Annotated in this window: 111 protein-coding genes and 1 tRNA gene (2 of these 112 only partly in view); 48 read left to right on the plus strand and 64 right to left on the minus strand. The window is 66.5% G+C overall.

Annotation, left to right across the window (positions count from 1 at the left end; all coding sequences use genetic code 11):
* On the plus strand, positions 1–288 hold the end of the coding sequence (locus AC1DOM_RS09805) for a sigma-54-dependent transcriptional regulator (RefSeq protein WP_498962710.1). 1,056 nt of this gene lie to the left of the window's left edge; the window shows 288 of its 1,344 coding nt (coding positions 1,057–1,344); its start codon lies off the left edge, out of view; the stop codon is at positions 286–288.
* Between the two features lie 10 nt (positions 289–298).
* The gene (locus tag AC1DOM_RS09810; protein ID WP_498962712.1) at positions 299–1,609 is read left to right on the plus strand and encodes a sensor histidine kinase; all 1,311 of its coding nucleotides are present in this window, start codon (positions 299–301) and stop codon (positions 1,607–1,609) included.
* A 161-nt stretch (positions 1,610–1,770) separates the two neighbouring features.
* Here the strand turns inward: AC1DOM_RS09810 and AC1DOM_RS09815 are convergent, their stop codons facing one another.
* From AC1DOM_RS09815 to glmU, 3 genes are all read right to left on the minus strand, one after another.
* On the minus strand, positions 1,771–2,304 hold the full coding sequence (locus AC1DOM_RS09815; protein ID WP_498962714.1) for a hypothetical protein: 534 nt from the start codon (positions 2,302–2,304) through the stop codon (positions 1,771–1,773).
* Positions 2,305–2,313: 9 nt separating this feature from the next.
* Positions 2,314–2,955: a hypothetical protein gene (locus AC1DOM_RS09820; protein ID WP_498962716.1), complete on the minus strand. Its 642-nt coding sequence runs from the start codon at positions 2,953–2,955 to the stop codon at positions 2,314–2,316.
* Positions 2,956–3,054: 99 nt separating this feature from the next.
* On the minus strand, positions 3,055–4,425 hold the full coding sequence (gene glmU, locus AC1DOM_RS09825) for a bifunctional UDP-N-acetylglucosamine diphosphorylase/glucosamine-1-phosphate N-acetyltransferase GlmU (protein WP_498962718.1): 1,371 nt from the start codon (positions 4,423–4,425) through the stop codon (positions 3,055–3,057).
* 85 nt (positions 4,426–4,510) lie between these two features.
* Between glmU and AC1DOM_RS09830 the strand changes: the two genes are divergently transcribed.
* The gene (locus AC1DOM_RS09830; RefSeq protein ID WP_498962720.1) at positions 4,511–4,894 is read left to right on the plus strand and encodes a GtrA family protein; all 384 of its coding nucleotides are present in this window, start codon (positions 4,511–4,513) and stop codon (positions 4,892–4,894) included.
* A 60-nt stretch (positions 4,895–4,954) separates the two neighbouring features.
* Here the strand turns inward: AC1DOM_RS09830 and AC1DOM_RS09835 are convergent, their stop codons facing one another.
* The 12 genes from AC1DOM_RS09835 to AC1DOM_RS09890 all read right to left on the minus strand — a co-directional run bounded on the left by AC1DOM_RS09835 (position 4,955) and on the right by AC1DOM_RS09890 (position 16,462).
* Entirely contained in the window at positions 4,955–5,380 is a 426-nt protein-coding gene (locus AC1DOM_RS09835; RefSeq protein WP_498962722.1) for a F0F1 ATP synthase subunit epsilon, read from the minus strand.
* A 12-nt stretch (positions 5,381–5,392) separates the two neighbouring features.
* Positions 5,393–6,796, minus strand: coding sequence for a F0F1 ATP synthase subunit beta (atpD, locus tag AC1DOM_RS09840; protein ID WP_498962724.1), 1,404 nt, complete (start codon positions 6,794–6,796; stop codon positions 5,393–5,395).
* A 48-nt stretch (positions 6,797–6,844) separates the two neighbouring features.
* Entirely contained in the window at positions 6,845–7,708 is an 864-nt protein-coding gene (gene atpG / locus AC1DOM_RS09845) for a F0F1 ATP synthase subunit gamma (RefSeq protein WP_498962726.1), read from the minus strand.
* A gap of 13 nt (positions 7,709–7,721) precedes the next feature.
* Positions 7,722–9,272, minus strand: coding sequence for a F0F1 ATP synthase subunit alpha (gene atpA / locus AC1DOM_RS09850; RefSeq protein ID WP_498962728.1), 1,551 nt, complete (start codon positions 9,270–9,272; stop codon positions 7,722–7,724).
* Between the two features lie 49 nt (positions 9,273–9,321).
* Positions 9,322–9,858 (minus strand): F0F1 ATP synthase subunit delta, encoded by a 537-nt coding sequence (locus tag AC1DOM_RS09855; protein WP_498962730.1) that lies wholly within the window; start codon positions 9,856–9,858, stop codon positions 9,322–9,324.
* Positions 9,859–9,868: 10 nt separating this feature from the next.
* Positions 9,869–10,339, minus strand: a complete 471-nt coding sequence (locus tag AC1DOM_RS09860) for a F0F1 ATP synthase subunit B (RefSeq protein WP_498962732.1) — start codon at positions 10,337–10,339, stop codon at positions 9,869–9,871.
* A gap of 93 nt (positions 10,340–10,432) precedes the next feature.
* A complete protein-coding gene (gene atpE / locus AC1DOM_RS09865) occupies positions 10,433–10,711 on the minus strand; it encodes a F0F1 ATP synthase subunit C (protein WP_498962734.1) in 279 nt (92 codons plus the stop codon).
* Positions 10,712–10,788: 77 nt separating this feature from the next.
* Positions 10,789–11,616: a F0F1 ATP synthase subunit A gene (atpB, locus tag AC1DOM_RS09870; RefSeq protein WP_498962736.1), complete on the minus strand. Its 828-nt coding sequence runs from the start codon at positions 11,614–11,616 to the stop codon at positions 10,789–10,791.
* A 25-nt stretch (positions 11,617–11,641) separates the two neighbouring features.
* A complete protein-coding gene (locus tag AC1DOM_RS09875) occupies positions 11,642–12,010 on the minus strand; it encodes a hypothetical protein (protein WP_498962738.1) in 369 nt (122 codons plus the stop codon).
* A gap of 302 nt (positions 12,011–12,312) precedes the next feature.
* Positions 12,313–14,136, minus strand: coding sequence for a dihydrolipoyl dehydrogenase (gene lpdA / locus AC1DOM_RS09880; RefSeq protein ID WP_498962740.1), 1,824 nt, complete (start codon positions 14,134–14,136; stop codon positions 12,313–12,315).
* A 16-nt stretch (positions 14,137–14,152) separates the two neighbouring features.
* The gene (locus AC1DOM_RS09885) at positions 14,153–15,547 is read right to left on the minus strand and encodes a dihydrolipoyllysine-residue acetyltransferase (protein ID WP_498962742.1); all 1,395 of its coding nucleotides are present in this window, start codon (positions 15,545–15,547) and stop codon (positions 14,153–14,155) included.
* A 150-nt stretch (positions 15,548–15,697) separates the two neighbouring features.
* Positions 15,698–16,462 (minus strand): DUF2884 family protein, encoded by a 765-nt coding sequence (locus AC1DOM_RS09890; protein WP_498962744.1) that lies wholly within the window; start codon positions 16,460–16,462, stop codon positions 15,698–15,700.
* Positions 16,463–16,637: 175 nt separating this feature from the next.
* Between AC1DOM_RS09890 and AC1DOM_RS09895 the strand changes: the two genes are divergently transcribed.
* A complete protein-coding gene (locus AC1DOM_RS09895; RefSeq protein ID WP_498962746.1) occupies positions 16,638–16,895 on the plus strand; it encodes a hypothetical protein in 258 nt (85 codons plus the stop codon).
* Between the two features lie 180 nt (positions 16,896–17,075).
* Positions 17,076–17,723 carry an OmpW/AlkL family protein gene (locus AC1DOM_RS09900; RefSeq protein WP_498962748.1) on the plus strand — a complete coding sequence of 216 codons (648 nt, stop codon included), beginning with the start codon at positions 17,076–17,078 and terminating at the stop codon, positions 17,721–17,723.
* Between the two features lie 37 nt (positions 17,724–17,760).
* Here AC1DOM_RS09900 and AC1DOM_RS09905 read toward each other — a convergent pair whose 3' ends face one another.
* Positions 17,761–18,657: a DMT family transporter gene (locus AC1DOM_RS09905; protein WP_498962749.1), complete on the minus strand. Its 897-nt coding sequence runs from the start codon at positions 18,655–18,657 to the stop codon at positions 17,761–17,763.
* Positions 18,658–18,734: 77 nt separating this feature from the next.
* Here AC1DOM_RS09905 and AC1DOM_RS09910 point away from each other — a divergent pair, with 77 nt between their 5' ends.
* On the plus strand, positions 18,735–19,478 hold the full coding sequence (locus AC1DOM_RS09910; RefSeq protein WP_498962751.1) for a DNA-formamidopyrimidine glycosylase family protein: 744 nt from the start codon (positions 18,735–18,737) through the stop codon (positions 19,476–19,478).
* 9 nt (positions 19,479–19,487) lie between these two features.
* Positions 19,488–20,021 carry a DUF1415 domain-containing protein gene (locus AC1DOM_RS09915; RefSeq protein ID WP_498962753.1) on the plus strand — a complete coding sequence of 178 codons (534 nt, stop codon included), beginning with the start codon at positions 19,488–19,490 and terminating at the stop codon, positions 20,019–20,021.
* Here the strand turns inward: AC1DOM_RS09915 and AC1DOM_RS09920 are convergent.
* From AC1DOM_RS09920 to AC1DOM_RS09935, 4 genes are read right to left on the minus strand one after another with little or no spacing between them, the layout of a single operon-like run.
* Positions 20,018–20,716 (minus strand): pseudouridine synthase, encoded by a 699-nt coding sequence (locus tag AC1DOM_RS09920; protein WP_498962755.1) that lies wholly within the window; start codon positions 20,714–20,716, stop codon positions 20,018–20,020. The genes AC1DOM_RS09915 and AC1DOM_RS09920 overlap by 4 nt on opposite strands.
* A complete protein-coding gene (locus AC1DOM_RS09925) occupies positions 20,713–21,753 on the minus strand; it encodes a class I SAM-dependent methyltransferase (RefSeq protein ID WP_498962757.1) in 1,041 nt (346 codons plus the stop codon). Before AC1DOM_RS09925 ends, AC1DOM_RS09920 begins: the two co-directional genes overlap by 4 nt.
* Before the next feature lie 9 nt (positions 21,754–21,762).
* Positions 21,763–22,248, minus strand: a complete 486-nt coding sequence (locus AC1DOM_RS09930; RefSeq protein WP_498962759.1) for a hypothetical protein — start codon at positions 22,246–22,248, stop codon at positions 21,763–21,765.
* Positions 22,245–22,880, minus strand: coding sequence for an RNA polymerase sigma factor (locus tag AC1DOM_RS09935; RefSeq protein ID WP_498962761.1), 636 nt, complete (start codon positions 22,878–22,880; stop codon positions 22,245–22,247). The genes AC1DOM_RS09930 and AC1DOM_RS09935 overlap by 4 nt, the downstream gene beginning before the upstream one ends.
* A 148-nt stretch (positions 22,881–23,028) precedes the next feature.
* On the opposite strand from AC1DOM_RS09935, the gene AC1DOM_RS09940 reads away from it, so the two are divergent.
* Positions 23,029–23,361 (plus strand): hypothetical protein, encoded by a 333-nt coding sequence (locus tag AC1DOM_RS09940; RefSeq protein WP_498962763.1) that lies wholly within the window; start codon positions 23,029–23,031, stop codon positions 23,359–23,361.
* Positions 23,362–23,502: 141 nt separating this feature from the next.
* The gene (locus AC1DOM_RS09945; RefSeq protein WP_498962765.1) at positions 23,503–23,763 is read left to right on the plus strand and encodes a hypothetical protein; all 261 of its coding nucleotides are present in this window, start codon (positions 23,503–23,505) and stop codon (positions 23,761–23,763) included.
* A 21-nt stretch (positions 23,764–23,784) separates the two neighbouring features.
* Here the strand turns inward: AC1DOM_RS09945 and AC1DOM_RS09950 are convergent, their stop codons facing one another.
* From AC1DOM_RS09950 to AC1DOM_RS09980, 7 genes are all read right to left on the minus strand, one after another.
* Entirely contained in the window at positions 23,785–25,104 is a 1,320-nt protein-coding gene (locus AC1DOM_RS09950) for a PQQ-dependent sugar dehydrogenase (protein ID WP_498962768.1), read from the minus strand.
* A gap of 85 nt (positions 25,105–25,189) precedes the next feature.
* Positions 25,190–27,262 carry a TonB-dependent receptor domain-containing protein gene (locus AC1DOM_RS09955; RefSeq protein WP_498962770.1) on the minus strand — a complete coding sequence of 691 codons (2,073 nt, stop codon included), beginning with the start codon at positions 27,260–27,262 and terminating at the stop codon, positions 25,190–25,192.
* A gap of 39 nt (positions 27,263–27,301) precedes the next feature.
* Complete coding sequence (locus AC1DOM_RS09960; RefSeq protein WP_498962772.1) at positions 27,302–28,507, minus strand: EAL domain-containing protein; 1,206 nt, start codon at positions 28,505–28,507, stop codon at positions 27,302–27,304.
* Positions 28,508–28,593: 86 nt separating this feature from the next.
* Positions 28,594–28,896: a carboxypeptidase-like regulatory domain-containing protein gene (locus tag AC1DOM_RS09965; RefSeq protein ID WP_498962774.1), complete on the minus strand. Its 303-nt coding sequence runs from the start codon at positions 28,894–28,896 to the stop codon at positions 28,594–28,596.
* A gap of 38 nt (positions 28,897–28,934) precedes the next feature.
* Positions 28,935–29,228: a hypothetical protein gene (locus AC1DOM_RS09970; protein ID WP_498962776.1), complete on the minus strand. Its 294-nt coding sequence runs from the start codon at positions 29,226–29,228 to the stop codon at positions 28,935–28,937.
* A 98-nt stretch (positions 29,229–29,326) separates the two neighbouring features.
* Positions 29,327–30,118 carry an NRDE family protein gene (locus tag AC1DOM_RS09975; RefSeq protein WP_498962778.1) on the minus strand — a complete coding sequence of 264 codons (792 nt, stop codon included), beginning with the start codon at positions 30,116–30,118 and terminating at the stop codon, positions 29,327–29,329.
* On the minus strand, positions 30,118–32,016 hold the full coding sequence (locus tag AC1DOM_RS09980) for an ABCB family ABC transporter ATP-binding protein/permease (protein WP_498962780.1): 1,899 nt from the start codon (positions 32,014–32,016) through the stop codon (positions 30,118–30,120). Before AC1DOM_RS09980 ends, AC1DOM_RS09975 begins: the two co-directional genes overlap by 1 nt.
* Positions 32,017–32,074: 58 nt before the next feature.
* Between AC1DOM_RS09980 and AC1DOM_RS09985 the strand changes: the two genes are divergently transcribed.
* The 5 genes from AC1DOM_RS09985 to AC1DOM_RS10005 all read left to right on the plus strand — a co-directional run bounded on the left by AC1DOM_RS09985 (position 32,075) and on the right by AC1DOM_RS10005 (position 34,880).
* Positions 32,075–32,359 carry a DUF4031 domain-containing protein gene (locus tag AC1DOM_RS09985; protein ID WP_498962782.1) on the plus strand — a complete coding sequence of 95 codons (285 nt, stop codon included), beginning with the start codon at positions 32,075–32,077 and terminating at the stop codon, positions 32,357–32,359.
* A gap of 36 nt (positions 32,360–32,395) precedes the next feature.
* Entirely contained in the window at positions 32,396–32,659 is a 264-nt protein-coding gene (locus AC1DOM_RS09990; protein ID WP_498962784.1) for a DUF3297 family protein, read from the plus strand.
* Between the two features lie 143 nt (positions 32,660–32,802).
* Positions 32,803–34,077 (plus strand): PilT/PilU family type 4a pilus ATPase, encoded by a 1,275-nt coding sequence (locus tag AC1DOM_RS09995; protein ID WP_498962786.1) that lies wholly within the window; start codon positions 32,803–32,805, stop codon positions 34,075–34,077.
* 55 nt (positions 34,078–34,132) lie between these two features.
* The gene (locus tag AC1DOM_RS10000; RefSeq protein ID WP_498962788.1) at positions 34,133–34,507 is read left to right on the plus strand and encodes a YciI family protein; all 375 of its coding nucleotides are present in this window, start codon (positions 34,133–34,135) and stop codon (positions 34,505–34,507) included.
* A 10-nt stretch (positions 34,508–34,517) separates the two neighbouring features.
* A complete protein-coding gene (locus AC1DOM_RS10005) occupies positions 34,518–34,880 on the plus strand; it encodes an HNH endonuclease (RefSeq protein WP_498962790.1) in 363 nt (120 codons plus the stop codon).
* 162 nt (positions 34,881–35,042) lie between these two features.
* On the opposite strand, the gene AC1DOM_RS10010 is transcribed toward AC1DOM_RS10005, so the two are convergent.
* From AC1DOM_RS10010 to AC1DOM_RS10030, 5 genes are all read right to left on the minus strand, one after another.
* On the minus strand, positions 35,043–35,435 hold the full coding sequence (locus AC1DOM_RS10010; protein ID WP_498962792.1) for a type II toxin-antitoxin system PemK/MazF family toxin: 393 nt from the start codon (positions 35,433–35,435) through the stop codon (positions 35,043–35,045).
* Positions 35,436–35,542: 107 nt separating this feature from the next.
* Positions 35,543–36,304: an ABC transporter permease gene (locus AC1DOM_RS10015; protein ID WP_498963006.1), complete on the minus strand. Its 762-nt coding sequence runs from the start codon at positions 36,302–36,304 to the stop codon at positions 35,543–35,545.
* A gap of 11 nt (positions 36,305–36,315) precedes the next feature.
* Positions 36,316–37,257, minus strand: coding sequence for an ABC transporter ATP-binding protein (locus tag AC1DOM_RS10020; RefSeq protein ID WP_498962794.1), 942 nt, complete (start codon positions 37,255–37,257; stop codon positions 36,316–36,318).
* Between the two features lie 276 nt (positions 37,258–37,533).
* Positions 37,534–38,613 (minus strand): sensor domain-containing diguanylate cyclase, encoded by a 1,080-nt coding sequence (locus AC1DOM_RS10025; protein WP_498962796.1) that lies wholly within the window; start codon positions 38,611–38,613, stop codon positions 37,534–37,536.
* 86 nt (positions 38,614–38,699) lie between these two features.
* Positions 38,700–39,122 (minus strand): PepSY domain-containing protein, encoded by a 423-nt coding sequence (locus tag AC1DOM_RS10030; protein WP_498962798.1) that lies wholly within the window; start codon positions 39,120–39,122, stop codon positions 38,700–38,702.
* Between the two features lie 130 nt (positions 39,123–39,252).
* On the opposite strand from AC1DOM_RS10030, the gene AC1DOM_RS10035 reads away from it, so the two are divergent.
* Entirely contained in the window at positions 39,253–39,951 is a 699-nt protein-coding gene (locus AC1DOM_RS10035; protein ID WP_498962800.1) for a glycosyltransferase, read from the plus strand.
* A gap of 3 nt (positions 39,952–39,954) precedes the next feature.
* Here AC1DOM_RS10035 and AC1DOM_RS10040 read toward each other — a convergent pair whose 3' ends face one another.
* On the minus strand, positions 39,955–40,434 hold the full coding sequence (locus AC1DOM_RS10040; RefSeq protein WP_498962802.1) for an EF-hand domain-containing protein: 480 nt from the start codon (positions 40,432–40,434) through the stop codon (positions 39,955–39,957).
* 137 nt (positions 40,435–40,571) lie between these two features.
* On the opposite strand from AC1DOM_RS10040, the gene AC1DOM_RS10045 reads away from it, so the two are divergent.
* Positions 40,572–41,123 carry a DUF3016 domain-containing protein gene (locus tag AC1DOM_RS10045; protein WP_498962804.1) on the plus strand — a complete coding sequence of 184 codons (552 nt, stop codon included), beginning with the start codon at positions 40,572–40,574 and terminating at the stop codon, positions 41,121–41,123.
* A gap of 9 nt (positions 41,124–41,132) precedes the next feature.
* On the opposite strand, the gene AC1DOM_RS10050 is transcribed toward AC1DOM_RS10045, so the two are convergent.
* Both AC1DOM_RS10050 and AC1DOM_RS10055 read right to left on the minus strand, forming a co-directional pair.
* Positions 41,133–43,052: a PAS domain-containing hybrid sensor histidine kinase/response regulator gene (locus AC1DOM_RS10050; protein ID WP_498963008.1), complete on the minus strand. Its 1,920-nt coding sequence runs from the start codon at positions 43,050–43,052 to the stop codon at positions 41,133–41,135.
* A 193-nt stretch (positions 43,053–43,245) separates the two neighbouring features.
* Positions 43,246–43,734 (minus strand): EF-hand domain-containing protein, encoded by a 489-nt coding sequence (locus AC1DOM_RS10055; protein WP_498962806.1) that lies wholly within the window; start codon positions 43,732–43,734, stop codon positions 43,246–43,248.
* A 181-nt stretch (positions 43,735–43,915) separates the two neighbouring features.
* Between AC1DOM_RS10055 and AC1DOM_RS10060 the strand changes: the two genes are divergently transcribed.
* From AC1DOM_RS10060 to pdeM, 5 genes are read left to right on the plus strand one after another with little or no spacing between them, the layout of a single operon-like run.
* A complete protein-coding gene (locus AC1DOM_RS10060; protein ID WP_498962808.1) occupies positions 43,916–44,728 on the plus strand; it encodes a TspO-related membrane protein in 813 nt (270 codons plus the stop codon).
* Between the two features lie 28 nt (positions 44,729–44,756).
* Positions 44,757–45,758, plus strand: a complete 1,002-nt coding sequence (locus AC1DOM_RS10065) for a ligase-associated DNA damage response exonuclease (protein ID WP_498962810.1) — start codon at positions 44,757–44,759, stop codon at positions 45,756–45,758.
* Positions 45,758–47,362, plus strand: coding sequence for an ATP-dependent DNA ligase (locus tag AC1DOM_RS10070; protein WP_498962812.1), 1,605 nt, complete (start codon positions 45,758–45,760; stop codon positions 47,360–47,362). Before AC1DOM_RS10065 ends, AC1DOM_RS10070 begins: the two co-directional genes overlap by 1 nt.
* A complete protein-coding gene (locus AC1DOM_RS10075) occupies positions 47,359–49,806 on the plus strand; it encodes a ligase-associated DNA damage response DEXH box helicase (RefSeq protein WP_498962814.1) in 2,448 nt (815 codons plus the stop codon). Before AC1DOM_RS10070 ends, AC1DOM_RS10075 begins: the two co-directional genes overlap by 4 nt.
* The gene (pdeM, locus tag AC1DOM_RS10080; protein WP_498962816.1) at positions 49,799–50,437 is read left to right on the plus strand and encodes a ligase-associated DNA damage response endonuclease PdeM; all 639 of its coding nucleotides are present in this window, start codon (positions 49,799–49,801) and stop codon (positions 50,435–50,437) included. Before AC1DOM_RS10075 ends, pdeM begins: the two co-directional genes overlap by 8 nt.
* Here the strand turns inward: pdeM and AC1DOM_RS10085 are convergent, their stop codons facing one another.
* From AC1DOM_RS10085 to AC1DOM_RS10095, 3 genes are read right to left on the minus strand one after another with little or no spacing between them, the layout of a single operon-like run.
* Complete coding sequence (locus AC1DOM_RS10085) at positions 50,438–50,764, minus strand: PilZ domain-containing protein (RefSeq protein ID WP_498962818.1); 327 nt, start codon at positions 50,762–50,764, stop codon at positions 50,438–50,440.
* Positions 50,765–50,803: 39 nt separating this feature from the next.
* Positions 50,804–51,511: a PIN domain-containing protein gene (locus tag AC1DOM_RS10090; protein WP_498962820.1), complete on the minus strand. Its 708-nt coding sequence runs from the start codon at positions 51,509–51,511 to the stop codon at positions 50,804–50,806.
* 45 nt (positions 51,512–51,556) lie between these two features.
* Positions 51,557–52,828: an aminopeptidase gene (locus AC1DOM_RS10095; RefSeq protein ID WP_498962822.1), complete on the minus strand. Its 1,272-nt coding sequence runs from the start codon at positions 52,826–52,828 to the stop codon at positions 51,557–51,559.
* A 118-nt stretch (positions 52,829–52,946) separates the two neighbouring features.
* On the opposite strand from AC1DOM_RS10095, the gene AC1DOM_RS10100 reads away from it, so the two are divergent.
* Positions 52,947–53,549, plus strand: coding sequence for a DNA-3-methyladenine glycosylase (locus AC1DOM_RS10100; protein WP_498962824.1), 603 nt, complete (start codon positions 52,947–52,949; stop codon positions 53,547–53,549).
* 1 nt (position 53,550) lies between these two features.
* On the opposite strand, the gene ltaE is transcribed toward AC1DOM_RS10100, so the two are convergent.
* The 6 genes from ltaE to AC1DOM_RS10130 all read right to left on the minus strand — a co-directional run bounded on the left by ltaE (position 53,551) and on the right by AC1DOM_RS10130 (position 59,519).
* On the minus strand, positions 53,551–54,564 hold the full coding sequence (gene ltaE, locus AC1DOM_RS10105) for a low-specificity L-threonine aldolase (protein ID WP_498962826.1): 1,014 nt from the start codon (positions 54,562–54,564) through the stop codon (positions 53,551–53,553).
* Positions 54,565–54,578: 14 nt separating this feature from the next.
* Positions 54,579–55,163, minus strand: a complete 585-nt coding sequence (locus AC1DOM_RS10110; RefSeq protein WP_498962828.1) for a hypothetical protein — start codon at positions 55,161–55,163, stop codon at positions 54,579–54,581.
* Positions 55,164–55,168: 5 nt separating this feature from the next.
* Entirely contained in the window at positions 55,169–55,450 is a 282-nt protein-coding gene (locus AC1DOM_RS10115; RefSeq protein WP_498962830.1) for a DUF4242 domain-containing protein, read from the minus strand.
* Between the two features lie 90 nt (positions 55,451–55,540).
* Entirely contained in the window at positions 55,541–56,770 is a 1,230-nt protein-coding gene (locus tag AC1DOM_RS10120; RefSeq protein ID WP_498962832.1) for a lipopolysaccharide biosynthesis protein, read from the minus strand.
* An 88-nt stretch (positions 56,771–56,858) separates the two neighbouring features.
* Positions 56,859–58,382 (minus strand): metallophosphoesterase family protein, encoded by a 1,524-nt coding sequence (locus tag AC1DOM_RS10125; protein ID WP_498962834.1) that lies wholly within the window; start codon positions 58,380–58,382, stop codon positions 56,859–56,861.
* A 96-nt stretch (positions 58,383–58,478) separates the two neighbouring features.
* Positions 58,479–59,519 (minus strand): WD40 repeat domain-containing protein, encoded by a 1,041-nt coding sequence (locus tag AC1DOM_RS10130; RefSeq protein ID WP_498962836.1) that lies wholly within the window; start codon positions 59,517–59,519, stop codon positions 58,479–58,481.
* A 178-nt stretch (positions 59,520–59,697) separates the two neighbouring features.
* Between AC1DOM_RS10130 and AC1DOM_RS10135 the strand changes: the two genes are divergently transcribed.
* From AC1DOM_RS10135 to AC1DOM_RS10145, 3 genes are read left to right on the plus strand one after another with little or no spacing between them, the layout of a single operon-like run.
* Positions 59,698–60,843, plus strand: coding sequence for an NADH:flavin oxidoreductase/NADH oxidase (locus AC1DOM_RS10135; RefSeq protein ID WP_498962838.1), 1,146 nt, complete (start codon positions 59,698–59,700; stop codon positions 60,841–60,843).
* A 29-nt stretch (positions 60,844–60,872) separates the two neighbouring features.
* Positions 60,873–61,268 carry a hypothetical protein gene (locus AC1DOM_RS10140; RefSeq protein ID WP_498962840.1) on the plus strand — a complete coding sequence of 132 codons (396 nt, stop codon included), beginning with the start codon at positions 60,873–60,875 and terminating at the stop codon, positions 61,266–61,268.
* Positions 61,269–61,328: 60 nt separating this feature from the next.
* A complete protein-coding gene (locus AC1DOM_RS10145; protein WP_498962842.1) occupies positions 61,329–62,546 on the plus strand; it encodes an aminotransferase class V-fold PLP-dependent enzyme in 1,218 nt (405 codons plus the stop codon).
* Positions 62,547–62,617: 71 nt separating this feature from the next.
* Here AC1DOM_RS10145 and AC1DOM_RS10150 read toward each other — a convergent pair whose 3' ends face one another.
* On the minus strand, positions 62,618–62,824 hold the full coding sequence (locus AC1DOM_RS10150) for a hypothetical protein (RefSeq protein ID WP_498962844.1): 207 nt from the start codon (positions 62,822–62,824) through the stop codon (positions 62,618–62,620).
* A gap of 214 nt (positions 62,825–63,038) precedes the next feature.
* Between AC1DOM_RS10150 and AC1DOM_RS10155 the strand changes: the two genes are divergently transcribed.
* The 6 genes from AC1DOM_RS10155 to AC1DOM_RS10180 all read left to right on the plus strand — a co-directional run bounded on the left by AC1DOM_RS10155 (position 63,039) and on the right by AC1DOM_RS10180 (position 67,022).
* Entirely contained in the window at positions 63,039–63,377 is a 339-nt protein-coding gene (locus AC1DOM_RS10155) for an excalibur calcium-binding domain-containing protein (protein ID WP_498962846.1), read from the plus strand.
* A 121-nt stretch (positions 63,378–63,498) separates the two neighbouring features.
* Positions 63,499–64,329, plus strand: a complete 831-nt coding sequence (locus tag AC1DOM_RS10160; protein WP_498962848.1) for an HNH endonuclease — start codon at positions 63,499–63,501, stop codon at positions 64,327–64,329.
* Between the two features lie 114 nt (positions 64,330–64,443).
* Entirely contained in the window at positions 64,444–64,680 is a 237-nt protein-coding gene (locus tag AC1DOM_RS10165; protein ID WP_498962850.1) for a hypothetical protein, read from the plus strand.
* A gap of 580 nt (positions 64,681–65,260) precedes the next feature.
* Positions 65,261–65,797: a DUF6630 family protein gene (locus AC1DOM_RS10170; RefSeq protein ID WP_498962852.1), complete on the plus strand. Its 537-nt coding sequence runs from the start codon at positions 65,261–65,263 to the stop codon at positions 65,795–65,797.
* Positions 65,798–65,815: 18 nt separating this feature from the next.
* Positions 65,816–66,193 carry a nuclear transport factor 2 family protein gene (locus AC1DOM_RS10175; protein ID WP_498962854.1) on the plus strand — a complete coding sequence of 126 codons (378 nt, stop codon included), beginning with the start codon at positions 65,816–65,818 and terminating at the stop codon, positions 66,191–66,193.
* 55 nt (positions 66,194–66,248) lie between these two features.
* Positions 66,249–67,022, plus strand: coding sequence for an SHOCT domain-containing protein (locus tag AC1DOM_RS10180; RefSeq protein ID WP_498962856.1), 774 nt, complete (start codon positions 66,249–66,251; stop codon positions 67,020–67,022).
* A 1-nt stretch (position 67,023) separates the two neighbouring features.
* Here AC1DOM_RS10180 and AC1DOM_RS10185 read toward each other — a convergent pair whose 3' ends face one another.
* Positions 67,024–67,449 carry a hypothetical protein gene (locus AC1DOM_RS10185; RefSeq protein ID WP_498962858.1) on the minus strand — a complete coding sequence of 142 codons (426 nt, stop codon included), beginning with the start codon at positions 67,447–67,449 and terminating at the stop codon, positions 67,024–67,026.
* 111 nt (positions 67,450–67,560) lie between these two features.
* Positions 67,561–68,349 carry a hypothetical protein gene (locus tag AC1DOM_RS10190; protein ID WP_498962860.1) on the minus strand — a complete coding sequence of 263 codons (789 nt, stop codon included), beginning with the start codon at positions 68,347–68,349 and terminating at the stop codon, positions 67,561–67,563.
* 121 nt (positions 68,350–68,470) lie between these two features.
* Between AC1DOM_RS10190 and AC1DOM_RS10195 the strand changes: the two genes are divergently transcribed.
* The 3 genes from AC1DOM_RS10195 (at position 68,471) to AC1DOM_RS10205 (ending at position 70,421) form a co-directional block, all read left to right on the plus strand.
* Positions 68,471–69,643, plus strand: coding sequence for a hypothetical protein (locus AC1DOM_RS10195; RefSeq protein WP_498962862.1), 1,173 nt, complete (start codon positions 68,471–68,473; stop codon positions 69,641–69,643).
* Between the two features lie 28 nt (positions 69,644–69,671).
* Complete coding sequence (locus tag AC1DOM_RS10200; protein WP_498962865.1) at positions 69,672–70,103, plus strand: hypothetical protein; 432 nt, start codon at positions 69,672–69,674, stop codon at positions 70,101–70,103.
* Between the two features lie 244 nt (positions 70,104–70,347).
* Positions 70,348–70,421 (plus strand) — tRNA-Ala (locus tag AC1DOM_RS10205).
* A gap of 85 nt (positions 70,422–70,506) precedes the next feature.
* On the opposite strand, the gene AC1DOM_RS10210 is transcribed toward AC1DOM_RS10205, so the two are convergent.
* The 3 genes from AC1DOM_RS10210 to aceE all read right to left on the minus strand — a co-directional run bounded on the left by AC1DOM_RS10210 (position 70,507) and on the right by aceE (position 74,349).
* Positions 70,507–70,986: a hypothetical protein gene (locus AC1DOM_RS10210; RefSeq protein WP_498962867.1), complete on the minus strand. Its 480-nt coding sequence runs from the start codon at positions 70,984–70,986 to the stop codon at positions 70,507–70,509.
* A 151-nt stretch (positions 70,987–71,137) separates the two neighbouring features.
* Positions 71,138–71,470 (minus strand): hypothetical protein, encoded by a 333-nt coding sequence (locus AC1DOM_RS10215; RefSeq protein ID WP_498962870.1) that lies wholly within the window; start codon positions 71,468–71,470, stop codon positions 71,138–71,140.
* Between the two features lie 191 nt (positions 71,471–71,661).
* Positions 71,662–74,349, minus strand: coding sequence for a pyruvate dehydrogenase (acetyl-transferring), homodimeric type (gene aceE / locus AC1DOM_RS10220; RefSeq protein WP_498962872.1), 2,688 nt, complete (start codon positions 74,347–74,349; stop codon positions 71,662–71,664).
* Between the two features lie 117 nt (positions 74,350–74,466).
* Here aceE and AC1DOM_RS10225 point away from each other — a divergent pair, with 117 nt between their 5' ends.
* Positions 74,467–75,438, plus strand: coding sequence for a glycosyltransferase (locus AC1DOM_RS10225; protein ID WP_498962874.1), 972 nt, complete (start codon positions 74,467–74,469; stop codon positions 75,436–75,438).
* On the opposite strand, the gene AC1DOM_RS10230 is transcribed toward AC1DOM_RS10225, so the two are convergent.
* Positions 75,431–76,102 (minus strand): glycosyltransferase family 2 protein, encoded by a 672-nt coding sequence (locus AC1DOM_RS10230; RefSeq protein WP_498962876.1) that lies wholly within the window; start codon positions 76,100–76,102, stop codon positions 75,431–75,433. The genes AC1DOM_RS10225 and AC1DOM_RS10230 overlap by 8 nt on opposite strands.
* 379 nt (positions 76,103–76,481) lie before the next feature.
* On the opposite strand from AC1DOM_RS10230, the gene AC1DOM_RS10235 reads away from it, so the two are divergent.
* Entirely contained in the window at positions 76,482–77,453 is a 972-nt protein-coding gene (locus tag AC1DOM_RS10235; protein WP_498962878.1) for a glycosyltransferase, read from the plus strand.
* A 1-nt stretch (position 77,454) separates the two neighbouring features.
* On the opposite strand, the gene AC1DOM_RS10240 is transcribed toward AC1DOM_RS10235, so the two are convergent.
* Positions 77,455–80,103: a glycosyltransferase gene (locus AC1DOM_RS10240; protein WP_498962880.1), complete on the minus strand. Its 2,649-nt coding sequence runs from the start codon at positions 80,101–80,103 to the stop codon at positions 77,455–77,457.
* Positions 80,104–80,141: 38 nt separating this feature from the next.
* Positions 80,142–82,412, minus strand: coding sequence for an NADP-dependent malic enzyme (locus AC1DOM_RS10245; protein WP_498962882.1), 2,271 nt, complete (start codon positions 82,410–82,412; stop codon positions 80,142–80,144).
* Positions 82,413–82,517: 105 nt separating this feature from the next.
* Between AC1DOM_RS10245 and AC1DOM_RS10250 the strand changes: the two genes are divergently transcribed.
* Positions 82,518–83,864 carry a hypothetical protein gene (locus AC1DOM_RS10250; protein WP_498962884.1) on the plus strand — a complete coding sequence of 449 codons (1,347 nt, stop codon included), beginning with the start codon at positions 82,518–82,520 and terminating at the stop codon, positions 83,862–83,864.
* Here AC1DOM_RS10250 and AC1DOM_RS10255 read toward each other — a convergent pair whose 3' ends face one another.
* Both AC1DOM_RS10255 and rsgA read right to left on the minus strand, forming a co-directional pair.
* The gene (locus AC1DOM_RS10255; protein WP_498962886.1) at positions 83,865–85,130 is read right to left on the minus strand and encodes a flavohemoglobin expression-modulating QEGLA motif protein; all 1,266 of its coding nucleotides are present in this window, start codon (positions 85,128–85,130) and stop codon (positions 83,865–83,867) included.
* Positions 85,130–86,236 (minus strand): ribosome small subunit-dependent GTPase A, encoded by a 1,107-nt coding sequence (rsgA, locus tag AC1DOM_RS10260; RefSeq protein ID WP_498962888.1) that lies wholly within the window; start codon positions 86,234–86,236, stop codon positions 85,130–85,132. Before rsgA ends, AC1DOM_RS10255 begins: the two co-directional genes overlap by 1 nt.
* A 78-nt stretch (positions 86,237–86,314) precedes the next feature.
* Between rsgA and AC1DOM_RS10265 the strand changes: the two genes are divergently transcribed.
* From AC1DOM_RS10265 to AC1DOM_RS10275, 3 genes are read left to right on the plus strand one after another with little or no spacing between them, the layout of a single operon-like run.
* Positions 86,315–87,571: an aminotransferase class I/II-fold pyridoxal phosphate-dependent enzyme gene (locus AC1DOM_RS10265; RefSeq protein WP_498962891.1), complete on the plus strand. Its 1,257-nt coding sequence runs from the start codon at positions 86,315–86,317 to the stop codon at positions 87,569–87,571.
* Complete coding sequence (locus tag AC1DOM_RS10270; RefSeq protein WP_498962893.1) at positions 87,571–88,185, plus strand: SGNH/GDSL hydrolase family protein; 615 nt, start codon at positions 87,571–87,573, stop codon at positions 88,183–88,185. Before AC1DOM_RS10265 ends, AC1DOM_RS10270 begins: the two co-directional genes overlap by 1 nt.
* Positions 88,186–88,196: 11 nt before the next feature.
* Positions 88,197–88,868, plus strand: a complete 672-nt coding sequence (locus tag AC1DOM_RS10275; protein WP_498963009.1) for a class I SAM-dependent methyltransferase — start codon at positions 88,197–88,199, stop codon at positions 88,866–88,868.
* Here AC1DOM_RS10275 and AC1DOM_RS10280 read toward each other — a convergent pair.
* Positions 88,865–89,641 carry a polysaccharide deacetylase family protein gene (locus tag AC1DOM_RS10280; protein WP_498962895.1) on the minus strand — a complete coding sequence of 259 codons (777 nt, stop codon included), beginning with the start codon at positions 89,639–89,641 and terminating at the stop codon, positions 88,865–88,867. The two genes, AC1DOM_RS10275 and AC1DOM_RS10280, sit on opposite strands and share 4 nt — an antisense overlap.
* A gap of 61 nt (positions 89,642–89,702) precedes the next feature.
* On the opposite strand from AC1DOM_RS10280, the gene grxD reads away from it, so the two are divergent.
* A complete protein-coding gene (gene grxD, locus AC1DOM_RS10285; protein ID WP_498962897.1) occupies positions 89,703–90,626 on the plus strand; it encodes a Grx4 family monothiol glutaredoxin in 924 nt (307 codons plus the stop codon).
* Between the two features lies 1 nt (position 90,627).
* Here the strand turns inward: grxD and AC1DOM_RS10290 are convergent, their stop codons facing one another.
* The 4 genes from AC1DOM_RS10290 to AC1DOM_RS10305 are packed head-to-tail and all read right to left on the minus strand — an operon-like array spanning position 90,628 to position 92,604.
* The gene (locus tag AC1DOM_RS10290) at positions 90,628–90,861 is read right to left on the minus strand and encodes a hypothetical protein (RefSeq protein WP_498962899.1); all 234 of its coding nucleotides are present in this window, start codon (positions 90,859–90,861) and stop codon (positions 90,628–90,630) included.
* A complete protein-coding gene (locus tag AC1DOM_RS10295; protein ID WP_498962902.1) occupies positions 90,858–91,274 on the minus strand; it encodes a hypothetical protein in 417 nt (138 codons plus the stop codon). The genes AC1DOM_RS10290 and AC1DOM_RS10295 overlap by 4 nt, the downstream gene beginning before the upstream one ends.
* A 17-nt stretch (positions 91,275–91,291) precedes the next feature.
* On the minus strand, positions 91,292–91,831 hold the full coding sequence (locus AC1DOM_RS10300; RefSeq protein ID WP_498962904.1) for a DUF924 family protein: 540 nt from the start codon (positions 91,829–91,831) through the stop codon (positions 91,292–91,294).
* Positions 91,828–92,604, minus strand: a complete 777-nt coding sequence (locus tag AC1DOM_RS10305; protein WP_498962906.1) for an AMP nucleosidase — start codon at positions 92,602–92,604, stop codon at positions 91,828–91,830. The genes AC1DOM_RS10300 and AC1DOM_RS10305 overlap by 4 nt, the downstream gene beginning before the upstream one ends.
* Before the next feature lie 102 nt (positions 92,605–92,706).
* On the opposite strand from AC1DOM_RS10305, the gene AC1DOM_RS10310 reads away from it, so the two are divergent.
* The 6 genes from AC1DOM_RS10310 to AC1DOM_RS10335 all read left to right on the plus strand — a co-directional run bounded on the left by AC1DOM_RS10310 (position 92,707) and on the right by AC1DOM_RS10335 (position 97,838).
* Positions 92,707–94,104, plus strand: a complete 1,398-nt coding sequence (locus tag AC1DOM_RS10310; RefSeq protein WP_498962908.1) for an amidohydrolase — start codon at positions 92,707–92,709, stop codon at positions 94,102–94,104.
* Entirely contained in the window at positions 94,101–95,381 is a 1,281-nt protein-coding gene (locus AC1DOM_RS10315) for an amidohydrolase family protein (protein WP_498962910.1), read from the plus strand. The genes AC1DOM_RS10310 and AC1DOM_RS10315 overlap by 4 nt, the downstream gene beginning before the upstream one ends.
* 20 nt (positions 95,382–95,401) lie before the next feature.
* Positions 95,402–95,806, plus strand: coding sequence for a DUF1761 domain-containing protein (locus tag AC1DOM_RS10320; RefSeq protein ID WP_498962912.1), 405 nt, complete (start codon positions 95,402–95,404; stop codon positions 95,804–95,806).
* A gap of 1 nt (position 95,807) precedes the next feature.
* Positions 95,808–96,437, plus strand: coding sequence for a 2-hydroxychromene-2-carboxylate isomerase (locus tag AC1DOM_RS10325; RefSeq protein WP_498962914.1), 630 nt, complete (start codon positions 95,808–95,810; stop codon positions 96,435–96,437).
* 53 nt (positions 96,438–96,490) lie between these two features.
* Positions 96,491–97,435 carry a DegV family protein gene (locus tag AC1DOM_RS10330; RefSeq protein ID WP_498962916.1) on the plus strand — a complete coding sequence of 315 codons (945 nt, stop codon included), beginning with the start codon at positions 96,491–96,493 and terminating at the stop codon, positions 97,433–97,435.
* A gap of 64 nt (positions 97,436–97,499) precedes the next feature.
* Complete coding sequence (locus tag AC1DOM_RS10335) at positions 97,500–97,838, plus strand: hypothetical protein (protein ID WP_498962918.1); 339 nt, start codon at positions 97,500–97,502, stop codon at positions 97,836–97,838.
* On the opposite strand, the gene AC1DOM_RS10340 is transcribed toward AC1DOM_RS10335, so the two are convergent.
* Positions 97,839–98,513, minus strand: a complete 675-nt coding sequence (locus tag AC1DOM_RS10340) for a helix-turn-helix transcriptional regulator (protein WP_498962920.1) — start codon at positions 98,511–98,513, stop codon at positions 97,839–97,841.
* Between the two features lie 306 nt (positions 98,514–98,819).
* Here AC1DOM_RS10340 and AC1DOM_RS10345 point away from each other — a divergent pair, with 306 nt between their 5' ends.
* The gene (locus tag AC1DOM_RS10345) at positions 98,820–99,503 is read left to right on the plus strand and encodes a Dph6-related ATP pyrophosphatase (protein WP_498962922.1); all 684 of its coding nucleotides are present in this window, start codon (positions 98,820–98,822) and stop codon (positions 99,501–99,503) included.
* Here AC1DOM_RS10345 and fghA read toward each other — a convergent pair.
* The 3 genes in view from fghA to AC1DOM_RS10360 are tightly spaced (at most 45 nt apart) and all read right to left on the minus strand, a layout consistent with a single transcriptional unit that may run on beyond the window.
* Positions 99,476–100,306 (minus strand): S-formylglutathione hydrolase, encoded by an 831-nt coding sequence (gene fghA, locus AC1DOM_RS10350; RefSeq protein WP_498962924.1) that lies wholly within the window; start codon positions 100,304–100,306, stop codon positions 99,476–99,478. The two genes, AC1DOM_RS10345 and fghA, sit on opposite strands and share 28 nt — an antisense overlap.
* A complete protein-coding gene (locus AC1DOM_RS10355; RefSeq protein WP_498962926.1) occupies positions 100,306–101,415 on the minus strand; it encodes an S-(hydroxymethyl)glutathione dehydrogenase/class III alcohol dehydrogenase in 1,110 nt (369 codons plus the stop codon). Before AC1DOM_RS10355 ends, fghA begins: the two co-directional genes overlap by 1 nt.
* Positions 101,416–101,460: 45 nt before the next feature.
* Positions 101,461–110,484 carry the 3' portion of a TcdA/TcdB pore-forming domain-containing protein gene (locus tag AC1DOM_RS10360; RefSeq protein ID WP_498962928.1) on the minus strand. The gene runs 1,854 nt beyond the window's last position, so 9,024 of the gene's 10,878 nt are visible here — the last part of the coding sequence; its start codon lies off the right edge, out of view — the gene reads right to left on this strand; it ends in the stop codon at positions 101,461–101,463.

Consider the following 110,484-nt stretch of genomic DNA (forward strand, 5'->3'; position numbering starts at 1 on the left):
GCGCTGCGCGCCCACGCCTGGCCCGGCAACGTGCGCGAGTTGCGCAACACCCTGCAGCGCGCGGGCCTGCTTGCGCGCGACGACGAACTCACGCCGACCGACCTCGGCCTCCAAGCACCACCGGTGGTCGTGCAAGGCGCGTCTTCGACCGACGAGCCGGACCGCGCTGCGATCGAATCCGCGCTCGAACGCGCCGGCGGCGTGCTCGCGCAGGCGGCGGGCGAATTGGGGATGTCGCGCCAGGCCTTGTATCGCCGGCTCGACCGCCTCGGCATCAAGCGCGACTGAAGGCGCCTTCGTGTCCTCCCGCCGACTGACGCTCAGCGTGACCTTCACGATCCTGGCCGCGGCCTATTTGCTGCTGACGGCGGTCATCGCGGTCTTGCTGACGGCGGTGCTGAAGGAACCGTGGTGGGCCATCCTGATCGCGCCGGCCGTGTTGCTGCCCTTGCTGTACTACCACGTGCGTCGCGCCTTCGCGCCGATGCGCTCGTTGTTCCGCGCGCTGGCCGGCACGGTGGCGAGTTATCGCGACGGCGATTTCGGCTTCGGCCTGTCGTGGCACGCGAAGAACGAACTGGGCGATCTCGTCGATGCGCACAACGCGCTGGGCGATGCCCTGCGCGATCAGCGCCTGGCGCTCGTGCAACGCGAATTGTTGCTCGACACGATGGTGCAGCACACGCCCGTGGCGATGGTGCTGGTCGATCCGCATCATCGCGTGGTGCACGGCAATCTCGCCGCGCGCAAATTGCTCGGTGACGGCAAGCGCGTCGAAGGCCGGTCGTTCGAGGACATCCTCGACCACGTGCCGGACGCCCTGCGCGAAGCCTTGCAACGCGGCGCCGACGGCATGTTCACCGTCGGCGACGACGAACACGAAGAGATCTACCACCTCTCGCGCCGCACGTTCCGCCTCAACGGACGCAAGCACGAGTTGATCCTGCTGCGCCAGCTCACCGCGGAACTGCGGCGCCAGGAAGTGCAGACCTGGAAGAAGGTGATCCGCGTGATCAGCCACGAGTTGAACAACTCGCTCGCGCCGATCGCTTCGCTCGCACATTCGGGCGCCGAACTGGTTCGACGCGGGCAGTACGAACGTTTGCCGAATGCGCTGGCGACGATCGAGGATCGCGCGCGCCACCTGGAAGGATTCATCCGCGATTACGCACGCTTCGCCAAGTTGCCGGCACCGCGCGTGGAAGCCGTGGACTGGCAGCGCTTCATCGCGCAACTGCGGTCGCAGGTGGAGTTCGTCTACGACGGCGTGGAGGCGCCGGGCGTCGGCCGTTTCGACGCGGCGCAACTTTCGCAGTGCCTGCTCAACTTGTTGAAGAACGCGCACGAATCGGGTTCGCCTTCCGGCGACGTCGGGCTTGCGCTCAAGCGTTTGCCGGATGCGTGGCGCATCGAAGTGCTCGACCGCGGGACCGGCATGAACGAAGCGGTGCTCGCCAATGCGTTGTTGCCGTTCTATTCGACCAAGCGCCACGGCACCGGTTTGGGCCTGGCGCTCGCGCGCGAAATCGCAGAAGCGCATGGCGGGCGCATCGCCTTGCTCAACCGCCAGGGCGGCGGACTCTGCGTTGCGATGACGTTGCCGGCCTGAGCGTCGCGACCGTCACTCCGCCATCTTGTACATCAGGAACAGGCCCTGCCCCGTATTGCTCAATGCGTTGTAGGAACCCAGGCCGCACCAGACCCGATCCGAAGACACGTCGGTCCAGCGCCACAACGCGGGGACGGTGTCGTGCCCATTGTTGCCGTAGATCAGGCAGAACGACGGATTCGACAGGGCCTGAGCGACGTGACGTTCGGCGGGCGGTAACCGCCGCCGCCGGGAAACGTGTCCAGGATCCACAGGGAATTCGCATTGCTCGTGCCGCAGCGCGATGCGGAGAAGAAGACGTTGCGACTGCCCGGCCAGACTTGCAGGCACTGTCCGCTTCGCTTGTTCTGCAAGACGTAGACGCGCTCGCCCGTTGATTGGAGCGAGTGCGTGTGGATCAGCTTGAACAGTGCCTGGCCATTGTCGATGAACGCCTGCTCACTTGCGAAGCCGCAATAGAGGAAAACCCCGTAGGGCTGTTTCCAGTCGTAGCGAACCGGCCCGCCCGTGCCGTTGTTGTTCTGGATGAGGCAGCCGTTTTTCGCCGGCTGATTTGCTTTGCTCGGCATCATCAGCGTGTAGAAGCCGGGCGACAGCGGCGGTGGCCCGTTGGCCACTGCGGTCGATGGCAGCGCGGCGATCGCGATCGCGGCAGCGAGGAACAACACGTGCGGCATCGGGTGCAATGGCTTCATGGTCATTCCTCAATCGGCGATCCAGTCCAACGCGAAAATGGCCTGTCCTGTCCGCTGGACTGCGTGCTCCGATCCCAGTCCGCACCAGCGGCCATCCGCTGGAACGTTCGGCCAGCGATAGACCTGCGGTGAGTAGTCGTAACCGTTGTTGCCGAAGATCAGGCACGCGCCGGGCCGGTTCCACGGCCTGATGGTCGAGAACGCGTACCAACTCCGCCCTTCGATGTACCAGAGCGCCGAGTCGTTTCCCCAATTGCAATCCTGCGACGAGAACTTCACGACCCTGGTGCCTTTTTCGTACTGCAGGCACTGTCCCGAGCGCTTGTTCACCAGGATGTACGCACCACGCCCTACCGACGTCACGCTGAAGATTGCCTGGCCATTGTCGAAGAACGCCTTCCAGTCGCCCCACCCGCACATGAAACTATTGGCGCTCGGCTCGGCCCACATGTATCGCACGGGCCCGCCGAAGCCGTTGTTGTCCTGGATCAGGCATTGACCCGCCGCAGGCAGGTTCGGATACACCGACCCATCGACGCGGATGGTGTAGGTGCCGGATTGGAGACCCAGCTGCGCGGCTGCGGGCGCAGCGGTGACGGCGAGCAGCCCCCCGACGATCGCGAGTGCGCTTTTCCGTAACTTCGATTTCATGCCACTCTCCATGTGCGCGGATCGAACCGTCGACGTACATGGATTGAATTGCGCCGGGGCGTGGGTTCGCTAGGCGAACCGTCCCCATCTCGCACGCGATTACTTCGGCTTCTTCACCGGCCGCTGCCACCCATCGATCACCTGTTGCTTCCCGCGCGCGATGGTGAGCTTTCCATCCGGTGTGTCCTTCGTGATCACCGAACCGGCACCGATCGTCGCGTCCTTGCCGATCGCCACCGGCGCCACGAGCGCGCTGTTGGATCCGATGAACGCGCCGTCGTGGATGGTCGTCGTCGACTTGTTCGCGCCGTCGTAGTTGCAGGTGATCGTGCCGGCGCCGATGTTGACGCCCGCGCCGACGATTGCGTCGCCCAGATACGTCAGGTGGTTGGCCTTGCTGCCGACGCCGAGCTTCGCGTTCTTGGTTTCGACGAAGTTGCCCACGTGCACGCCGTCGGCGAGCACGGTGCCGGGACGCAGGCGCGCGAACGGACCGATCATCACCGCGCCTTCGGTGCGCGCACCATCGAGATCGCAATGCGCGCGCACTTCGGTGCCCGCGGCCAGCGAGACATCCTTCAATCGGCAGAACGGACCAATGCGCACGCCGTCGCCGAGCACGACCTTGCCTTCGAAGACGACATCGACGTCGATTTCGACATCGCGACCGACCTGCACTTCGCCGCGAATGTCCACGCGCGCCGGATCGGCGAAGCGCACGCCTTCGACGCACAGCGCGCGTGCGGTGCGCAGTTGGAACGCGCGTTCGAGTTGCGCGAGCTGCCAGGGATCGTTCGCGCCTTCGGTCTCCAGCGGATCGTGTGCGACGACGATTTCGGCGGCGCTGAATTCGGACGCGGCTTCGCGGAAGACGTCGGTGAGGTAGTACTCGCCCTGCGCATTGTCGTTGGACACGCGGGCGAGCCAACGCTTGAGCGCCGTGGATTCCACCGCGATGACACCGGTGTTGACCAGGCGGATCTGGCGTTCGTCGCTCGTCGCGTCCTTGTGTTCGACGATGGACGCAACGCGCCCTTCGGCATCGCGCACGATGCGGCCGTAGCCGGTCGGATCGGTGAGTTCGGCCGCGAGCACGGCGAGGCGACCCGGGGTCGCGAGCAGCGGGCGCAGGGTTTCGGGCGTGATCAGCGGGACGTCGGCGTACAGCACGAGCACCTGCGCACCGTCGGGCACGTTCGGCATCGCCTGCTGCACCGCGTGCGCGGTGCCGAGTTGTTTCGCCTGTTCCGCCCACTGCAGGTCGGGTTGCGATGCGAAGGCCGCCTTCACCTGTTCGCCGCCATGCCCGTACACGACATGGATGCCCGCGGGCGACAACGCGCGCGCGGCGGCGATGACCTGCGCCAGCATCGGCTTGCCGGCGATGCGGTGCAGCACCTTCGGCAGCGAGGAGCGCATGCGCTTGCCTTCGCCGGCGGCGAGGATGACGACGTGCAGGGGTGCGGGCATGTGGTCCGATCCGGGGAAACGTGTCGACGGATTCTAGCGGTGGTCGCTGCTAGGATGCGTCGGCCTTTCCTTCACGGACGAACGCATGACGCTGGGGCGGCACGCACGCGGGTACCTGATCATCGGCATCGTGCAGTGGCTGGTGGACTGGGGCGTCCTGGTCGCACTGAGCGGCTGGGGGATGCCGGTCAAGCCGGCGAACGTGCTCGGCCGCGTCGCCGGCGCGTGCCTGGGGTACTGGCTCAATGGGAAATTGACCTTCAGCGGCGACGACACGGTCGTCGGCCGCAAGCAGCTCCTGCGCTTCGTGCTGATGTGGACCGGCACCACGATCGTCAGCACGTGGTCGATGGGGATGATCGACCACCACCTAGGGTTGAAGTGGGCGTGGCTCGCCAAGCCCGGCGTCGAGGGCGTGCTCGGGGTGACGGGGTTCCTGCTCTCGCGACACTGGGTCTACAAGAAGTAATCGCGCAAACGAAAAACGCCGGCACGAGGCCGGCGTTTCGTAGAAGCCTTGTCGCAACCCTCAGTGCTTGAGGTTCTTGCGCAAGCGTTCCAGCGCCTGCAGCTGCGCGGTGACTTCCGCGAGCCGCGCCTGCGCTTCGGCGATTTCCATCGCTTCGCCACGGCGCGCCAGGACGCGCTCGGCTTCTTCCTTCGCGGCGCGGACCGCGGCTTCGTCGATGTCCTGTGCGCGCACCGCGGTGTCGGCGAGGACGGTGACGACCTGCGGCTGCACCTCGAGGATGCCGCCGGAGATGGCGAAGTCGAGCTTTTCGCCACCAGGCAGGGTCACGACGACCTTGCCCGGCTTGAGGCGCGTGATGAGCGGGGCGTGCTTCGGCGCGATGCCGAGCTCGCCCAACTCGCCGGTGGCGACGACCAGTTCGGCTTCGCCGCGGAAGATCTCGGCTTCGGCGCTCACGATGTCGCAGCGGATGGTGGATGCCATGCCAGGTGCTCCTTAGGCAGCGATCTTCTTGGCCTTCTCGATCGCTTCATCGATGGAGCCGACCATGTAGAAGGCCTGCTCGGGCAGGTGGTCGAGTTCACCGTCGACGATCATCTTGAAGCCGCGGATCGTGTCCTTCAGCGACACGTACTTGCCCGGCGAACCGGTGAACACTTCGGCCACGTGGAAGGGCTGCGAGAAGAAGCGCTCGATCTTGCGGGCGCGCGAGACGGCCTGCTTGTCTTCTTCCGACAGCTCGTCCATGCCGAGGATCGCGATGATGTCCTTGAGCTCCTTGTACTTCTGGAGCGTGGACTGCACGCGGCGCGCGGTGTCGTAGTGTTCGTTGCCGATCACGTTCGGGTCGAGTTGGCGCGAGGTGGAGTCGAGCGGGTCGACCGCCGGGTAGATACCCAGCGAGGCGATGTTGCGCGAGAGCACGACGGTCGCATCGAGATGCGCGAAGGTCGTCGCCGGCGACGGGTCGGTCAGGTCGTCCGCGGGCACGTAGACGGCCTGGATCGAGGTGATCGAACCGGTCTTGGTCGAGGTGATGCGTTCCTGCAGCACGCCCATTTCCTCGGCGAGCGTGGGCTGGTAGCCCACCGCCGACGGCATGCGGCCGAGCAGCGCCGACACTTCGGTACCGGCCAGCGTGTAGCGGTAGATGTTGTCGACGAACAGCAGCACGTCGCGGCCTTCGTCGCGGAAGTACTCGGCCATCGTCAGGCCGGTGAGCGCCACGCGCAGGCGGTTGCCCGGCGGCTCGTTCATCTGGCCGTACACCATCGCGACCTTGGACTTCTCCGGCTCGGCCACGTTGACGACGCCCGATTCCTGCATCTCGTGATAGAAGTCGTTGCCTTCGCGGGTGCGCTCACCCACGCCGGCGAACACCGACAGGCCCGAGTGCTCGGTCGCGATGTTGTTGATCAACTCCATCATGTTGACCGTCTTGCCCACGCCGGCGCCGCCGAACAGGCCGACCTTGCCGCCCTTGGCGAACGGGCACATCAGGTCGATGACCTTGATGCCGGTTTCGAGCAGTTCGTTGCCCGCCGACTGTTCTTCGTACGTCGGGGCCGCGCGATGGATTTCCCACTGCGTGTCGGCCTTGACCGGACCGGCTTCGTCGATCGGCGAGCCGAGCACGTCCATGATGCGGCCCAGGGTGCCCTTGCCCACCGGCACGGAAATCGCGCGGCCGGTGTTGTCGGCGATCAGGTTGCGCTTCAGGCCGTCGGTCGAACCGAGGGCGATGGTGCGCACGATGCCGTCGCCGAGCTGCTGCTGCACTTCGAGCGTGATTGCGGTGTTCTGCACCTTCAGCGCGTCGTACACCTTCGGCACGCTCTCGCGCGGGAATTCGACGTCGACGACCGCGCCGATGATCTGAACGATCTTGCCCTGGTTCATAGCCATAGCCTCAGTAATAACTCTTGATTGCTTCAAGGTGGGCGCGGTTTACACCGCCGCCGCACCACCCACGATTTCGGAGATTTCTTGCGTGATCGCCGCCTGGCGGGCCTTGTTGTAGACCAGGTTCAGCGTGCCGATCAGCTTGGTGGCGTTGTCGGACGCGGACTTCATCGCGACCATGCGCGCGGCATGTTCGGACGCCACGTTCTCGAGCACCGCCTGGTACACCAGCGATTCGATGTAACGCGTCAGCACGTGTTCCAGCACGGCCTGCGCGTCGGGTTCGTACAGGTAGTCCCAGTCGTGCCTGGCGACCTGCGTTTCCGACGCGGGCAGCGGAAGCAACTGGTCGAACGTCGCCTTCTGCGTCATCGTGTTGACGAAGTCGTTGTAGGCGAGGAACACCTTGTCGACCGAACCGGCCTGGTAGGCATCCAGCATCACCTTGATGACGCCCACCAGCTGTTCGACGTGCGGCGTGTCGCCCAGGTGCGTGACCGAACCGAGCATGCCGACCTTGATGCGACGGAAGAACACCGAGGCCTTCTGGCCGATGGTGACCACGTCGACCTCGATCCCCTGCTGCTGGAACTGGCGGAACTCGGCCAGCATCTTGCGGAACAGGTTGTTGTTGAGGCCGCCGGCCAGGCCGCGATCGGACGAAACGACGATGTAACCCACGCGCTTCACGTCCGCGCGCTGCACCAGGTAGGGATGGCGGTATTCGGAGTTCGCCTGGGCGAGATGGCCGATCACCTGCTTCATCGCACGCGCATACGGGCGCGAGGCCTTCATGCGGTCCTGCGCCTTGCGGATCTTGGACGCCGAGACCATCTCGAGCGCGCGCGTCACCTTGCGGGTGTTCTGCACGCTCTTGATCTTGGTTTTGATTTCGCGACCACCAGCCATCGTACGTCTCCGATTACCACGTGCCGGTCGAGCGGAACTCTTCGATGCCCTTCTTGAACGCCGCTTCGAGCTCGTCGTTCCAGTCGCCGGTCTCGTTGATCTTCGAGATGACGTTGCCCATCGTGTTGGCGAAATGGGCCTGGAGGGCGGCTTCGAACGCACCGATCTTGGCGACCGGCACTTCGTCCATGTAGCCCTTGTCGACGGCGTAGATCGAGAGCGACTGCTCGGCGACCGACATCGGCGCGTACTGCTTCTGCTTCATCAGTTCGGTGACGCGCTGGCCGCGCTCGAGCTGCTTGCGCGTGGCATCGTCCAGGTCGGAGGCGAACTGCGCGAACGCAGCCAGCTCACGGTACTGGGCGAGCGCGATGCGGATGCCGCCCGAGAGCTTCTTCATGATCTTGGTCTGCGCCGCGCCACCCACGCGCGACACCGAGATGCCGGCGTTCACGGCCGGGCGGATGCCGGCGTTGAACAGGTCGGTCTCGAGGAAGATCTGGCCGTCGGTGATCGAGATCACGTTGGTCGGCACGAACGCCGAGACGTCGCCGGCCTGCGTTTCGATGATCGGCAGCGCGGTGAGCGAGCCGGTCTTGCCCTTGACGGCGCCGTTGGTGAACTTCTCGACGTAGTCCTCGGACACGCGCGCGGCGCGCTCGAGCAGGCGGGAGTGGAGATAGAACACGTCGCCCGGATAGGCTTCGCGGCCCGGCGGGCGGCGCAGCAGCAGCGAGATCTGGCGGTAGGCGACGGCCTGCTTGGACAGATCGTCGTACACGATCAGCGCGTCTTCGCCGCGGTCGCGGAAGTATTCGCCCATCGTGCAGCCCGAGTAGGCGGCGATGTACTGCATCGCGGCCGATTCGGAGGCCGAGGCGGCGACGACCGTGGTGTACGCCATCGCGCCGAACTCTTCGAGCTTGCGCACGATGTTGGCGATGGTGGAGTTCTTCTGGCCGATCGCGACGTAGATGCACTTAACGCCGGAATGCTTCTGGTTGATGATCGCGTCGATCGCCACGGCGGTCTTGCCGGTCTGGCGGTCGCCGATGATCAGCTCGCGCTGGCCGCGGCCGATCGGGATCATGGAGTCGATGGACTTGTAACCGGTCTGCACCGGCTGCGAGACCGACTTGCGCCAGATCACGCCCGGGGCGATGGTTTCCACCGGCGCGGAGGTCTTGGCGTCGATCGGGCCCTTGCCGTCGATCGGCTCGCCCAGCGCGTTGACGACGCGGCCGAGCATTTCCGGACCGGTCGGCACTTCGAGGATGCGGCCGGTGGTCTTGGCGGTGTCGCCTTCGCGCAGGTGTTCGTAGTCGCCGAGCACCACGGCGCCGACCGAGTCGCGCTCCAGGTTCAGCGCCAGCGCGTAGGTCGCGTTCGGCAGCTCGATCATTTCGCCCTGCATCGCGTCGGCCAGGCCGTGGATGCGCACGATGCCGTCCGACACCGAGGTCACGGTGCCTTCGTTGCGCGCTTCGGCAGCGAGCTTGACCTTCTCGATGCGGGTCTTGATCAGTTCGCTGATTTCGGACGGGTTGAGCTGCGTGGTAGCCATGTCGGTTTTCCCAAGATTGCCGGCGTCGCCGCCGGCGTGTGCATTTGAATTAGTTGGACAGCGCGGCCTGGAGGCGACCGAGCTTTCCGCGCAGCGAGCCGTCGATGACCACGTCGCCTGCATCGATCACCGCACCGCCGATCAGCGATTCGTCGACCGCGGTCTCGACGTCCACTTCGCGGCCGAAGCGCTTCACCAGCGCGGCCTTGATCGTGGCGAGCTCGGCGGCCGGCAACGCGGTGGCGGAGGTGATGCGCGCCTTGACGACGCGCTCGGCTTCGAAACGCAGCTCGTCGAACAGGCCGGCGATTTCCGGCAGGGCGGCAAGGCGGCGGTTGTCGGCGAGCAGCGCGAGGAAGCGGGCGAAGGTTTCGCCTTCGATCGCCACCTGCGGCGGCGTCAGCAGGGTCACTGCATCGGCGACCGTCAGCGCGGGGTTGCCCAGGAGCGCGGCCACGCGCGGATCGGCCGCGACGCGCGCGGCGAAACCGAGCGCATCGGACCAGCCGGCGAGCGCGTTGCCTTCGCGCGCCAGCGAGAACGCGGCGCGGGCGTAGGGACGGGCGAGGGTCAGGGCCTGGCTCATCGATGCGTCCTCAGAGCTGCGCGGCCAGGTCGTCGATCAGCGCCTTGTGGGCGTTGGCGTCGATCTCGCGCTTGAGCAGCTTCTCGGCACCGGACACGGCGAGGACGGACACCTGCTTGCGCAGGTCTTCCTTCGCACGGTTGGCGGCGGCGGCGATTTCGGCTTCGGCCAGCGCCTTCTGGCGATTGGCTTCGGCGACGGCGTCGTTCTTGGCCTGGTCGATCATCTGGTTCGCGCGGGCGTGGGCCTGCTCGATGATCTCGTTGGCCTTGATGCGCGCGGCCTTGAGCTCGTCGTTGACCTTGTCCTGCGCCTGCGCGAGGTTCTTCTGGCTCTGGTCGGCGGCAGCGAGACCTTCGGCGATCTTCTGCTGGCGCTCTTCGATCGCCTTCATCAGCGGCGGCCAAATGAACTTGACGGTGAACCAGATGAGGATCGCGAACGACAACATCTGGCCAAGCAAGGTGATATTCGGATTCATGTCATGCCCTGCGAATCGGAAGCGCCGCGGCCGGATGCCGCGACGCCGGAACCCACGTCGCGCGCGCCGCGAAGGCGCGCGCGAATGCGCTGCTTAGGCGCCCGCGGCCGTCTTGACGGCTTCGAGCAGCGGGTTGCCGAACGCGAACAGCATCGCGATGCCGACGCCGATCAGGAACGCCGCGTCGATCAGGCCGGCGAGCAGGAACATGCGGCCCTGGAGCATCGGGACGAGTTCCGGCTGGCGCGCGGCGGATTCGAGGAACTTCGAACCCATGATGCCGATGCCGAGGGCGGCGCCGAGGGCACCCAGGCCGACGATGATGCCGATGGCGACGGCGGTGAAGCCCTGGACGTTGGCGATGAATTCCATGGTGGATCTCCGGATGAACTGACTAGTTGGTTTGAAGGGTGAAGCGAAAACGAAGTGGTGCGTACTGCTGGAAAACTTTAGTGGTGCTCGTGCGCCATCGCGATGTAGACGACGGTCAGCACCATGAAGATGAAGGCCTGCAGCAGGATGATCAGGATGTGGAAGATCGCCCAGATCGAATTGAAGATGACGCCCGGCACGAAGGTGATCCACGAGGCGAACAGGCCCGCGATCAGCATGAAGATCAATTCGCCGGCGTACATGTTGCCGAACAGTCGCATGCCCAGGCTCACGGGCTTGGACAGGTATTCGACGAGGTTGAGGAAGAAGTTCGGGATCGCGAGGACGATCTTCGCGAACGTGCCGTGCGCGTGGAACGGCGCGGTGAACAGTTCCTTCGTGAAGCCCCAGCCGCCCTTCGCCTTGATCGAGTAGAAAATGATCATCAGGAAGACGGTGATCGACATCGCGAACGTCGTGTTGATGTCGGCGGTCGGCACCCAGCGCAGGAACGTGTGGTGCGCGACTTCGGGGCCGGCGACCGCGTTCACGGTGGCGCTGGGGAGGTCGAGCGGCAACAGGTCCATGGCGTTCATGAAGAACACCCAGACGAAGATGGTGAGTGCGAGCGGCGCGATGAAGCGGCGGTCGCCGTGGAAGCTGTCCTTGACCTGGCTGTCGACGAACTCGACGACCATTTCGACGAAGGCCTGCGGCTTGGAGGGCACGCCCGCGGTCGCCTTGCGCGCCTGGGTCCACAGGAGGAAGCAGCCGAGCAGGCCGACAGCGAGCGCGACCATCCACGAGTCGAGGTGGAAGTCATGACCCATCACCTGGACGTTCCAATGCGTCAGGTGGTGGACGATGTATTCGGTCAGGCCACCGCTGCTCTTTTCAGGACTCACGCCAGATCCTCGATTCCAAAGCCACTCAAGCCCAAAATTTCGTCGCGACCAACATGGCCACCGCGGCGGCGGCCGTACCGGCGAGCACTGCCAACGGCGGCAGGTGCCACACCGCGATCGCCAACAACAAGCCGACGATCACGACCACCCACTTCGCGGCGAGCCCGAGCAACAGGCGCCCCAGCGCCATGCCCGCTCCCTGCACGCCACCTCCGAAGGCGCTCCATGCGGCCACCAGGCCGCCGAGCGTCATCGCACCACCGCCCACCAGCGCACCGAGCGCGGCTTCACGGCCGGACATCAGGCAGGCCAGGGCTGTCGCCAGCGTCACGAGCGCCTGCGTGGCGGCCGTGCGCTGCGCCAGCCGCCGGCCGGCGGCGACGGTGTTCAGCACGCGCGTGATCCGGGGGAGGTGACGGAGGCTGCGGACCTGAAAGGGCTCCGCGAAGCCCCGAAAGTATAAAGCGGTGCCGGACGTGCGGCAACCGCCGGAAGCACCGGAAATCAGGCAGTTAGCCTTCCGAACGCTTCGCCCGCACGGCTCGCGCGAACGATTGGAACCTTTCGCGGGGATGCCGGTCAGTGAGATCGGAGGCTGTCGCTACTTCCTCGTCGGTCCTCGCGGCAGGCTCATCGGAGCCCCGGCGTCTCGTCGCGTCGGGGCTTCGCCTTTCGTGGCGACCCTGCCTTACAACGTCACTTCTTCTTCGGCGCGTAGATGTCCGTCGCCGTCCCTTCGAACACTTCCGCCGCGAAGCCCACCGATTCGCTCAAGGTCGGATGCGGGTGGATCGTCGAACCGATGTCTTCGGCATCGGCGCCCATCTCGATCGCCAGCGCGATCTCGCTGATGAGATCGCCCGCGTGCACGCCGACGATGCCGCCGCCGATCACGCGATGCGTGGCCTGGTCGAAGATCAGTTTGGTGAAGCCTTCGGTGCGGTCGATGCCGATCGCGCGGCCGCTCGCCGCCCACGGGAACTTGCCGACACCGACGTTCAATCCCTTCGCGGCGGCTTCGGCTTCCGTCACGCCGACCCACGCGATTTCCGGATCGGTGTAGGCGACCGAAGGAATCACGCGCGCGACCCACTCGCGCTTCATCCCGCTGGCCACTTCCGCCGCAAGGCGCCCTTCGTGCGCCGCCTTGTGCGCGAGCATCGGGTTTCCGATCAGATCGCCGATCGCGAAAATGTGCGGCACGTTGGTGCGCATCTGGCGATCGACCGGAATGTAGCCGCGATCGGTGACCTGCACGCCTGCGCGCGCGGCGTCGAGCTTGCCGCCGTTCGCGCTGCGGCCGACGGCGACGAGCACGCGATCGAAGGTCTTGCGCTCGGGAATGCTTTCGCCTTCGAACGAGACGTCGATGCCCGCCTTCTTCGCTTCGCTGGCGACGACCTTCGTTTTCAGGTGCACCTTCGCGCCCTGCTTCTTCAGGCGCGCGGCGAGCGGCTTGACCAGGTCGGCGTCGGCGCCCGGCATCAGTTGGTCGAGCAATTCGACGACGGTGACTTCGCTGCCCAGCGCCCGATACACCGTCGCCATTTCCAGGCCGATGATGCCGCCGCCGACGACGAGCAGGGACTTCGGAATGTCGGCCAGCTCCAGCGCATCGGTCGAATCCATGATGCGCTTGTCGGTCCAGTCGAAGCTCGGGAGCTTCACCGGCTGCGAACCGGCCGCGATGATGCAGTACTGGAAACGCAGCAGTTGCGTGCCGCCTTCGCCGGTGATTTCAAGTTCGTTCGGCGAAACGAATTTCGCCGTGCCCTGCACCTGTCGCACCTTGCGCTGCTTCGCCATGCCGGCCAGGCCCTTGGTGAGCTGGCCGACGACCTTGTCCTTGTACTTGCGCAGCGCATCGAGTTCGATCTTCGGTGCACCGAAGGTGATGCCGAAGTCCTTCGCGTGCGCCGCTTCGTCGACGACGGCCGCGGCATGCAACAGCGCCTTGGACGGAATGCAGCCGACGTTGAGGCACACGCCGCCGAGCGCGGCGTAGCGTTCGACGACCACCGCGTCCATGCCGAGGTCGGCCGCGCGGAAGACGGCGTTGTAACCGCCGGGACCCGAACCGATCACGACGATCTGGCATTCGATGTCGGCCTTGCGGCCGGTGGCGGCGGCGGGCGCGGGGCCGGTCGACGGTGCTGCAGGCGACGGCGTCACCGGCGTCGCGTGCGCAGGCGCAGGTGCGGGCGCCGCGGATTGCGCGGGCTTCGGCGCTTCGGCTTTCGCAGGCGCTTCGGCCTTCGCGGGTGCGGGCGCGTCGCTCGCGCCTTCGCTCTCGACGATCGCCACGACGCTGCCTTCCGACAACTTGTCGCCGACCTTCACTTTCAACTCGACGATCTTGCCGGCGACCGAAGCCGGCACTTCCATCGTCGCCTTGTCCGATTCCAGCGTGACCAGGCCCTGGTCGAGCTTCACGGTGTCGCCGACGGCGACGAGCAACTCGATGACCGGAACATCGTCGTAGCCGCCGATGTCGGGAACCTTCACTTCGGTGCGTGCCATGCGCCAATCTCCTCGGTCAGAGCGTCGCGCGACGCAGGTCGCCGAGCAGTTGCGCCAGGAACGCGGTGAAGCGCGCGGCGGCGGCGCCGTCGATCACGCGGTGGTCGTAGCTGAGCGAGAGCGGCAACACCAGGCGCGGCTGGAATTGCTTGCCGTCCCAGACCGGTTTCATCGACGACTTCGACACGCCGAGGATCGCGACTTCCGGCGCGTTGATGATCGGCGTGAACGCCGTGCCGCCGATGCCGCCGAGCGAACTGACCGAGAAACACCCACCGCTCATTTCGGCCGGCGAGAGCTTGCCTTCGCGCGCCTTGCCCGCCAGTTCGGCGGTTTCCTTCGCGATCTGCAGCACGCCCTTCTTGTCGACGTCGCGGATCACGGGCACGACCAGGCCATTGGGCGTATCGGCGGCGAAGCCGATATGGAAGTACTTCTTGAGCGTGAGGTTCTCGCCGCTGGCATCCAGCGATGCGTTGAAGTTCGGGAACTTCTGCAGCGCGACGACGCAGGCCTTCATGATGAAAGCGAGCATCGTGACCTTGAGGCCGGCCTTCTCGTTTTCCTTGTTGATCGAAACGCGCAACGCTTCGAGCTCGGTGATGTCCGCGTCGTCGTGTTGCGTGACGTGCGGGATCATCGCCCAGTTGCGCGAAAGGTTCGCACCGGAAATCTTCTGGATGCGCGTGAGCGGCCGCGTTTCGATCTCGCCGAACTTGGTGAAATCCACGTGCGGCCACGGCAGCAGGTTCAGGCCACCGCCGGCGTGCGCGACACCGGCCGAGGGCGCGGCGCCGCCGGAGAGCGCGCGCTTCACGAACGCCTGCACGTCCTGTTTTTCGATGCGGCCCTTGCGGCCACTGCCCTGCAGTTGCGCCAGGTCCACGCCCAGTTCGCGCGCGAACAGGCGCACGCCGGGACTCGCGTAGGGCACCTTGTCCGGCAACAGGCCATCGGCGTCGAAGGCCACCGGCGGCGAACGCGGCGGCAAGGCTTCGGCATCGATGCCGGGCTTGGTGTCGAGCGTCGACGGCGCGACGGGTTCGACTTTCGTGCCGGTTTCCGCAGCGGGCTTCGTCGCCGGCGGCGGCGCCGTGGGCGCGAGCGGCGTGGGCGCTGTCGCTGCTGCCGCGGGCGCCTTCGGCGCTTCGGTGCTTGCAGCCGGCGCGTCCGTCGCTTCGATCAACGCGACGACGCTGCCTTCGGACAACTTGTCGCCGACCTTGACCTTCAACTCGCGCACCACGCCGGCGAACGGCGCGGGCACTTCCATCGTCGCCTTGTCCGACTCCAGCGTGACCAGTCCCTGGTCGGCTTTCACCGTGTCGCCGACGGCGACGAGCAGTTCGATGACGGGCACGTCGTCGTAACCACCGATGTCGGGGACTTTCGCTTCCTGGGTTCCGGCCATGGGGGACGACTTCCGTGGAGGTTGGCCGTCTATTGTGGCCGTCGCGGGACAACACGCCAACCGTTGCACGCGACACCAAAAAAAACGCCCGCGGGGGAGGCGCGGGCGGCGGGGGAAGCGCCGGTGGGGTCGGCGCGATGCGGGGTGCCGTCAGTGCGCGTCGTGGCGCACCTTCACCTTGGCGTCGATGAGGTCGAGCTTGCTGCCGTCGGGCAGGCGATACGCGAGCGCATTGTCGATGTCGTCCAGCGCTTCCATGCGGCGGCAGAGGCTTTCGGCGCGCACTTCCAGCTGCTTTTCGCGCGGCTGGATGCGGCGCTCGATCTCCTTGTCGAGGTTGTTCATGCGATCGATGCGCGCCTGGTCGCCGCTGAAGGCGGCCGAGATCGCGCCGCCCACGATGTCGCCGATGACCAGGGGCAGCACTTCGGAGATGGCGTGCGTGATGCTGTTGCCGAGTTCGTTGCCGTTGAAACGATTTGCCGCGACCGCGTGTTCCAGGCGCTTGTCGATGTCGGCCCGCGACTTGGCGAGCGCCGCGCGGGTCTCATCGGGATGCGAGCTCAGGCTGGTCGCCACTTCGCCAAGCGCCGTGAAGGCGATGTCCGCCGCGTCGCGACCTATCTGCGCGGCCAGCGGCAGGGTCTCGCGCACGTTCCTTTCGTAATCGGCGACGCGCTGGCTGTCGTCCTTGCTGAGTTCGACCCACTTGTCGTCGATGAACATGCGGCCCTGGCGCATGACGATCGCCTTCGGCGTGCCCGTCTGCTTGGTAAAGATCACCGACTTGTCGGTGACGGTGAGGTCGTAGTCGCTGTCGACATCGCACTGCATGTCCTTCGCTGCCGCAGTGCCGCATGCCATCGCAAGCGACAGTGCAAGGCCGCCATTCACCGCAAGCTTCATGCCACGCATCCGTTCGTCTCCTCGTCGATGGGCACGATCATGCAACCCTCGTGCCGAAACAGCACGTGCCGGTGGGAGGCATGACTGACGTCATGGTGGCGCATGGGACTGCAACCAAGCACGCGGACGGCGCATCTTCCTATCCGTGGCAACCATTCCCCCCTGCCACGGTGCGAGGTCCGTCATGTATTCCGTACAACATGTCCTCTGGCGTGGCGTGATGGCGCTCAGCCTGCTTGTCGTCGGCGGTGTCGGTGCCGGCGTGTCCCCGCAGTCCACGCCCGCCGCCCATGACCAGTACGCTTGCCAGGATGCCGCCTACGTCTTCCATGGCGTGCGCGGTGCGATGAAGTCCGAGGTCGCGATCGACATGCAACAGCCGTTGCAGGTCTTCGACACGATCGTGGTCAAGGGCATTCCGCCGAAGCCCGAAAAGGCGTGATGACGATGTCGCGCGACGCCGTGCGTCGCGCACGAAGCTGAACGCTCGCGTCATCCAGTTGCAAACGCGGTGAAATTCCGCCGCCGATGCGAACGCCGCACCCGTCGTGGTTCATGCAGGCCCCGCAAGGATGGCCTCGCCCCATCTCCCCGGGGCCAAGAACACAACGCGGAGAAATGCATGCGCAAGACTTATCGAGCCCTCGCCATCGCCGCCGCACTCGCGGCCACGCCGATGGCATTCGCCCAGGACAACACGTCGACGACCGATGCCACCACGCCGCGCCACTTCAGCGTGGTGGGTGGTTACGCGCACATGGTGCCCAAGTCGAATCCCGGCACGATCGCCGGCCAATCGGCCGACCTGGATGGCAATGGCGCCGCGACGCTGAGTGGCGCGTGGCACGTGGACGAGCACTGGGCGGTCGAGCTGTGGGGCACGCCCGACAAGATCAAGACCGACGTGAACCTCGCCAACGGTGGCCGTGGTTCGTTCAAGCAGCAGCCCATCGCGGTGAGTGGGCAGTATCACTTCGGCCAGACCTCGCAACCCATCCGCCCCTTCGTGGGCCTGGGCTACTACGAATCGAACATCGACGATGAGCGCTTCGATCCGACGGTCGCCGGCGGCAACCATGTCGGCCTGGATACGCCGAAGGGCCCGATCGCGACGGTCGGCGCGGATTTCAACATCACCGATCGGGTGTTCGCGCGCGCCGATGCGCGTTACCTGAAGGGCAACGCGGAGTCGAATGTCGGCGGCGTGCCCGCGGGTGAGATCGACGTGGATCCGTGGGTCGTCGGCGTCGGCGTCGGCGCGCGGTTCTGAGTCGACAGGGCCCCTCTTTCGAGAGGGGCCCCTTTTTTCAGGGGTGCTCGGCTTCGGCGTGCACCTTCTCGCGACGCAACAGGTACAGGCCACTCCCGATGATGATCGCCGCGCCGATCCACGTCACCGAGTCGGGCAACACGCCCCAGAACGCGAGATCCAGGCACACGCCCCACACCAGCGCGGTGTATTCGAGCGGCGCGATCAGCGAGGCCTCGCCCCATTTGAAGGCGAGCGTGATCGCGTACTGGCCGAATGCGCCGGCGACGCCGAGGCCTGCGATCAATGGCCAATGTTCGCGCTGGATCGGGACCCAGTCGGGAAAGGCGAGCGCGCCTGCGCCGATGGCCATCATCGCGAGCAGCCACACCATCATCGCCTGCACCGTATCGCTCTTCGCGAGCAAGCGCACGGTGATCGCCGAGATCGCGTAGCACAGCGCCGACAACAACACGGCCATGCCCGCCAGGCTCAACACGCCCTGCCCCGTCGGGCGCAGGACGACGAGGACGCCGACCAGGCCGATGCCGATCGCGATCCAACGCCGCGGCCCCACGCGTTCCTTGAGGAAGGGCACCGACAACGCGGTGATCAACAGGGGGGCGACGAAGAAGATCGAATAGGTCGTCGACAGCGGCAAGGATTTCAGCGCGTAGACGAAGGCCACCATCATCACGATGCCGAGCACGCCGCGCAGCAGGTGCAACGACCAGCGCACGCGAATCAGGGGCAACACCCCGCCCGTTGCCAAGGCCCATGCGAGCACGAGCGGAAGCGATGCCAGCCCGCGCACGGCCGCGACCTGGAAGGGCGGGTAATGCGCCGAGAGCATCTTCAGCGCCGAATCCATCAGCGCGAACATGGCGACGGCGATGAGCATCAGGCCGATCGCGCGCAACTGGCGGCGGCGATCCGAATGGGTGTAGGCGTCCATCGCGCAAGCTTGGGGCAAGGCCGGGTCCCGCGCCACCCTGCACGCGCCGCCCACGCGCCGCGCGGCAGCCTGCAGCCGTGCCCGAAGGTCCTTCCATCGTCATCCTGCGCGAAGAAGCGGCGTCCTTCGTCGGCAGGAAAGTGCTGCGCGTGGGCGGCAACACGCGCCTGCTGGACGCGCAACGCATGCGCAACCAGACCGTGCGCGACGTCTGCAGCTGGGGCAAGCACTTCCTGATCGCGTTCCCCGGCTTCGCGCTGCGCGTGCATTTCATGCTCTTCGGCAGCTATCGCATCGACGAGGACAAGCCGAACGCCTCGCCGCGTTTGACGCTGGGTTTCGCGAAGGGCCGCGAACTGAACTTCTACGCGTGCTCGCTGAAATACATCGAAGGCCCGCTCGACGACACTTACGACTGGAGCGTGGACGTCATGGCCGACGCGTGGAATCCGCGCGCGGCACGCAAACGCCTGCTGGCGCACCCCGATGCGCTCGTCGCCGATGCCCTGCTCGACCAGCACGTGTTCTCGGGCGTGGGCAACATCATCAAGAACGAAGTGCTGCACCGCATCCGCGTGCATCCCGAAAGCACCGTCGGCGCCCTGCCCTCGCGCAAGCTCGGCGAAATGATCAAGCAGGCCCGCGAGTACAGCTTCGATTTCCTGGAATGGAAGAAGGCCTACGTCTTGCGCAAGCACTGGCAGGTGCATGCGAAGAAGACCTGCCCGCGCGATGGCACGCCGCTGACGTACCGAAAGCACCTCGGCCGTGCGCAACGCCGCGCCTTCTGGTGCGAGACCTGCCAGGTGCTTTACCGGTAATCTTGCGCGATGAACGTTTCCGACGATCCCATTGCCGACACCCAACGCTGGCTCGAGCGCGCCGTCATCGGCCTCAACCTGTGTCCGTTCGCGAAGGCCGTGCATGCGAAGGGCCAGATCCGCTGGGTCCTGAGCGACGCCTCGACGCCGCAAGCTCTGCTCGCCGAACTGGGCGAAGAACTCGCCTTGCTGCGCGACGCCGATCCCGAAGCCGTCGACACGACCCTCATCGTGCATCCGCAGGTATTGCAGGACTTCGTGGATTACAACGATTTCCTCGGCGACGCCGACGCGCTCGTCGAAGCGATGGACCTGGACGGCGTGCTACAGGTGGCGAGCTTCCATCCGCAGTACCAGTTCGCCGACAGCGGCCCCGACGACATCGAGAACTACACGAATCGCTCGCCGTATCCCACCTTGCATCTGTTGCGCGAAGACAGCGTTTCGCGCGCGGTGGAAGCCTTCCCCGATCCGGACGTGATCATCGAGCGGAACGTGGAAACCTTGCGCAAGTTGGGGCGCGAGGGCTGGGAGAAGCTCTAGACGAGGGTGCGTGCGCGTTCTTCGTCTTCCACCAGGCGCCATTCGCCCGGGGGCAGGTCGCCCAGCGTCAAACTGCCGATCGCGCTGCGATGCAAGGCGTCGACGTGGTTGCCCACCGCCGCGAACATCCGCCGCACCTGGTGATAGCGCCCCTCGGTCAACACGACGCTCGCGTGGCGCGCATCGTGGACTTCGAGCGACGCCGGCTTGAGCGGTGTGTCTTCCGATTCCAGCATCAGCGTGCCGCTGGCGAAAATGGCCGCTTCGTCGCCGCGCAAGTCCTGCGCGAGCGTGGCTTCGTAACGCTTCGGCAAGTGCGCCTTCGGCGAGACGATGCGATGCAGCAGCGCGCCATCGTCGGTCATCAGCAGCAGCCCGCTGGTGTCGCGATCCAGGCGGCCGACGGTCGACAGCAAGGGGACGCGCAGGCGGAAACGCGGCGGCAGGAGGTCGTAGACGATGCGGCCCTTGTCTTTCGTCGAGCACGTGTAACCAACGGGCTTGTTGAGCATGAGCAGCAGGCCGGCGGGCGGATCGAGCGGCTCGCCGTCGACGCGGATCGCGTCGTGCGCGACCTGGTCGTCGGCGTACAGCACCTCGCCATCGGCGTCGGTGATGCGCCCTTCGCGGAACATCCACTGCACTTCCTTGCGGCTGCCGTAGCCGAGGTTGGCGATGTGCTTGACCAGCTTCATGCGCGCACCGCCTCGAGCACCTTGAAGCCGCCTGCGTCGGCGAGCACGCGCACCTGCGCGAAGCGCTCGCCGAGGACGGCCTCGTACGGCAGATGGCGATTGGCGACCATCAGCAGGCGCCCGCGTGCACGCAATGCCTGCGCGGAGACGTCGATGAAGCGACGCCCGAGGTCCGGCCGGTCCGCGCGCGATTGCGCATGGAAGGGCGGATTCATCACGATGAAGTCGTATTGTTTGGGCAGGCCCTGGGTGACGTCGTGCCAATGGAATTCGACGTTGGCGCGTCCAGTGAGGTTCTGTCGCGCGAGCGCGAGTGCGCGTGCTTCGGCTTCGTAGAGATCGATCGCACGGACATTCGGGCAGCGCGCGAGCACATCCATCGCGAGCACGCCGATGCCTGCGCCGAGGTCGGCGCCTTCGCCCGCCAGGTCCGTCGGCAAATGCTGCATCAACAGCGCGGAGGCTTTGTCGATGCGATCCCACGCGAACACGCCCGGCCGGCTCAACAGCGTGTCGCCGGCGACGAAGCGCGGGGCATCGAGCACGCGCCATTCTTCGAGCAGCGCAGGATCCGTCGTGCGCGCCGCCGTCCAGAACACGCGGCAGTGATTCTTCGACAGCACGTTGACCTGGCCGGCAAGCCGCGCGAGATCCGCCTGCCCCGTCTTCGCGCCTTCATCGTTCGGCATGCAGGCCAGGACGATGCCCGAATCGCCCGCATGCACGATCGCACGCGCCAACAACGCACGCGCTTCGTCGCGTTGGCGCGGCGGAAGCACGAGCACCAGCGGAAACGTGCCTTCGATGTCTTCGCCCTGCGTTTCGATGCCCGAGCGCTGCAGCGCATCGAACGCGGGCTTGTAGCTTTGCTCGGCGACCAGGCCCGGGAGCGGACGCGCATGCAGCGGCCAGCCATCGCGCGCGCGCAGGAACAGCGCGCCGCCCGTGGCCGGCCAAGTGAGCGCGCCGGTGGCGAAGGGATGGAACAGGGTTTCGAGCGCGGCGTCGGCGTCGCGCGGACCGGGAGATGTCGACATGCCGCCAGTTTACGCGGCGTGCGCGGCCTGTTCGCGATGACGACGCATGGTATCGGTCAGCCAGGTCACGCCGATGCAGGCGCCGAGCGCCAGGGCCCAGTTCACGGCGACGGCCGAATCCAGCTGCAGGAACGACGCCGTCGGCGCGATCCAGCTCGGTCCCCAGACCGCAACGACCACGGCGCCGCCCAGGCCGAAGATGCCGACCGCGCCGCGCAGGAGGCTGCTTTCCAGCGTGCCGGCCCGCGCCGCCTTCACGAGTTCGGTTTCCGGCGCGCGTGCGTTGGCTTCGGCGCGTCGTGCGACCTGCGCGGCGAAGTCGTCGGGCAGCATGTCGGGCAGCGGCGAACGCAATGCGTCGGCGACTTTGCGGTAGTGCATCGCGAGCGGATCGGTGGACGGCAGGCCATCGCGCGCATCGCGCATCGCGCGTTCCTGCGCCTGCCATTCGCGCTCGTCGAATCCATTGCGCGGGTCGTTGTGATTGGTGTTCATGCGGCGACTCCCATGCGTCCTTCCAACACCTGGCGAAGGCGTTGGCGACTGCGGAACAGGTGACTCTTGATGGTGCCCTCGGCGAGGCCCGTCAATTCGGCGATCTCGCCGATCGGCATCTCGTCCAGGTGATACAGCGTGAGCAGCGTGCGCTGCAAGGGCGGCAGTGTTTCGATTGCCGCGTGGAGGCAGCGTGCGGATTCGGCGTCGGCGACCGAGCCTTCGAGGTCGAAGTGGTCGCCCACGTTTTCCAGCAGCGACTGATGTTCATCGGCGTCGGCCGCATCCTGCAGGGGGATGCGCTTGCGCTCCAGGTGCCGCTTGGCGACCGAATACGCGACCTGGCCGATCCATGCCTGCAACGAACTCTCGCCGCGATATTGGTGCAGATAGCGATGCACGCGCAGGAACGCGTCCTGGCAGAGTTCGCGCGTGTCGTCGGGCTGGCGGACCATGCGCTGGATCACGTGGAAGCACAGCCCCTGATATTGCTTGACCAGGCGCTCGAATGCGCCCGGCGCCTGCGCGAGCACGTCCGCCACCAGGGCGCGATCGGCTTCCCGGTCGGGCCCTTCGGCGGGCGGGGTCGCGATTGCGGGCGCAGGGTGTTCCAGGGGTCGGCCTCCATCCATGCCTGTTCCAGATACGCCCGACGGGGCATCGGTTGCAACCCGGCACCGGCGACGAGCGGTCGCGCCGGGTGCAACCGGTCCCGCGCCACCGGTATCTCCTGCTCCGTCACCCCACTCACGCCCGAACCCGACCCACCCGGAGCCACCCATGGAACTCGAAGTCCTCATTCCCATCAGCTTCTTCATCGCCGTCGCGTACGTCATCAAGGTGATCGTCGATGCACGGACGCGCCGCTCGCTGATCGGCGCCGGCGGGTCGGAAGAACTCGTCCGTTCGATCATGGTGGGCGAGCAGGCCCGCCAGAAGCACAGTTCGCTGCGCTGGGGCGTCACGCTGCTGGCCATCGGCGCGGGCTTCGGCCTGATCGAAGCCGGCGGTTGGGACCACGTCACGCCGGGCGTGATCGCGGTGCTCGCCGTCGCCACCGGCGCAGGCAACCTGGCGTATTACTTCCTGACCCGCCGCGCGCAGACGGTCTGATCCGCGGCCAAAGGCCCTACTCCTCTCCTGCTTGCAGGGGAGGAGTTTTCCGTTTGTTACGACTGCGATAACGCCGGTTTGATCCGATGTCCACGGCCGCTGGACCAGCATGGGGATCGAACATCTGAGCGGGAGCAGCGCATGCGAGCACTCTTCGTGGGTGGCACGGTCGACAATGCAGAACTCGATCTGGACGGCAATTCACCGCCGAAGCACTACCCCGAGAACACCGGCGCGGGCCAATCGCGCTACAACCTGCACCACGTCGGGCAACGCAGCGGCGGCGAGATCGCCTACGCGGTGTATGCAGCGCCGGATCTTGCGTCATCGGAAGTCACGCGCGTCGCCACCGAACGCGATTACGCGCGCAGGTTCGAGGCAGAACCGCAGGAAGTCGCCTGAATTCTTCGACAGTGCGTGGCGCTACGGCGCCACGCGCCAAACGGTGTTGCCGACATCGTCGGCCACCAGCAACGCACCATCCCTCGCCATCGCCACGCCCACCGGGCGCCCGCGTGCGTTGCCCTGCGCATCGAGGAAACCGGTGAGCACGTCCTGTTCCGTGGCAGCGGGTTTTCCGCCGGAGAAGGGCACGAAGATCACCTTGTAGCCACTGGGCGGATCGCGATTCCATGAGCCATGCAAACCGATGAAGGCGCCCTTGCGCCACCCGGCCGGCATCTTCGTGCCCGAGGAGAACGCAAGCCCGAGCGAGGCCACGTGCGGGCCGAGCGCGTAATCCGGCGCGATCGCCTTTGCGACCATGTCGGGGCGTTCGGGTTGCACGCGCGTGTCGACGTGCGCGCCGTAGTAGCTCCACGGCCATCCGTAGAACGCGCCCTCCTTCACCGAGGTCAGGTAATCCGGCACCAGGTCGTTGCCCAGCTCGTCGCGTTCGTTCACCACGGCGTACAGCACCTTCGAACTCGGTTCGAATGCGATGCCGACCGGATTGCGCAGCCCGCTGGCGAACACGCGCGATGCGCCCGTGTCCGCATCGATTTCCAGGATCGCCGCGCGGTTGTCTTCGATATCCATGCCGTTTTCCGCGGCGTTGCTGTTGGAACCCACGCCGACATAAAACTTCGAACCATCCGCCGTGGCGACCAGGCTCTTGGTCCAATGATGGTTGCGCGGCGCGCCGGGCAACTGGACGAGGATTTCCGGCGCCGTCGTGATCTGCGTGTCGCCGGTCTTGTACGGCACCCACACCAGCGCGTCTGCGTTGGCGATGTATAGGCGGTCGCCGACCAATGCCATGCCGAAGGGCGAGAACAGGTTCGCCACGAGCGTCGTTTTCGTTTCCGCGACACCGTCGCCGTCGCCATCGCGCAGCAGCGAAATGCGATTGGGGCTTGGCACGGCGGCGCCGGCTTTCTCGAACGCATTGTTCATGAAGGCGGCGCGGATCGGATTCTTCGGTTCGTCGGGCGTCGGCGGCCGATTGGTTTCTGCGACGAGGACGTCGCCATTCGGCAGCACGTACAACCAGCGCGGATGGACCAGGCCCGTCGCGAATGCCTTGACCTGCATGCCGTTCGCGGCCGTCGGCATCTCGCCGGCTTTCCAGCCTGTCGCGGGCGCGATCTTCACCGTGGGCAACAAGGCGTGCTCGGGCTCGGCCAGGGGCGGCGCGGCGCCGCTGACACTTTCGGGTGCGATCTTCGAGGTGGGTGCGCAGGACGCGAGGAAGCCAGCCGCGACGCACGTCGCCATGAGTGTGGATGCAAGTCCGATTCGCATGAGCGCAGCCTGCAACGCCCTGCGTGAGTGCCATGTGCCGGATCGGCGAATGGGGAATGAACACAGCGTTCGCAGGCTTGAACCTCTATTGCCAGTGCAGTTCGACGCCCACCGTCGCGCCGCGTCCGGGCGCGGGCTCGTAATAACGGCGATTGGCTTCGTTGACGATCACCGAGCCGGCGTAGCTCCGGTCGCCCAGGTTGTCGAGCGCGAGGAACACGCGGCCATGCGCGAATCCATAGCCCACGCTCGCATCGAAGACGGCGTAGGACGGCGCGGACTCGTCGCCGAAATTGTTGACCGGCACGGCATCGACGTACACGCCTTCCACGCGCGCATGCCAGCCGTTGCCGACGTCGCCCCAACGCACCGCGGCCTGCGCCTGCGTGCGCGGAATGCCGGGGATGCGCGTCCCGGCGGCGATCGGCAGCGTGGGCACGGTGCACGGTGCGGCGGTGCAGGCGAGGAAGCCGTCGACGAAAGTCGCATCCAGCCAGGTCACCGCGAACTCTGCCGTCCACGCATCGGCAAGTGGCAGCGCGCCGGAGAGTTCGAGCCCGGTGCGGCGTGCGCGCCCCGCGTTCTGGAACGTCGTGCGACCGCCCGCGCTCGTGCCGACGGTGAGTTCGTCGTCCGTGCGCGCCTGGAACAGCGCGAGTTCGGTGCGCATGCGTCCGCGCGAGATCTTCATTCCCGCTTCGGCGCTGCGCGTGCTCGCGGCCCGCAACGCGAAGTTGAGGCCGCTGCCGCCGTCGCTGCGGTACTGGAGTTCGTTGAACGTAGGGGTTTCGAAGCCTTCGCCGTACGCTGCGTAGAACTGCAGCGCATCGCTCGCGCGCCAGCGCACGCCCAATACCGGCGACGTCGCCGAATAGGTGACGCGCCCGCTGTCATCCGGATTGCCGGGGCGAATGTAATGATCTTCGGAGCGGAACCGCACGCGGCTATGGCGCGCACCGGCATTCACCTGCCACGCATCGCTCGGCGTCCACGTGGCCTGCAGATACGGATCGAGCGCATCGACGCGATCCACCTGGTCGGCACGCAACGCCCCGCGCACGCCGAGCGTGTCGCCGATGAAGTTCTCGTAGCCGCGACGATCCTGCCGCATCGCGTCGTAGGACACGCCGCCCGTCAGGGTCCATGCAGCACCAAGGTTGCCGGTCCAATGCGCATCCACGCCCGCGTACGGCGAATGCAGGTCGACCACGCCGCCGTTGCTCAGCGGATTGGCTTGCGTGCCGACGGGGATCGCGAGGAATTGTTCGACTTCGCGCCGTCCTGCATACAGCGTCGCGGCAAACGCACCGTGCGCGACAACCGCACCGAGTTGGCGTTGCGAAACCGACTTGCGCGTATCGAAAGCCAGGGCCTGCGGCGATGCTTGCGTCGGATCGACAAGGAACTGCCTGCGATCCAGACCCAGCGGATCCTGCGTGTTTGGTGCATCGAGCGTATCGAGGACGAGCGTCGCGGTCGTCGCTGCATGTTCGAGTCGCAGCTTCCCATGCAACAGATTGCGTTCTGCCGCCGAGGGCGCGCGAAAGCCGTCGGTGTGGAAGTGCTGCGCGCCGATCAGCCCGCCCACCGTTTCACCCGCGCCCTGGACGAAGAGCGACAGGCGCCGCGACGCATCCGGACCCACGTTCGCACCCGCATCGATCGCCGTCGGTCCTTCCGGATTCGCAGTGAACACCTGGATCACGCCGCCGGCCGCATTGCCGTAGAGCACGGAGAACGGACCGCGCAACACTTCGATGCGGTCGGCGAACGCGAGCGGCAGATGCGAGACCTGCCCCTGCCCGTCCGGCATCGTCGCGGGCACGCCGTCGATCGACAGCCGCACGCCGCGGATGCCGAAGCTCGCGCGCGTACCGAACCCGCGGATCGAAATCTGTTCGTCCTGTGCGTAGTTGTGCCGGTCGCGCGCGAGCAAACCTGGAACGCTGGTCAGTCGTTCGGACAGGGCTGCACCGAGTCCATCGGTGCGGCCGTCGTCGCGATCGATCACGCTCACCGACGCCGGCACATCGCGCGCGGCGGCAGGCGCATGCGTGGCGGTGACTTGCACGCGATCGAGTTCGACCGGTGCGGTCTGCGCGCACGCCATGGCAGGCACCAGGCTCGCGAGCGCGATGAACGGTCTGGAAGCGGACATGTCGACGATGGTGGCATGCCCGCGTGACGCGCCCGTGGATCAGGCGGGCATGGGCGTTTCCACTTCCGGGCCACGCGCGGCGACGCCCGACAACACGTCTGCCACCGGCGCCGCCTGCCCGATGAGATAGCCCTGCGCATAACGCACGCCCATCTCGCGCAGGCGCTGCAATTGGTCGTGCGTCTCGACGCCTTCCATCACCACGTAAGCATCGATCGCGTGCGCCATCACGACGATCGCCTCGACGATCGCCATCGCGCGCTGCGAATCGAACATGTGGCGCGCGAAGGCCTGGTCGATCTTCACGAATTCGAAGTCGAGCCGGTGCAGGTGGGTCAGGTTCGAATAGCCCGTGCCGAAATCGTCGAGCGCGAAGGGAATCCCGTGCGAACGACAGTGCTGCATCACCGCGGCGACGGGCGCGTAATCGAGCATGCGACTTTCGGTGACTTCGAGCTTCAGCGTGCCGGCCGGCAATTGCGCGCGTTCGACACGCTGCACGATCTGGCGCGCCATGCCCGGTTCGACGAGTTGCCGCGCCGAGAGATTCACCGCGATGCTCGGCAGCGGCGAGACGCCGGCCTCGCGCAGGGCGACGAGCACTTCGATCACGCGATCCAGGACATATTCGCCCACGGGCACGATCAGCGAGGTCTCTTCGGCCAGCTTGATGAATTCGGCCGGCGAAACCGGGCCGCGATCCGGCAGTTGCCAGCGCACGAGCGCCTCGTATCCGCGCACCTGGCCTTCGAGGATGTCGAAGATGGGCTGGTAGCGGACTTCGAGCGTCTGTGTGTCCAGCGCATCGCGCAGGCGCGCTTCGAGGCGGATCTTGTCGAGGCCGGCGCGTTCTTCGTTCGACTCGGTCGCGAGGTCTTCGGCGGGCAGGGCCACATCCTGCGGCAATGCGGCGAGGATGCTGCGCGTGCGGCGCAACAGGCTCAGCACCAGGGTGCGGACGATCGGGTCGCCGCCGTCGAGGCGTTCGAGGAATTGGTCGTGGTCGATCGCCAGCAGCGTGGTGTCGCTGCGTGCCGTCGCCGTCGCGCTGCGCGGCTGGCCGTCGAGCATGCCGAGCTCGCCGATCAATTCGCCGGGCCCCAGGGTGCCGTGCAGCGTGGTGCGGCGGCCTTGCTCGGAGTGGAGTTCGATGGCGCCGCGTTCGATCAGCCAGGCGCAATCGGATGGGTCGCCCTGGCGATACAGGACTTCGCCCGCGAACAGTTCGCGGATCACGGTGCTCATGCCTCTTCCCCCTGTGGAAGACATGATGGATGTTGGCCGGGTATACGCAGTTCGGTGCGCAACCCGGCCGCCATCCGCGCGACCGCTTACTTCACGTAGGTATTGGTACCGACCTGCACGCGGATCTTCTTCGGCGCGTCCGTCGTTCCGTCGGCGTGCGTGATCGTGAGCGTGTAGATGCCCACGGGCATGCGCTCGAAGAAGTACTTGCCGTCTTCGGTCATCGTTTGTTCGCGCTTGGTGCCGATGTCGGTGTTCTCGATGCGCACGACATCGCCGGACTTCGCACGGCCCCAGAGGCCGCCGCCGGAGTGCTGCGCGTAGGCGGTCGAGACGAACAGGCCGAACGCCGCGACTGCGACGAAACACCGATGGAGGATCTTGCTCATGACGTTCTCCCGAGTTTGGGGGGGGGTGGGTGGCGCGTTTACTTGATGCGGGCGGTCACGCCGGCATTAACCGTGGCGCCCTTGGCGGGATCGGCCGAACCGTCGGCGTGCTTGACGACGATCTCGTAGGAACCGATCGGCACCCGGCGGACCATCCACTTGCCGGTGTCGGCTTCGACCTGGATCTCGCGGTGGAAGCCGGTGCCCACGCCCGACACTTCGATGGTGTCGCCGGGCTTGGCGTTGCCCATCAGGTTTCCGGAAGACTGTTGCGCGTGCGCAGCGAAGGCGAGGAAAGAGAATGCCGCGACGGCGAAGATCGAACGCTTCATGGTGAATTCGTGCTCGTGCAGTGGGTTTTCGAACGCGAATTCTAGGGATCGCGCTACAACCGGGGCCCGTGCCGGAGGTCACCGGGCCCTTGCACAGTTCACATACCGTTCGCTTCGAATGGCAGTTGCGCGAACGTGGTGCCTTGCGCTACGGCATCGGCACCCAAGCGGTGCTCGGCGAAGGTGAATCCGCCCTCGTCCACCAGCAACACCGTGCTGCAGCGCGTGCCATAACGCGCGCCGCGCACGAACGGCGGCGACAGCAGGCGCTCCATTTCCAGGCCGACGCCCGTGTCCGGCAAACGCGCGTCCGGCGCGGGCGTCGTATCGGCGAGCGCGGAAAACAAGGGCGCGAGCGCGGCTTCGTCGACGTGGTCGGGGGCCTGCGCGAGCCAGCGCTCCAAGGCCTGCGTCGCGCGACCGCTCTTCGGCCACGGCGCATCGAAGGCGCCATTGGACATCGCGTGGAAGCCCTCGCCCACCGCATGCGTTTCGAATCGCGGATGGTTGGTGGCGAAGTGCAACGCATCGCCGTCCCAGCACAACAGGTTGAATCGGCCGTATTCGCTGGCCGCATCGGCGAGCGATGCGGTGTAGCGATCCGCGGCGGTATCGCCCGTGGCGAAGCCGCGCACCAGGGCACCACGCGAACGCGGCGCGGCTTCCGGATTCAAACCGGCGCGCACGTTCGTCACCGCGGTGAAACGCCGGCGCGTGGAAGCGAGCAACCAGCTTCCGCCTGCCTCGAGGTCGCGGCCACCGAACACTTGCGGGAAATCGGGATCGGGGGCGGCCGGCGCAGTGGGACGCCCGTGGAATTCGTCGCGGTTGGCGATCACCGCGAGTTTCCAGCGCGGGTGTGCGCGAAATCCGACGGCGATCAGGCACATCAGCCGGCGGCCTCGAGTTCGCGCTGGCGCTCCTGCTGCTGCAGCTTCCACATCTGCGCGTAATGGCCCTGCGTCGCGACGAGCGCGGCATGCGTGCCGCGTTCGATGATGCGCCCGGCATCCATCACCAGGATCTCGTCGGCGTTCATCACCGTCGACAGGCGATGGGCAATCGTCAGCGTGGTGCGGCCCAACGCGATGCGGTCCAATTCGCCCTGGATCGCCTGCTCCGAGCGCGAATCGAGCGCCGAAGTGGCTTCGTCGAAGATCAGGATGGCGGGATTCTTCAACAAGGCGCGCGCGATGGCGACGCGCTGCTTTTCGCCGCCCGACAACTTCAGGCCGCGCTCGCCGACTTCGGTCTGGTAACCGTCGGGCAAACCGGCGATGAGGTCGTGGATGTGCGCGGCGCGCGCGGCGTGTTCGACTTCCTCGCGCGTGGCGCCGGGACGGCCGTACTCGATGTTGTAGTAGATCGTGTCGTTGAACAGCACCGTGTCCTGCGGGACGATCGCGATGGTCGCGCGCACCGATTGCTGCGTGTAGTCGCGCACGTCGTGCGCGGCGCCGGTTGCATCGGTGATCGTGATGCGGCCGCCGTCGACGTCGTAGAAGCGGTACAGCAGGCGCGCAAGCGTCGACTTGCCCGAGCCCGAATGGCCGACCACCGCGACGGTCGCGCCGGGCCGGATGGTGAAATCGACGTCGCGGAGGATCTGCCGGCGCACGTCGTAGGCGAAGCGCACGTTCTCGAAGCGCACCTCCGGCTGCGTGGCATGCAGCGCCACCGAGCCGGGGCGATCCTGCACGTCCTGGCGCTCGTCGAGCAGCCCGAACAGGCGCTCGAGGTTGGTCATCGCCTGCTTCACTTCGCGATACATCATGCCGAGCATGTTCAGCGGCGCCGACAACTGCAGCAGGTAGGCGTTGACCAGCACGAGATCGCCGACCGTCATGTGGCCGGCGACGACGCCCGCCGCCGCGCGCCACATCATCGCCGACACGCCGAGTGCGACGATCGCCGTCTGCCCGAGGTTGAGCACCGCCAGCGTCTTGCGGCTCATGACCGACGCGTTCTCCAGGTGCTGGAGGTTTTCGTCGTAGCGGCGCGCCTCGTGGTCTTCGTTACCGAAGTACTTGACGGTTTCGTAGTTGAGCAGCGAATCCACCGCGCGCTCGTTGGCCTTGGTGTCGGCTTCCACGGCGGCGCGGTAGTAGCGCGTGCGCCATTCGGTGATCGACACTGTGAACAGGATGTAGGCGACCAGCGTGATGCCGGTGATCGCGACGAAGCCCCAGTCGTAGGCCCACGCCAGCACGGCCGAGACCATGATGATTTCCAGCGCCGTCGGGATGATCGTGTAGATCGTCCAGTCGAGCAGGTCGGAGATCGCGGTGCCGCCGCGTTCGACGTCGCGCGCCACGCCGCCGGTCCGGCGCGCCAGATGAAAGCGCAACGACAGCGCGTGCAGGTGGCGGAACACCTGGAGCGTCACGCGGCGCGAGATGCGCGCCATCACGCGCGCGAAAACGACCTGGCGCAATTCGGTGAACAAGGTGACCGACACACGCGAAGCGCCGTAGGCGAGCAGCAGCGCGACCGGCAACACGAGCAGTGTCGGCGCCACGTTGAGCGCATCGACGATCTTCTTCAGCACCAGCGGGACGACGAGGTTGGCCAGCTTGCCGAGCACGACCAGCAGCAGCGCGAACCCGATGCGGCCCGCGAACGGCCGCAGGAAGGGGAGCAGGGAACGCAGCACCTGCCAGTCGGCGCGCGCGCCCTTGGCCCGCGCGACCGGGGCGCTGCCGGCCACGGTGTCGGGCGCGGCGAGGATTTCGTCGGGCGTGGGGATGGGCGCGGGTTGCGCCTGAGCTTGCTCGTCGGGGGTGGGCATGGGCATTCACATGGAGGCGCGATGGACAGGATGCAACGCCAGCGGCGATCCTGCGCGGATGTCTGTGTACGTGGACGACGCGGTGACCCTCTGGCGCGACCGGCGCTGGGCGCACCTGATGGCCGACACCCTCGACGAGCTGCACGCGATGGCGGCCGCGATCGGGCTGCCGCGCCGCGCGTTCCAGGACAAGACCAGCGGCGCGCACTACGACGTGGATGCCGACATGCGCGAGGTGGCCTTGCGGCTGGGGGCGATCCCGATCTCCCGCCACGACGACCGCGCACTGGTCCGCCGGGTCATTGCGCGCGCCAAGGCGCAGGGCCGCCACGAGGCACCGTAGAATGCGCGCTCCACCGATCCACGCCCCGAGCACGCCATGACCGACACGCCTCCCGACCGCCTCTCCAACGATCCGAGCAGCAAGTTCTACGACGAGCAGGCGCTCGAGCGCGGCATCGGCATCAAGTTCAACGGCACCGAGCGCACCAATGTCGAGGAGTACTGCATCAGCGAAGGTTGGGTGCGCGTGCCGGTGGGCAAGTCGCTGGACCGTCGCGGCCAGCCGATGACGATGAAGGTGAAGGGCACGGTCGAAGCGTGGTTCCGCATGGCCGAGGGTGAGCAGGACGACCAGGCGTGAAGATCGCGCGCAGGTGACTCCCGGAAACGGGGTGACCGTGACGCGCATCCGGTTCGCATCGACCGCGGATTCGTAAACTCCGCGGTCCAAGGGGACGCAACAAGACAGGGGAAGACCGCCGCGCAATGCGGCGGGCCGTACGCATGCTCAATGAAACGCAAGCCCGCGAATACATGCACAAGTTGCTCGCGGCAATGGCCAAGGCCGGTGGTTCCGACCTCTTCATCTCCCACGATTTCCCGCCCAGCATGAAGGCGCACGGCGCGATGACGCCGCTGACGCAGCAGAAGCTGACCGGCGAAGTCACCGCCGTACTCGCACACGCGCTGATGAACGAGAAACAGCGCGCGGAGTTCGCACAGGAAATGGAGTGCAACTTCGCGATCGCCGTGCCCGGCGTCTCGCGATTCCGCGTGAACGTCTTCGTGCAGCAAGGCCACGTCGGCCTGGTCTGCCGCACGATCGCGGCGGAGATCCCGAACTTCGAGAAGCTGCGCCTGCCCGAGGTCCTCAAGGACGTCGTGATGGAGAAGCGCGGCCTGGCGCTCGTCGTCGGCGGCACGGGCTCGGGCAAGTCGACGTCGCTGGCCGCGATGATCGACCACCGTAACCGCACGCAGGCCGGCCACATCATCACGGTCGAGGATCCGGTCGAATACGCGCACACCTCGCAGAAATCGCTGGTGACGCACCGCGAAGTCGGCGTCGACACCCATTCGTGGCACCACGCGCTGAAGAACACGCTGCGCCAGGCGCCCGACGTCATCCTCGTCGGCGAAATCCGCGACGCCGAAACGATGGAACACGCCATCGCCTTCGCCGAAACCGGCCACCTGTGCCTGTCCACGCTGCACGCCAACAGCGCGTCGCAGACGATGGAACGCATCATCAACTTCTTCCCCGAAGAACGCCGCACGCAGTTGCTGATGGACCTGTCGGCCAACCTGCGCGCGATCGTGTCCCAGCGCCTGGTGCGCACCGAGGACGGCAAGGGCCGCGTGGCCGCGATCGAGATCCTGCTCAACACGCCGACCATCGCCGAGAAGATCTTCAAGGGCGAGTTCAACGAGCTCAAGGGCATCATGAACAAGTCGCGCGAGCTCGGCATGCGCACGTTCGACTGGGCCCTGTTCGAGCTATACAACGAAGGGCAGATCGCCTACGAAGAAGCGATCCGCAACGCCGACTCGGCCAACGAGCTGCGCCTGAACATCAAGCTCAAGAGCCGTCGCGGCGAACCGGCGTCGGTGGCGGGATCCTCCTTCGAGCTCAAGCACGAGCCCAACGCGCAGGAGGTCGAGATGTTGCGTCGCGAGGAACTGCGCAAGCAGCAGGACAAGCGCGACCAGCTCGAACTCGAACGCCTGCAGGCGCTCAAGCGCCAGTCGCAGGACGCGCAGAAGGCGGCCAATGGCTGACCGGTACGGGGGCCTGCGCTAGGATCGGCATCCGTCCCCCGCGCAGAGCCCCCGCATGCAATACCTGCTGCTCGTCTACGCCGATCCCGCGCTGCTCCATGCGCTGCCCGACGGCCAGTACGACACGATGATGAAAGGCTGCCTGGAACACGCCGACGACCTCCAGCGCGCGGGCAAACTCATCGCGTTCTCGCAACTCGAAGATGTCGGAACCGCACGTTCGGTGCGCATCCGCGACGGCAAGACGCGCGTGAGCGACGGCCCGTTCGCGGAAACCAAGGAACTGCTGGGCGGATTCAACCTGGTCGAAGCCGACAGCATCGAGGACGCCATCCGCATGGCCGCGCAACTCCCGTGGGCGGCGACCGGCTGCATCGAAGTCCGCCCGGTGCGCAACATCGCGGCGGTGCGCAAGCAAGTCGGCGCCTGAAACCAACGCGATGCCGAACAACCACAAACTCCGCCGCTTCCGGAAAGTCGCCGCACGCCGGCAACAACACCGCTGCCATTACTGCGAGGCCCCGATGTGGTCGAAGAACCCCTGGGCCTTCGCCGAACAACACGGCCTGCGCCTGGAAGACTGCGTCCACTTCCAGTGCACCGCCGAACATGTGGTCGCACGCCGAGATGGCGGCGCTGAAGTGCGCAACATCGTCGCGGCGTGCAGGCATTGCAACTTGGCGCGGCATGAGAGCGAAACGCCGCTCCCTGCAGACGTCTACCGGGAACGGGTCCAAAAGGACGTCGCCGAATCGCGATGGTTCACGACGGCGTTGCTGCGGAACGCTGCCGGCAGCGCATGAAAAAAGCCGCCTGTTGGCGGCTGTTCTCGACCGAAGGCCAGGCGGCATGGCGGCTGCCGTTCTGGCCTGCCTCCGGGGGGCGCACCTGACCGGAGGACTTCAGCCCCGGCGAACCCGGGGACGACGGAAAATTACGCTTTGCACCGTCGTCGTGCAAGCGAATTACCAAGGGTGTCCCAAGGAAGAGAGAACGCCTCCGCGAATGCGGAGAAGATCGTCCATCGGCACACGCAATTTCCGGTACTCGCGGCGCCCGTTCCACCGACTGTGATAGTTCGACAGCCGCGCGAAAGAAACGACGTTCACCATATCGCACTTCGCCCAGACCTCCCCGGAACCACCCTGCGGAAGTGGGTCTCGCGAAAGCCGAACGTGCCAGGGCCGGATCACCTCCGGCCGTGTCGCGCTGATCGGAACGACTGTTGCGATTCGCACGCGCTGGCAAGCCTTCGGCGTGAGTACCACTGCCAGCCGGCGTTTGACCATTTCCGGAGCCAACCCCTCGTACTCGCACCAGAGGGCTTCGCCGAGATCCGGGTGATATTGGATGGGCATGCGGCGAACATACTGCGCACGACGAACCTATCCGTGCGACGCCTGTCGGGATTCGTCGATGTCGATATTCGACCGTGACGGCGCCGGCTGCAAACCGGCGCGATTTCTCACGCCTTGATCTTGTACCCCGTCTTGAAGATCCACCAGACGCCGATCAGGCACGCGACCAGGAATCCGACGATCGCCCCCGCGCTCAACCATACATTCACATCCGCGATCCCGTAGAAACTCCACCGCATTCCGCTCACCAGGTACACCACGGGATTGAACAACGTAAACGTCCGCCAAGGCTCCGGCAGCATGTCGATCGAATAGAACGCACCGCCGAGGAAGGTCAGCGGCGTCACGATCAGCAGCGGAATCACCTGCAGGCGCTGGAAGCTGTCGGCCCAGATGCCGATGATGAAACCGAACAGACTGAAGGTCACCGCCGTCAGCACGAGGAAGCACAACATCCAGAACGGATGCGCGATCTCGTAGGGCACGAATGCGCGCGCCGTCACCAGGATCAACACGCCGAGCATCATCGACTTCGTCGCCGCCGCGCCCACGAAGCCGATCACCGCTTCGAAATACGACACCGGCGCCGACAACAGCTCGAAGATCGTCCCCGACCATTTCGGCAAATAGATCCCGAAGGACGCATTCGAAATACTCTCGTTGAGCAGCGAGAGCATGATCAGGCCAGGGATGATGAAGGCCCCGTAGCTCACGCCGCCCAGGTCGCCCATGCGGGAGCCGATCGCAGCGCCGAACACGATGAAATACAGCGAGGTCGACAACACGGGCGACAGGATGCTTTCCAGCATCGTGCGGAAGGTGCGCGCCATCTCGAAGCGGTAGATCGCCTTGATCGCGTGCCGATTCATGACGGGCAAACTCATGCCGGCGCCCTCACCAGGCTGACGAAAATGTCTTCCAGCGAACTCTCGCTGGAATGCAGATCCTTGAAATCGATGCCTTGCTCGTGCAACCGGCGCAGCAAGGGCGCGATGCCCGTTTCTTCGGACTGCGTGTCGAAGGTATAGACCAGCGAATGCCCATCTTCCGACAACGAGAGCGGAAGGTCCGCCAATTCCGACGGCACCTGCGCGAGCGGCGTCTGCAGCGAAATCGCCAACTGCTTGCTCCCGAGCTTGCGCATCAGCGTCTTCTTGTCCTCGACCAGGATCAGCTCGCCCTTGCGGATCACGCCGATGCGATCGGCCATCTCCTCGGCTTCTTCGATGTAATGCGTGGTGAGGATGATCGTCGTGCCGTTCTCGCGCAGGCGGCGCACCATCTGCCACATGTCGTGGCGCAATTCGACGTCGACGCCCGCGGTGGGTTCGTCGAGGAACAGGATCTGCGGTTCGTGCGCGAGCGCCTTGGCGATCAGCACGCGGCGCTTCATGCCGCCGGAGAGCGTCATGATCTTGTCGTTGCGTTTGTCCCACAGCGAGAGGTCGCGCAGCACGCGTTCCAGGTGCGCGGCATCCGGTGGTTTGCCGAACAGGCCGCGGCTGAAACGCATCGTGGAGAGCACCGTCTCGAAGGTATCGGTCGATAACTCCTGCGGCACCAGCCCGATCTTGCTGCGCGCGCCGCGATAGTCGGACACGATGTCGTGCCCGTCGGCGACGACCGTGCCCGAACTTGCATTCACGATGCCGCAGATGATGCTGATCAGCGTGGTCTTGCCCGCGCCGTTGGGGCCGAGCAGCGCGAAGATCTCGCCGCGCAGGATGTCCAGGTCGATGTGCTTGAGCGCCTCGAAGCCCGAGGCGTAGGTCTTGCTGACGTTGCGGATCGCAACGACAGGTTCTCGTACGGCAGGTGCCATGCGCGGCGCCTCGGCTCGATGGCGGGGGAGTCCATCGTAGCCGGGCGCCGCCAGGCGTGCGTCGTTCAACCGAGGTCGCCGGTCTCGCGCGCGGCGATGCGGGGGCGTGCGAACAAATTGCGGAGGACGCGGTTCACCGCGTGGAAGAAACTGCGCTTGCGACGTCGCATGGGCCTCACCGGGGGTCGTGGGGGAGGCTCAGGCTACGGGGGATATGCGACGGCGATAAGTCCGTAATCGGCGGAATCAGTGTCCCGGATGCGGGGCAATGGCCGGTCAGTCGACCTGGGCGGCCACCACGCGGTTGCGTCCCTGTGCCTTGGCCGCATACAGCGCGCGATCGGCTGCCGCGATCAGGCGTTCGGGCGAACGCTCCTTCGTCGGCGTGACGGCGGCGACGCCCACGCTCACGGTGACGTAGGGCGCGATCGTCGAGTTGTCGTGGCGCATGGCGGCCGCTTCGACATCGCGACGCAGCGCTTCGCCGAGGGCAACGGCCGCTTCAAGCGAACGATCGGGCAGCAGCAACACGAGTTCTTCACCACCGAAGCGCGCGACGAGATCATCGATGCCATCGGCGAAGCGCGTGCACAGGCGCGCGAGTTCGCGCAGACATTCATCGCCGTAAAGATGCCCATGCGCGTCGTTCAAGGGCTTGAAGGAATCGGCGTCGACCAGCACCAGTGCGAGTTCGCGATGTTCGATCGACTGCCATTCCCATTCGGCCGCGAGGCGTTGGTCGAAGCAGCGGCGGTTCGCGATGCCGGTGAGGCCGTCGATCATCGACAGCGTTTCGAGCTTGCGATTGGCCGCTTCCAGTTCGGCGACCACGCGCGCCAGGTGGATCGCCCCGGCGATCTGGTCGGCGATCGCGTCGAACACTTCGCGCGCTTCGGGATAGAAGAAATCCGGTTGCGTGCTCTCGATGTTGAGCACGCCGTGCAGCCGCGTGCGATGGCGGATGGGGACCAGGTATTCCGAGCGCACCTTCGTGTTGCCGGGCACGTAATCCGGATCGCTTTCGACATCGGTGATCAGCTGGGCTTCGCCGGTGCGGGCGCAGCGGCCCGCGGCGCCGACGCTCACCGGCCAACCGTGCGCGAGCTCGGCCGGATACAGATCGAGGTCGCCCGCCCAGACTTCCTGCACGAAGTGGGCGCCGTCGTCGTCGAGCAGGATGATGCTGGCGATGGCCACGGGCAGGTTGCGCACCAGGCAATCCACGATGCGCCGCAGCACGGCTTCCAGATCCTCGCCCTGCAAGGCTTCGCGCGAAATCTCCGCGAGCAGGCCCGTCAGGCGCGCATGCCAAATGGGCGCGACGGTTTCCCGTGCGCCCGCAGGCTGGTCAGCCAATTCGACGATGTCTCCCGGCCCGTGCATGTTGCCCCCGAGGCGCCCCCGGGGCCGAGTCTAGCGCGGCGCCGGGGACGACGTCGGCCTTAGTCCTTTTCCTTGCCGATGACGGCGCCCGTCCTGGCGTCGATCTTGAGCTCGACGTCCTTGCCGGCCTGGTCGTCGGCCTCGGCGTTCCAGACGCCATCCTCGAAGTCGACATCGTGGATGCCGGTGTAGCCGGCGGCCGCCAGCTTGGCCTTCACCGAAGCCTCGTTGAGGTTGGCGACCTGCTCGCCGGGGTACACCGCGCCGGTCTTCGCATCCAGGCGGACGTCCACATGGTTGCCGTCGGCGCTCTTCGCGTCGGCCTTCCACACGCCATCGACGAACTTCACGTCGTTGACCTTCGTGTAGCCCTCGGCCTCGAGCTTGGCGCGGACCTGGGGTTCGGTCAGCGTCGCCTGCTGCGCGAAGGCCAGGCCGCTGGCAGAGGCGAGGATCAACAGGGTCAGGGTTTTGTGCTTCATCGTTTGCTCCGTGGGGGAATGTGTCGAAACGGCCGCCAGTCTCGGCATCGCGTCGCGAATCACGGATGAAATGCAGCAGATGGGATCACGCGCCGTTGCGGTTGTTGCAGGTGGCGTGAAGAATGGGGCGATGTGGTCTTTCATCCTTCCCGCGCACGACGAAGCGCCCTTGATCGGCGCGACGCTCGATGCGATCCGCATTGCCGCAAACGATTGCGGCCTTGCGCATGAGCTCGTGGTGGTCGACGACGACTCGACCGATGGCACGGCGCAGGTCGCACGCGTGCACGGTGCGCGGGTCGTTTCCGTTGCCTTCCGCCATATCGCGGCGACGCGCAATGCGGGCGCCGCGGCTGCGGCGGGCACGCGATTGTGCTTCGTCGATGCAGACACGCTGATCGATTCGCGCGTCCTTCGCGCGGCGATCGCTGCACTCGATGCAGGCGCGGTGGGCGGCGGTTGCGCCGTCGTGCTCGACGGGCGCGTGCAATGGCCCGTGCGCATGTTCACGGCCACGTTGATGCACGTGTTCCGCTGGATGCGCGTCACGCCGGGGTGCTTCGTGTTCTGCACGCGCGAGGCCTTCGACGCCACCGGCGGCTTCGATACGAACTACTTCGCAGGCGAAGACGTGGCCTTCAGCCGCGCACTGGCCACCGTGGGCCGCGTGCGCATCCTGCGCGAATCGGTGCGCACTTCCGATCGGAAGCTGCGCACCTTCGGCGTGCTCGACCATCTCCGGTTGATGCTGCGCTTCGCCCTGCGCGGGCGCCGCATCCTGCGCTCACGCGATCACCTGGCGCTCTGGTACGCCAGGCGACGCCACTGACGGTCAACCACCGCCCGATTTGAGCTCGCCGATATCGAGCGTGCCGTCCTTGCTCGTGTCGAGGATTTCGAACACCTGCTCGGCGCCACGCTCGAGTTCTTCTTCGGTGAGTTCGCCATCGGTGTTGAGATCGATGCGGCGGATGCGATCGGCGGGCGACAACATGCCGTCCTGCTGCTGGCCACTCGCGCTGCCCAACTCGTCGGCGCTGACGCGATTGTTGCGGTCGGCGTCCAGGTCGCGGAACACGCGGGTCATGGCGTCCTCGTATTCGTCTTCGCTGATGACGCCGTCGCCGTTGCCGTCCATCGCGGCCATGCGCTGGTCGGCGTTCTGCGGCAGGCGCGTGGAAGACGGCACGGGATTGCTGGTGCGCGGCGTGGCGTCGGGCGCTGTGGTCTGGGGCGCGTAGGTTTGGGCGAAACAAGGGGCGGCGCACAGGGCACCGACGAACAAGCCTCCGACGAGGGAAATGCGGTTCATGGGGTGCTCCGGGCGTTTTGGGAGAGCGCGCCCGGAGGCTGCGGCGCCGCGCATTAAGCGGCCGTCAAGATCGCATTGAACCCGCGCCCCCGCGGTCGCACACTCACTGTCGAACCCCCGGAATATCGAGTGCCACCATGAAGTTCCGCCCCGCCCTGCTCGTCCTGTCCCTGGCGATGTCGGCCCTCGTGCTGACGGCCTGCGCAACGTCGGGCCCCCGCACCGTCACCGACCAGGCGCGTCCGCACGCGGTCGGCGAAGGCAGCCCCGTGTCCGTGCGCTGGGGCGATCCTGCACAGTTCGCCGAGTTGCGCTACAGCCAGAACCGGCGCCTGTCCGCCGAGGGCGACTGGGTGGTCGAACTCGCCGATTACATGCAGGAGAAACTCGTCAAGGCCGTTCCGGCGGGCGAACGCGTGGACGTCGAGATCCTCGACATCCAGCGCGCTGGCCAATACGAATGGCTGCACAGCCAGACCGACGACGTGCGCGTGTTGCGCGATGTGTATCCGCCGCGCATGACGTTGCAGTTCTCGCGCAAGGATGCCAACGGGAACGTGATCGCCGAAGGCGAGCGCAAGATCTCCGACCTCGCCTACCTGCAGACGCAGCCGCCCTTCCCGTCCAGCGATACGTTGCGTTACGACAAACGCCTGATCGACACGTGGATCCGCCGCGAGTTCAAGTAAGGCGCGCGATCACCCGCGCACGCCCCGCGCATCTTCCAGTCGGCCGAGCGCGGCCGACAAGCCTTCGACGGTGAGCGGCTTGGTGAGGTGTTCGCGGAAGCCCGCGGCGAGCGTCGAGTCGCGATCCTGTTCCTGGCCGTAACCGGTCAGCGCGATCAGCCCGATGGTGTCGCCGAATTCCTCGCGGATCGATTGCGCCAACTCGCGCCCATCCATGTCCGGCAAGCCGATGTCGAGGAAGGCGTAATCCGGCCGGGACGCGCGGACTTCCGCCAGCGCGCTCGCGCCGTCGTAAGCCGTGCGTGCGCGGTAACCGAGGCGATCGAGCAACGCGGCCATCGTGTCGGCGGCATCGCGATTGTCGTCGACGACGAGCACGCTGCGGGTGTGCGATGTCGGAATGTCTTGTTCCACGTCACGCGTCGCCGCCGGCGCTTCGATCACCGGAATGCGCACGACGAACTCCGATCCCCTGTCGATGCCCGCGCTGTACGCGGCGACATCGCCGCCATGCAGCGCGACGATCTGCTGCACCAGGCTCAGCCCGAGGCCGAGCCCGCCTTGCGAATGCGACGGATCCTGCTCGCCCTGCACGAACAGGTTGAAGATGTCCTGCAGCCGCCACGGCGCGATGCCCGACCCGTTGTCGCTGACCGCGATTTCCGCGAACGCGCGATTGCGGCGCAGTACGACCTTGATCTGTCCGCCACGGTCGGTGAACTTGATCGCGTTGTTGAGCAGGTTGCCGACGACCTGCTGCAGGCGCGCGGGATCGCCTGAAACCCAGGTCTGTCCTTCCGGAAGTTCCAGGGTCACCGTGTGCCCGCGGCTGCGTGCTTCGGACTCGCAGGATTCGATCGCACCCGCGAGCGCCGCGCCGATGTCGACGGGTTTCATGTCCAGGTGGATCTTGCCGGAGGTGATGCGGCCCACGTCGAGCAGGTCGTCCACCATGCGCGTCATCTGCACCAACTGGCGCGAGATCACGTCGCGRCACATGCGCAGGCGATCGGTTTCCATCGGTTCGAGCTGCATGATCGAAACCGCGTTGGTGATCGGCGCGAGCGGGTTGCGCAACTCATGGCCGAGCATCGCCAGGAACGTGGTGACGCGCTTGCCTTCGTCTTCCAGCGCGCGGACGCGGCGCCGGTCGGTGAGGTCGCGCGTGACCTTGGCGAACCCGATGTGCGTGCCCGATTCGTCGTGCAGCGAGGTGATGACCACGCTCGCCCAGAAGCGCGAACCATCCTTGCGCACGCGCCAGCCTTCGTCTTCGCAGCGGCCGTCCTCGAGCGCGATTTCGAGTTCGCGCTCGGGCCAACCAGCGGCGGCGACTTCCGGCGGATAGAACACCGAGAAGTGTTTCCCGATGATGTCCGTCGCCTGGTAACCCTTGGTCATTTCCGCGCCGGCGTTCCAACTGGCGACGTGGCCCTCGGGATCGAGCATGAAGATCGCGTAGTCCACCACGCCTTCGACCAACAGGCGGAAGCGCTCTTCGCTGCGGCGGAGCATTTCTTCATGGCGTCGGCGCGCGCTGAGATCGCGCGTGATCTTCGAGTAGCCGATCAGTTGCCCCTCGTCGTCGAGCAGCCGCGTGATGATCACGTTCGCCCAGAACTGCGAGCCGTCCTTGCGCACGCGCCAGCCTTCGTCTTCGAAGCGGCCGGTTTCGCTCGCCACCAGCAGCTCGTGCTCGGGCCACTTCGCGTCGATGCGGTCCTGCGGATAGAACGTCGAGAAATGGCGTCCGACGATCTCGTCGGCGGTGTAACCCTTGATGCGTTGCGCGCCCGCGTTCCACGTGCGGACGATCCCGTCGGGATCGAGCATGAAGATCGCGTAGTCCGGCACTTCGCCGACGAGGCGGCGATAGATGCTGTCGTCGTCCTGCCAATGCTTCGACGAAGCCGGAAGCGATCCAGTCAGCTTGTTGCGCGTGTCCAATGAGGATGTCCCCTGGCCGGCCGGGCCGGCAGCTACATCGCGCTTCCCGCGGGGATCGGCGCGATGATTCATTGGACCATCTTGCCTGTTAATTGGTCTTCACACAGCCGCCGCACCGCCCCGGGAGACCGAAGGGGCGGTGCGGCGACGCTCGAAGCTTCAGCCACCGTTTTCCTTAGGTGCCCTTGTCCTTCTTGCTCCAGTCGTCCTTGGCGGCCTTGTCCTTGCTCATCATCTTGTCGTGGCCCGAGTCCATCTCGGTGCGCGAGAGCATGCCGTTGCCGTCGGCGTCCATCTTGCCGAACATGTCCTTCGCACCGGCGCCGTACTCGGCGGCCGACAACTTGCCATCCTTGTCGGTATCCATCTTGGCGATCTTGTCGGCGGACTTCATCTCCATGCCGTGCTTCTCGCCGTGTTCGTGCGATTCCATCGCAGCGTGCCTGGCGTCCATTTCGGCGGCGGTCACGAAGCCGTCCTTGTTGGTGTCCATGTCACCGAACATCTTGGTGACGGCGGCATCGTGCTCGGCCGCGCTGACCTGGCCGTCGTTGTTGGTGTCCATCATCTTGAACATGTCCCCGCCTTCGTGATTGGCGAAGGCGCCGAAGGCGACACTCGCGAGTCCGGCGGCGAGGCACAGTTGCAGTGTCTTGCGTGTCATTGGGTGCAGCTCCTGCTAGGGGAACCCCGAGGGTGCGCGGCGGTTGGTGACTGCCGGATCAATGCACGCGCCCAAGCTCGACAGTGCGCGACGGGACGATTCAGGGATGTGCAAGCGGGTGTTCGACGCGGCGCTCACGCCTGCCTGCTAGCGTCGCGCCATCCCCGGAAGGAGCCATGCCATGCGCCTGCTCGTGCTGTTGTTCGCGATCGCGATGCCGGTCGTCGCATGGTTCACCGAACGCGGGGACTTCGGGCCGCCTTCGGGCGCGGTCTCGGCGCAATTCCCGAACCTGTTGCTGCCGGCGGGATGGGCGTTCGCGATCTGGGGCCTGATCTTCGTGTTCGACGTGTTGTACGGCGTCTGGCAGGCGGCGCGATCGCGCCGCGACGATCCGACGCTGACGCACATCGCACCATGGACCGCGGGCGGCTTCGCGCTGACGACCGCATGGATGCCCTTGTTCTCCATGGGCTTGTACTGGTTGAACCTCATCGTGATCTTCGGCGCGCTCGCATGCCTGCTGCGCGCTGCCTTCATGCTCACTGACGACAAACAGCGCCTGCCGCAACAATGGCTGTGGGCGTGGACGCCGATTTCGTTGCACTCGGGGTGGCTGTCGCTGGCCGCCTTCGTCAATATCGCGCAGGTCGTCGTTGCCTATCGTGTGATGTCGACCACCGACATGCTGGCATGGAGCATGGCCTTGTTCCTCCTGCTCGCCGTCCTGTTGCTGTGGGCGAACCACCGCATGCGCGGCAATCCCGATTACGCCGGCGCGGCGACCTGGGGCTTGATTGCGGTGTATGTCATGCAATCGAGTTGGGGCGTGCGTGGCGCGACGGCTGCATCGTGGTGTGCCCTGGTGCTCGCGGTCGCGCTGGTCGGGCAGACGGTGTGGTTGCGGTTCAAGCATCGCGGCGGTTGGGTCACGAACGCGCCCGATCAGAACGCGCCCGATCAGAACGCGCCCGACAACAGCGCTCACGCGTAATCCGCAAAGGCGCTGCAAGACTGCCGGCATGCCGGCATCGCGCGATCTGATCGTCCTGCGCCCCGAGGGGCTGTTCTGCCCCGCGGGCGGATTCCACATCGACCCGTGGCGCCCCGTTCCGCGCGCGGTGATCACGCACGGCCACGGCGACCACGCGCGTGGCGGCATGGGCGAATACCACGCCACGCGCGCCGGGCTGACGATCCTCCACTGGCGGCTCGGTCGCGATGAACGCATCTTCGCCTACGACTACGGCGCGCCTTTCGTGCTCGGCGATGCGCGCGTTTCGTTCCATCCCGCGGGCCACGTGTTGGGATCGGCGCAGGTGCGGATCGAAGTCGACGGTCAGACCTGGGTCGCTTCGGGCGATTACAAGCGCCAGCCCGATCCGACGTGCGCGCCCTTCGAAGTCGTCCCCTGCGACGTGTTCATCACCGAGGCGACGTTCGGCCTGCCGGTGTATCGCTGGCCGGACACCTCCGAGGTTGCGCGCGAGATCGTCGAATGGCGCGAAGAGTGTGCGGCGCGCGGCGAGGCGGCGGTGTTGCTGTGCTATGCGCTCGGCAAGGCGCAACGCGTGCTCGCCGAATTGATGGCGCATACCGATCGACCGGCATGGCTGCACGGTGCGATCGCCGCCGGCGTGCAGGTGTATCGCGATTGCGGCGTGCCGCTGCTCGACACGCGCCTGGTGAGCGACGAACAACGCGGTGCGGATTTCGCGGGCGAACTCGTGCTCGCGCCGCCGTCCGCGGCGGGCAGCCCGTGGATGCGGCGCTTCCGGAATGCGCAGACGGGGTTCGCGTCGGGGTGGATGCGCATTCGCGGCAACCGGCGACGGCGCAATCATGATCGCGGCTTCGTCGTGTCCGACCACGCCGACTGGCCCGATCTGTTGCGCACGATCCGCGAAACCGGCGCACGCCGCGTGATCGCGACGCACGGCAACACCGACGCGCTCGTGCGCGCCCTCAACGAACAAGGCATCGCGACCGGCACGTTCTCGACGCAGTTCGGCGGCGACGACTGATGCGCCGCTTCGCCGCCCTGTATCGGCGCCTGGATCGCAGCACGGCGACGTCCGACAAGCGCGCCGCGCTCATCGCCTACTTCCGCGAAGCGCCGCCCGAAGATGCCGCGTGGGCCTTGTGGCTGTTGTCGGGCGGGAAGATCGGCGGTGCGCGCGCGAAGATCGCGGGCACGAACGAATTGCGCGACTGGATCGCCGAAGCGAGTGGCAATCCGCCGTGGCTGGTCGAAGAGAGTTACCACCATGTCGGCGATCTCGCCGAGACCCTGACCTTGTTGCTCGACGATCCGCCGATCGATGCGCGCGACGACACGCCCTTGCACGTCTGGATCGAACATCGGCTGCTTGCGGTGGCGGGGCAGGACGTCGACACCCGACGCGATCTGATCGTCGGCGCGTGGCGCGCACTCGCCTACGACGAGCGTCTCGCATTCAACAAATTCCTGACCGGTGCGCTGCGCGTCGGCGTTTCGCAACGCCTCGTGCAGCAGGCGCTCGCCGAGATGAGCGGCGTGGACATCGCGCGCATCGCGCAACGCATGCTCGGCGCGTGGTCGCCCTCGCCCGCTTTCCTGCGCGATCTGCTGACCGAAGGCGAGCTGCCCGGCGATCGCGCGCAACCCTATCCGTTCTTCCTCGCCTCGCCGCTGGAAGTGGCACCGGAGTCCCTGGGTCCCATCGACGATTGGTTGCTCGAATGGAAATGGGACGGCATCCGCGTGCAGTTGATCCGGCGCGGCAGCGACATCGCCTTGTGGTCGCGCGGCGAAGAGCGCCTCGACGGCCGATTCCCCGAAATCGAACACGCCCTCGCCGGACTGCCGGGTGATGCGGTCATCGACGGCGAGCTGCTCGGTTGGCGCGAAGGCGATGCGCCTTTGCCCTTCACTGCGTTGCAGACGCGCATCCAACGGCGCAAACCCGGCCCGAAGATCCTTGCCGATACGCCGGCGCGCGTGTTGGCCTACGACCTGCTCGAACGCGATGGCGTGGACCTGCGCGCGGCGCCGCTGCAGGCGCGACGCGACGCACTCGCCGAATTGCTCACCGCGCATGCCGACCCGCGTTTGGTCATTTCACCGGAAGTGATCGCAGCGGATTGGGATGCAGCCGCCGGCGCGCGTATCGGCGCACGCGAACGCGGCGTCGAAGGCCTGATGGTCAAGCGCCGTGCATCGCCGTACCAGGTGGGCCGTCGCCGCGGCGATTGGTGGAAGTGGAAGATCGATCCCCTCACGATCGACGCAGTGCTCCTCTACGCGCAATCGGGCCACGGACGTCGCAGCGCGCTCTATACCGACTACACCTTCGGACTGTGGGACGGCGACGCGCTCGTGCCCGTCGCCAAGGCCTACTCGGGCCTGGACGACAAGGAGATCCTCAAGCTCGATCGCTGGATCCGCGCGAACACGATCGAACGTTTCGGCCCCGTGCGATCGGTGACGCCCTTGCATGTGTTCGAACTGGGGTTCGAAGCAGTGAATCGCTCCACGCGCCACAAGTCCGGCATCGCCGTACGCTTTCCGCGCATCCTGCGTTGGCGGAACGACAAGCCGGCCGCTGAGGCCGATCGACTCGAAACCCTGCAGGCGCTGGCGCGATGACACCGCTGGCTGCGTGGTTCGAATCGCAGGGTTGGAAGCCGTTGCCCTTCCAGCGCGAAATGTGGAAACGCTGGAAGGCCGGTGAATCGGGCCTGTTGCACACGCCGACCGGCAGCGGCAAGACGCTCGCGGCCTTCGGCGGCCCGCTGCTGGATGCCATCGCCGAAGCCCCCAAGGTGCCTCGCAAGAAAAACGCGACGCGCCCCCTACGCCTGCTGTGGATCACGCCCTTGCGCGCACTGGCGACCGATACGCTGCGTGCCTTGCGCGAACCGGTCGACGCACTCGGCCTGGATTGGCGCATCGGATTGCGCACCGGCGATGCGAGTGCGCGCGACAAGCGTCTTTCGCGCGCGGGGCAACTCGATGCGCTCGTGACGACGCCTGAATCGCTGTCGCTGCTGCTCTCCTACCCGGAGTCGGCGGCGCAATTCGCCGAGTTGCGCACCATCGTCGTCGACGAATGGCACGAGCTGCTCGGCAACAAGCGCGGTGTGTTGTTGCAATTGGCCTTGGCGCGCGTGCGTGCGCTCGCCCCCGCGCTGCGTCTCTGGGGCTTGTCCGCGACCCTGGGCAATCTGCAGGAAGCCCGCGACGTGTTGCTGCCGCATGCGCCCGAGGCCGCGCTCGTCTCGGGCCTCCCGCCGCGAACGCTCACGCTGGATACGTTGTTGCCGGAAGCAGGGGAACGGTTTCCATGGGCCGGTCATCTCGGCCTCGTGCAACTCTCGCGCGTGGTCGATCGGCTGCTGACCACAGGCACGAGCCTGCTGTTCACCAACACCCGCTCGCAGGCCGAACTCTGGCATCGCGCCTTGTCCGCCGTGTGGCCGGAAGACCCGGGCACGTTGTTGCTGCATCACGGCTCCATCGATGCAAAGCTGCGCCAAGCGGCGGAAATCGGTTTGCGCGATGGCACGGTGCGGTGCGTCGTCGCGACCTCGAGCCTCGATCTGGGCGTCGATTTCCCCGCGGTCGACCAGGTGTTCCAACTCGGCAGCCCAAAGGGCATGGCGCGTCTGTTGCAACGCGCGGGCCGCGCGCGACATCGCCCCGGCGAACCGGCGCACGTCGTGTGCGTGCCCACGCATGCGCTCGAAATGCTCGAGTACGCCGCGGCGCGACAAGCACTCGCGCACGGCCGCATCGAACCACGCCTGCCACCGCGCCTGTCGCTCGACGTCCTCGCGCAGCATTGCGTGACGCTCGCACTCGGCGGTGGTTTCGATGCCGATGCCGTGTTCGAGGAAGTGCGCGGCACGCATGCCTTCGCCGAGCTCGATCATGCGACGTGGCTGGCCGTGCTGGACTTCATCGTGCAAGGCGGATCGGCATTGTCGCACTACCCCGACTATCGACGCGTTGTTGTCGATGCGCAGGGTCGCCATGTCGTCGAAGATCGCAAGGTCGCGTATCGCCACCGCCTGTCGATCGGCACGATCACCAGCGACGGCAGCGTGGCCGTGAAATTCCTGCGCGGCGGCGCGCTGGGCTCGGTGGAGGAAAGTTTCGTCTCGCGCCTGCGGCCCGGCGATCGCTTCCAGTTCGCGGGCCGCACGCTCGAACTGATTCGCCTGCACGAGATGACGGCGCAGGTGCGCCTGGCCAAACGCAACGACGGCATGGTGCCGAAGTGGCAGGGCGGGCGCCTCCCCCTGTCGGGCGAACTGGGGCGCGAAGTGGAACGCGTGCTTGCGGGCGTCATTTCGGGCGAGACCGATTCTCCGGAGGTGCGGGCCTTGCAGCCCTTGCTGCAGTTGCAACATGCCTTGTCGGCCCTGCCCGGCCCGGATCATCTGCTGTGCGAATGGGTCAAGACGCGCGACGGCCGCCATTTGTTCGTCTACCCCTTCGCCGGTCGTGCTGTGCACGAAGGCCTCGCCGCGCTGCTCGCCTTGCGCTGGGGGCGGCGCGTGCCCAACTCGTTTTCGTTCGCCGCTAACGATTACGGCCTGGTGTTGTCCGCGCAGGCGGAGGTCGATATCGAGCCGACATTGGTCGCGGACCTGCTGCGCCCCGACGCCTTGCTCGACGATCTGACCGACAGCTTCAACCTCACCGAGCTTGCGCGCCGCCAGTTCCGGGAGATCGCGCGCGTCGCCGGCTTGCTGCCGCCTTCGCTGCCGGGCCGCGCGCCACGATCGATGCGGCAATTGCAGGCCTCCAGCGGTCTGCTCTACGACGTGCTCGCACGCCACGACCCCGGGCATCTGCTGTTGACGCAAGCGCAACGCGAAGTCTTCGCGCAGCAACTCGACGTCGCACGCCTCGCGCACACGCTGGACGATTGCGCGCGTCGCCCGATCGCGCTCCATCGGCCGAAGTCGCTGACGCCGCTCTCCTTCCCCCTGTGGGCGGAAAGCCAGCGCGGACATTTGAGTACGGAAGACTGGCGGGCGCGGGTCGAACGCGTCGCGGCGCAACTGGAGCGCCGCCATGGCTGACGCGATGGATGTGGTCATCGCAGGCGAGCCGATGCGCCTGCTCGCCGATCGCGCGCTCTACTGGCCCGCGCGAAAGCGCCTGTTGCTCGCCGACTTGCACCTGGGCAAGGCCGATATCTTTCGACGCATGGGCATCGCGTTGCCTAGCGGCGGCACGCGCCTGGATCTTTCGCGCATCGCGATGCTCGCGCAGAAGACGGGCGCGGAAACGGCGTGGGTGCTCGGCGACTTCCTGCACGGCGGCATCGAATCGCCGCAATGGCGCGCAGGATGGGATGCCTTCCGCACAGACCATCCGCAGCTGCGTATCGGCGTGCTCGCCGGCAACCACGATCGCGCACTCGTGCGCGCGAACCTCGACATCGATCTGCTCGGCGATGCCGTCGACGACGGGCCGTTCTCCTTGCGCCATGCCCCCGATGCGCGCGCGCCTGCACACGTGCTGTGCGGACACCTGCATCCAACGGTGCGGATCGAAGGATTCCCAGGAAGATGGCCTGCATTCTGGTTGCAGGAACGCACCTGCGTCCTGCCGGCCTTCTCTGCGTTTACCGGCGGACGTACGCCGGTGTTGAATCCACGCGACGGCCTCGTCGCATGCATGCACGACGCATTGTTACGCCTGGTTTGATTACTGCCGCGGACCGAGCGAGGCGAACAGATCGCGGATATCGCTTTCCTGCTGCGGTTCGAATTCCACGCCGAGATCGTCGAGCCCCACGCGCGTGACATGCCCGCGCAAGGTGATCGATTCCTCCGCATCGCCGTTCTCGAAATACAGGCGCAGCGTCGCGCCGTTCTGCGGCGACCAATGCTGCGGCAGCGTGACGCGCGCGCCGCCCAGCGACAGGTCGAGCAGATGCGAATCGAGCTTGTGCCCGTTCGGCCGCACGAGGATGGCTCGCACCATCTGTTGGCGCGGGTAGCGGCGGCGGTCGTCGTGTTGTTCGTCGCTCATGTCCGGCGGAATCTAACGCCGCCCGCGTGAAGCCGACGATCAGGTCGTCGGATAAACCAGCTTGCGGCCTTCGACCGTCAGCACGCCCGCGACCTGGAGGGCCTGCAGCATCGTCTCGATCTGCGGCGCTTCGAAGGGCGGATTGAAGCTGGCGAGCCACGAATGCAGCGTCTTCACCGTGCGCGGCGTGGCGTGCTTCATGCCCTTGAGGCGTTCGACGACTTCCTGGAAACGCGGTGGCGTCGCGGTCTTCTTCGCGGCGGCCTTCTTCGCAGGTTGTTTCGCCGGCTGCTTGGCCGGCTGCTTGGCCGGTTGCCGGGCCGGTGCCTTCGCAACGGCCTTCGCCGCCTTCGCGACAGGCGCCGGCTTCCCCGTCGGCAGCTTCACCAACGCGCCGGGGATCGTCGCCACGCGCTTGCACTGGATGCCGAGCTTGTCCAGGTGCTTCACCAGCGGATCGAAGCCGGTGTCCTTGGAAACGATCACGAAGCGCGCGCCGGCTTGCTCGCCGGACAACTTGCCGATGTAGAACGCGATGTGGAAATCCAGCGCGTCCTTGCCGTTGCCGACGATCGGGATGTATTGCGCATTGGGCCCGAAGGCCTGCACCGCCTGCACGAGCCCGAGTTCGAGCCGCGTCTGGTGCTGCCCGAGGAAGACCAGGATGCGCCACTCGCCCGGCTGCAGCGCGCCCAGGTTGTCGGGCTGCACGTTCTCGAAATCGACGAGGAGATATTGGTTGGGCATAGCGACTTCCGCGGGTGCGACCGCGGAAGTCTAGGCCATGCGCGCTCAGATCTTCAGCGACCCGCCCTCGATGATCGGCTTGCCATCCAGCGTGACCGTGCTGCCCGCCAGCGAAACGGTCTGGCCATAGGGCACGGTGTTCTCGCCGCCGGCCCAGGTGTTGTTGCCCGTGCCGACGCTGATCGTGCCCGCGGGCACCCAGTTGCCGACGGTCGCGCTTGCGGGGAACTTGATGTTCGGGTTGATGCCCAGATCGACGAAGCTGAAGTCGTCCTTGTGCGCGTCGTCGACGGCGTCGTACTCGGCCTTCATGCCGGCGAAGCCCGGGCCCGAACCGGTCATGCCCGTCATCTTGCCGTCCTTGAAGGTCAGCGTCAGGTTGTCGATCTGCTGCCCGCGATAGTACGCACGCGTGTTGACGAGCTTGCCGTTGGCGCTGCCCGCGACGGGCGTCGTGTACACCTCGCCCGCCGGCAGGTACACCGCATTCGCCGCGCCGCCGGCCTGCATGTCTTCGGCGGAAATCACGCCATCGCTGACACCCACGGGGCGTCCTTTCACGCTCACCGTCAGGTCGGTGCCGTTGGGATGGGTGATGTGGATTTCGCTGCCGTTGGCGAGCGCTCCTTTCACTTCCGCGGCGCGTTTGACGAGATCGGCGTAGTCCAGGTTCACGCCGTTCCAGAACATCTTCGACAACTCGTCCTGTGTCACGCCGTAGCGTTCCGCGCGCCACTTCGTGGGATACAGGCTGTTGCCGACTTCCAGCGTGCGCACGCCCTTGCGCTGGTAGAGGCTGGGCAAGCCTTCGTTCGCCTTGCCGCGCGCGGCCATGCGCTTGGGATCGGCGCCTTCGAACAGGTTTTCCGTTGCGCCGTTGCCGAGCGTGATGATCACGTCGACCACGTCGGCGAGGTCGGCCGACAGCTTGTCTTCCTGCGAATCCCATTTTTCCGGAACGTCGAAGAACATGCGCTTCGAAAGCCGATCGCTGCTGTAGTCGATCATCGGGAAAGCGCCGACCTTGCGCGCGGCGACCGCGATGTCTTCCAACAATTCGGCATCGGTCGCGCGGCCGGTGATGAACACGACTTCGCCTTCCTTCACCGCGGCGTTGGCGACGAGCCGGTCGGCGAGCTTGTCGAAATCGGTGGGCGCGGCTTTGCTCGCGACGGGCGCGGTGGTCGCAGGCGCCGGCGCCGTGGCGGTCGACGACGAAGGCGTCGTGGTGGTCGGTGTCTCGTGTTTCTGGCAACCGGCGAGGAGCGTGGTCGCGAGGGCGGCCGCCAGGGCGGTCGCGGTCAGATGGCGTGTCATGGCGGGACCCTCATCACCCGGGGCGGGCGATTGGGCCAACGCACGTGCGGCGGCCGTGCGGTCACCGCCGGTCGTCGCGGTGAACGCGCGCCGACGCACGGTTCCCTAGACTGCCCGCATGGCCCGCCGCAAACGATTGCCCCGCGCGTTCTACCGCCGAGACACCCTCCACGTGGCGCGCGATTTGCTCAACAAGCTCCTCGCCATGCCCGACGGCCGCGCGGGCCGCATCGTCGAGGTCGAAGCCTACCTGGCGGGCATCGACCCCGCCGCGCACACCTACCGCGGCCGCACGCCGCGCAACGCGACGATGTTCGGCGAACCCGGCCATATGTATGTCTACTTCACCTACGGCATGCACTGGTGCGCGAACGCGGTGGCGTGGGACCAGACGCCCGGCGCGGGCGTGCTCATCCGTGCGCTGGAACCGATCGCGGGACTGGAGCTCATGCACGATGCGCGCGGCGGGGTTTCGGAACGCTTGCTATGCAGTGGACCGGCGCGGTTGACGCAAGCGCTCGGCATCACCGGCGCGCAGGACGGCGCGGATTTGGTGAAGGGGGACGGGCCGCGCATTCTCGACGATGGTGTTGCGCCGCCGTTGCATCCCGTCGCGACACCGCGCATCGGGATCAGCGCGGGACAGGAACACCTATGGCGATTCGTCGTGCCGAATAATCGGCATGTCAGTCCGGCGCGCGTGAAGCAGGTGCAAGCGTGAGTCAGCCGTCGAAGGAACGGAACGCTGCAATCGCTCGCGCAATTCCGTCGTCGTCGACATCCAGGTGCGTCACCATGCGGATGCGCGGCATATACCCGATCGACATACGGATGCCAGCGTTGTCCATGTGCTTACGGAACGCGTCGAGCTTGTCCTTCGGCACGTCGATGAACACCATGTTGGTGTGTTGCCCGGCGACGGTGACGTGCTTCAAGCCCTGCAACCCATCGGCGAGTGTCTTCGCGCGGCGATGATCATCGGCAAGGCGTTCGACGTGATGGTCGAGCGCATGCAAACACGCGGCGGCAAGCATCCCCGCTTGGCGCCAACCACCGCCGGCGACCTTGCGCCAGCGTTTCGCATCTTCGATCAACGCGCGCGAGCCGACGAGCACGGAGCCCACGGGCGCGCCGAGGCCTTTCGACAGGCACACCGACACGCTGTCGAAGTGCTTTGCGATCTCACGCGGCGCCACTCCATCGGCGACCGCAGCGTTGTACAAGCGCGCGCCATCCAGATGCAGCTTCAACCCACGGCGATCGCACAACGCACGCGCTTGCGCGAGATACGCACGCGGCAACACGCGGCCGTGCCAGGTGTTTTCGAGGCACAAGATCTTCGTGCGCGCAAAGTGCGGGTCGACCGGCTTGATCGCATTCTCGACCACATCCAGCGGCAGTGTGCCGTCCTCGCCCTGCACGATCGGCTGCGGCTGGATCGAACCGAACACCGCCGCGCCACCGCCTTCGAACTTGTAGGTGTGCGCGTCCATGCCGACGATGTATTCATCGCCGCGCTGGCAGTGCGCGAGCAAGGCCAGCAGGTTGGCCTGCGTGCCGCTGGGCGCGAACATCCCCGCTTCGAATCCCAGGTCCTGGGCGAGCCTTTCCTGCAGCGCATTCACGGTGGGATCTTCGCCGTAGACGTCGTCGCCGACGGGCGCGCGCAGCATGGCCTCGCGCATGGCGGGGGTGGGGGTGGTGACGGTGTCGGAGCGCAGGTCGATGGGGTTCATCGGCGCAGCTTACTTCAGACCGTTTCGTGCCCGATGCCCATCAGCCGTTTGTGCACCGGCTTGCCGTGGTCGGTGATCACCATGACCCCGGTGAATCGCAGGTCCTCGGCCAGCGCCGCCAGGTGCTGGTCGACTTCCTTCGCCAGTTCGAACACCTCGGCGTCGTCCGCGCGGCGGCCCTGCGTGGTCATCTGCGCTTGCAGGTCGCTGCGGAAATCCACGAACGCCGACAGGCGCCGCACGTCGTCGAAGAACTGGCTGAGGATGACGCGCTGGTCGACGTTGCGGCACAGCGAGGTGAAGTGGCCGTGGCTGGCGTACCACACCGCGGTTTCCAGGTCGGCGTGCAGCAGGCGCGGGCAATGCGTGCTGCCGACCAGGCGCAGGATGCGCTTGGCCTCGGCCGTGTTCTTGACCACCGAGCCAAGGATCGAATCGATGACGCGCTCGTATTCGGCGGCCTGCAAGGCGTCGCGTTCGACCGTGTCTTCCGCCTTGCGCCGGCGCTCGAAGATCAATGCCAGCCAGATACCCACGAACACGGCGAGAACGCCGCTCAGCGTCTGCACGATGAACGACCACGCCATCTCGTTGAACATGGGTGTTACTCGCGCTGTTCCGCCGTGGTCGGATCGATGATCGTCGCGACCTGGGTGACGCGGGTGACGGGGAAACTCCCGAGGCGGCCGTGCTCGCGCACCATCTCCTCGTCGGGCGCGACGTACACGCAATACAGGGCGTCGCCGGTGACGTAACTCTGCACCCACTGGATTTCGGGCCCGAGCTGGCGCAGCACGCCGACCGAGCGACGCGCCAGGCTCTGCAATTCCTGTTCGGTCAACTTCGATGCGCCGGGGACTTCACGTTCGATCACGAACTTGGGCATTGGGGATTACCTCCGTGACTGACCAACGCGCCCGGGGTGTTGGACAGGCCGCCGTTTCGCCACGGCCGTTGGCTTGCGGTTCGAACTCCCTCACGAATCCGCGGCGACGCCGTGCGAACCCCGCCGCGCGACGATCATCGCGCGCCGCGCCGAAACGATCAGATAGAGAAGCGTTGCCACTTCGGCGATCACCAGCCCCGCCACCGCGCCTTGCCAACCGAGGGGCGTGACGAGCACCAGGGCCGCGCCAACGCGCAGCGCCGCGCCCAACCACAGCCCATGCGTGAAGGCATCGTCGCGCCCGGCGAGGATCGCGGCATTGCCGAGCATGCCGCGGGCGAAGTCGAGCAGCGGCAACCAGCACAACCACACCAGCACATCCGCCGCCAGTTCGAACTGCGGCAGGAACTCGCGCACCAGCGCCGATAACGCGAACAGCGCAGCGCCAGCCAGCACCGCATAGGCTGCGGGCCACCACAGTGCGCGCCGCCAATAGGCGCCCCGTTCGCCCGGGGTCGCATGCAGCAAGCCCGGCAGCGCGCTCGCGATCGACGCCTGCAGGGGGAAGCTCACCAGTTCGACGACGCGCTGCGCGAGGAAGAGCCCACCGGAGGTGGCCGGATCGATCAGCCGCATCACGATCGGCTTGTCGCCGTGCGCGAACAGGCGGTCGGCCATGCCGCCCTCGCCGAACCGGAACCCGACGCGCACCAGGCGCCGCACCGCATCCCAGGAGCGCGGCGCATCCTTGCGTGGCACGACCCAGGCACCGCATGCGACCAGCGTCGACATCGCCAGCGCGATGGCCACCCACGCGTCGAGCGTGAGCACGACGCTCCAACCGAGAATTGCGAGCACCGCCAACAAGCGCAGCGCGTGCGGCGCCGCCTGCCAGAACAGGCGGCGCGATTCGCGCCCCTGCGCGTGCTCGAAGCTCGCGCGCATTTCGGCGAACCCCATCATCACGATCTCGGCCAGGCCCACCGCGAACCACAGCGCCCATCGATTCGCATCGTTCGCGATCAGCACCATCGCGCCCGTCACCAACAGCGCGCAGGGCAAACCGATCACGATGAGCGTCCGCGTCCACAGCGTGGCGATCTGTTCGCGCGTGCAGCCGAAGGCGCGGTGGCTGTATTGATAGACGACCGCGGGCCCGCTCACCAGCAAGGGCGCCAGGCACGCCGCGATCGCCACGGCGGTCACGTAGCGGCCGTAATCCTCCGCATTCAGCGCAAGCGCAGGCAGCAACAAGGTCGCGGCATGCACGCAGGTGCGTGTCCATTGCCATGCGCGCAACTGGAGCAACGGTGCATTCATCAAGCCAAATCCTTTGGCCCGGCTGGCCGGCGATCCACCGACCGTCCCGCATGCCGCGTGCAATGCACGCGAACGCGGGCGCCACCGTTTACTTCACGATCAGGTTGAAGCCCACCTGGCGCACAACACCGTTGGATTCGCCGCGCACGACGAGGGGATAGGTACCCACCGCGGCTTGTGAACTGGACACGCGCAGCGCCAGGCGCGAGGTGCGGTCGCCATCCGCCGGCGGCGTGAGCGGGTCGATCGACCACGTCGCCGTCACGCCGGTGGGCAAGCCCGTGATCGAGAGATCGACCGGCGCGTTGAATTCGCCATAGCTGCCCAAGGTGATGATCTTCCCGCCCGTGCTGCCGAGCGTGACCGCGATCGACGGCGAGGACTGCAGCAGGAAGTCGCCGATGGTTTCGGTCGCGCGATGACAGGTGCCGCCGATGCTGTCGGTGAACGTCTTGCCGGCGATCGGCACGAACTCCGCCAGCCAATCCGACGCGGTCAAGGTCAGCTTGAGGATGCCGTACGTGCTGCTCTGCTTGCGCTCGAGCATCGGCGAAGTGCCGTTGACCGGATACATCGAACCACCGCCCGTGCCGACGACGAGCTCGCGCACGCCATCGATCTTCGGCACCTGGCTGCCATCCATGGGCGTCCAGCGCTGGTAGTTGTGATCGTGCCCGACGAGCGCCAGGTCCGCGCGCGACGCATACAGCCGATCGAAAAACGGCTTCATCGTCGCGTACCCGGTGTAGTTGCCGCGGCTGATGAACACATGGTGCCAGTACGCGGCCGTGCAGGGTTTCGTGTTCGCACGCAGGTCCGCATCGAGCCACGTCAGTTGCGCCGCCGACACCGTGTTGCCGGTCTTGCTGTTCAAGGCGATGAAATGCCAATCGCCGACGTCGAAGCTGTAGTAGCCCTTGCTGCGGTCGCCCGCCGGACCGGTCTGGTTGCCCACGCCATTGAAGTAGTCGTAGTAACCCGACGCCGTCGTGGTGGTGTACTCGTGGTTGCCGGGCACCGGTTGCGTGATCGCCTTGAAGCGGCCCCAGTTGGGGTCGTAGCGCGTGTTGTAGTCGTCCAGCGAGCCGTTGTTGTAGGCGTTGTCGCCGAGCGTGAGCGCCACGACCGGATTGATACCGACGACCAGATCCGCCGTGCGGCCGCAATTGGCGGGCGCGGTCGCGCTGCAGATGTCGCCGGCGGCCGTGACCATGGACGTCGTCGAGGCAAGCGACATCATTCCTGCCTGGTAGCCACTCAGTACGTAGCGACTGCCGGAATCGGCGAAGTTCGTCGTGATCGATACGCAACTCCCGCGCAGCGCGCGCGTGTAGAAACTGCGTCCGTCCCATTTCTCGCCCGCGGTGAATACGATCGCCCCGCCCTGCGTGCCGCTGAGCCTGAGCGAATCGCTGCCCTTCAACACCAGCGACTGGAACCCGACGCGGATCCAGCGCGCATCGGAGCGGCAGACCTGCGAAGGCGACGTGCCGGCGAGCACGCGCGAGACGGCCGTGTCTTCCGCGAATTGCAGCGTGTTTTCCGCACCCTTCGCATCCATCGCGGCGACGAACAACGCGGCGACCAGCGCCCCCCATGCCCCGAATTTCATGCCCCCGTTCCTCCGTGTGCACTGCGTGTACACGGATCAACGGATGCAACCGCGCACCACAGGACACGCGCGCGGGATGAATACGTGCAAGCGCGATCACGGCGCCGGCACGTTCGCGACGACGGCCGCTCCTTCATACGTGCCGTACGCGAAACGGGTGACGCCCGGGGAGAACGCAACCGCCGAGGTCACGCCGATGCCGGTGCCCGCTTCGAAGGTCTGCCGCAGCGCGCCGTCGGACACGCGCCAGAAGCGGATCGTGCCGCGCTGATCCCAGCCCTGCGGGGTTTCGAACGGACGATAGCCAGTGGTGACCAGACGCGCGCCATCCGGCGTGAAGCGCACCGCGGTGACGCCTTCGTTGGATTGCGCATTCGGGAAGCGACGAATGACCGCGCCGTCGCTGATGCGGAAGAGCGTGGTTTCATTCGGCGCGGACGCCCAGGCCGCAAGCGATGCACTGTTCGGCGTGAACTGCATCGGCGTCGTGCTGCGCAGGTTGCCGGCCGTCAGCAAGCGCACGGTTGCGCCGTCGCTTCTGCGCTGGATCGTGATGGTGCCCTGCGATGCGGAGGCCTGTAGCAGCCCGTCGGGCGAGAACACCCAATTCGTCGAGATCTTCGGGTAGCCACTGCCGACGAGTTGCACGACCGCGAAGTTCGCGATGCGCCATCGCGACGCGTTGGTATCGCCGGTGGAGGCGGTGAGTTGCGCGTCAGGTGTGAATGTCACCACGCCGTTCGGCTGGATCGTGATCACAAGCGAACCGAGGAACAGCCCATCGGAGGCACGGTGAATGCGGTACGTTCCACCCCGATTGCTGTTGTGCACCGCGAGTTGCGTGCCGTCGTTGGCGTACACGACCTGGTCGGCCGTGCCCGAGCGATGCGGCTGCAAGACCGACCAGGCGAGTGCGCCATTGGAGGCCGCGCGCGTACGCACCCAGCGATCCGTCGAACCCACCGCGACGCGCGCCCCGGTTCCGGGCGACCACGCCACGCCGACGATGGAATTGGCCAGCCCACTCGGCGTCGGCGCCGACCAGACGATTTGCGGCGCGGACTGCGCGTGCACGCTGGCGCCGATGGCGAGCGACAAAACGAGCAGCCCGAAGGCGAATTTGCGTGACGTGTTCATGCTGGATCCTCCGCGACGCTCGGCATGGGGTGGATGCCCGCGGACGCGCCGCCGGTTCGACGCCGCGCGCAACCTCAGCCGTACCGCGACGCGCATGGAACACGGTGAATGCGACGATGGAACGCCGCGCCGCCACTGCAGGCGCCAACATGCGCAACGCGATTCCAAGGACGACGAGATGGCCAGGCCGAAACTGTTCGAACCCCTGCACGTGCGCAACATCGCGCTCGACAACCGCATCGTGATCGCGCCGATGTGCCAGTACTCGTGCGACGGGGACGGACGCGCGAACGACTGGCACGCGATCCACCTGGGGCACCTGGCGCTGTCGGGCGCGGGCCTGCTGACGATCGAAGCGACCGCCGTGCTGCCCGAAGCCCGCATCACCTGGGCCGACCTCGGCCTGTGGGACGACGCCACCGAAAGTGCACTGCGCGACGTGCTGCAACGCGTGCGCGCCTGGTCCGACATGCCGATCGCGATCCAACTCGCACACGCAGGCCGCAAGGCCAGTTGCGAAACCCCGTGGGCTGGCGGACATCAACTTGCGCCCGACGATGCGCATGGATGGCAAACCGTCGCGCCGAGCGCGCAGCCGCATTACGCGAAGGATCACGCGCCGACCGCCCTCGACGCCGAAGGCATGCGCAAAGTGCGCGAAGCCTTCGCGACCGCCGCGCAACGCGCCGCGCGCCTGGGCATCGACGCCGTGCAGATCCACGCCGCGCACGGCTACCTGCTGCATCAATTCCTCTCGCCGCTGAGCAACCAACGCACCGACGAATACGGCGGCAGCCTCGAAAACCGCATGCGCTTCCCGCTGGAAGTGTTCGACGCCGTGCGCGCCGCATTCCCGAGCGACCGCGCCGTCACCGTGCGCGTATCGGGCACCGACTGGATGGACGGCGGATGGGATGTCGCGCAGACCATCGCATTCGCGAAAGCCCTGGAAGCGCGCGGCTGCGATGCGATCCATGTGAGCAGTGGTGGCGTGGCGGCCGAACAACGCCTCCATCCCGTTCCTGGCTACCAGGTGCCACTGGCCCGCGCAGTGAAGCAAGCGGTGAACATCCCCGTCGTCGCCGTCGGCCTGATTACCGAACCCGAACACGCGGAAGCGATCGTCGCAAACGGCGATGCCGACATCGTGGCCCTCGCCCGCGCGATCCTCTACGACCCGCGCTGGCCGTGGCATGCCGCCGCGAAACTCGGCGCGACCGTGCGCCCGCCGAAGCAATACCTGCGCAGCGAACCGCACCACCACCGCGGCATCTTCCCGCACGGCCCCTTCGACCCACCGGCGCGATGGAAGAACGACCGATAGACTGACGGATCGCTCTCGGGGGAAGACCGATGCATTCGCCGTCGCTGCGTTTCTGGATCTTCGTGTTCGTCTCGCTGGTGACGTTCATCGCCATCCTGCGGTGCGTCACCCGCCATCGAACGCAACACCCGCGACGTGCCACCGTACTGGCCGTCGCGGCCATCGTCGTGGTCGGCGGCATGGCGTTCGCGAAATACGGCAACAACATCGGCCTGCCGTGGTGGATCTACTACACCGTGCCCGCACTGGCGACGCTGCTGCTGCCGCCGATCGTCTTCAAACTGCGCGGCCGCGAACTCGCGTGGTACCTGGGCCTGGCCTTCCTCTCCTCGCCCGCGATCCATGTGGCGTTCTCCTTCCTGCTGGGGTGGAAGGAGTACATGCCGTTCATTCCGGTGCCGGCGTGGTGGGAGTTGTTCGACTGAACGACCGCCTCGAGCGCGCGTCTGCGTTGTAGCGGAGAGCCCGCCGGGGAAGCGCAGCGAATGACCACCGAACTCACGCGTCGCAACTTCATCGCCGGGTTCGGCGCCGCCTCGTTGCTGGGCGCCGGGTCGACCGCCTCCGGTGCCGGGCCCGCAAGCACCTACGCACTGACGCCGGGCGTCATCCACCTCAACACCGCCTCGCTCGGCGCGACATCGAACGCGGTGCTCGACCGCACCCTCGCCGCATGGCGCGAGCTGGAAACCAGCCCCGTGCGCATGGCCTATGGCAAAGACGGCGCACCCACCGTGCTTCAAGCCTGCGAAGCCGTGCGCGCACAGGCCGCAGCGCTGATCAACTGCGACGCCGACGAACTCCTGCTCACCCGCTGCACGACCGAAGGCATGAACACCGTCGCGCAGGGGGTCGCGTGGAAAGCAGGCGACCGCATCCTGACGACCGACCAGGAACACCACGGCGGCAGCTTCTGCTGGGAGTACGCCGCGCAACGCCACGGCGCCGCGATCGACCGCGTGACCATCGCGCCCGAAGAACACGACGTCGACGCGATCGCCGGACGCATCGAAGCTGCGATCACCCCGCGCACCCGCGTGATCAGCGTCAGCCACGTGATCACCACGACCGGCCTGCGGATGCCGGTGGCCGCGATCGCGAAGATGGCGCGCTCGCGGGGCATCCTATGCGTCGTCGACGGCGCACAGGCCCTGGGCCAGATCCCGGTCGACGTCAAAGCCATCGGCTGCGACGCGTACGCGGCCAGTGGGCACAAATGGCTGATGGGGCCGAAAGGGACCGGCCTGTTGTACGTGTCGCGCAACGCGAGCGACGCCATCGCGCCGATCCAATGGCAAGGCGAGCACCGCTACGGCGCGGAGTCGGCGGGCCTCGGCCCGCAACCACTGGTCATCGGACTGGGCGCGGCGATCCAACGCGTGCAGGACCTCGGCATCGACGCAATCGAACGCCACAACGCGGAATTGCGAAACAAGGCCTACGTGGAATTGCAGGCGATCAAGCAGGTGCGCGTGGTCGGGCCGCCGCCTGGACCGCTGGCGGCGGCGATGGTGGCGTTCGTGTTGCCTGATGCGATCGACAGCCAGACCGTGCTGACCACGCTGCTGGAGAAGCACCGGATCATCGTGAAGAAAGTGGAGAAGCGGTGGTTCAACGGGATACGGGTGTCGCCGCATGTGTTGAACACGGAGCACGACATCGACGCCTTCTTGCACGCGCTACAAACCGTGCTCCCCGCTTGAGCCCCTCTCCCACTGGGAGAGGGGTTGGGGAGAGGGGGAGAGGGCCCGTCATCCTGACGAAACCCCCTCCCTCAATGCAGATACCCCGACTCCCGACACGTCGCCTGTACCTCGCCCTCGACCGTCTCCCACGACGGCGACTCCGCATCCCGCAACGCTTCCCAGGTTCTTCGCAGGATCGGCGACAACTCATCCCAGGTGCCGTGCTCGCATTCCTCGCGCGCCACCTTGAGGACGGCTTCGAACAGCTGTGCATCCATGTTGCGGACCATGGGCATGGGGGCGATCTCCCGATCCTTTGTTACTCAGGTGGAAGGTGCGCGAGGGAGCGTCAAGGTTGGGGCTGGGAAAGGTGAGTTTGTCTGACTGGTTCAGCGTTCGGCCGCCGTCGACCGTATTAGTCGGGTAGCGCGGCTACTTATGGTGTCGCCTGGCCGGATGCGCGAGTGCGGCGCGTATCCTCCACCGTCGCGATGGCGCCGGGGGGAAGCCATGGGAATTCAGATTCGTTGGACAGTCGTGGCCGCACTCGCAGCTGCGTTGCTTCTTGTTGGCCCGACTGCAAACGTCGCACGCGCACATGGCGGCGGGCTCGATGCCAACGGTTGCCACCATGATCGCAAGCATGGCGGGTATCACTGCCAGCGCGCGCCGGGGGCGAGTGCAGCACCAAAAGCGAGTGCGGTGCCTCGATCGAATTTGAACTCGGAGACCGTGTACTTCCGGAACTGCTCGGAGGCGCGGGCGGCTGGGGCTGCGCCGGTGCGGCGTGGAGATCCGGGGTATGCGCCGCATTTGGATCGGGATAACGACGGAATCGGGTGCGAGTAACCGACGAGGCTCGCGCAAGAGTATCCACGAGAACTTGCGTAGCGAAATTTCCACCGCTCACTGATGTATGTTTCCCCGACTTGCCCGGCAATCCTGGCAGGTCGCATGCAGGGGAAAACCTATGAACCAGTTTGGGCTCGTCGAAGGCGTGGTCTATAGCCGTCAGGCAGACATCCACCCGAGATTTGGTGGCACTCGCCAATCTGGAATCTCACCCGCGCCGGATTCCAAGATCGTCTTCATTTTTACCGGGGAGGAAGGTGGCCGTTACGGTTATGAGGACGTCTGGGACGAGAAACGCGAGGTGTTTCGATACACGGGGCACGGACAAGAAGGCGACATGCAGTACACGCATGGGAATCGAGCGGTCAGAGACCACGTTGCAAATGGTCATGCGCTTTTACTTTTTAACAAGGTAAGCCGCGCTGGTGGTTTGTACGAATTTATCGGCGAAATGCAGTGTGCTGGAACCGAAGAGTCTTTAGGGCCTGATAAGAATGGTCAGCTCCGGAAGCTCATTCAATTCTTGTTGGTGCGATTGGACGCAGCGGAAGTACCGGATCCGAGCAATGATCAGAATCTCGCGAACTCCATCCCTCTAGCAGAGCTCCGGAAGCGCGCATACCAAGCCGTCAGCCCCAAACACGAAGTGCTCACCCAGGCGCGCCGCAATCTACACAAGCGCTCGCAATCAGTCGCCGCTTACGTTTTAGCTCGCGCAGATGGAAACTGTGAGGCTTGCGGTTCCAACGCGCCCTTTTTGCGACCCAACGGACTTCCGTACCTCGAGGTTCATCATATTGAGAGACTCTCTGATGGAGGCCTCGATGCGCCCGATCACATGGCGGCAATTTGCCCAACTTGTCATCGACGTGTTCACTACGGCGCCGACAATAAGGCTTACAACGCCAGCCTCCGTTCGAAGATCCAGCTAATGGAGAAGGCAACCTAGATTCGTGCGCCATTGCGCACCGAACATTTGTGAATGGTCGGATGTGACTTATAGTCCGTCGCTATCGGCTCGCTGCGCTGCTCCAATCTCGCGACTCCTCATGCGAGATGACCGATGCATGCCCCCTCCGATTTACGCCGCCAGTTTGTCCTTTCCCTCAATGCCCGAAACCGCTGGCGCTGGTTCCTCTTCGACGAAGGCCTGAAGCCCGTCGCCGGCAGCTTCAGCACCTACCGCTCCTACGACGAATGCGTCGAAAGCACGCGCCAGGCCATCGGCGTCGCGCAGGACGCGGCCATTTGGGACGCGGAGCATCAGCGCTGGGATGAAAGCGCGCGCGTTCGCGCTTGATGGCGTTGCTTCTCCTCTGACATGCGTCTGCGGTCTGCCGACATGGAGAATTCGTCCTTCGAGATGCGTTTGAAGTATGTCGGCCTGGAAGTTTCTGCCTTTGACATGCTCGCGAGGTATGTCGACATCCGTCCGGCGGATGTCAGTTGGCAAATTTCCTCCTCCAATGCACGTTCGAAGTGCTTCATTGGGGAAAATTCCGCCTTCGAAGCGCGATTGAAGGGCTTTGTTGGGGAAAATTCTGCCAATGGAGCACGCTCGAAGGGCTCCGTTGGGGAAAATTCTGGCAATGGAGCACGTTCGAAGTGCTCCGTTGGGGAAAATTCCTCCTCCAATGCACGTTTGACGTGCTTCCGAGCACGGTTGGAGCGCTCTAGAGCAGTAATTTCCTTCTCGCGACAACGATCGAAGGTCATCCGAGAAGAAAATTCGTTCTCGCGAGACCGTTGGAATGTCATCGATGAAGTCCGGGGGTTCACCCGTGCGTCGATCCCCGCGGCGGCCGTCTCCCCAACCCTCTCCCGGAGGGAGAGGGGGTCCACCCTCCCCCCACCCGACGACCCAGGCGTACCCTTCCCCCATGCCCCCCGACTTCGACAACTTCGACCCCGACGACAACTTCTCCGCGTCCTTCTCCCCCTCGTCCGAACTCGACGAGGACGCCGCGCTGGAGTCCGTCGCCTGGCAGTTGCTCCTCCTGATCAATCCGGGGGACGAGGATTCGGCGCAGCTGCAGTTTTCCGAGATCCGCGATGCGCTCGCCTCTGGCGCGGAGCCCATCGACGCCATCCGCGATGCGATCGACTGGAAGGCGGGGTTCTTCCTGCCCGAGGACGATGCGGGCGGGGTGGTCGAGGCGATCGACGAGCTCGCGGCGCGGGTCGGGGTACGGGTGGATTGGGACCTGGACGACGAGGCGGACGACGCGCTCGCCGATGCGGATGTCGGAACGCTGCTCTCGCGGGCGGCGGTGCAGTTGCGGGAGCGGGGCTACTCGCTGTGGTCGTGGGAGGGCGGCAGCGAGCATGTCGCGGGTTGGATCGCGGCGCGGTCGGACGACGAGGCGGTGCCGGCCGTGGCCGGCGCGCTGGGGTTCCACGTTCGCGCTGTCATCTGATCTGTGGAGAACGCTGCCATGTCCGATGCGGAGACGGCGCTGCCCGCCCTGGAGGCGGCGTGGATGGAGGCGTGGCTGCGCAAGGATCGCGCGGTGTGCGAGGCGATCCTCGCCGACGACTTCCTGCTCACCAGCGCGCGCGGTGTGTTGATGCCGAAGGCGGCGTGGCTCGAGGGGGCGATGGGCCCGATTTCGGGCACGGCGTTCGAGTGGCTCGATCTGCGCGTGCGTCCGTTGGGCGAGGACGTGGCCATCGTGCACGGGCGCTCGCGTCAGGAGGCGTCCGTCGGCGGGCTCGATTGGAGTGGGGTGTTTCTCGTCACCGATGTGTGGATGCGGCGCGATGGGGCGTGGCGCGTGGTGTCGCGGCACGGGACCGGGCCGCTGGCCGACTGATCGGCGGCGACGACTGCCTTATCCTGTGCGCGGCTGATCGCGCAAAGGGGAGCGCATGTCCAGGGGATTGTTTGCCGTCGTTTTTTGTCTGTTCGCGCTTGTGCCGACGGCGCACGCGAAGAAGTTCACCGCCGAGTCCACCGCGATGCGCGTGCCCGCGCCTTCCACCGCCGGGCAGGCCGCGACCATCCTGGTCCTGGAAAACCGCGCCGATGTGTTGAGCGGCGACAAGAAGGAAACCTTCGAAGGCGTCTCCCGCGAGCTTTACGGGATTCCGGTGGCGCGCGAGACGAACGACCACACGGCGATGTCCGCGTATCTCGGGCAGCGTTTGCGCGTGGGTTTCCAGAACGCGGGGTATGCGGCGTCCTACGTGGTCGCGCGCAAGGGGACGGCGGTGGGTGATGCCATCCAGTCGATCGAGCCCACGGCCGGCGGGCTCGTCTTCGTGCTCGACATGCGCGATTGGCATTACGACTTCGGCGGCTTCAAGCCATCGTTCCTCTACGACGTGACGGTTTCGGTCTACGACGGGCAGAAGCACCTGATGGCGCAGAAGGACTTCGGCGGCACGGAGTTGATGCCGACCGACGACCACCATTGGATGTCTTTCAAGCAGCGTTATGCGCAGCTTTACCAGACCATCTTCGACCGGGTGTTCGCCACGCCCGACATCAAGCTGGCGCTGGAAGGAAAGCCGTCCCTCGCGTCGGTGGCCAAGGGCACGGTCGAAGAGCGGCTCGAGCGCCTGAAGGCGATGTTCGATCAGAACCTGATCGATGCCGAGACCTACGAGCGCGAAAAGCAGCGGATCGTCGGCGAGCTCTGACTCAGCAATCCCCGCCGGCCTGCACCCATCCATTGTCCACGCGCTTCATGCGCTGGCCGTTGATGCAGCGTTCGTTTTCCGCGGGGCGCTCGGCCGCCTGTGCGCGGGCGCGGTTGTCCTGGCGGAGTTTCTGCTGGATCTTGAGGGTTTGTTCGCGCACGGCGCGGGCGGCGGCGTCGCGGGATTCGGCTTCGGCCATGAAGGTCGACGTCGGCGTGGCGGCCTTCGCGACGGTGGCCGGTGTCGGCGGCGGCAAGGGCACGGGTTGCACGACGGTGCTCACGGCGGGCGCCGGCGTCGACTGACTCTCCGGTTTGATCGGCAGGTGGCCTTTCCAGTACTGCAGGCCGACATACCCCAGCGCAGCCACGACGACGAGCGCGAGCGTCCAACGCAATCCACGGTTCTTCTTACGGCGGCGCCGCATGCCCCTGTCTCCGAAACTGGTGACTGACCCCTCCGCGGAGCATAACGGGCCGGCTGGTGGGAAACGTGTTGCGGTGCAATGTTTCGTGCCTTGGTCCGATGGGTGGAGCGGTCACGGGATTTGCGGAATCAGACTCAGGTCGCTGCGGTAACTCCAGATCTCCGACTGCACGTCTTCCACCGACGCGGCATACCCTTCCAGCAATTGCTGCCGAACCGTCGGGTCTTCCACCCATGCGAGCACGCCTTCGAGTCCGCCGCGGCCTTCGTCGAAACTCGCCCAGCCATCGCGCGCGACCATCAGCATGTAACCCGGCGTCGGCGTGCCGCCGATGCCTTCGTACCAGGTGAACGACGACTTGGGTTTCGTGGTGTCGAGCGCGGCGCGCATGCGTTTGACGATTTTTTCGAAGCGCTCGCTGCGGCCGATGCGCACCTTGTAGGTGTAGACCTGCACCATGCGCGTGGGTTGCCACTGTTCGAGTGGCGTGCCGTTGCTGAGGTCGCGACGTACGCGGAACACGGTGCGCTCGGTGGGATCACCGTAGGGGAGGAAGGTGCGGTCGGCGTCCTTGCCGTCTTCAGCCGGCGCGACGCGATTGTCGAGCGCCGCGAAGGGCGCACCGAAGGTGCCGTCGATGAACATCCCCATCCGCGGCCCGTGCGTCACGTACCAGCCGTACCAGACGAGCGGATCGTCGTGCGTGCGATGCCAGTCGAGATGGCGCTTGTAGCCGGCGTCGAATTGCGACTCCATGCCGGGCTTGGGGCGATAGGCGAAGAGGTGTGCGGCGTCGCCGGTGTCGCGGAGCGATTGCGTGGGGTCGGCGGCGAGTGCGGGAAGCGCGGCGCAGGCGATCGCGAGGGTGGCGATGGCCTGGAGGAAACGGAGACGCGGCATGTGATGGGGGCGCGTGTCGACGGGGGAACGTCGAGTGTATCGCCACGTGCGTGGCGGGGGCTGGAACGAGAAAGGGGCCAATCTGTCGCACAATCGGCCCGTGCCCATCCGGAATGCCCCCATGGCGATCGCGAAGTGGCTGTCCTTGCTGGCGCTCGTGCCGGCTGTTTCGCTCGCGGTGGAGAGCACCGCGCCGCCTGCCCTCGAGGATTACGTCGCGCATTGCGACACCGCGGGTCGCACGGTCTGGAATGTCTCGCTCTGCGCGCCGGTGGTCCTAGTTGCCCAGGACGGGACGATCATCTGGACGAGCATCACCCCTTCGTCTGCGCCCTTCCCTTCGACGCGCGCGAATACCTCCGTCGATTGGGGCGGCCGCAAGTGGGTGATGTTGCTCGCGCCTTTGCCAGACGGCGATGCGGCCTTGCGTCGCCTCGTGTATCACGAGTCCTTCCACGTGCAGCAGGCGGCGCTCGGTTTTCCGGAGAACATGGCGGTCGCCGCGCATCTGGAATCGGAGCAGGCGCGCGTGTCGATGCGCCTGGAGTGGAAGGCGCTCGAACGTGCGCTCGCGACCACCGGTTCGGAACGCAAGCGGCATGTCGCGCAAGCCCTCGCCTTCCGCCAGCAGCGCCTGTCCGACGCCACCGCGCGCAACGACGAACGCGCGCAGATGCGCCACGAAGGCCTGGCCGAATATACGGGCACGGTGTTGTCGGGCGATGCGAATACGCTCGCCATCGACAGTCTGAAACACGGCAACGACCGGCCGTCGTACGCGCGCAGCTTCGCGTATGTGAGTGGTCCGGCGTGGGGCTTGTTGCTCGATGCGCTCGCGCCGAATTGGAAGACGACGATCGCGAAGACGCCCGACGCCGACCTGCCCGACCTGATCCCGATCAAGACCTCGCGCAAGCCGATGCCGGGCGTCTACGACGGCGTCGCGATCGCGCAAGAGGAAGCCGACCGCGCCACGCGTCTCAAGCGGATCATCGACGAGGCGACACAACGCACGTCGGAAGCCAACGGCCTGCTCCTGCCGCTGGCGAAGATCCAGCTCGACTTCGACCCCAACCGCGTCACGCCGATGCCCGACGGCTCGCAGGTCTACGACAAGATCACGCTGACGAGCGACTGGGGCACGGTCCGGGTGGAAGGCGCGCCGCTGCGCATCGTCAAGGATTGGAACGCGGCCTACGTGCCGTGGCCCGTGCCGGATAAAATGACGCTGAAGCTGGACGACGGATGGAAGATCCAGCGCGGCGCCGATGGCAGGATGTCGGTCACGCGATAACGTGTTTGCTTAACCAAGGGGCCGGACCATGCAACAGAAACCACGCGCACTCGCGCTCGTGCTGGCCACGCTCGCGGCGGCCGCAGTGCCGACACTCGCTGTGTGTTCGCTGATGTTGTTTTTCCGCGAGGAAGACGGTTGGATCACGTGGCTTGGGTACGTGGCCGCGCTGACGTTCGGCATCGCGTTGGTGCACCTCGCGTTGCTGGGGCTGCCGGCCGTCGCGTGGTTGTTCGCGAAGCAGAAGTTCCGCGCGTGGACGATGATGTTGGTGGGCGCTCTGGTCGCGATGATCCCGGTGTCGTTGCTCGCGTTGCCAGGTGCGCCTTGGGGCGACCAGGGCGATACGTGGGGCGATTGGGTGGAGATCCTGCTGGTGTTCGCGCCGATCGGGGCGTTGAGTGCGCTGGCGTTTTATTACGTGTGTCGGGCGATGACGAAGGCGCCTGCGGCGGCATAAACGAGAAGAGGCCAACCTTTCGGTTGGCCTCTTGGGTAGCTCACGGCGGCCTTGCGGCCGTCGCACAAACATCGCAGTAGGCACATGTTTGAACGATCGACTTGGAATGTCAAGCGAACGCCTTTTGCGGAATTCGTTACCTCTTCGATGGTTCAATTTCTCGCGAAAGCAGAGACGCGGCTTGATGCGGTTTTCAAGCCGTTTTGTGCGCTTCTCGATGCGTACATTAGGCCCCGTGGTCAGGGGCCCGGTAGCTCAAGTGGATAGAGCACAAACATCGCAGTTTGGAGGTTGCGGGTTCGAGTCCTGTCCGGGTCACTCCTGTGAAAGGCCACAAACAACAGGGATAGCGACCTTGGGAGGGCGCCTACGGCGCCCTTTTCGTTCTATCGAGACCTAGCGCTCAGCGCGGCTCCTTGCACGCTTCAATCCCCGATGTGTCCCCGGAGATTCGCTTCAGCACCGCGTCGTGCTCGACGACGTCGCGGTCTCCATCCTGGCCTTCGAACACAGTCTCTCGGACCTTCCACGAAAGCCCGTCATCCACGCGTCGTGCATCCACGAGAAAGACGGTGCCCATGCGTGCACTGCGGACCAGCAGATAGGCCTTGTCGTCGACGGCGATGCCTTCGATGGCGCCGCATTCGTCCAGGCGTCCCAACCCGATGGTTGCACCGAAGCCGGCGCCCGAGATGCGTTCGCCGTCCTGCACCAACGTGGCAGTGAATCCACCGCAATCTCGTGTGGGCTCAGCTTCGTTGCACCAAGCGACGTGCCACTCGCCGGTGAATGACGGAGGCGGGGCGGATGTGGCGGGCGGATCGCTCGCGTTGGCTGTTGCGGCGACTATCAAGAGCGCGAACAGGCAACCCTTACCGTGCATATCGCTCTCCCCAACGTACTCGACGTGGCACGTAGAGGCGATTATGCATTTGGGCCGAATCCAGAAGAGGCCAACCTTTCGGCTGGCCTCCCTGGTAGCTCAATCGGCCCTTCAGCCGGCCCACGCTTCGCAAGACGCGTCCAAGATCAACTCAACTCGCCATCGCCGCAATGCCTCCGGCGGCGACCAAGAAAATGCCTATCTGCAAAACGGCGGTGAGCACCGATACCGCCATGCCGCGCCAGAACGTCGTTCCGAGGATGAGCGCCAGCAGCCCTGCGCCGAGGACCGCCGATGCGATGAAGCCCACGAGCGGCCCGACGCCCAACTTCTGGATGATCACGGCCAGCACGGCCAGGCAGAACACCGCGAGCACCGCGGACCCGAACCCCGTCTTCTCCGCGCCCACCATCCGCGCGCCGATCATCACCGGCACGACGAGCACCAACACGAATACGAACAGAACGACCAGCATGGCCAGCATGCGCCCTTCTCCCCTCGCCGCGAGATGCGGCGGCCCCGGGGCGATTATGCAGATCTTCGTTGCGGGGGCCAGAAACGAGAAAGGGCCAACCTTCCGGCTGGCCCTTTTGACAGTAGCTCACAGGCCTTGCGGCCGAAGCGCTTGTCTCGCACGCGCATCCTTGAGCGAATGCGCGTTGATGTCAACGCGATTTACGCGTGCAGCGGATTCCCCCGCTCCACATCGATCTTGTACAACTTGATCGCGCGCGCCACGTCCTTCCCGGCCATCTTGCCTTCCGCCGCAAGCGCCGCAATCGCCGCGTGTGCGATGTAAAAGCGATCCACTTCGAAGTGGCGACGCAAATTCGCGCGCGTATCCGAACGACCAAAGCCGTCGGTGCCGAGCACGGTGTAATGCGTCGGCACGAACCCACGGATCTGCTCCGCGAACGCGCGGATGTAATCCGTCGCCGCGATCGCCGGGCCCTGGCGGCCTTCCAGCATTTCCGTGACATACGCCTTGCGCGGCTTGTCTTCCGGATGCAGTCGATTCCACCGCTCGACGTCGAAGCCATCGCGCGCGAGTTCGTTGAAGCTCGGGCAGCTCCAGATGTCGGCGGTCACGCCGAAATCCTTGTCGAGCAGTTCCGCCGCCGCGATCGCTTCGCGCAGGATGGTGCCGCTGCCCATCAACTGCACGCGCTGCTCGCCCTTCTTCGGCTTGCCGGCGTCGCGCAGCAGGTACATGCCCTTGATGATGCCGTCTTCGGCGCCGGCAGGCATGTCGGGGTGGGCATAGTTTTCGTTCATCAGCGTGAGATAGAAATACTCGTCGCGCTGTTCTTCCATCATGCGCTTCATGCCGTGCTGCAGGATCACCGCCACTTCGTAACCGAAGGTCGGGTCGTAGCTCTTGCAGTTCGGGATGACGCTCGCGAAGACCTGGCTGTGGCCGTCTTCGTGCTGCAGGCCTTCGCCGTTGAGCGTGGTGCGGCCGGCGGTGGCGCCGAGGAGGAAGCCGCGCGCGCGCATGTCCGCCGCCTGCCACGCGCTGTCGCCGATGCGCTGGAAGCCGAACATCGAGTAGTAAATGTAGAACGGCACCATCTGCAGATCGTTGGTGCTGTAGCTGGTGGCCGCGGCCAGCCAGCTGGAGAACGCGCCGCACTCGGTGATGCCTTCCTCCAGCACCTGGCCGGCGGAATCCTCGCGGTAGTACATCAGCTGGTCGCGGTCGACCGGCTTGTACTTCTGCCCGTGCGGGGCGTAGATGCCCAACTGGCGGAACATGCCTTCCATGCCGAAGGTGCGCGCTTCATCCGCGACGAGCGGCACGCAGCGCGGGCCCACTTCCTTGTCGCGCAGGATGATCGACAGGCTCTGCACGAAGGCCATCGTCGTGCTGATTTCGCGGTCGCCGCTGCTCTTCAGCAAACGGTCGAAGACTTCGAGCTTGGGCGCGGTCAGCGACTGCGTGGCCTTGCGACGACGCTGCGGCAAGTGGCCGCCGAGCGCGCGGCGACGTTCCTGCAGGTATTCCACTTCCGGCGACTTCTCGCCCGGGTGGAAGAACGGCACGGCGCTGTCCTTCAGCTGGTCGTCGGTGACCGGGATGTTGAAGCGGTCGCGGAAGATGCGCACGGCTTCGTCGTCGAGCTTCTTGGTCTGGTGCGTGGGGTTGAGCGCTTCGCCTGCCGCGCCCATGCCGTAACCCTTCACCGTCTTGGCGAGGATGACGGTCGGCATGCCCTTGGTCTTGGTGGCCTGGTCGTAGGCCGCGTAGACCTTGTGGGGATCGTGGCCGCCGCGGTTGAGGCGCCAGATGTCGTCGTCGGAGAGGTTGGCGACCATCGCCTTGGTCTCCGGGTACTTGCCGAAGAAATGCTCGCGCGTGTACGCGCCGCCGAAGGCCTTGCAGTTCTGGTACTCGCCGTCGACGGTTTCCATCATCAGCTTCTTGAGCACGCCATTGGTGTCGCGCGCCAGGAGCGGATCCCAGTAGCTGCCCCAGATGAGCTTGATCACGTTCCAGCCGGCGCCGCGGAAGCCGCCTTCGAGTTCCTGGATGATCTTGCCGTTGCCGCGCACCGGGCCGTCCAGGCGCTGCAGGTTGCAGTTGATGACGAAGACCAGGTTGTCGAGGCCTTCGCGGCCGGCGACGGAGATCGCGCCGAGCGATTCGGGCTCATCCGTCTCGCCGTCGCCGAGGAAGCACCACACCTTGCGGTCGGTCTTCGGCATCAGGCCGCGGCCTTCGAGGTACTTCCAGAAGCGCGCCTGGTAGATCGCCGAGATCGGGCCCAGGCCCATGCTGACCGTCGGCGTCTGCCAGTAGTCGGGCATCAGCCAGGGGTGCGGATACGAGGAGATGCCGCGGCCGTCGACTTCCATGCGGAAGTTGTCGAGCTGCGATTCGGTGATGCGGCCTTCCAGGAAGCTGCGCGCGTAGATGCCCGGGGAGCTGTGGCCCTGGATGTAGAGCAAATCGCCGGGGTGCTCGGCGCTCGGGCCGCGCCAGAAGTGGTTGAAGCCCACGTCGTACAGCGTCGCCGCGGAGGCGAAGGAGGCGATATGGCCGCCGAGGTCGCCGGGCTTGCGGTTGGCGCGCACGACCATCGCCAGTGCGTTCCAGCGGATGATCGAACGGATGCGCCATTCCATCGCCGCGTCGCCGGGCGACTTGGCCTCCAGCGCAGGCGGGATGGTGTTGATGTATTCGGTGGTCGGCGCGAAGGGCAGGTGCGCGCCCGCGCGGCGGGTGAGCTCGACCATGTTGTCGAGCAACTGGTGCGCGCGTTCGGGGCCGTCGTTGTCGATGACCGCCTTGAGCGCCTCGACCCATTCACGGGTCTCGGAAGGGTCCGGGTCGTTGAGGAGCAGATCGTTGAGCCAATTCATGGGGGTTCGAAACGGGTGCGGTTAGAGTCGGGATTCTAGCAGCGGGCCCGTGGATGCCACTTTTCGCTTTCCGGTGAAACTAACCGGCGGCAACGCCGACCCCGTAGGATCGCCGCCATGAACATCGTCCTGCCCCGCGTTTCCGTCGCCCTGTGTGTCCACAACGGGGCGCGGTGGCTGCGCGAGCAGCTTGATTCGGTGCTGGCGCAGGAACATGTGTTGCTCGAGGTGGTGGCGCTGGACGATGTCTCCAGCGACGGCTCGCTCGCGATCCTGCGCGAATACGCCGCGCGCGATCCGCGCATTCGCGTGGAGTTCAACGAGACCAACCTCGGCCATGTGCGTTCGTTCGAGAAGTGCATGGCGCTGTGCACGATGCCGCTGATCGCGCCCTGCGACCAGGACGATGTGTGGGAGCCGCGCAAGCTCGCGACGCTCGCGAAGAACCTGCGCGACGCGGACCTGGTGTATTGCGATTCGGCGTACATCGATGGCGACGGGCGCTCGCTCGGCCGGCGCCTGTCGCAGGATCTGAACGTGATGTTGTCGGGCGGCGATGCGTTGCGCTTCGCCTTCGGCAACACGGTCTCGGGCCATGCGTTGCTGGTGCGGCGCGATGTGTTCGAAAGCGCGCGGCCGTTCCCGAGCCTGCTGTACCACGATTGGTGGTTGGCGCTGCGCGCTGCGTCCGGCAGTGGCGTGGTGTACGTCGACGAACCGCTCGTGCGTTTCCGGCGCCATGCCGATGCCGCATCGCCGGCCGGCAAGAACGTCGCTGCGGGCGTGCGTCGCAAGCGCTCGTCGTCGCACAACAAGCGGTGGCTTGCGCAGCAGGCGTATGTGTTCGAACAACTCGGGTATGCCGAGTGGTTTCCGAAGACGCTGGCGGCGCGCTGGTTGTTCGCGATGCTGGCCGCGGAAGACGGAAAGACCTGGCCGCTGGCGAAGGCGGTGTGGCGCGATCGTCGATCGGTACCACCGCAGGCGGCGCCGCGGATGATCGCGGCGGCGCGTTATTTCATCCGCGTGGCCAACAAGGTCTTGCGGGCCAAGCGCGAGCGCTCGTTCTACGGGCCCTTGTTCAAGTAAGCCCGACGGGGATTTGCCACGCGGCGTTCAGGCGATCGCGCTCGATGCGTTGCCGGTGGCGGCCGAGCAATCGCGCGATGGTCGAGGGTTCGATGAGGCGCACCGGCACCGACGGCAACGCGCGGTGCTTGAGGCCGTGCAAGCCGATGCGCAATGCGAGGTCGGCCGTCGCGCAATCGAGGTCGCGGTAGGACGGATCGAAACCGCTGTCGCGCAGGAACACAGAGCGTCGCACGCCGATGCAGCCCCACGCGATCGCGTCGCCGCTGTCGTCGTTGCGCTGCGGTGCGACGAGGCCGACGCCTTCTTCTCGCGCATGCGATGTCAGTTCGGTCAACCACCGCGCATCGAATCCCTGGCATCGGCTGTCGACGAGCACCACGATCTCGTTGGCGCTCGCATCCACCGCGCGATTGCATGCATCGGCGATGCCCGCATGCGCTGCACTCGCCCAACGCACGCCGGTGAACAGCGCGTTGCGCAGCGGCGGCGCGCGCGTGGACGCGACGACGACATCGAAAGGCGCGTGGTCGGTCCTTGCACGCACGTGATGGAGGCATTGCTGCAGGCCCGACAGGCCGGCGCGGTCGACGATGACGATCGCGACTTCACGCGCAATCGGGCGCTCCGGCGCAGCGTCCTCGCCCTGGAATGTGATGGCCATCGGGTTGCCGCGTACTGATGAGGAGGGTGCGAGCGACGCTATTCGGAAGCTGCTCCTCAATCGACGAGAAAATTCTCCAAATGGAGAAAAGCGGGACGTTCCGTTGCAAACACGCGGATTGGGCGTGTCCGGGTCCGTAGCCATCTGCCCCCGAGGCCAATGGGAAAGCGGTTCCAGCCGGCGTCGAATAAGTGAAAGCTGAACGCCGTGTCGCATTTCTCACCATCCGTGTCCGATCCGTAAGGCAAGTCCACGTAACCTTTCACTTACCTGCCCAGGAAGTACCCAGGCCCTCATGTCGCCAGGAAGCGCATCGTCAGCTCGTCGTCGGCCGGAGCCCAGGCTGCTCCCGGTCGAAACGGCACCGGTTGCATCGCATTTGCCGCGCGTCTCTGTCGCGCTGTGCGTCTACAACGGCGAGCGGTGGTTGCCTGCGCAGCTGGACTCGCTGCTCGCGCAGCGGGATGTCGCGCTGGAGATCATCGTCGTCGACGATTGCTCGACCGACCGCTCGCGCGAAATCCTGCGCTGGTACGCGCGCCGCGATGCGCGCATCCAGTTGCATGAGAACAAGACGAACATGGGCCACCTGCGCTCGTTCGAAAAATGCATGGCGATGTGCACCTCGCCGTTGATCGCGCCGTGCGACCAGGACGACATCTGGCATCCGCGCAAGCTCGCGATCCTCGCCGAGGCGATCGGCGATGCCGACATGGCGTATTGCGATTCGGCGTACATCGACGAAGGTGGCCGCCCGCTCAATCGCCGCATCTCCGACGACCTCGGTGCGATGCACGCCGGGCACGATGCCTTGCGTTACGCCTTCCAGAACACGGCGTCGGGCCACGCGATGCTGGTGCGGCGCCGCGTGTTCGACAAGGCGCGGCCCTTCCCCGAAAAGCTCTATCACGACTGGTGGCTCGCGCTTTGTGCGGCGAGCGGTAATGGCGTGGCTTACGTCGACCAACCGCTCGTGCAGTTCCGCCGCCACGACGATGCGGCGTCGCCGCTGGGCAAGGATGCGTCGGGCAAGCTGCGGCCGACACCGGTCGGCGCGCCTTCGCGCAACCGCAAGTGGCTCGAACAGTTGTCCTACATGATGGGTGCGATCGGCGACACCAACTGGACCGTCGCCACGCAGGCGCGCGATTGGCACAAGGCCCTGCGCACCGGCCTGGACAACGATTTCCGCGGCCTGCTGAAACTCACGTGGCGCGACCGCGCCTCCGTGCCGCCGTGGAACGGTGGCTTCTCCTGGTTGCGCGCCGTGCGTTTCTACGCGCGCTTCCGTCGCAAGGCCAATCGCGCGCGCCGCGAACCCAAGCTCACGACTTCGCTGTTCGGCGGTTGATTCAGCGCGGCGGGTGCGCGTACCAGTAGCGCTTGGACTTGTTGCCCAGGTTCGGGTTGTAGGCCGGGTCCTGCATCTTCGATAGTGCGAACGCTGCTTCGAGCTTGCGGTTGTCGGCGTCGTCCGCATCGAAAGCCTTGCCCGGCGACGCCACGCGCATCCGCAACGACGGCACCCACGTGTGGCGCAGGCCGGTGCGGCCGATGCGCAGCGTGAGATCGAGCATCGCGCCGCTGAGCGTCGAATAGGTTTCCTCCAACCCACCCGCGTCGGTGAACACCTTGCGCGGCACGGCGACCAGGCCGTGCATCAGCGCCGTGAGGTTCTGCGGCAGCTTCGCGCGACCTGCGTAACCGTCGCCATCGGCGCGCGCGCCGCCGTCCATCGCCGACCACACGCCATCGACATTGATCAGCACGCCGTTGCCGATGACGTGGCGCTGCGCGTCGAACAACTTGCCGCCGATCGCGCCACCGTTCGGACGCGCGGCCCAGGTGACGGTGCGCAACAACCACGCGTCGTCTTCGGGCACGCAACGGCCGTCGATGAAGACGAGGATGTCGCCCGCGCCCTCGCGGACGGCAGCGTTGAGCGCAGCCGGCGTGGACGGCGCGACGCGCACGTCGAGCATCGGATAACCGGTGCGTTGCACGGCTTCGTGGCACGCGGCCAGCAGGTTCGCATCGCCCGGATCGGCGATCACCACCGTCACCTTCGGCAAGGGCGACGGCGGCGTGTAATCGACGTCGTAGTGCCCGGTCGGATGCGGATGGACCTGGCCCGAGAGGCCGTTGCGCGCGAGGTGTTCGAGGATCGCGCGGCGGCCGGCTTCGAGCGCATACGGTTTCACCGCGTTGCCTGCCGACGTACTCGCCTCGTGGATGCGCCAGTGATACAGCACGCGAGGGATGTGCACGATCTGCGTCGGCGCGAGGCGATCCACGCAGCGCAGCATCAGGTCGTAGTCCTGCGCGCCTTCGTAACCGACGCGGAAACCGCCGACCTCGCGCAGCAGCGCGGTGCGGTACGCGCCGAAGTGCGACACCATGTTGTAGGCGCGCGCCAGGTCCGGGTTCCAGTCGGGCTTGAAGAAGGCTTCGCGACGGCGGTTCGCGTCGTCGACCTTGTCTTCGTCCGAATAGACCAGCCCGGCGTCGGGATGCGCGGCCACCGCTTCGGCGACGCACAGCAGCGCGTGTTCCGGCAGCAGGTCGTCGTGGTCCAGGAGCGTCACCCACGGTGCGGTCACGACCTCCAGGCCGGAATTCGACGCGGCCGAAATGTGCCCGTTGACGGTGCGATGCACGACGCGGATGCGCTTGTCGCGCGCTGCGTAGGCATCAAGCGTCGCGACGACTTCGGGATCGGTCGACAGATCGTCGGCGATGCACAGTTCCCAATGCGGCCAGGCTTGCGCAATCACAGAATCGATCGCCTCGGCGAGCCACGCCGGCGACGGGTTGTACACCGGCATCACGATGGCGATGGGCATCGGCGGCAAGCGCTTCGCGCGTTCGACGAGCGCGGCGCGCTTGCCGTCGTCGATCGTGTCGAACTGCGCGACCCACTGCGTGTAATCGGCGCCTTCGCCGCGGCGATCGGCGTTGCGGATGCGGCGTTGGTCCAGGCGGCGCCGGTTCCAGGTCTTGAAGTGTCCGCCTGCGCGTTCGGCGATCGCGCCTTGCCCGAAGGTGCTGCGCGGCAGCACGAGCTTCACCGCGCGCTCCAGGCTCTTGCGACGCAAGCCCGGATGCATCAGCCCGCGCCAGAGCGGCGCCAGCCAGCGATGCCGCGGCTGGTCGAGTACCGCTTCGCGCATGTCCGCTTCCAGGGCGTACATGTCAGCCAGTTGCAGGCCCGTGGCGCGCTTGTCTTCCGGAAGGTCGGGGCGCGCGGCCACGCACTTGCGCTGGTCGGCGGCGATCTCGCGATACATCGCGAGCACGCGGCGATTGCGGCGCTCGTACGTCGCTGCATCGTTGGCGCTGCGATCGAACACCCAATCGCCGAGGTTCGCATCGTGCCGGCGATACCCGATCAGGGATTGCTGCACGCAGAAGCACCGCCCAGCGAGGACCGCGCGCAGGGTGAGCATGTTGTCTTCGACCATCCCTTCCATCGGCGGGAAGTCGGTCAGCAGCGTGCGGCGGATCGCCATCGAGGCACCGAGCACCGCGGCGAGCTTGCCCCGGCGCAGCAGCCATCGCTGGTCGACTTCGAACGGCGTGCCACGCACCGCGACGTCGATCTGCTTGCCGCGCGCGTCGATGTCGTCCACGAGCGAGCCGACGATCTGCGCATCGGGGTGCGCGGTGAAGGTCGAGAGCAGCCGATGCACGCGCTGCGGATACGAGACATCGTCGCCGGCCTGGAAGACGAGCACCTCGCCGGTCGCGATGCCCGCAAGCTCCGTCAGGTGCGCGCACAAGCCGAGGTTGCGCGGCGTGCTGCGCACGGTCACGCGATGCGGCCCGCTGTAACCTTCGAGCGCCTTTTGCGCGGCCGCGAGCGTGCCGTCGGGCGAGCAATCGTCGGAGACGATGATCTCGCACGGGATCGTCTGCGCCAGCGCGGAGCGGATCGCCTCGGCGATCATCGCCTCCATCTTGTAGGCGATGACGAGGATCGTCGCGGTCGGGAAATCGGCCATCGAAAGGTGCGTCCTGCGGTCGTACTCGGGCGGCCGGTTCAGCGCGCCTTGCGGATCTGCGATTCCACGGCGGCGATGGCGGTCATGTTGACCACGCGGCGCGGCGTGCTGGCAGGCGTGAGGATGTGCGCCGGCTGGTCGATGCCCATCAGGATCGGGCCGATCGCCACGCCGTCGGTCATCACGCGGACCATGTTGTAGGTGATGTTCGCCGAATCCAGGTTCGGCATCACGTACAGGTTGGCGCGGCCCTTGAGCGTGGTGTTGGGCATGATGCGCAGGCGCAGGTCTTCGTCCCACGCGGTGTCGCCCATCATTTCGCCGTCGACTTCGAGCTTGGGCACGCGCGCCTTCAGGATCTCGCGCACCTGGCGCATCTTGCGCGCGCTGGCGTCGTCGTGGCTGCCGAAGTTCGAATGCGAGAGCAGCGCGACCTTCGGTTCGATGCCGAACAGCTTCAGGCGGAAGCTCGCCTGCAGCGTGCTCTCGGCGATCTGCTCGGCCGTGGGATCCAGCTGCACGTGCGTGTCCAGGAAGAACCACACGCCTTGCTCGTTGATGACGCCCGTCATCGCCGAAGTGCTGGTTACGCCGGGGTCGAGGTCGAACACGCTGCGCAGGTAGCCCAGCTTCTTGTGGTAGCGGCCTACCAGGCCGCAGATCATCGCGTCGGCTTCGCCGCGCTCGACCATCAGCGCGCCGATCAGCGTCGGACGCGAACGCATCAGGTTCTTCGCCGCCGCCGGCGTGACGCCGCGGCGTTCGGTCAGCGCGTGGTACTGGTGCCAGTAGTCGTTGAAGCGCGGGTCGTCGTTGATGTTGGTCAGTTCGAAATCGACCCCCGGGCGCATGCGCAGGCCGAGGCGATCGATGCGGGTTTCGATGACGTCGGGGCGGCCGATCAGGATCGGCGTGGCCATGCCTTCATCGATCACCGTCTGCACGGCGCGCAGCACCGTTTCTTCTTCGCCTTCGGCATACACCACGCGCTGCTTGTCGCTGCGCGCGCGGTCGTACACCGGCTTCATCAACAGGCCGGTGCGGTAGATGAACTGGCCGAGCTTTTCTTCGTAGGCGGCGAAGTCGAGGATCGGGCGCGTGGCGATGCCCGAATCCATCGCGGCCCTGGCCACGGCGGGCGCGAGCATCACCAGCAGGCGCGGATCGAACGGGCGCGGAATGATGTACTCGGGCCCGAAGCACGGCACGTCGCCACCGTAGGCGGCAGCGAGGTCGGAGGCTTCGCGGCGCGCGAGCGCGGCGATGGCGCGCACGCAGGCCAGCTTCATCGCCTCGTTGATTTCCGTGGCGCCCACGTCGAGCGCGCCGCGGAAGATGTAGGGGAAGCACAGTGCGTTGTTGACCTGGTTCGGATAGTCCGAACGGCCCGTGGCGATGATCGCGTCGGGCCGCACGCGCTTGGCCTCTTCCGGCAGGATTTCCGGGTTCGGATTGGCGAGCGCGAGGATGATCGGGCGCTGCGCCATCGTGGCGACCATCTCCGGCTTGAGGATGCCGCCGGCCGACAGGCCGAGGAACACGTCGGCACCGTCGAGGATGTCGGCGAGCGTGCGCTTGTCGGTGTCGCGCGCGTAACGCTGCTTGTCCGGGTCCATGTGGCCGCGGCCGGTATACAGCACGCCTTCGCGATCGTAGGCCAGGATGTTTTCCGGCTTCATGCCCAGCGCGACCAGCATGTCCAGGCACGCGATGCCCGCGGCGCCCGCGCCGGCGGTGGCGAGCTTCACTTCGGAAATCTTCTTGCCGACGATCTCCAGCGCGTTGAGCACCGCGGCGCCGACGATGATCGCGGTGCCGTGCTGGTCGTCGTGGAAGACCGGGATGTTCATCCGCTCGCGCAACTTGCGCTCGACGATGAAGCACTCCGGCGCCTTGATGTCTTCCAGGTTGATGCCGCCGAAGGTCGGTTCCAGCGAGGCGATGATGTCGACCAGCTTGTCGGGGTCGCGCTCGTCGACCTCGATGTCGAACACGTCGATGCCCGCGAACTTCTGGAACAGCACGCCCTTGCCTTCCATCACCGGCTTGCCGGCGAGCGGGCCGATGTCGCCCAGGCCCAACACGGCGGTGCCGTTGGTGATCACCGCGACGAGGTTGCCGCGCGCGGTCATGGCGCTGGCCGCGTTGGGATCTTCGACGATCGCTTCGCAGGCGTAGGCCACGCCGGGCGAATAGGCCAGCGAGAGGTCGCGCTGGGTCACCATCGGCTTGGTGGGGACGACCTTGATCTTCCCGCGCGGCTCCATGCGGTGATAGTCGAGCGCGGATTGCTTGAGATCGTCGGACATGCTGGCCGTGGCGCGGGGTGGGGTCGTCGATTCTACCCACCGGGCAGGTCGGTGGTCGCCGCGCGGTGCTTAGAATGCAGCCTGTCTTCACGGAAACCTCTTTCGATGGCCGTCGCGTCCCTGTCCCGGCGCTGGTCCGCGCTGCTGGCCACGCCGGCGCCGTGGGCCATCGCGCTCGCGGTGTTCCTGCTCCAGGCGCCGCTGGTGCTCAATCCCGGGTATTTCAGCCACGACGAGCTCCAGTGGGCGTTCTTCGCGACCCACCTGGACCATTGGGTCGACTGGCTCGACGTCGGGTCCTTCCAGTACCGCCCCCTCACCTTCAACCTGTGGATGGTGCTGTCGCGCGCATTGTTCGAGACGCCGCAGGCCTTCCACGCGGTCCTGGTCGCCTGGGGCGCGGGGAATTGCGCGCTGCTGTATGCGGTCGGGCGTCGCGCGGGGATCGATGCGCGGACCTGCGCGGTGGCGGTGCTGGTCTTCGCGCTGAGCCCGTATGCGGTGGTCGCGCACGGGTGGGTGGGGACGATCGCGGACCTGGCGTGGCTGACCTGCGGCCTGGCCATCGCGTGGTTCGGCCTGCGTGCGCGATCGCTCGTGGCGATCGCCCTCGTCGCCGCGCTCGCGACGGGCGTGGCGCTCCTCGCGAAGGAAGCGGCGCTGTCGATCCCGCTGGTCGCCACGGTCGCGTGGGTGTTCACGCGCGAAAAGCGTTGGGGTGCGGCGGCATTGGGCGCATGGGCCGCGGCCGCGGCCTACCTGGCGGTGCGCCTGCCGATCCTGCTCGACACCACCGACAAACCGGCGCTCTACGCCGCCAACGTGGCGAATGTCGCGGTGCGCTGGGTCGAATACCAGTTGTTCTCGCCGATGGTCCGCGTGATCGAGGAACAGTCCACGCTCGACCAGTCGAGCTTCAAATACCAACTGATGGCCGCGGTGTTGTGGTGCGCGTGGCTCGCGGCGATGTGGCGCGGCAGCCGGCGATTGACGGCGTTCGCGATCGTCGCAGGCGGCGCGGCGCTCGGCCCGGTGTTGCTGCTCGGTGCGTCGGCCAACCACTACGCCTATGGCTTCGCGGCCGTGTATGCCCTGTGTGGCGCCGCAGCGTGGGCGCGCACCGCGCGCTGGGGCCGCATGGCGCTCGGCACGATGGCCCTGATGACCGCGCTGCATGGCGTGGTGGTGATGGGCGTGATGCTCGAGGTCGGCCGCGTGCAATCGGTGTTTTCGCCCGCGCTGTCCGACGTGCTGCGGACGCGCGCGCTCGATGCGCCTGCCGTTCGCCTGCGGCCCGCCTCGGATGCGAAGGGGTGGATGTTCCAGCGCCTGACGCACGAAATTCCGATGTATCGCGGCGTTCGCATCGGCGATCGGGTGCGCCTTGTCGGGCCGTCGGAACCGGCCGATTACATCATCGCGCACGACGGCCGGCTCGTGCCGGCCCCCTGATCACTGCAGTTCGAACAAGCCTTCCGACGCCATCACCTGGTCGAGCCGGATGCGGTTGGCGAACAGCGAGAAGGCGAGCATGCCGGCCAGACCGTTCGCGCGCGAGACCCACTGCGGCAACCACCGCGGCGCCATCAGCGCGCCGCAATCGAACATCGGCTCGAAGCGCTGCACGTCGGCGAGCGTCATCTTCCCCGCGAACAGCATGCGGCACAGGCGCAACTTGCGATTGCGCAACGCCCAGCGGAAGAAAGTGTGCACGCCGATGAGCCCGCGCACGTACACGGTGTCTTTCGTGAAGGCATAGCCGCCGCTGGTCGGCACGCCGCGGAACACGCGCTGGGCGGAGACGAAACTTTCCAGCGGCGGGTTGTCCGCGTCGAGGAAGAAGCGGAACACTTCGATGAAATCCGCGCCTTCCAGCGCGCGCGCGACCGCCTCGATGCGCAGGCTGATGCGCTTCATGCGCTCGATGTCGATGCTGCCGGTGATTTGTTCGGCGAAGGTTGCCAGGCCTTCCTGCGTGGCGGTGGTGCGCGGCGAGGAAAGCGAGAGGCTCTGCAGTTGCGGCTGCTCGCGGCCATTGAGCGCGGTGAGCGAATGGACGAAGGCTTCGTGTTCGAGCAACTGGTGGCGGTCGTAGTCGCTGAAGGCGGCGCTGGAGCGCAGCCGGATGCGCGTGGCACCGGCCGCGGCCTTCGCGATGAGCTCGGGGTCCAGCACGACTTCGATCAGGCGCGCGTTGAAGAAGTCGTCCAGTGACGCCTGTAACTGCAGTTGCAGGGCCGTCGCGGAAATCTGCACCTGTTCTTCGGGCGCGAGCAATTCCTTGTCGAGTTCGTTGGCGATGTCGATGAAATGGTGCGCGGCCTCGCGCGTGGTCGGCCCGCCGCCGGGCAAGGGTTCGTCGGGGCGGCCGAACAAACGGATCGAATGGCGCGTGACTTCCGGCGTGCCGAGGTTTTCCAGCAGTTCGCAGGCGATGCCCCAGCTGCGCGCCGAATCGCAGACGTAGTGGCCGAGCGGATGGTCGGGGTCGGCCGCCTTTTCGATCGCGGCGAGCTCGCGACGCGCCTCGGTGTAGTCGAACTTCTGGTATTCGTGCCTGGGCAGCGTGTATTCGCCGCGGTTGTAGCACTCCATGAAGCGGACCTGTTCGCTCGCCGCCCAGCTCACCGAATTCAGCAGGCGGATGCCGCGCGCGGCCTTCACCATGCGTGCGTCCAGCGCCGCGTGATAGAGGATGTCGTCGGCCAGCTCGACCATCAGTGGCGTCCGTATTTGTCGTCGATGCGTTTGTACAAGGCCTTGTTCTGCACCTTGTCGTTCGCTTTCTGGTTCAGGCGCGTGGCGAGCTGGTTGGCGGCGCCGGCCACCTCGCCGCGCAACTTGAGGAAATTGGCGAAACGCGCAGGATCCAGCGTGCCGGCTTCGATCGCCGCGCGCACCGCGCAACCCGGCTCCTTCGCATGTTGGCAATCGCGGAACCGGCACTGTTCGGCCAGCGCTTCGATGTCGCCGAAGTTTTCCGCGACGTCTTCCTCGCCCGTCGGCTTGAGTTCGCGCATGCCCGGCGTGTCGATCATGCACGCGCCCGACGGCAGCGGGATCAATGCGCGGTGCGTGGTGGTGTGGCGGCCACGCGAATCGCTTTCGCGGACTTCGCCGGTCTTCATCTTCTCCACGCCGAGCAGTGTGTTGGTGACCGTCGACTTGCCCGCGCCGGAGGAACCGACGAGCACGATGCTCTGCCCCGCGCCTAGCCAGGGCGCGAGTGCGGCGACGCTGTCGGGATCCTTGGCATTCACGGGCACCACCTGCACGCCTTGCAGGACGCCTTCGAGCGCGGCGCGCGCATCGTCGATCGCGTTCGCGTCTTCGGCCAGCGCCTTGTCGGCCTTGGTGAGCACGACGACGGGCACCACGCCGCTGCCGCCGATGAGCACGAGGTAACGTTCGATGCGCCGCGGGTTGAAGTCCGCGTCGAGCCCGCACACGACGAACACCGTATCGATGTTCGCCGCGATCAATTGCTGCTTGTAATGCTCGCCCGCCGCGCCGCGCTTGATCGCCGTGTGGCGCGGCAGCAGTGCGACGATCTTCTTGCCTTCGAGCAATACCCAATCCCCGACGGCCGCGCGTTCTTCCGGGGCGATGCCGCCTTTGCGATAGCTGGACGCGCGCTGCCACTCGGGTGGGGACTCGGCCTTGAAGCCGGCGTCCGGGCCTTCGGCGACGACATACCCGGTGCGGTGCTGCTCGGTCACGCGCGCCGGGCGCGCCTGCGGATGCGCTGCAAACGTTTCCCGCCAGGCCGCGTCTTCCACCTGCGCGGCATAAGGCCAGCCGATGGCGCGCAGGGCGGGGGTCACGGGCGGGTGTGGGTCGTCATCGCACGGATTCTAGCGCTCCCGGTGCTGGTAGGCTTGCGTGCCTCCACGTTTTCCCGAATGCCGCCGATGTCCCTGCGCCTGAAGACCCGCGAACGCCTGTCCGAAGTCCGATACGAGATCCGCGGGGAGTTGGCGCGACGCGCCCGCGAACTGGAGGCCCAGGGCCGCACGCTGGTGAAGCTCAATATCGGCAACCCGGGCGCCTTCGGCTTCCGCGCGCCCGAGCACCTGCAGCGCGCGATCGCCGACGGGATCGCACAGACCGACCCCTACACGCACCAGCAGGGCCTGCCCGCCGCGCGCGAGGCGATCGCGCAATTCCATCGCCAGCGCGGCACGCCCAATGCCTCGCCCGAGCGCGTGTTCGTCGGCAACGGCGTGAGCGAACTGATCGACCTCAGCCTGCGCGCACTGCTCAATCCCGGCGATGAAGTGCTGCTGCCCTCGCCCGACTATCCGCTGTGGTCGGCGGCGACGATCCTCAACGATGGCCGGCCGGTCTATTACCGCTGTCTCCCCGAGAACGGCTTCCTGCCCGATCCGGAAGAGATCGCCAAGCTCGTTTCGCCGCGCACGCGCGTGATCGTGCTCATCAATCCGAACAACCCGACGGGCGCGAGCTATCCGCGCGAACTGCTCGAACGCATCGTCGCCATCGCCGCGAAGCATCAGTTGTTGCTGATGTCCGACGAGATCTACGACGAAATCCTCTACGACGAGGCGACGTTCCAACCGCTCGCACCACTTGCCGGCGACCTGCCCTGCCTGTCCTTCGGCGGCTTGTCGAAGGTGCATCGCGCGTGCGGTTGGCGCGTGGGCTGGGCGGTGCTCAGCGGCGATCCCCTCGCCAGCGGCGACTTCCATCACGCGATGGACCTGCTCGGCGCGCTGCGCCTGTGCGCGAACGTGCCGGGGCAATTCGCGATCGAGCACGCGCTGCACGGCGTGGACACGATCCACGCACTGACCTCGCCCGGCGGGCGTTTGCATGCCACGCGCCAGGCGCTGATCGAGTGTTGCGAGGCGAGCGAACATCTTTCGCTGGTCGCACCGCAAGGCGCGCTGTACGGATTCCCCGCGGTCGTCGGCGATGCGGCGCAAGGGTTCGACGATCACGCGTTCGCGCTGGAGATGCTGGAACACGAAGACGTCCTGATCGTGCCCGGCTCGAGTTTCAACGTGCCCTTCCGCAATCATTTCCGCGTGACGCTGTTGCCCGAAGCGCCGGTGTTGCGCGAGGTGTTCGCGCGCATCGAGCGCGTCCTGTCCCGGCGCGCCGAAAGCGCGGGCGCCCAGCGCAGCGCGGTGGCCTGATGCGCAAGCTCGCCGGCATGCGGTACCTCGCGCTCGGCGACAGCTACACGATCGGCGAAGGCGTCGATCCCTCGTTGCGCTGGCCGGTGCAGCTCGCACGCGCGCTGCGCGAGGAGAAGATCGGCCTGCGCGATCCGCGCATCATCGCGACCACCGGCTGGACCACCGACGAACTCAACGCCGCGATCGACGCCGCCGAACCGCTCGGCCACTGGGACCTGGTGTCGCTGCTCATCGGCGTGAACAACCAGTATCGCGGGCGCACCGTGGTGGATTACCGCAGCGAATTCCGCGCGTTGCTGACGCGCGCGATCGGGTTCGCGAACGGCCGCGCCGACCGCGTGCTGGTGGTCAGCATTCCCGATTGGGGCGTCACGCCCTTCGCGAAGACCGAAGCGCGCGAACGCGTGAACGTCTCCGGAGAAATCGACGCGTTCAACGCCGCCGCGCGCGAAATCGCGCAGGCGCACGGGGTCGCGTACGTGGACATCACCCCTGCAAGCCGCGCGAATGCCACGCAGGTCGCCGAAGACGGCCTGCATCCCGACGGCGCGATGTACACGACGTGGACGCAACTCGCGCTCCCCGTCGCGCGCAAGCTGCTCGCGCAATGAACGACGCGGCGCTGCCGGCTGCGGACGCGCTGCGCATCGCACGGGCCTTCCTGCCGGATCGTTGGTACGGCAATCGTTCGTTGTATTACTACTCGCGCGTGAAGCTGCGGACCGACCCTTTGTATCCGGGCGTGATCGATGCGCTGCGCGGCACCACGGCGCCGGTGCTCGACCTGGGGTGCGGTATCGGTCTGCTCGCGCATGCGTTGCGCACCAACGGGCTGTCGATGCCCTACCGCGGCGTGGACATCGATGCGCCGAAGATCGCGCAGGCCAGGCGTGGTGCAGCGCGCGCGGGATTGCAGGACGCCACGTTCGATGTCGTCGATCTGGCCGATGGCATGCCTGCGCACACTGGCAGCGTCGCGGTGCTCGACGTGCTGCAGTTCGTTCCAGCGCAGGCGCAGGGCGCGATTCTCGAAAGCGCCATCGCGTGCCTTGCGCCCGGCGGGAAACTCGTGATCCGCACCGGGCTGGACGACGGCAGCGTGCGTGCGCGCACGACGCGCCGCGTGGATGTGTTCTCGCGCATCGTGCATTGGATGCCGTCGGCGCCCAGGGCCTATCCGGAGGCCGATGACTTGCGTGCACGATTCGAGCGCGCGGGCCTGCGTGCGACGTTCACGCCGCTCTACGGCAACACGCCGTTCAACAATTGGCGAATCGTCGCGACGCGCGACTAACGCGGAAGCACGGCGCGATAACCACGCGCCTGCAGGCGTTCGAGCACCGCGCGCAAGGTTTCGACGTTGCGCCCGTGTTTCGCGCCTTCGTGCAGCAGGACGATCGCACCCGGTGACAGCTGGCGTTCGATGCGATCGGCGACGCGCGATGGATCGGAGGCGAACGCGTCGTAACCACGCGCACTCCACGCCACGCGCGTCATGCCCTGCGCCTTCAACACCGCCGCGACGAAGGGATTGGCCATGCCCACGACCGCGCGGAACCACTGCGGCGTGGTGCCGGTGAGTTCGCGCAGCGTCGCTTGCGTGCGTTCGATCTCGGCGCGCATGCGCGTGGGCGGTAAGGCCCAGAACCAGGCTTGCGGGTGCGTCGCACTGTGGTTGCCGATGCCGTGGCCGCGTCGCGCAATTTCGCGCACGAGCTCCGGATGCGCGCGGGCCCGTTCGCCGACGAGGAAGAAGGTGGCCTTCGCGTCGAAGGCGTCGAGCAGGTCGAGCACCGCGCGGGTGTCCGGCGAGGGGCCATCGTCGATCGTCAGCCAGGCCACGGGCGCGTCCGTCGGCAGGCGCCGCAGCACCGGGCTGAACAGGGCCGAGTCCGGCACCATCGTCGCCCACCAGAAGGGGGCGTGCGAAGCGATCATCGCCGGCAGGCCCACCTGCCAGCCGAAGCGCCACCACAGCCACACGACCAGCGCCTGGGACAGCACCAGGCACAACGCCCAGACGTGCGGGCGGCGCGGGACACGACGGGGAGCGACGACCTCGGTCATGGGGGCATCTTGCCCCAAGGATTACAATGGCGGCTCCCCCCCAGCAGTTCCGGAACGCCCCATGTCCCTCGACCCCGCCCTCCGCTCGCGCATCGACACGCTGCTCGCGGACAACCGCATCGTCCTGTTCATGAAGGGACAACCGCAGGCGCCGCAATGCGGCTTCTCGGCGAAGGCCGTGGGCGCGCTCAATTCCCTGGGCATCGACTACAAGCACGTCGACGTGCTGGCCGATCCCGAAATCCGCGACGCCATCAAGCTCTACGGCGACTGGCCGACGATCCCGCAGCTCTATATCGCCGGCGAGCTGGTCGGCGGCAGCGACATCATCGAGCAGATGGCGAACTCCGGCGAACTGCACGGCGCCCTCGGCCTGCCGCCGCCGGATCGCACGCCGCCGACCATCCACATCGGCGAAGCGGCCATCGCGATGCTGCGCACGGCGATCACCGATGCCGGCGGCGACGTCGTCGTGCGCATGGACATCGATCCGCAATACCGCACGCGCCTGCACCTGGCGCAGCCCGATCCGAATGCGATCACCTCGACCGTCGAAGGCATCCGCGTCGAATTCGACCTGGCCGGTGCGCGCCGCGCGCAGGGCCTGCGCATCGATTGGGCCGACGACGCACGCGGCCGCGGCCTGGTCATCGAGAATCCGAATGCGCCGCCGGTCGTGAAGTCGATGACACCGGCCGAAGCCATCGAACGCCGCAATGCCGGCACGCTGCGCATCGTCGACGTGCGTCCGTCAGAAGAGCGCGCGCTCGCGGCGATCGGCGGCGACGTGCTGAATCTCGACGCGGGCCTGGAAGCGATCGACGCGCTGCCGAAAGACACCGCGCTCGCCTTCCTCTGCCATCACGGCAACCGCAGCGCGCAAGCGGCGGAACATTTCCGCCAGCAGGGCTTCCGCGAGGTCTACAACATCGCCGGCGGCATCGATGCGTGGGCCGACGTGGAACCGGGCATCGCGAAGTACTGAGTCAGCGCGACGCCAGCAGCGCGCGCACCCCGCGCAGGAACGCGACGACGCCGAGGACCGCGAACATCGCATGCAGCACGACGCGCCCGCGGAAGGGCGCGTCGGTGACGTTGGCCTGCATGAACTCGGCGATCTGCCAGAACCCCCAGGCCGCCATCACCACGCCGATGAGCAGCAGGCCGATGCCGACCCGCGCGCCGGGCCTGGGCCGATGCTTGTATTCGCCGATCGTCATTTGGTGAACGAGACTTCGAACGAGATGTAGAACGGCGCTTTCTGCGGCACGTAGAACATCTGCCGCGAAAGCTTCTCGTCCATGCACTTGGCCAGCCAGGTGTCCTCGCTGCGCCAGTGGTTCGTGGCCCTGCCCTGCGCGTCGAGTTCGAGCACGACGGTGAAGGACTTGGGCGCCTCTTCCGTGCGGCAGCTGTCGGCGGCGCGATCGAGCACGCCGGCCTGCGAACGCCGCAGCATGCCCGCGGACAGTTTCGACATCCCGGCTTCGTCGCGATCGGCGAGCGCCTTGGCGGCGGCGTAATCGAGTGTCGCAACGGCGACGGGCGGCGCGGTCGTGGTGGGCGCGGCGATCGTGGTGGATGCGGTGGGGGTGGTCGCCGTGGCGGCGAGGAGCAGGAGGGTCGTGATCATGCGGCGATGCTAACGCACTAACCGAAACCGCCACCCGCATCGAGCCACGCTTGTTCAGCCGCGGTGCTCTCGCGCCCGAGGACGCGGTTGCGATGCGGGAAGCGACCGAACTGCGCGATGACGTCGGCGTGCTTCTTCGCCCATCCGCCTTGGTCGCCGTTGGGCATCGCCGCATACAGCGCCGCGGCGCGCGCCTGGTCGGCCGCATCTTCGGAGTGTTCGAAGGGCAGATAGAAGAACACGCGCAAAACCGGATCGATCTGCTGGTCGAAGCCGGCGTCCACCGCATGCCGCGCGATGCTGCGGGCCAGCGGGTCGGTCGCGAACTGGTGCGCGGTGCCGCGGAAGATGTTGCGCGGAATCTGGTCGAGCAGGAGCAGCAGCGCGAGCGTGCCTTCCGCCGTTTCCCTCCATGCATCCAGCCTGCGCTCGGCGGCCATGAAATGCAGCTCGTGGAAGCGCGCGTCGCATTCGCTGTCGAATTCCGGGCCGCCGCCGAACCACTTCTCCTGCCCGGCCTCGCGCCAGAAATCGACGATGTATTTCGGATCGGTCATTCGTCGAACCTCAGGTGCTTCACGCTCTTGCCGTGGCGGCGGATCAGCCGCAGTGCTTCGATGCCGATCTGGATGTGGCGTTCGACGAATTCGGCGCTGACGCGCGCGTCCGAAGCTTCGGTCTTCACGCCTTCGGGCACCATCGGCTGGTCGCTCACCAGCAACAACGCGCCGCTGGGGATGCGGTTGGCGAAGCCCGCCGCGAACACCGTCGCCGTCTCCATGTCGATCGCCATGCAACGCATCACGCGCAAGCGCTCCTTGAAGGCCTCGTCGTGTTCCCACACGCGGCGGTTGGTGGTGTACACCGTGCCGGTCCAGTAGTCGTGGCCGAGGTCGCGGATCATCGTCGACACCGCGCGTTGCAGCGCGAAGGCCGGCAGCGCGGGGACTTCGGGCAGCAGGTAATCGTCGGACGTGCCTTCGCCACGGATCGCGGCGATGGGCAGCACGAGGTCGCCGAGCTGGTTCTTGCGCTTGAGCCCGCCGCACTTGCCCAGGAACAACACCGCCTTGGGCATGATCGCCGAGAGCAGGTCCATCATCGTCGCGGCATTGGGACTGCCCATGCCGAAGTTGATCATCGTGATGCCGTCGGCCGTCGCGCTGGGCATCGGGCGGTCCAGGCCGACGACCTGCGCGCCCGTGAGCCGCGCGAAGTGCCCGAGATAACCGCCGAAATTGGTGAGCAGGATGGTCTCGCCGAACTGGTCCAGCGGCACGCCGGTGTAACGCGGCAGCCAGTTCTCGACGATCTGGGGTTTGTCCTTCATGGGCACATGTCCTTCATGGGCACGATTATGACCAAAGACACGGTGGCGCTCGAACAGGCCAGCGGCTAGCGTTCGTGGCTTGCGCCGCCAAGGGGATCGACCGTGTTGCTGAAGCCCATCGTTGCCGTCATCGCGACGGTCCTCATCGCCGGCTGCGCAAGCAGCTCAGCGACGAAGTCCGACGCGCCCGCCTCCACGTCCGCCAAGCCCAGCTGGCTCGACGATCCGTATCCGAGCACCTACCAGCGCGTGCCCTCGCCGCCCGTGCTCATCACCGGCGCGACCGTGCTCACGGGCACCGGCACGCGGCTGGAAAATGCGGACGTGCTGCTGCAGGACGGCAAGGTCGTCGCGGTCGGCACCGGCCTCCAGGCACCTGCGGGCGCGACGCGCGTGGATGCGCACGGCAAGTGGGTCACGCCGGGCATCATCGACATCCACTCGCACCTGGGCGTGTATCCGAGCCCCGGCGTGAGCGCGCACAGCGACGGCAACGAGGCGACCGGCCCGGTCACGCCCAACGTCTGGGCCGAGCATTCCATCTGGCCGCAGGATCCGGGCTTCCTCACCGCGCTCGCGGGCGGCATCACGAGCCTGCAGGTGTTGCCGGGTTCGGCCAACCTCATCGGTGGCCGCGGCGCCACTCTGAAGAACGTGCCGTCGACGACCTACCAGGCGATGAAATTCCCCGGCGCACCGTGGGGCCTGAAAATGGCCTGCGGCGAGAACCCCAAGCGCGTGTACGGCCAGAAGGGTGGCCCCGCCACGCGCATGGCCAACGTCGCCGGTTACCGCGCCGCCTTCATCGAAGCGGCCGACTACATGAAGAAGCAGCAGGACGCGAAGGAAGGCCCCGGCAAGCGCGACCTGAAGAACGACACGCTCGCCGGCGCGATCAACGGCGACATCCGCGTACACATCCACTGCTATCGCGCCGACGAGATGGCGACGATGCTGGACCTGGCGAAGGAGTTCGGTTTCAAGATCTCCGCCTTCCACCATGGCGTGGAGGCTTACAAGATCGCCGACAAACTCGCCGCGGCGGGCACCTGCGGCGCGCTGTGGGCCGACTGGTGGGGCTTCAAGATGGAAGCCTTCGATGGCATCCAGGAAAACATCGCACTCGTCGACCGCGTGCCCAACGGTTGCGCGATCGTGCATTCCGACAGCGAGGAAGGCATCCAGCGCCTCAACCAGGAAGCGGCGAAGGTGATCGCCAACGCGCATCGCGTCGGCATCGAGATCACGCCCGAGCACGCGATCCGCTGGCTCACGCAGAACCCGGCGAAGGCGATGGGCATCGACGGCATGACCGGCACGCTCGAGGCGGGGAAGATGGGCGACGTGGTGGTGTGGAACGGCAATCCGTTCACCGTCTACGCGCACGCCGAACAGGTCTACATCGACGGTGCGCGTTTGTACGACCGCAACGATCCGTCGAGACAACCCAAGTCGGACTTCATGCTTGGACAGGACGACTCGCGCGGAGGTGTGCAATGAACCGCGCCCTCGTGAAGACGCTCGCCGTCGCCTGCGCGCTCGCCCTGTCGGGTGGCGCGATGGCGCAGGATCTGCTGGTACACAACGCGAAGGTGCACACGGCGTCCTCGCGCGGCACCCTCGAACACGCCGACGTGCTCGTTCGCAACGGTCGCATCGCCGCGGTGGGCACCAACCTGCAGGCGGGCAACGCAACCGTCGTCGAAGCCAATGGTCGCGCATTGACGCCGGCCTTGTTCGGCGGCATCACCGACATCGGCCTGGAAGAAGTCAGCGGCGAAAGCGCCACCGTCGACAGCCAGCAATCGCTGGGCGAAGAAAAGGATCCGGCGGTGCGGCCGGAGTTCGACGTCACGCTCGCCTACAACCCCGAATCGGTATTGCTGCCGGTCGCGCGCGTGGAAGGCATCGGTTGGACGATGCTCGCGGCGGGCTCCACGACCGGCGGCTCGATCGTCGGCGGCCAGGGCGGCGTGGTGCGCCTGGATGGCAGCCTCGATCCCATCGGCCCGAAGGCCTTGTTCCTTTCGCTCGGTTCGGCAGCCTCCAATCTCACCGGCAGCTCACGCGCCGCGCAGTGGATGATCCTCGACCAGCTCGTCGCCGAAGCGCGCGGGCGCATGTCGGCCGATTCGAAGTTCGCGATGCTCACGCCGATGGGGCGCGCGGCGTTCGCGAAGTTCCTGGATCGTCGCGGCCTGATCGTCGTCAACGTCAATCGCGCGGTCGACATCGTGCAACTGCTGCGCTGGAGCAAGCGCAACAACGTGCGCGTGGCGATCACCGGAGGCGCGGAAGCGTGGAAGGTCGCCGATCAACTCGCGGCCGCGAAGGTGCCGGTGTTCGTCGATACGCTCGCCGACCTGCCCGCGGATTTCGACCAGCTCGGCGCGACGCTCGAAAACGCCGCGCGTCTGCACAAGGCGGGCGTTGAAGTCGCGATCCAGAGCGCGGGTTCGCATCACGCGCGCAAGGTGCGGCAGATGGCGGGCAACGCGGTCGCCAATGGCCTGCCGTGGGAAGACGGGCTCGCGGCCTTGACGCGCGTGCCGGCGGAAGCCTTCGGCGTCGACGGCGATCTCGGCACGATCGCGGTCGGCAAGCGCGCCGACATGGTGTTGTGGAGTGGCGATCCGCTGGATGTCACGTCGCTGGCCGAAGCGGTGTGGCTGGACGGCCGCGCGCAGCCGATGCGTTCGCGCCAGACGGAATTGCGCGACCGCTACCTGCGCTCGCCCACCGGCTTGCCCCGCGCGTATCCTGCCGGCTCCGAATAAGGCGCCGGGGAGGTTGTGCGATGCATCACTTGAACTGGTTGGCGATCCTGGCCGCGGCGGTGTCCGCGTTCGTGCTGGGTGGTCTGTGGTACGGCCCCTTGTTCAAGCATGCGTGGTGCCGCGAAGCGGGCGTGGACCCGAACGCGGCACCCAAATCGCATCCGGCGAAAGTCTTCGGCATCGCCTTCGTCGCGGCGCTGATCGCCGCGTACGGGTTCGCGATGCTGCTGCACCTGATGGACACCGGGCCGGAGTTGTGGAAGTCGGTGCACGCGGGCGTGATGGTCGGCTTCTTCTTCGTCGCGATGAGCTTCGGCATTAATTACGCCTTCGCCGGTCGCAGTTTGAAACTGTGGCTGATCGACGCCGGTTACCACCTCCTGCAGTTCGCGCTGTACGGCCTGATCATCGGCGCCTGGCACTGAGATGGCGGCGCCGCTGCGCTGGTATTTCGATTTCCTCTCGCCCTTCTCCTACCTGCATTGGCAGAAGGTGAAGGGCCTGCGTGCGACGCACGCGGTGGAGCCGGTGCCCGTCGTCTTCGGCGCGATCCTCTCGGCGCACGGGCAGAAGGGCCCGGCGGAAATCCCGGGCAAGCGCGAATTCACCTATCGGCACGTGCTGTGGCAGGCGCGCGCCGAAGGCGTACCGATGACCTTCCCGCCCGCGCATCCGTTCAATCCGCTCGTCGCGCTGCGCGCCTGCATCGCGGCGGGCAGCACGGTCGAGGCGGTCGATGCGATCTTCGACTGGATCTGGCGCGACGGGCGCGCGGCCGACACCGACACTGCGCTCGCGCCGCTGCTCGATCGGCTCGGCATCGCGCCCGAAGCGATCAGCGCCGCGGAAACCAAGGCGGCCCTTCGCGCGAACACCGACGCGGCGATCGCCGCCGGCGTGTTCGGCGTCCCGACACTGCAGATCGGCGATGCCTTGTTCTGGGGCAACGACGCCCACGACTTCGCGCTTGCTGCACTGCACGATCGCGCGCTGCTCGACGATCCGCAAATGCAGCGCGTGTCCACCCTGCCCGTCGGGATTTCCCGCCTGCCCTGAGTTGCGGTAGGGTCCGCGAACTCGGTCACGTTTCCCTCGGGGGAGTTTGCGCAATGCGTATTGGTCTGGTGGTGGATTCGGCCTGCGACCTGCCTGGCGATTACCTGCGTCGCAATGGCTTCACGATCCTGCCCATCACCGTGCGCATCGGCGACCAGACGCGCGAGGACCAGCGCGACGAAGTCCAGACGCTCGAGTTCCTGCGCACGCACGTCGCCGAACATGGCGCCGAAGCGGAGACCGCGCCCTTCTCGGTCGAACAGATCACCGATGTCTTCCTCAAGAAGCTGGTGATCGATTACGACTACGTCTTCTGCATGACGATCACGCGCACGCGCAGCCCGATCTACGACAACGCATTGCAGGCGAGCTACGCGATCCTCAACGAATATCGCGGCGTGCGTTCGGCCGCGGGCCACGACACGCCGTTCGCATTGCGCGTGATCGATACGCAGACGCTGTTCGCCGCGCAGGGCATCACGGCCGTCGAAGCGGTTCGCCTGATCAAGGCGGGCGAAGGCGCGCCGAAGATCCGCGCGCGCCTGGAAAACCTCGCGCTGCATACCTACGGTTTCATGATCCCGCGCGACCTGTACTACCTGCGCGCGCGTGCGCGCACCAAGGGCGACCGCAGCGTGGGCCTGCTCAGCGCGGCACTCGGTTCGGCGCTCGACATCAAGCCGGTGCTGCGCGGTTATCGCGGCCAGACCGAGCCGATCGCCAAGGTCAAGGGTTTCGACAATGCGGTGCAGAAGTTGTTCGCGCACACGGCCGACCGCGTGCGCCGCGGCCTGATGACGCCCACGGTGTGCCTGAGCTACGGCGGCGAACTGGCGGAGATGCGCGCCCTGCCCGGCTACGAGGACCTGCGCGTGACCTGCCAGAGCTACAACATCGAATTGTTCGAGAGCGTCATGAGCCTCACGGGGATGGTCAACGTGGGCAAGGGCGCCCTGGTGGTCGGGTTCGCCGCAGAGCCGCACGCGTTCGAAGCCTGAGGCCTTGACGCCGCGCACGCAGTGCGCGGGCGAGCATGCACGCATCCCGACAGGAGTCGCCCCCATGACCCGCTATTACCTCAGCCTGCCCGATCCGAAGACCGCGCGCGGCAGCGACGCGAACACGTCCTTCCAGGCGCACGGCGCCGCAGGCTTCGCATCGGAGTTGGAGGACGCGTTGCGTTCGACGGCCCTGTTCGAACGTTGGCGCGGGCAGCAGAAGGATCCCGACGACATCGACCAGGCGCTGGCCGCGGTCGATCCGGCGGCGAGCGTCACCGGCGAACAGAACGACCTGCGCATCGACCTGGTCGCGACGACCTCGCTGCCGGCGAGCATCCTGCGACATCGCCTGCGTCTGCTTGCAGGCGATGGTTGGCAATTGCGGGATGTCGCGGCCTGACTAGCCCGACGTCGTCGTCGCGCGCTCGCCGACATGCGCGGCGAGCAGCGCCATGCGCCCGTGCACGCCTTCGCGTTCGAACACGTGGTGCAGGTGTGTCTTCACCGTTTCCGGGCTGATGCCCAACTGCCGCGCGATCTGTTTGTTGCTCATCCCGCGCGCGGCCCAGTGCACGATTTCGCGCTGGCGTTCGGTCAGCGAAGACCAGTCGCCGGTGTGATCGGGCGTGCCGTGCAGCGGGGCCTCGGCGATCGGCGACGGCGCGGGCACGCCGGTGCCGGCATGCAGCGCTTCGAGCAGGAGCTCGGGCGCGACGACGAACAGGCCGGACTCGGCCGCGCGGATCGCACGCATCACCGTGTCGGGGGAATCGTGTTTGTCCAGGCAGGCATGGCCCTGCGATTCGACACAGTGCTGCAGCGCCTCGACGTTCGGGTTGCGGTAGAAGTACAGGCGCCGCGGCGCGGGAAGTTGGGGCTTGCGACGTTCGCGGTCGACCTCGGGGTCGTCGCCGTCGAGCAGCAGTAGCGCCGGTTGGCCATTCGGGGTTTCGCGCGGTTGGCCCGGGGCGTAGGCGCCCAGCCAGTCGAATTCGCCGCGCATCGCGAGCAGGCGCTGCATGCGCGAGCGCCACGCGGCGTCGAGACCGATCACGAGCACAGGCATCGCAGCCATCGGGGGCCCTTGGTTGGACACGGCGCGACGATGCTTCCCCCGAATGCTCTCGCCGCTCACTCGTGAACGCTGGTCTCCCCGTAAACCGGACAGGCCGGCGTTCCCCCGACACAGCGATTGCGCGCGGGGGTTGGGACGCGGAATCTCCAGCCTGCAGCACGAGTTCGAAGTCGTGCGCCTCGTCCTGAGTTGCATGTACCCCCTTCATGCAACCCCCTGGCGACGGAGACCCAAGGCTCCGTCGCCTTTTTTGTGCGGAACGTGAGGGCGCGCGAGAATGGTGTTCGTTTTGTGTGAGGACGCCGCATGCCTTCGGATCGCCAGGCCTTGCTGTCATGGAGCGGTGGAAAAGATGCGGCGTGGGCCTTGCACACCGTGCGGGCCGCGGGCGGGATCGACGTCGTCGCGCTCGTCACGACCGTGACCTCCGGTTTCGATCGCATCGCGATGCACGGCATCCGTCGCGACCTGCTGCAACTACAGGCGCGGGCGGCGGGCGTGCCCGTGATCGAAGCGGTCATCCCGCCGCAATGCGACAACGCGACCTACGAGGCCTCGTTCGCCGCTGCGTTGGCGCAGGCGCGCGAACGTTGGCCCGCGTGCGAGGACATGGTGTTCGGCGATCTGTTCCTCGAAGACGTGAAGGCATGGCGCGAAGCCTTGTGCGCGCGCCTTGGCTGGACGCCGCGGTTTCCCTTGTTCGGTCGCGACACCGCGCAACTCGCGCGCGAGATGATCGACGGTGGCTTGCGTGCGAACCTGTGTTGCGTCGATACGCAGCAACTCGATGCCGGGTTCGCTGGACGTGCGTTCGATGCGTCATTGCTCGCGGAGCTGCCGTCCTCCTGCGATCCCTGCGGCGAGCGCGGCGAGTTCCACACGCTCGTACACGCCGGGCCGATGTTCACGCAACCGCTCGCCGTCGAACGCGGCGAGTCGGTGCTGCGCGACGGGCGCTTCGCCTATACGGACTTCAGCGCCGCGGCGTGATGCGCGATGTGGTCGCCGATGAAGGAGGCGACGAAGTAGAAGCCATGGTCGTAGCCCGGGCGCATGCGCATGTCGAGCGTGTGTCCGCCGTCGGCGCAGGCGTCGCGCAGGAGATCCGGCAACAGCTTGTCGTGCAGGAACGGATCCGCATCCCCTTGGTCGACCAGGAGCTGCAGGTGTTCGTTCGAATCGCGTAACAGATCGCACGCATCCCATGCGCGCCACGTGTCGGCGTCTTCGCCGAAATACGCCGCGAAGGCCTTGCGGCCCCAGCCGCGCGATGCCGAACAGATCGGCGCGAGCGCCGACACGCTGCGATAGCGGCCAGGATTGCGCAGCGCGCAGATCAGCGCGCCATGCCCGCCCATCGAATGCCCGGTGATGCCGCGTACGTCGTTCGCCGGGAACGCAGCTTCGATCAGCGCCGGCAACTCCTGCGTCACGTAGGCATGCATCCGGTATTGCGCGGACCACGGGGCCTGCGTCGCGTCGACGTAGAACCCCGCACTCAATCCGATGTCGTCGCCTTCGGCATCCGCGACGCCGGCGCCGCGCGGACTGGTATCGGGGCCGACGAGGATCAGCCCGTGCTCGGCCGCGTAGCGCTGCGCGCCGGACTTCTGGATGAAGTTCTGCTCGGTGCAGGTCAGTCCGGACAGGACATACAGCACGGGACAGCGCGCGCTGTTCGCCTGCGGCGGAAGGAACACGCTCACGCGCATCTCGCACGACGTCGATGTCGCGTCATGCGCCCAGACGTCCTGCGTGCCGCCGAAGCACGCGTGCGATTCGAGCCTGCGCATCAGAAGTGAATGACGGTGCGGATGGATTCGCCGCGATGCATCAGGTCGAAGGCTTCGTTGATGCGTTCCAACGGCAGGTTGTGGGTAATGAACGGATCGAGCTGGATCTCGCCGCGCATCGCCTGCTGCACCATGCCCGGCAACTGCGTGCGGCCCTTGACGCCGCCGAAGGCCGAACCGCGCCACACGCGCCCGGTGACCAACTGGAACGGCCGCGTGCGGATTTCCTGCCCCGCGCCGGCCACGCCGATGATGACGCTTTCGCCCCAACCCTTGTGGCAACACTCGAGTGCGGATCGCATGACATCGACGTTGCCGATGCATTCGAAACTGAACTCCACGCCGCCGTCGGTCATCTCGACGATGACCTCCTGGATGGGCTTGTCGTGATCCTTCGGATTGATCGTGTCGGTCGCGCCCTGCGCGCGCGCCAGGTCGAACTTCGCCGGATTCGTATCCACGCCGATGATGCGCGACGCACCCGCCGCCTTGGCGCCCTGCACGACCGCCAGGCCGATCCCACCGAGCCCGAACACCGCGACCGTATCGCCGGGCTTCACCTTCGCGGTGTTGTGCACTGCGCCGAGCCCGGTGGTGACGCCGCAACCGAGCAGGCACACTTTTTCGAGCGGCGCCTGCGGATCGATCTTCGCCAGCGAGACCTCCGCGCACACCGTGTATTCGCTGAAGGTGCTCGTGCCCATGTAGTGGAAGATGGGCTTGCCCTCGAAGGTGAAACGCGACGTGCCATCGGGCATCACGCCCTTGCCCTGCGTCGCGCGCACCGCCTGGCACAGGTTGGTCTTGCCGGAGGTGCAGAACTTGCACTTGCCGCATTCGGCCGTGTAGAGCGGAATGACGTGGTCGCCGGGCTGCACGCTCGTCACGCCTTCGCCGACTTCGACCACGACACCGCCGCCTTCATGGCCGAGCACCGCGGGGAACAGGCCTTCGGGATCGTCGCCGCTGAGCGTGAACGCATCGGTATGGCACACGCCGGTGTGCGTGATGCGCACGAGCACTTCGCCCGCACGCGGCGGTGCGACGTCGATTTCGACGATGCGCAGCGGTTGACCGGGGGCGAAAGCGACGGCGGCGCGGGACTTCATGGCGTGGGCTCCGTTGGGGGCGCCCACGCTACACCGTTACGGCGCTCATCGGAATTCCATGCTCCAGTAGTCGAGCTGGCCGGCGACGCCGGGTTGCTTGTCGCGGATTTGAAGGATCCAGTTGCCACGCTGCTGGCTGCTCGTCAACGCGATCGTGTACTCCTGCCCTTGGAAATGCGTGGCCGGCACGGTCCAAGTGGTGCCTTGCGGGGAAGTGAGCGTGACCTGCAGGTCGCTGGTCCGCGCATGCGCGATATTGACCTTGAGAACCACTGCGGTGGTCGGCTCATCTTCGAACACGTGGATCGCGCTGTCCGTCGATCCATTGTCTGGAATCGCAAGCCACAACGAAAAGTCCTCGCGCTCGTAAATGCGCGGCGGCTTGGGAACGACGATCGTCTTGGCCGACTCCACCTGGACACCCTGGTTGGGCATGCCGGTGGTGGTCCGCGGGATCACCTTGACGGCCAGGCGCTTGTTGATGTGCTCGACGTTGACGAGCAAGTGGGCGTCGGTCGACCAGTCGCTGCAGCCTTCGGGCGTGTCGCTGTTGGCGGCGTACGTGCACCATTGGTACGTCGTGCCGCCGAACGTGTCGCCGTTCGCGTCGAACGCATCGAACACCGCCGACAAGGTCTCCCTCGGCTCGACCGTGCCCTCGATGCGCACGTTGCGCGCTTCAGGTGGGCTCGCGCCGGGCAGATCGCCCACGCGATGGAACTCCATCTCCCACTGCTTGATCACTTCGACGTCGTTGCTGAACCTGGCCGTGGGCGTCGGTTCCAGCGCTGGCGTCAGCACCAGGAAGGATTGCGTGGGCTTCATCAGCCGGATTCCGCCGGTGTGGAAGGCGCGACTGTCCTGTCCGACCGGCTGCAGTCCGCTGAGGTCCCACGCCGCCTGCCCGTTGGCGATCAACACATCGGCGGTCGGGAACCCGCAGAACTTCTGGTTGCTCGTGCTCCACAGGAACAACGTGGCATGCAGCGCCGTGCCGTTGCTGCTACGGATCAGGCACTTGTTGTTCGAACGGTTCTTGATGACGTGTGCGATCTGCCCGGTGCTGGAAACCACCGGGTACACGTCCCACCGCGCGATGCCGCTTTCCACGGTTGCGTTGCACATCACCCGCTTTTCGGGTGGCGCCGACATCGCCGACAGGACCTGCGTGGTGCCATTTCCGTTCGCCACCAGGCAACCGTAGTCGGACCACGGGTGCGGCGGCTGCATCAGCGCGAACCGGATGTGATACGTGCCTTCCAGCGGTGGAGGGCCCGGCCACACGGTGGCCGCCGGTCCCTGGAAGGACATGCGCCACGACTCGAGCTGGCCGGTGAACCCGGTGCCGGCATCGCGGATGCGCAAGGTCCACACACCGCGTTGCTCGCCCCCGGTCGCCGGGACCTTGAACTCCTTGATCAGATTGTCGTCGCCGCCACCGCTGCGGTTGTGCAGCGTGTACGACACGCCCTGCGGATTGACCAGGTTGACCTGCAGGTCGCCGATGTTCGGATGCGTGATGCGCACGTTGACGCGGTGGTCGGTGATCGTGCCGTAGTCGTACACGGTGATCTTGCTCTCGACCCAGGCGCCAGAATCGGGGATCGCAACGACCCCTTCGCGCGCATGGCTCGGCGATGCCCACACCACTGTGGCCGTCTTCTCCGGTGACGTCGCCTCGGCGCCGGCGCTCGGCGCGCCGCTCGTCGTACGTACGATCACTTTGACCGCCAGTTGCTTGCCCACGTTGGCTGCGGCCACGGTGTAGTACGGGCTCGTGCTCCACTCGGTGCAACCGGTGGGCGTGGCGGCGTTGGGCGCGTACTCGCACCATCGATACGTGCTTCCGCCGATCGGATCGCCTTTCACGTCGAAGCCGGTGAACAGCGCCTGCAAGCGCGCACCCAGCTTCGCCTCGCCTTCGATGCGCAGGTTCAGCGCCCGCGGGGCGTTGCCGCCGACGATCACGCCGGTCTTCTCGGCGATCACCTCCTCGCCCACGTTCGGCGTCCCGCTGCTCGTGCGCGGGATTACCTTCACCGCCAGTCGCTTGCCGACGTTGCCCGCGGTGACGGTCCAGCTGTCGCTGGTGCTCCACGCCGCACAACTGTTCGGCGTATCGCCGGTGGCCGGGTATTCGCACCACTGGTACGTGGTGCCGCCGAACGGATCGTTCTGCGCATCGTAGGCGTCGAACACGGCGCGCAGCACGGCGCCTTGCTGCGCATGGCCTTCGATGCGCAGGTTGCGCGCTTCCGGCGGTGCGCCGGTGACCACGGCGGTTTTCGCCGACAGCGTTTCGACACCGACGTTGGGCGTACCGCTGGTCGTGCGCACGATCACCTTCACCGCGATGCGCTTGCCGATGTTGGCCAAGGTGATCGCATAGGTGTCGCTCGTGCTCCACGCCGTGCAGCTGTTGGCGGTCTCGCTGTCGGCCGGGTACTCGCACCATTGGTAAGTCGTGCCGCCAATCGGATCACCTTCGGCGTCGTACGGATCGAACGCCGCCCTCAGCGAATGACCATGCATCGCCTGCCCTTCGATGCGCAAGTTGCGCGCCTCCGGTGGGTTGCCCTGGATGCCGGTGCGCTGCGTGGACCATTGCGTGGCGGCGACATCGCCGGTGGAGGCCACGAGACGCTCGATGGTGAAGCGGAGCGAGCGCGTGCTGCCAAGATCTTCGGGGCGCAAAGTGTAGGTGCGGTGCTTGGCGCCGTTGATCGGACGCCATTGCCCGGCCGCATCGGTGATCGACCACTGGTACTGGCTGGCGCCTTCCTTCGCGCCGCCGGCGTGCGCGAAGTCGTAGAGCGTGCGCAAGGTGTTGCCGATGCGCAGGTCGCCATCGATGCGCAGGTTGCTCACCGATGGGGCGCTGCCGGCAGTGGGGGGTGGGACTGCGGTGATGTCGCCCGCCGCCGCGCGACGCGATTCGCACCAGTGTGCAGGATTGCCATAGCCCGGCGAGCCCCACTGGATGCGATGCGCGGCACCACACACGAGCGGCTTGGCAACACGGGTGAAATCCGGAGTTGCCGCACCGATGCAGTTTCGCCCGTCGTAGGACATGCATTCCACGTCACCCTGGTTGAGGCGGACCATGAAGCCGGAGGGCGTCCACGGCCCAATGACGGTCGCCTGCACCTGCGCGTGGCGTGCGCGCTGGCACCACGCTGGCGCCTGGGCCGTCGTCGTGGTCGCTGGACACGTCAGGAACGTCTGGTCCGCCTTCGCGGCGGCCAGCGAATCGGTGCGCAGGCACGCATTCGTGTTGTTGCCATCGCGCACGCACTGGAAGTCGGTGCCGTCGAAGCGCACGAGCTCGCCGAGCGATTGCCCGGGTTCGCGTTGCAGCTGCAGGTAACGCGCGGCATTCGCCGTCGCCGTGATCGCAGCTTCCAGGTTCGCGGGCGGCGCACTGCCCGCGTTCGCCGCTTGACGGCCGGCGGGGCGCACGCCGTCGCGATCGATGGCGTAGCAGTTCAGGCCGGTCCTGCCGACCACGGGCGAGGCCGCCTGCACCCATGCGCAGTACAACGCCGTGCCCTCCGACGACAGCCACCGATACTGCGCCACATCGCTCGTCCACGGCACCGCGACATCGCTGCGCACGTCGACGCCCGCGCGCGTGCCGTCGGCGTTGCGCGAGACCCAGCGCAGGCGCCCCTGCCCATTGACGTTCTCCACCCACGCCAGGTCGGCGAGGTTGTCGCCGTCCACGTCCAGGCGATCGGTGAACGGTGCATTCGCCGGGGGCAGCACGAAGTCTTTCGGCAACTCCAGGAAGCTCACCGGGCGCAGGTCCGCCAGCTCCAGCGATTGCCCGGTGTCGCCGAAGTGGAGCGCCTTGTTTCCACCGCTGCCGCGCAGCTCGATCTGTTGCCCGGTGTCTTCATTGTGGGCGCGCCAGCCGCCGGGCCAAGCCTGCACGACCAGCTTGCTCGCATTGTCGAACAACAGATGCACATCGTGTGTCTGGTGCGGGCCGGCCGGCGCTGCGCCCATGTCGACCACGATGCGCGGATAGTGCGTGCGCGTGGCCGCATCGATCAGATAATCGGCGGCGTAGTGGCTCGCGCTGGCAAGCCCAAGCGTCGTCAGCCCATCGATGCGGGGGATGTACGCAGCCGGCAGGCCGTTGCGCGCCTGGTGCAGGAACAGGGAATCCCCCACCACGTTGGCATCGGCCATCCAGTGTCGACGCTGCAAGTCGCCCGCCCAGTTGGTCACGTACAGGATCTGGTGTTCGGGATGGAAGAAGTACGCTTCCTTCGCCTGCGCACTGAAACCCAGCAGGCGGTACTGCGATGCATCCAGCAGCGCATCGGGTTTCGGCAACGCGATGCGTTCACCGCTCGGCGCGAGCCAACCGCTGCGATCGCGCGTCGATCCGTTTGCGCATGCCAGTTGCACGTAATCGGCTTGCGTCCCTGCCGGCCGCGCGGGCACGGGCTGCGCCGGGCACCACGCCATCTCCAACACTTGCGGCCGACCCGTCGCCGACAGGCACATCGCAGTGCCGTTCTCGTACATCGCGAACGTGCCATCGCACTGCGCATCGCGCCGCGCACTGAGCGAGACCGGACGCCCGAAGCCGGCCGGCAACTTCACCGACTCCAGCTGCACGTCCCCACGCAGCTTGCGTCCGTCGAGCATCGCGGCGAACTGACCGCCTGTCATCGTCGAGGAGTGCCACAGCGCGCCGTCGGCATCGCGCAAGGTCGCGCGGAAGGGCGAGCGCGTGCCATCGTCCACGACGTGCATGCCCGGCTTGCCCAGTGTCCAACGGTCTTCTGCCGGCATGTACCACGCCTGCACGTCCTGGTTGGATGCGTCCTGCACGCCCGAAACCGGCAACGGCGACGCAGCAGGCGTGGCTTGTGGCTGCGATGCGACCAATGCGGTCAGGTTCGTCAACCACGCATTCGGCGCGGCGATCACGTACGCCGCAGCGACCCCACTCAGTTGCCAGCCCGTGTCGGCCTGTCGCCACACGAGGCCCGAGGCATCCTCGCCTTCGATGATCGCAGCGCCTGCCTTGCCCACCGCCAACAGTTGCGTCCGCGGATATTGCACGGGGCTCGTTTCCGGGGCGTGTGCGCGCACGCCATACAGCACGCCCAGGCTCGGAGTGTGGAAGCGATGCCATGTCGTGGTGGCCGAGCCGGTTTCCGCTGCGGGGCCCTGGTAGGCATCGAGCATCACCGCGTCGCCCGGATGCGCGAGCGCGCAGCCGGCGCTTGTCACCGCGTGGCGCACCTTGAAGCCATCCACCGCGCCGATGCCCGCGCGACAGGTCGCCGATGGCGCGACGAACAAGGGCTTGAGCAGATGCCCGTCGCTCGCGCGAATCCAGTACTGCCGCGCCACGTCACCCGTCGGCACGCGCACCATGCCGTTCACCGACACCCACTGTGCGGGCACGGGCACCAGCGGCGTCAGGCCGGCGACCGGCGTGGGCGTATAAGCCACGTTCGCCAGCGTCGCCAGATAGGCCATGAAATCGCCATAGGCCTCGCCGTTCGGCGTGGCGCGATCGCTTTCCTCCAGGTGCGCGCTCAACCGATGGTGTCCCATCAGCGCGAACACCTGCGCCTGCTCGGCGCCGATCTTGTACGCGATCGTCACCCCGTCATTGATCTCCGGTGCGGCCGTGCCGGTCAGGTATGCCGGTGTCTTGCGCTTGTATTCCACCAGCACCAGCAACGTATCCGCGTTCAGCCGATCCACGCGCTTGATCACGTGCGGCGTGGTGTCGTTGGCGGCGCCGATCACGAACGCACGGTGCGGGCGCACGGAGCCGGCGGCCACGCGCAGCAACTGCCCGCTGTCCGGATCATGGAAGAGCGCTTCGTGCGCGTCGCCGAACACCAGCGTGGCCTTCGGATAAGCGTCTTCGAGTGCATGCACCAGCGTTTCGTCGCGCACCGACTGGTAATAGCGCTGCACGGTGGCGCCATGCACCGGGAACGGACGCGTCGGCGAGCCGGTGAGTTCGATGAAGCCATCGCTGCGCCAGGAAAAGCCCTTGCGCCGCAGCGCGTCCTGCACCCGCTTGTCGTGCACCAGGTCGGTGGCAGCCAGCAGGTCTTTCGAGACCAGCTCGCCCTTGGCGAAATCCACGTGCCAAACGCCATGCGCCATCACCACGTAAACCTGCGCGCTGCCTTCGCCGGCCACCGGCGTTGCACCGGTCACGCCGGCGATGCGGACCTCGTTGCCGGAGATGCGCAGCACGCCATGCTGGCCGGGCCCCGATGGACGCGATTCGAGCGACGTCGCAATCCCATCCGGGTTCGCCAGATGACGCGCATCCAGCATCCACGTGGTCGACTTGCCCGTGCCCGCTGCCTGCAATTCGATGCTGCCGTAGCCATCCTGCAGCGCAAGCACGTAGGCCTGCGTGCGCCCGCTCGGGCTCACCCGGTACCGCATGTTGCCGGTCATCTGCCGGTTGCTGGCGCGATACGTCTGCTGCTGTTCCGGCGTCCAGGTCGTGTCCTTGGGAATGATGAACTCCGGCCAGGCCACCGTGTGCACCGCATCGTCCAGCACCAGGTCCACCGTGGTGGGAATCCAGTTTTCGTGTACGCGGCGCAGGATCGTGCCGACCGCATTGAGGTCGAAGTCGTAGAGGAAGAAGCCGGCGTTCCAGTCCGTGCTCTCCAACCGACGCAGCACTTCGTAGCCCATGAAGCCCGCTTCCTGCCGATGTCGGTCGTTCGCATCGGCGAGGTTCTGGTACTCGTAGCTGTGGAAGCGCGAAGCCGGCGTCGCGGGGACCACCAGCGTTTCGACCACGTCTGCGGTCGCCAACGGCAGATGACCGGTCGGATAGATGCCCGTGCGTGCGAGGATCGGAATGGGCGCGGCGTTCGGATCCGGGGAAGGCACGTTGCCGCCAGTGAGCGTCGGACGACTGCCGGCCACGCTCTGAGAGCCTTGCTTGGTCGGGTCTGCGCGATCGATGTAGCTCTCCGCGAACGCCGTCGAGCGCCGGCCCAGGCTGTCGCGTGCACGCAAGTCCACGCGGCCGATGGCGATGCCGTGTACGGGCTGCAGCGTCTGCGATTTCGCATCCCACTTGTACGCGCTCCGTTTGGTCGGCGCGCTCGGATGGCCCGATGCGACGAGGCCATCCTCCGCCGACGACCAACTCGTGCGTGCATACAGATCGGCGAACTTGTCGAACTTCGCCGCCGACGCATCCACGTCTGCTGCCACCGCCATGAAGGCCTCGACGAGGCCGACGACACCGATCCCGATCCCCGCCAGCGGCACCGCGAATGCGCCGATGATCGAAGAGGCGGTGGCCGCGCCCGCCATCTCCGCGACGATCGCAGCAGCGGTGACCCCCACCGACATGCTGTCCACACCAAGCTGGGCACCTGCGACCGCGCGTTGCATGTCGGTCTTCGCGTTGGCCAGGTTGTAGATATCCACGCCGACCAGGCCGACCGACGCCAAACCTCCCACCACGTCCAGCGTCGTCCCCAGCGTCCGCAGCAATCGGGCCTCGATGCGCACGGTCTGTCCGAGCGCGGAGCTCACCTCCGCCGCCTCGCGCATGCCTTCGCGCGCCAGTTGCACGACCTGCACGACATCCTTGGCCACGCCGGCCACCGCCATCGCCTCGCCCAGGTACATCTGCACCTGCAGCGAGGTCGCCAGGTTCGAAGGCAATCCCTCCTGCTGCGATTGCTTGTTCGCCTGGAGGATGTGCGCCAGGCCCATCAGCGCAAACGCCGCGTTCATGCTGGAGACGTGCCCGCCCGCAATGTCGGCGTTGGCCTGCACCACGTGCATGGCCAGGAAATCGCGCGTCTGCGCGAACACCGGATCGCGCGTGCGCACGATGCGCTCTTCGCCCGTCGTCTCGTGCAACCAGCGCATTTCGTATTCCGTCTCGGCCTCCCGTGCCGTGCAACCCGACATCGGACAGGCCGTCGTCAACGCGCGCGCGGTTTCGAGCACGGGAACCCACGTGTGCGGATCGAGTGCGTGCGCGACCAGCAGATCGCGACTGGCCCGCAACAGGCGCGTCCCCAAGCTCTGCGCCTGCATCCGCACGATCACCGGGTCCTGCGCATGCGCCGCGGCGGCTTCCGCCGGCAGGATCGCCGCGGGCGCGTCCCACAGGCCCATCGAGCGCATCATCGCGGCGAAGCGATGCATGACCCAATCGGCGACATTGCCGAGCGCTTCGCGTGCGCGCGTCCACCAGGAATGCAGGCGGCCCTGTTCGCGATCGTGCAGCGCATCGCGCACGGCATCGCGATCCGTCGAGCTCGCACCATCGCGCACGAGGCCGGCATCGACGCCGGCGATGACCGCTTGGTCGCGCCCTCCGGCCGTCGCCGCTCCCCCACCGGTGTTCGCGGCGTCCGGCAGCGGCTGGCGGCCAGGCAGTTGGAAGTGGTTGCGATAGGCCTGCTCGCCGGCGACGTGCCACGCGCCGCCCCCTGGCTGTTCCTGCCAGACGACGGTGTCCGGCCCCATCAACAGGGCGACGTTGAGCCGCAATTGCAGGAGCGTCTCGACGCGGCCCCGGTCGGAACCGAGCAGCGCGCTGCGCGCGAGGAACTGATCATCATCGGGGAGCCAGAGCATCGCCACCGGCTCATGTCCGAGACTGGCGTTGACCACGCCCGCGCCATCGCGCGTGGTGATGTCCGCGCCATGGAAGACGAATTCGCCCGCAACGACCCGCTGCCGGAGGATCTGGAAGGCGGCCTCGACGTGTTGGTCGGAGAGCAAACCCAGTTCGGTGTTGTGATCATGGGGCGTGGTGCCACGCCAGATGTCGATCAGATCGGGACCTGCGGTATCCAGGCCGTTCGCACGCAATTGCGCGATCCATGCAATTGCGTTCGGCGCGGTCCTGGCCAGGTGCAGCGCGAGGCGGACGCCCTCCAGGCGCGCGGGGTCGGTATCCACCACCACGACGTGTCCGTCGTCCGGCCGCGCGCCGGCCATGAATGCATCCAGGTCGGCGGTCGTCACCACGGTGCCGTTCTTGAACATCACCTCCATCACGGGCCACCAGTCGCCGCCGCGGCGCGAACC

The sequence above is a fragment of the Lysobacter sp. P5_B12 genome (assembly GCF_056400425.1).

Bases quoted from the DNA above. Each gene is read 5' to 3' on its own strand.
- AC1DOM_RS09925 (WP_498962757.1), bottom strand. From the start codon at position 21,753: ATGTCGACATCTCCCGGTCCGCGCGACGCCGACGCCGCGCTCGAAACC.
- AC1DOM_RS09980 (WP_498962780.1), bottom strand. From the start codon at position 32,016: ATGCCCACCCCCGACGAGCAAGCTCAGGCGCAACCCGCGCCCATCCCC.
- AC1DOM_RS10280 (WP_498962895.1), bottom strand. From the start codon at position 89,641: ATGACCGAGGTCGTCGCTCCCCGTCGTGTCCCGCGCCGCCCGCACGTC.
- AC1DOM_RS09920 (WP_498962755.1), bottom strand. From the start codon at position 20,716: ATGAAGCTGGTCAAGCACATCGCCAACCTCGGCTACGGCAGCCGCAAG.
- AC1DOM_RS09935 (WP_498962761.1), bottom strand. From the start codon at position 22,880: ATGGATGGAGGCCGACCCCTGGAACACCCTGCGCCCGCAATCGCGACC.
- AC1DOM_RS10005 (WP_498962790.1), top strand. From the start codon at position 34,518: ATGCCGAACAACCACAAACTCCGCCGCTTCCGGAAAGTCGCCGCACGC.
- AC1DOM_RS10355 (WP_498962926.1), bottom strand. From the start codon at position 101,415: ATGAAGTCCCGCGCCGCCGTCGCTTTCGCCCCCGGTCAACCGCTGCGC.
- AC1DOM_RS10020 (WP_498962794.1), bottom strand. From the start codon at position 37,257: ATGGCACCTGCCGTACGAGAACCTGTCGTTGCGATCCGCAACGTCAGC.
- AC1DOM_RS10120 (WP_498962832.1), bottom strand. From the start codon at position 56,770: ATGAATGCACCGTTGCTCCAGTTGCGCGCATGGCAATGGACACGCACC.
- AC1DOM_RS09930 (WP_498962759.1), bottom strand. From the start codon at position 22,248: ATGAACACCAATCACAACGACCCGCGCAATGGATTCGACGAGCGCGAA.
- AC1DOM_RS09835 (WP_498962722.1), bottom strand. From the start codon at position 5,380: ATGGCATCCACCATCCGCTGCGACATCGTGAGCGCCGAAGCCGAGATC.
- AC1DOM_RS10305 (WP_498962906.1), bottom strand. From the start codon at position 92,604: ATGAAGGACAAACCCCAGATCGTCGAGAACTGGCTGCCGCGTTACACC.
- AC1DOM_RS10195 (WP_498962862.1), top strand. From the start codon at position 68,471: ATGGCGATCGCGAAGTGGCTGTCCTTGCTGGCGCTCGTGCCGGCTGTT.
- AC1DOM_RS10345 (WP_498962922.1), top strand. From the start codon at position 98,820: ATGCCTTCGGATCGCCAGGCCTTGCTGTCATGGAGCGGTGGAAAAGAT.
- AC1DOM_RS09820 (WP_498962716.1), bottom strand. From the start codon at position 2,955: ATGAAATCGAAGTTACGGAAAAGCGCACTCGCGATCGTCGGGGGGCTG.
- AC1DOM_RS10230 (WP_498962876.1), bottom strand. From the start codon at position 76,102: ATGGCCATCACATTCCAGGGCGAGGACGCTGCGCCGGAGCGCCCGATT.
- AC1DOM_RS10180 (WP_498962856.1), top strand. From the start codon at position 66,249: ATGTCCAGGGGATTGTTTGCCGTCGTTTTTTGTCTGTTCGCGCTTGTG.
- AC1DOM_RS10035 (WP_498962800.1), top strand. From the start codon at position 39,253: ATGTGGTCTTTCATCCTTCCCGCGCACGACGAAGCGCCCTTGATCGGC.
- AC1DOM_RS10165 (WP_498962850.1), top strand. From the start codon at position 64,444: ATGCATGCCCCCTCCGATTTACGCCGCCAGTTTGTCCTTTCCCTCAAT.
- AC1DOM_RS10315 (WP_498962910.1), top strand. From the start codon at position 94,101: ATGAACCGCGCCCTCGTGAAGACGCTCGCCGTCGCCTGCGCGCTCGCC.
- AC1DOM_RS10000 (WP_498962788.1), top strand. From the start codon at position 34,133: ATGCAATACCTGCTGCTCGTCTACGCCGATCCCGCGCTGCTCCATGCG.
- AC1DOM_RS10095 (WP_498962822.1), bottom strand. From the start codon at position 52,828: ATGACACGCCATCTGACCGCGACCGCCCTGGCGGCCGCCCTCGCGACC.
- pdeM (WP_498962816.1), top strand. From the start codon at position 49,799: ATGGCTGACGCGATGGATGTGGTCATCGCAGGCGAGCCGATGCGCCTG.
- AC1DOM_RS09900 (WP_498962748.1), top strand. From the start codon at position 17,076: ATGCGCAAGACTTATCGAGCCCTCGCCATCGCCGCCGCACTCGCGGCC.
- AC1DOM_RS10325 (WP_498962914.1), top strand. From the start codon at position 95,808: ATGGCGGCGCCGCTGCGCTGGTATTTCGATTTCCTCTCGCCCTTCTCC.
- AC1DOM_RS09855 (WP_498962730.1), bottom strand. From the start codon at position 9,858: ATGAGCCAGGCCCTGACCCTCGCCCGTCCCTACGCCCGCGCCGCGTTC.
- AC1DOM_RS10200 (WP_498962865.1), top strand. From the start codon at position 69,672: ATGCAACAGAAACCACGCGCACTCGCGCTCGTGCTGGCCACGCTCGCG.
- AC1DOM_RS10300 (WP_498962904.1), bottom strand. From the start codon at position 91,831: ATGACCGATCCGAAATACATCGTCGATTTCTGGCGCGAGGCCGGGCAG.
- lpdA (WP_498962740.1), bottom strand. From the start codon at position 14,136: ATGGCACGCACCGAAGTGAAGGTTCCCGACATCGGCGGCTACGACGAT.
- aceE (WP_498962872.1), bottom strand. From the start codon at position 74,349: ATGAATTGGCTCAACGATCTGCTCCTCAACGACCCGGACCCTTCCGAG.
- AC1DOM_RS09990 (WP_498962784.1), top strand. From the start codon at position 32,396: ATGACCGACACGCCTCCCGACCGCCTCTCCAACGATCCGAGCAGCAAG.
- AC1DOM_RS10240 (WP_498962880.1), bottom strand. From the start codon at position 80,103: ATGGCCGATTTCCCGACCGCGACGATCCTCGTCATCGCCTACAAGATG.
- AC1DOM_RS10160 (WP_498962848.1), top strand. From the start codon at position 63,499: ATGAACCAGTTTGGGCTCGTCGAAGGCGTGGTCTATAGCCGTCAGGCA.
- AC1DOM_RS09975 (WP_498962778.1), bottom strand. From the start codon at position 30,118: ATGTGCCTGATCGCCGTCGGATTTCGCGCACACCCGCGCTGGAAACTC.
- AC1DOM_RS10255 (WP_498962886.1), bottom strand. From the start codon at position 85,130: ATGGTCGAGCTGGCCGACGACATCCTCTATCACGCGGCGCTGGACGCA.
- AC1DOM_RS10320 (WP_498962912.1), top strand. From the start codon at position 95,402: ATGCATCACTTGAACTGGTTGGCGATCCTGGCCGCGGCGGTGTCCGCG.
- AC1DOM_RS10090 (WP_498962820.1), bottom strand. From the start codon at position 51,511: ATGCCCAACCAATATCTCCTCGTCGATTTCGAGAACGTGCAGCCCGAC.
- AC1DOM_RS10210 (WP_498962867.1), bottom strand. From the start codon at position 70,986: ATGCACGGTAAGGGTTGCCTGTTCGCGCTCTTGATAGTCGCCGCAACA.
- AC1DOM_RS09965 (WP_498962774.1), bottom strand. From the start codon at position 28,896: ATGAGCAAGATCCTCCATCGGTGTTTCGTCGCAGTCGCGGCGTTCGGC.
- AC1DOM_RS09905 (WP_498962749.1), bottom strand. From the start codon at position 18,657: ATGGACGCCTACACCCATTCGGATCGCCGCCGCCAGTTGCGCGCGATC.
- AC1DOM_RS10150 (WP_498962844.1), bottom strand. From the start codon at position 62,824: ATGCCCATGGTCCGCAACATGGATGCACAGCTGTTCGAAGCCGTCCTC.
- AC1DOM_RS09940 (WP_498962763.1), top strand. From the start codon at position 23,029: ATGGAACTCGAAGTCCTCATTCCCATCAGCTTCTTCATCGCCGTCGCG.
- atpG (WP_498962726.1), bottom strand. From the start codon at position 7,708: ATGGCTGGTGGTCGCGAAATCAAAACCAAGATCAAGAGCGTGCAGAAC.
- AC1DOM_RS10075 (WP_498962814.1), top strand. From the start codon at position 47,359: ATGACACCGCTGGCTGCGTGGTTCGAATCGCAGGGTTGGAAGCCGTTG.
- AC1DOM_RS10055 (WP_498962806.1), bottom strand. From the start codon at position 43,734: ATGACACGCAAGACACTGCAACTGTGCCTCGCCGCCGGACTCGCGAGT.
- AC1DOM_RS10130 (WP_498962836.1), bottom strand. From the start codon at position 59,519: ATGAACACGTCACGCAAATTCGCCTTCGGGCTGCTCGTTTTGTCGCTC.
- AC1DOM_RS10145 (WP_498962842.1), top strand. From the start codon at position 61,329: ATGACCACCGAACTCACGCGTCGCAACTTCATCGCCGGGTTCGGCGCC.
- AC1DOM_RS10125 (WP_498962834.1), bottom strand. From the start codon at position 58,382: ATGAAATTCGGGGCATGGGGGGCGCTGGTCGCCGCGTTGTTCGTCGCC.
- AC1DOM_RS09950 (WP_498962768.1), bottom strand. From the start codon at position 25,104: ATGCGAATCGGACTTGCATCCACACTCATGGCGACGTGCGTCGCGGCT.
- AC1DOM_RS10140 (WP_498962840.1), top strand. From the start codon at position 60,873: ATGCATTCGCCGTCGCTGCGTTTCTGGATCTTCGTGTTCGTCTCGCTG.
- AC1DOM_RS09860 (WP_498962732.1), bottom strand. From the start codon at position 10,339: ATGAATCCGAATATCACCTTGCTTGGCCAGATGTTGTCGTTCGCGATC.
- AC1DOM_RS10115 (WP_498962830.1), bottom strand. From the start codon at position 55,450: ATGCCCAAGTTCGTGATCGAACGTGAAGTCCCCGGCGCATCGAAGTTG.
- AC1DOM_RS10335 (WP_498962918.1), top strand. From the start codon at position 97,500: ATGACCCGCTATTACCTCAGCCTGCCCGATCCGAAGACCGCGCGCGGC.
- AC1DOM_RS10190 (WP_498962860.1), bottom strand. From the start codon at position 68,349: ATGCCGCGTCTCCGTTTCCTCCAGGCCATCGCCACCCTCGCGATCGCC.
- AC1DOM_RS10110 (WP_498962828.1), bottom strand. From the start codon at position 55,163: ATGTTCAACGAGATGGCGTGGTCGTTCATCGTGCAGACGCTGAGCGGC.
- AC1DOM_RS10340 (WP_498962920.1), bottom strand. From the start codon at position 98,513: ATGGCTGCGATGCCTGTGCTCGTGATCGGTCTCGACGCCGCGTGGCGC.
- AC1DOM_RS10270 (WP_498962893.1), top strand. From the start codon at position 87,571: ATGCGCAAGCTCGCCGGCATGCGGTACCTCGCGCTCGGCGACAGCTAC.
- AC1DOM_RS10070 (WP_498962812.1), top strand. From the start codon at position 45,758: ATGCGCCGCTTCGCCGCCCTGTATCGGCGCCTGGATCGCAGCACGGCG.
- AC1DOM_RS10185 (WP_498962858.1), bottom strand. From the start codon at position 67,449: ATGCGGCGCCGCCGTAAGAAGAACCGTGGATTGCGTTGGACGCTCGCG.
- AC1DOM_RS09915 (WP_498962753.1), top strand. From the start codon at position 19,488: ATGAACGTTTCCGACGATCCCATTGCCGACACCCAACGCTGGCTCGAG.
- AC1DOM_RS10215 (WP_498962870.1), bottom strand. From the start codon at position 71,470: ATGCTGGCCATGCTGGTCGTTCTGTTCGTATTCGTGTTGGTGCTCGTC.
- AC1DOM_RS10175 (WP_498962854.1), top strand. From the start codon at position 65,816: ATGTCCGATGCGGAGACGGCGCTGCCCGCCCTGGAGGCGGCGTGGATG.
- glmU (WP_498962718.1), bottom strand. From the start codon at position 4,425: ATGCCCGCACCCCTGCACGTCGTCATCCTCGCCGCCGGCGAAGGCAAG.
- fghA (WP_498962924.1), bottom strand. From the start codon at position 100,306: ATGCGCAGGCTCGAATCGCACGCGTGCTTCGGCGGCACGCAGGACGTC.
- AC1DOM_RS10265 (WP_498962891.1), top strand. From the start codon at position 86,315: ATGCCGCCGATGTCCCTGCGCCTGAAGACCCGCGAACGCCTGTCCGAA.
- AC1DOM_RS10170 (WP_498962852.1), top strand. From the start codon at position 65,261: ATGCCCCCCGACTTCGACAACTTCGACCCCGACGACAACTTCTCCGCG.
- AC1DOM_RS10060 (WP_498962808.1), top strand. From the start codon at position 43,916: ATGCGCCTGCTCGTGCTGTTGTTCGCGATCGCGATGCCGGTCGTCGCA.
- AC1DOM_RS09960 (WP_498962772.1), bottom strand. From the start codon at position 28,507: ATGAGCACCGTGATCCGCGAACTGTTCGCGGGCGAAGTCCTGTATCGC.
- grxD (WP_498962897.1), top strand. From the start codon at position 89,703: ATGTCCCTCGACCCCGCCCTCCGCTCGCGCATCGACACGCTGCTCGCG.
- AC1DOM_RS10065 (WP_498962810.1), top strand. From the start codon at position 44,757: ATGCCGGCATCGCGCGATCTGATCGTCCTGCGCCCCGAGGGGCTGTTC.
- AC1DOM_RS10040 (WP_498962802.1), bottom strand. From the start codon at position 40,434: ATGAACCGCATTTCCCTCGTCGGAGGCTTGTTCGTCGGTGCCCTGTGC.
- AC1DOM_RS09945 (WP_498962765.1), top strand. From the start codon at position 23,503: ATGCGAGCACTCTTCGTGGGTGGCACGGTCGACAATGCAGAACTCGAT.
- AC1DOM_RS10245 (WP_498962882.1), bottom strand. From the start codon at position 82,412: ATGTCCGACGATCTCAAGCAATCCGCGCTCGACTATCACCGCATGGAG.
- AC1DOM_RS10250 (WP_498962884.1), top strand. From the start codon at position 82,518: ATGGCCGTCGCGTCCCTGTCCCGGCGCTGGTCCGCGCTGCTGGCCACG.
- AC1DOM_RS10135 (WP_498962838.1), top strand. From the start codon at position 59,698: ATGGCCAGGCCGAAACTGTTCGAACCCCTGCACGTGCGCAACATCGCG.
- atpA (WP_498962728.1), bottom strand. From the start codon at position 9,272: ATGGCTACCACGCAGCTCAACCCGTCCGAAATCAGCGAACTGATCAAG.
- atpE (WP_498962734.1), bottom strand. From the start codon at position 10,711: ATGGAATTCATCGCCAACGTCCAGGGCTTCACCGCCGTCGCCATCGGC.
- AC1DOM_RS10155 (WP_498962846.1), top strand. From the start codon at position 63,039: ATGGGAATTCAGATTCGTTGGACAGTCGTGGCCGCACTCGCAGCTGCG.
- AC1DOM_RS09970 (WP_498962776.1), bottom strand. From the start codon at position 29,228: ATGAAGCGTTCGATCTTCGCCGTCGCGGCATTCTCTTTCCTCGCCTTC.
- AC1DOM_RS09995 (WP_498962786.1), top strand. From the start codon at position 32,803: ATGCTCAATGAAACGCAAGCCCGCGAATACATGCACAAGTTGCTCGCG.
- AC1DOM_RS09885 (WP_498962742.1), bottom strand. From the start codon at position 15,547: ATGGCCGGAACCCAGGAAGCGAAAGTCCCCGACATCGGTGGTTACGAC.
- AC1DOM_RS10030 (WP_498962798.1), bottom strand. From the start codon at position 39,122: ATGAAGCACAAAACCCTGACCCTGTTGATCCTCGCCTCTGCCAGCGGC.
- atpD (WP_498962724.1), bottom strand. From the start codon at position 6,796: ATGAACCAGGGCAAGATCGTTCAGATCATCGGCGCGGTCGTCGACGTC.
- AC1DOM_RS09815 (WP_498962714.1), bottom strand. From the start codon at position 2,304: ATGAAGCCATTGCACCCGATGCCGCACGTGTTGTTCCTCGCTGCCGCG.
- AC1DOM_RS10295 (WP_498962902.1), bottom strand. From the start codon at position 91,274: ATGATCACGACCCTCCTGCTCCTCGCCGCCACGGCGACCACCCCCACC.
- AC1DOM_RS09830 (WP_498962720.1), top strand. From the start codon at position 4,511: ATGACGCTGGGGCGGCACGCACGCGGGTACCTGATCATCGGCATCGTG.
- AC1DOM_RS10330 (WP_498962916.1), top strand. From the start codon at position 96,491: ATGCGTATTGGTCTGGTGGTGGATTCGGCCTGCGACCTGCCTGGCGAT.
- ltaE (WP_498962826.1), bottom strand. From the start codon at position 54,564: ATGAACCCCATCGACCTGCGCTCCGACACCGTCACCACCCCCACCCCC.
- AC1DOM_RS10290 (WP_498962899.1), bottom strand. From the start codon at position 90,861: ATGACGATCGGCGAATACAAGCATCGGCCCAGGCCCGGCGCGCGGGTC.
- AC1DOM_RS10085 (WP_498962818.1), bottom strand. From the start codon at position 50,764: ATGAGCGACGAACAACACGACGACCGCCGCCGCTACCCGCGCCAACAG.
- AC1DOM_RS09895 (WP_498962746.1), top strand. From the start codon at position 16,638: ATGTATTCCGTACAACATGTCCTCTGGCGTGGCGTGATGGCGCTCAGC.
- AC1DOM_RS10225 (WP_498962874.1), top strand. From the start codon at position 74,467: ATGAACATCGTCCTGCCCCGCGTTTCCGTCGCCCTGTGTGTCCACAAC.
- AC1DOM_RS10015 (WP_498963006.1), bottom strand. From the start codon at position 36,304: ATGAATCGGCACGCGATCAAGGCGATCTACCGCTTCGAGATGGCGCGC.
- AC1DOM_RS10045 (WP_498962804.1), top strand. From the start codon at position 40,572: ATGAAGTTCCGCCCCGCCCTGCTCGTCCTGTCCCTGGCGATGTCGGCC.
- AC1DOM_RS09890 (WP_498962744.1), bottom strand. From the start codon at position 16,462: ATGCGTGGCATGAAGCTTGCGGTGAATGGCGGCCTTGCACTGTCGCTT.
- AC1DOM_RS10100 (WP_498962824.1), top strand. From the start codon at position 52,947: ATGGCCCGCCGCAAACGATTGCCCCGCGCGTTCTACCGCCGAGACACC.
- AC1DOM_RS09985 (WP_498962782.1), top strand. From the start codon at position 32,075: ATGTCTGTGTACGTGGACGACGCGGTGACCCTCTGGCGCGACCGGCGC.
- AC1DOM_RS10010 (WP_498962792.1), bottom strand. From the start codon at position 35,435: ATGCCCATCCAATATCACCCGGATCTCGGCGAAGCCCTCTGGTGCGAG.
- AC1DOM_RS09955 (WP_498962770.1), bottom strand. From the start codon at position 27,262: ATGTCCGCTTCCAGACCGTTCATCGCGCTCGCGAGCCTGGTGCCTGCC.